This is a genomic window from Burkholderia cepacia, from assembly GCF_029962485.1.
Classification (GTDB): domain Bacteria; phylum Pseudomonadota; class Gammaproteobacteria; order Burkholderiales; family Burkholderiaceae; genus Burkholderia.
On sequence record NZ_CP073637.1, the window covers coordinates 2,558,699 to 2,671,078 of the forward strand.

Annotated in this window: 107 protein-coding genes, 1 tRNA gene and 1 pseudogene (2 of these 109 only partly in view); 50 read left to right on the plus strand and 59 right to left on the minus strand. The window is 67.1% G+C overall.

Annotated elements, in window-relative coordinates:
* From nuoG to KEC55_RS11975, 14 genes are all read right to left on the minus strand, one after another.
* Positions 1-228, minus strand: partial view of an NADH-quinone oxidoreductase subunit NuoG gene (gene nuoG / locus KEC55_RS11910; RefSeq protein WP_282505629.1) — the beginning only. It extends 2,103 nt beyond the left edge of the window; the window shows 228 of its 2,331 coding nt (coding positions 1-228); its start codon is at positions 226-228; the stop codon falls past the left edge of the window.
* Positions 229-310: 82 nt separating this feature from the next.
* Complete coding sequence (nuoF, locus tag KEC55_RS11915) at positions 311-1,621, minus strand: NADH-quinone oxidoreductase subunit NuoF (protein ID WP_176050374.1); 1,311 nt, start codon at positions 1,619-1,621, stop codon at positions 311-313.
* Positions 1,618-2,103, minus strand: a complete 486-nt coding sequence (gene nuoE / locus KEC55_RS11920) for an NADH-quinone oxidoreductase subunit NuoE (protein WP_006756903.1) — start codon at positions 2,101-2,103, stop codon at positions 1,618-1,620. Before nuoE ends, nuoF begins: the two co-directional genes overlap by 4 nt.
* Positions 2,104-2,275: 172 nt before the next feature.
* The gene (locus tag KEC55_RS11925) at positions 2,276-3,529 is read right to left on the minus strand and encodes an NADH-quinone oxidoreductase subunit D (RefSeq protein ID WP_205785393.1); all 1,254 of its coding nucleotides are present in this window, start codon (positions 3,527-3,529) and stop codon (positions 2,276-2,278) included.
* A gap of 9 nt (positions 3,530-3,538) precedes the next feature.
* Entirely contained in the window at positions 3,539-4,141 is a 603-nt protein-coding gene (locus KEC55_RS11930; RefSeq protein WP_043188849.1) for an NADH-quinone oxidoreductase subunit C, read from the minus strand.
* Between the two features lie 21 nt (positions 4,142-4,162).
* The gene (locus KEC55_RS11935; RefSeq protein WP_006398799.1) at positions 4,163-4,642 is read right to left on the minus strand and encodes a NuoB/complex I 20 kDa subunit family protein; all 480 of its coding nucleotides are present in this window, start codon (positions 4,640-4,642) and stop codon (positions 4,163-4,165) included.
* A gap of 62 nt (positions 4,643-4,704) precedes the next feature.
* Positions 4,705-5,064, minus strand: a complete 360-nt coding sequence (locus tag KEC55_RS11940) for an NADH-quinone oxidoreductase subunit A (RefSeq protein WP_006398798.1) — start codon at positions 5,062-5,064, stop codon at positions 4,705-4,707.
* Between the two features lie 153 nt (positions 5,065-5,217).
* Positions 5,218-5,302 (minus strand) — tRNA-Leu (locus tag KEC55_RS11945).
* 110 nt (positions 5,303-5,412) lie between these two features.
* A complete protein-coding gene (gene secG, locus KEC55_RS11950) occupies positions 5,413-5,793 on the minus strand; it encodes a preprotein translocase subunit SecG (protein WP_282505630.1) in 381 nt (126 codons plus the stop codon).
* Positions 5,794-5,865: 72 nt separating this feature from the next.
* Positions 5,866-6,621: a triose-phosphate isomerase gene (gene tpiA, locus KEC55_RS11955; RefSeq protein WP_282505631.1), complete on the minus strand. Its 756-nt coding sequence runs from the start codon at positions 6,619-6,621 to the stop codon at positions 5,866-5,868.
* A gap of 130 nt (positions 6,622-6,751) precedes the next feature.
* Positions 6,752-7,771: an NAD(P)H-quinone oxidoreductase gene (locus KEC55_RS11960; RefSeq protein ID WP_282505632.1), complete on the minus strand. Its 1,020-nt coding sequence runs from the start codon at positions 7,769-7,771 to the stop codon at positions 6,752-6,754.
* A 148-nt stretch (positions 7,772-7,919) separates the two neighbouring features.
* Entirely contained in the window at positions 7,920-10,067 is a 2,148-nt protein-coding gene (pnp, locus tag KEC55_RS11965; RefSeq protein ID WP_176050378.1) for a polyribonucleotide nucleotidyltransferase, read from the minus strand.
* Between the two features lie 289 nt (positions 10,068-10,356).
* The gene (gene rpsO, locus KEC55_RS11970; protein ID WP_176050379.1) at positions 10,357-10,626 is read right to left on the minus strand and encodes a 30S ribosomal protein S15; all 270 of its coding nucleotides are present in this window, start codon (positions 10,624-10,626) and stop codon (positions 10,357-10,359) included.
* Positions 10,627-10,733: 107 nt separating this feature from the next.
* Positions 10,734-11,993: a branched-chain amino acid ABC transporter substrate-binding protein gene (locus KEC55_RS11975; protein WP_282505633.1), complete on the minus strand. Its 1,260-nt coding sequence runs from the start codon at positions 11,991-11,993 to the stop codon at positions 10,734-10,736.
* Positions 11,994-12,161: 168 nt separating this feature from the next.
* Between KEC55_RS11975 and KEC55_RS11980 the strand changes: the two genes are divergently transcribed.
* The 3 genes from KEC55_RS11980 (at position 12,162) to KEC55_RS11990 (ending at position 15,288) form a co-directional block, all read left to right on the plus strand.
* Positions 12,162-12,674, plus strand: a complete 513-nt coding sequence (locus tag KEC55_RS11980) for a hypothetical protein (RefSeq protein WP_282505634.1) — start codon at positions 12,162-12,164, stop codon at positions 12,672-12,674.
* Positions 12,675-13,056: 382 nt separating this feature from the next.
* Positions 13,057-13,698 (plus strand): carbonic anhydrase, encoded by a 642-nt coding sequence (locus KEC55_RS11985; RefSeq protein ID WP_176050382.1) that lies wholly within the window; start codon positions 13,057-13,059, stop codon positions 13,696-13,698.
* Positions 13,699-13,737: 39 nt separating this feature from the next.
* On the plus strand, positions 13,738-15,288 hold the full coding sequence (locus KEC55_RS11990) for a SulP family inorganic anion transporter (RefSeq protein WP_282505635.1): 1,551 nt from the start codon (positions 13,738-13,740) through the stop codon (positions 15,286-15,288).
* A gap of 72 nt (positions 15,289-15,360) precedes the next feature.
* Here the strand turns inward: KEC55_RS11990 and KEC55_RS11995 are convergent, their stop codons facing one another.
* From KEC55_RS11995 to KEC55_RS12020, 6 genes are all read right to left on the minus strand, one after another.
* Entirely contained in the window at positions 15,361-16,905 is a 1,545-nt protein-coding gene (locus KEC55_RS11995; protein ID WP_282505636.1) for a 2-isopropylmalate synthase, read from the minus strand.
* Between the two features lie 314 nt (positions 16,906-17,219).
* Positions 17,220-18,092: a CDP-diacylglycerol--serine O-phosphatidyltransferase gene (gene pssA / locus KEC55_RS12000; RefSeq protein WP_176050385.1), complete on the minus strand. Its 873-nt coding sequence runs from the start codon at positions 18,090-18,092 to the stop codon at positions 17,220-17,222.
* 15 nt (positions 18,093-18,107) lie between these two features.
* Positions 18,108-18,752 carry a phosphatidylserine decarboxylase gene (locus tag KEC55_RS12005; RefSeq protein ID WP_031401923.1) on the minus strand — a complete coding sequence of 215 codons (645 nt, stop codon included), beginning with the start codon at positions 18,750-18,752 and terminating at the stop codon, positions 18,108-18,110.
* Positions 18,753-18,879: 127 nt separating this feature from the next.
* The gene (gene ilvC, locus KEC55_RS12010; RefSeq protein WP_034190794.1) at positions 18,880-19,896 is read right to left on the minus strand and encodes a ketol-acid reductoisomerase; all 1,017 of its coding nucleotides are present in this window, start codon (positions 19,894-19,896) and stop codon (positions 18,880-18,882) included.
* Positions 19,897-19,990: 94 nt separating this feature from the next.
* Positions 19,991-20,482: an acetolactate synthase small subunit gene (gene ilvN, locus KEC55_RS12015; RefSeq protein ID WP_006398781.1), complete on the minus strand. Its 492-nt coding sequence runs from the start codon at positions 20,480-20,482 to the stop codon at positions 19,991-19,993.
* Between the two features lie 111 nt (positions 20,483-20,593).
* Positions 20,594-22,357, minus strand: a complete 1,764-nt coding sequence (locus KEC55_RS12020) for an acetolactate synthase 3 catalytic subunit (RefSeq protein ID WP_282505637.1) — start codon at positions 22,355-22,357, stop codon at positions 20,594-20,596.
* Between the two features lie 355 nt (positions 22,358-22,712).
* Between KEC55_RS12020 and KEC55_RS12025 the strand changes: the two genes are divergently transcribed.
* The 11 genes from KEC55_RS12025 (at position 22,713) to KEC55_RS12075 (ending at position 32,211) form a co-directional block, all read left to right on the plus strand.
* Positions 22,713-23,276, plus strand: coding sequence for an RNA polymerase sigma factor (locus KEC55_RS12025; protein WP_128844254.1), 564 nt, complete (start codon positions 22,713-22,715; stop codon positions 23,274-23,276).
* On the plus strand, positions 23,273-23,698 hold the full coding sequence (locus tag KEC55_RS12030; protein WP_282505638.1) for a DUF3619 family protein: 426 nt from the start codon (positions 23,273-23,275) through the stop codon (positions 23,696-23,698). Before KEC55_RS12025 ends, KEC55_RS12030 begins: the two co-directional genes overlap by 4 nt.
* A gap of 26 nt (positions 23,699-23,724) precedes the next feature.
* Entirely contained in the window at positions 23,725-24,486 is a 762-nt protein-coding gene (locus tag KEC55_RS12035) for a DUF3106 domain-containing protein (RefSeq protein WP_282505639.1), read from the plus strand.
* Positions 24,487-24,492: 6 nt separating this feature from the next.
* The gene (locus tag KEC55_RS12040; RefSeq protein WP_282505640.1) at positions 24,493-24,999 is read left to right on the plus strand and encodes an RDD family protein; all 507 of its coding nucleotides are present in this window, start codon (positions 24,493-24,495) and stop codon (positions 24,997-24,999) included.
* A gap of 226 nt (positions 25,000-25,225) precedes the next feature.
* Positions 25,226-26,164 carry a UDP-2,3-diacylglucosamine diphosphatase gene (locus KEC55_RS12045; RefSeq protein ID WP_282505641.1) on the plus strand — a complete coding sequence of 313 codons (939 nt, stop codon included), beginning with the start codon at positions 25,226-25,228 and terminating at the stop codon, positions 26,162-26,164.
* A 30-nt stretch (positions 26,165-26,194) separates the two neighbouring features.
* Positions 26,195-27,229, plus strand: a complete 1,035-nt coding sequence (locus KEC55_RS12050; RefSeq protein ID WP_282505642.1) for a glycosyltransferase family 4 protein — start codon at positions 26,195-26,197, stop codon at positions 27,227-27,229.
* Positions 27,226-27,762 carry a diacylglycerol kinase gene (locus KEC55_RS12055; RefSeq protein WP_282505643.1) on the plus strand — a complete coding sequence of 179 codons (537 nt, stop codon included), beginning with the start codon at positions 27,226-27,228 and terminating at the stop codon, positions 27,760-27,762. The genes KEC55_RS12050 and KEC55_RS12055 overlap by 4 nt, the downstream gene beginning before the upstream one ends.
* 206 nt (positions 27,763-27,968) lie before the next feature.
* Positions 27,969-28,727 (plus strand): TetR/AcrR family transcriptional regulator, encoded by a 759-nt coding sequence (locus KEC55_RS12060; protein ID WP_282505644.1) that lies wholly within the window; start codon positions 27,969-27,971, stop codon positions 28,725-28,727.
* Positions 28,724-29,305, plus strand: a complete 582-nt coding sequence (locus KEC55_RS12065; protein WP_048020480.1) for a TIGR00730 family Rossman fold protein — start codon at positions 28,724-28,726, stop codon at positions 29,303-29,305. Before KEC55_RS12060 ends, KEC55_RS12065 begins: the two co-directional genes overlap by 4 nt.
* Before the next feature lie 22 nt (positions 29,306-29,327).
* The gene (locus KEC55_RS12070; RefSeq protein ID WP_282505645.1) at positions 29,328-30,089 is read left to right on the plus strand and encodes an SDR family oxidoreductase; all 762 of its coding nucleotides are present in this window, start codon (positions 29,328-29,330) and stop codon (positions 30,087-30,089) included.
* A 229-nt stretch (positions 30,090-30,318) separates the two neighbouring features.
* Entirely contained in the window at positions 30,319-32,211 is a 1,893-nt protein-coding gene (locus KEC55_RS12075; RefSeq protein WP_282505646.1) for an ArnT family glycosyltransferase, read from the plus strand.
* A 151-nt stretch (positions 32,212-32,362) separates the two neighbouring features.
* On the opposite strand, the gene KEC55_RS12080 is transcribed toward KEC55_RS12075, so the two are convergent.
* The 16 genes and pseudogenes from KEC55_RS12080 to KEC55_RS12155 form a co-directional block, all read right to left on the minus strand.
* The gene (locus KEC55_RS12080) at positions 32,363-32,980 is read right to left on the minus strand and encodes a DUF924 family protein (RefSeq protein ID WP_282505647.1); all 618 of its coding nucleotides are present in this window, start codon (positions 32,978-32,980) and stop codon (positions 32,363-32,365) included.
* Positions 32,977-33,708 carry an alanyl-tRNA editing protein gene (locus KEC55_RS12085; RefSeq protein ID WP_282505648.1) on the minus strand — a complete coding sequence of 244 codons (732 nt, stop codon included), beginning with the start codon at positions 33,706-33,708 and terminating at the stop codon, positions 32,977-32,979. The genes KEC55_RS12080 and KEC55_RS12085 overlap by 4 nt, the downstream gene beginning before the upstream one ends.
* A gap of 104 nt (positions 33,709-33,812) precedes the next feature.
* A complete protein-coding gene (locus KEC55_RS12090; protein WP_282505649.1) occupies positions 33,813-34,223 on the minus strand; it encodes a group II truncated hemoglobin in 411 nt (136 codons plus the stop codon).
* 43 nt (positions 34,224-34,266) lie between these two features.
* A complete protein-coding gene (locus KEC55_RS12095; protein WP_282507522.1) occupies positions 34,267-36,771 on the minus strand; it encodes an ABC transporter permease in 2,505 nt (834 codons plus the stop codon).
* 107 nt (positions 36,772-36,878) lie between these two features.
* A complete protein-coding gene (locus tag KEC55_RS12100; RefSeq protein WP_034190778.1) occupies positions 36,879-37,496 on the minus strand; it encodes a DUF4126 domain-containing protein in 618 nt (205 codons plus the stop codon).
* Positions 37,497-37,736: 240 nt separating this feature from the next.
* On the minus strand, positions 37,737-38,057 hold the full coding sequence (gene sugE / locus KEC55_RS12105; RefSeq protein ID WP_176050398.1) for a quaternary ammonium compound efflux SMR transporter SugE: 321 nt from the start codon (positions 38,055-38,057) through the stop codon (positions 37,737-37,739).
* A gap of 161 nt (positions 38,058-38,218) precedes the next feature.
* The gene (locus tag KEC55_RS12110; protein WP_175846384.1) at positions 38,219-38,500 is read right to left on the minus strand and encodes a putative hemolysin; all 282 of its coding nucleotides are present in this window, start codon (positions 38,498-38,500) and stop codon (positions 38,219-38,221) included.
* A 147-nt stretch (positions 38,501-38,647) separates the two neighbouring features.
* A complete protein-coding gene (kdpE, locus tag KEC55_RS12115; protein WP_282505650.1) occupies positions 38,648-39,346 on the minus strand; it encodes a two-component system response regulator KdpE in 699 nt (232 codons plus the stop codon).
* The gene (locus KEC55_RS12120; protein WP_282505651.1) at positions 39,339-42,182 is read right to left on the minus strand and encodes a DUF4118 domain-containing protein; all 2,844 of its coding nucleotides are present in this window, start codon (positions 42,180-42,182) and stop codon (positions 39,339-39,341) included. The genes kdpE and KEC55_RS12120 overlap by 8 nt, the downstream gene beginning before the upstream one ends.
* Positions 42,183-42,329: 147 nt before the next feature.
* Positions 42,330-42,910, minus strand: a pseudogene (gene kdpC / locus KEC55_RS12125) (potassium-transporting ATPase subunit KdpC).
* 25 nt (positions 42,911-42,935) lie between these two features.
* A complete protein-coding gene (gene kdpB / locus KEC55_RS12130) occupies positions 42,936-45,020 on the minus strand; it encodes a potassium-transporting ATPase subunit KdpB (RefSeq protein WP_282505652.1) in 2,085 nt (694 codons plus the stop codon).
* A 54-nt stretch (positions 45,021-45,074) separates the two neighbouring features.
* On the minus strand, positions 45,075-46,880 hold the full coding sequence (gene kdpA, locus KEC55_RS12135) for a potassium-transporting ATPase subunit KdpA (protein ID WP_282505653.1): 1,806 nt from the start codon (positions 46,878-46,880) through the stop codon (positions 45,075-45,077).
* Complete coding sequence (kdpF, locus tag KEC55_RS12140) at positions 46,877-46,969, minus strand: K(+)-transporting ATPase subunit F (protein WP_006752209.1); 93 nt, start codon at positions 46,967-46,969, stop codon at positions 46,877-46,879. The genes kdpA and kdpF overlap by 4 nt, the downstream gene beginning before the upstream one ends.
* Before the next feature lie 300 nt (positions 46,970-47,269).
* Entirely contained in the window at positions 47,270-48,244 is a 975-nt protein-coding gene (locus KEC55_RS12145) for a quinone oxidoreductase family protein (protein ID WP_282505654.1), read from the minus strand.
* 177 nt (positions 48,245-48,421) lie between these two features.
* Positions 48,422-48,814, minus strand: a complete 393-nt coding sequence (locus tag KEC55_RS12150) for a methylglyoxal synthase (protein WP_282505655.1) — start codon at positions 48,812-48,814, stop codon at positions 48,422-48,424.
* A 55-nt stretch (positions 48,815-48,869) separates the two neighbouring features.
* On the minus strand, positions 48,870-49,649 hold the full coding sequence (locus KEC55_RS12155) for an SDR family oxidoreductase (protein ID WP_282505656.1): 780 nt from the start codon (positions 49,647-49,649) through the stop codon (positions 48,870-48,872).
* Positions 49,650-49,856: 207 nt separating this feature from the next.
* Here KEC55_RS12155 and upp point away from each other — a divergent pair, with 207 nt between their 5' ends.
* The 14 genes from upp (at position 49,857) to KEC55_RS12225 (ending at position 63,078) form a co-directional block, all read left to right on the plus strand.
* Complete coding sequence (upp, locus tag KEC55_RS12160) at positions 49,857-50,507, plus strand: uracil phosphoribosyltransferase (protein ID WP_006478229.1); 651 nt, start codon at positions 49,857-49,859, stop codon at positions 50,505-50,507.
* Positions 50,508-50,724: 217 nt separating this feature from the next.
* Complete coding sequence (locus tag KEC55_RS12165) at positions 50,725-51,453, plus strand: YebC/PmpR family DNA-binding transcriptional regulator (RefSeq protein WP_176050406.1); 729 nt, start codon at positions 50,725-50,727, stop codon at positions 51,451-51,453.
* Positions 51,454-51,557: 104 nt separating this feature from the next.
* Positions 51,558-52,838: a phosphoribosylamine--glycine ligase gene (gene purD, locus KEC55_RS12170; RefSeq protein ID WP_282505657.1), complete on the plus strand. Its 1,281-nt coding sequence runs from the start codon at positions 51,558-51,560 to the stop codon at positions 52,836-52,838.
* Between the two features lie 317 nt (positions 52,839-53,155).
* Complete coding sequence (gene hemF, locus KEC55_RS12175) at positions 53,156-54,079, plus strand: oxygen-dependent coproporphyrinogen oxidase (protein WP_176050408.1); 924 nt, start codon at positions 53,156-53,158, stop codon at positions 54,077-54,079.
* 38 nt (positions 54,080-54,117) lie between these two features.
* Entirely contained in the window at positions 54,118-54,819 is a 702-nt protein-coding gene (locus tag KEC55_RS12180; RefSeq protein WP_432626295.1) for a nicotinate-nucleotide adenylyltransferase, read from the plus strand.
* Positions 54,820-54,823: 4 nt separating this feature from the next.
* A complete protein-coding gene (gene rsfS / locus KEC55_RS12185) occupies positions 54,824-55,273 on the plus strand; it encodes a ribosome silencing factor (RefSeq protein ID WP_282505658.1) in 450 nt (149 codons plus the stop codon).
* A gap of 18 nt (positions 55,274-55,291) precedes the next feature.
* A complete protein-coding gene (gene rlmH / locus KEC55_RS12190; RefSeq protein ID WP_006484265.1) occupies positions 55,292-55,762 on the plus strand; it encodes a 23S rRNA (pseudouridine(1915)-N(3))-methyltransferase RlmH in 471 nt (156 codons plus the stop codon).
* 51 nt (positions 55,763-55,813) lie between these two features.
* A complete protein-coding gene (locus tag KEC55_RS12195; protein WP_282505659.1) occupies positions 55,814-56,446 on the plus strand; it encodes a Maf family protein in 633 nt (210 codons plus the stop codon).
* Positions 56,447-56,454: 8 nt separating this feature from the next.
* The gene (gene rng / locus KEC55_RS12200; protein ID WP_176050411.1) at positions 56,455-57,924 is read left to right on the plus strand and encodes a ribonuclease G; all 1,470 of its coding nucleotides are present in this window, start codon (positions 56,455-56,457) and stop codon (positions 57,922-57,924) included.
* A gap of 127 nt (positions 57,925-58,051) precedes the next feature.
* Positions 58,052-58,381 carry a YggL family protein gene (locus tag KEC55_RS12205; RefSeq protein WP_282505660.1) on the plus strand — a complete coding sequence of 110 codons (330 nt, stop codon included), beginning with the start codon at positions 58,052-58,054 and terminating at the stop codon, positions 58,379-58,381.
* A 458-nt stretch (positions 58,382-58,839) separates the two neighbouring features.
* Entirely contained in the window at positions 58,840-59,994 is a 1,155-nt protein-coding gene (locus KEC55_RS12210; RefSeq protein ID WP_282505661.1) for a collagen-like triple helix repeat-containing protein, read from the plus strand.
* A gap of 254 nt (positions 59,995-60,248) precedes the next feature.
* Positions 60,249-61,211 (plus strand): PRC-barrel domain-containing protein, encoded by a 963-nt coding sequence (locus KEC55_RS12215; RefSeq protein WP_282505662.1) that lies wholly within the window; start codon positions 60,249-60,251, stop codon positions 61,209-61,211.
* The gene (locus KEC55_RS12220; RefSeq protein ID WP_282505663.1) at positions 61,208-62,470 is read left to right on the plus strand and encodes an MFS transporter; all 1,263 of its coding nucleotides are present in this window, start codon (positions 61,208-61,210) and stop codon (positions 62,468-62,470) included. Before KEC55_RS12215 ends, KEC55_RS12220 begins: the two co-directional genes overlap by 4 nt.
* Positions 62,471-62,511: 41 nt before the next feature.
* Positions 62,512-63,078: an FUSC family protein gene (locus KEC55_RS12225; protein WP_282505664.1), complete on the plus strand. Its 567-nt coding sequence runs from the start codon at positions 62,512-62,514 to the stop codon at positions 63,076-63,078.
* Positions 63,079-63,142: 64 nt separating this feature from the next.
* Here KEC55_RS12225 and KEC55_RS12230 read toward each other — a convergent pair whose 3' ends face one another.
* A complete protein-coding gene (locus tag KEC55_RS12230; protein ID WP_176050417.1) occupies positions 63,143-63,523 on the minus strand; it encodes an RcnB family protein in 381 nt (126 codons plus the stop codon).
* A gap of 94 nt (positions 63,524-63,617) precedes the next feature.
* On the minus strand, positions 63,618-65,369 hold the full coding sequence (gene msbA, locus KEC55_RS12235; RefSeq protein WP_282507525.1) for a lipid A export permease/ATP-binding protein MsbA: 1,752 nt from the start codon (positions 65,367-65,369) through the stop codon (positions 63,618-63,620).
* Between the two features lie 224 nt (positions 65,370-65,593).
* Here msbA and KEC55_RS12240 point away from each other — a divergent pair, with 224 nt between their 5' ends.
* The 3 genes from KEC55_RS12240 to KEC55_RS12250 all read left to right on the plus strand — a co-directional run bounded on the left by KEC55_RS12240 (position 65,594) and on the right by KEC55_RS12250 (position 68,734).
* Positions 65,594-66,346 (plus strand): glycosyltransferase family 2 protein, encoded by a 753-nt coding sequence (locus KEC55_RS12240; protein ID WP_282505665.1) that lies wholly within the window; start codon positions 65,594-65,596, stop codon positions 66,344-66,346.
* 132 nt (positions 66,347-66,478) lie between these two features.
* Positions 66,479-67,321 (plus strand): glycosyltransferase family 2 protein, encoded by an 843-nt coding sequence (locus KEC55_RS12245; RefSeq protein ID WP_282505666.1) that lies wholly within the window; start codon positions 66,479-66,481, stop codon positions 67,319-67,321.
* A gap of 132 nt (positions 67,322-67,453) precedes the next feature.
* Positions 67,454-68,734 carry an O-antigen ligase family protein gene (locus KEC55_RS12250; protein ID WP_282505667.1) on the plus strand — a complete coding sequence of 427 codons (1,281 nt, stop codon included), beginning with the start codon at positions 67,454-67,456 and terminating at the stop codon, positions 68,732-68,734.
* A gap of 132 nt (positions 68,735-68,866) precedes the next feature.
* Here KEC55_RS12250 and KEC55_RS12255 read toward each other — a convergent pair whose 3' ends face one another.
* From KEC55_RS12255 to dnaE, 4 genes are all read right to left on the minus strand, one after another.
* Positions 68,867-70,045, minus strand: coding sequence for a glycosyltransferase family 9 protein (locus tag KEC55_RS12255; RefSeq protein WP_282505668.1), 1,179 nt, complete (start codon positions 70,043-70,045; stop codon positions 68,867-68,869).
* Between the two features lie 153 nt (positions 70,046-70,198).
* Entirely contained in the window at positions 70,199-71,284 is a 1,086-nt protein-coding gene (locus KEC55_RS12260; protein ID WP_282505669.1) for a glycosyltransferase family 9 protein, read from the minus strand.
* A 2-nt stretch (positions 71,285-71,286) separates the two neighbouring features.
* Entirely contained in the window at positions 71,287-71,445 is a 159-nt protein-coding gene (locus tag KEC55_RS12265; protein ID WP_282505670.1) for a hypothetical protein, read from the minus strand.
* 140 nt (positions 71,446-71,585) lie between these two features.
* A complete protein-coding gene (gene dnaE / locus KEC55_RS12270) occupies positions 71,586-75,119 on the minus strand; it encodes a DNA polymerase III subunit alpha (protein ID WP_282505671.1) in 3,534 nt (1,177 codons plus the stop codon).
* 216 nt (positions 75,120-75,335) lie between these two features.
* On the opposite strand from dnaE, the gene KEC55_RS12275 reads away from it, so the two are divergent.
* Positions 75,336-76,190, plus strand: a complete 855-nt coding sequence (locus KEC55_RS12275; RefSeq protein ID WP_282505672.1) for a sulfurtransferase — start codon at positions 75,336-75,338, stop codon at positions 76,188-76,190.
* A gap of 19 nt (positions 76,191-76,209) precedes the next feature.
* On the plus strand, positions 76,210-77,103 hold the full coding sequence (gene gluQRS / locus KEC55_RS12280) for a tRNA glutamyl-Q(34) synthetase GluQRS (protein ID WP_282505673.1): 894 nt from the start codon (positions 76,210-76,212) through the stop codon (positions 77,101-77,103).
* 182 nt (positions 77,104-77,285) lie between these two features.
* Here the strand turns inward: gluQRS and KEC55_RS12285 are convergent, their stop codons facing one another.
* The 4 genes from KEC55_RS12285 to purT all read right to left on the minus strand — a co-directional run bounded on the left by KEC55_RS12285 (position 77,286) and on the right by purT (position 81,154).
* Entirely contained in the window at positions 77,286-78,881 is a 1,596-nt protein-coding gene (locus tag KEC55_RS12285; protein ID WP_282505674.1) for a DEAD/DEAH box helicase, read from the minus strand.
* Positions 78,882-79,269: 388 nt separating this feature from the next.
* A complete protein-coding gene (locus tag KEC55_RS12290; protein ID WP_282505675.1) occupies positions 79,270-79,650 on the minus strand; it encodes an MliC family protein in 381 nt (126 codons plus the stop codon).
* Between the two features lie 85 nt (positions 79,651-79,735).
* Positions 79,736-79,921 carry a DUF6726 family protein gene (locus KEC55_RS12295; protein ID WP_034208025.1) on the minus strand — a complete coding sequence of 62 codons (186 nt, stop codon included), beginning with the start codon at positions 79,919-79,921 and terminating at the stop codon, positions 79,736-79,738.
* Between the two features lie 18 nt (positions 79,922-79,939).
* A complete protein-coding gene (gene purT / locus KEC55_RS12300) occupies positions 79,940-81,154 on the minus strand; it encodes a formate-dependent phosphoribosylglycinamide formyltransferase (RefSeq protein ID WP_282505676.1) in 1,215 nt (404 codons plus the stop codon).
* 213 nt (positions 81,155-81,367) lie between these two features.
* Between purT and KEC55_RS12305 the strand changes: the two genes are divergently transcribed.
* Both KEC55_RS12305 and KEC55_RS12310 read left to right on the plus strand, forming a co-directional pair.
* Positions 81,368-81,913, plus strand: a complete 546-nt coding sequence (locus KEC55_RS12305) for an META domain-containing protein (protein ID WP_282505677.1) — start codon at positions 81,368-81,370, stop codon at positions 81,911-81,913.
* 177 nt (positions 81,914-82,090) lie between these two features.
* A complete protein-coding gene (locus KEC55_RS12310; protein ID WP_282505678.1) occupies positions 82,091-86,515 on the plus strand; it encodes an FtsK/SpoIIIE family DNA translocase in 4,425 nt (1,474 codons plus the stop codon).
* Positions 86,516-86,626: 111 nt separating this feature from the next.
* Here the strand turns inward: KEC55_RS12310 and KEC55_RS12315 are convergent, their stop codons facing one another.
* Complete coding sequence (locus tag KEC55_RS12315; protein ID WP_282505679.1) at positions 86,627-87,871, minus strand: lactonase family protein; 1,245 nt, start codon at positions 87,869-87,871, stop codon at positions 86,627-86,629.
* 165 nt (positions 87,872-88,036) lie between these two features.
* On the opposite strand from KEC55_RS12315, the gene KEC55_RS12320 reads away from it, so the two are divergent.
* Together KEC55_RS12320 and KEC55_RS12325 are read left to right on the plus strand one after the other, a co-directional pair.
* Complete coding sequence (locus KEC55_RS12320; protein ID WP_282505680.1) at positions 88,037-89,866, plus strand: glycoside hydrolase family 15 protein; 1,830 nt, start codon at positions 88,037-88,039, stop codon at positions 89,864-89,866.
* Positions 89,867-90,089: 223 nt separating this feature from the next.
* Entirely contained in the window at positions 90,090-91,571 is a 1,482-nt protein-coding gene (locus tag KEC55_RS12325; protein WP_282505681.1) for a polyhydroxyalkanoate depolymerase, read from the plus strand.
* A 73-nt stretch (positions 91,572-91,644) separates the two neighbouring features.
* On the opposite strand, the gene KEC55_RS12330 is transcribed toward KEC55_RS12325, so the two are convergent.
* Positions 91,645-92,277 carry a TetR family transcriptional regulator gene (locus tag KEC55_RS12330; protein WP_047898676.1) on the minus strand — a complete coding sequence of 211 codons (633 nt, stop codon included), beginning with the start codon at positions 92,275-92,277 and terminating at the stop codon, positions 91,645-91,647.
* 156 nt (positions 92,278-92,433) lie between these two features.
* Here KEC55_RS12330 and rsxB point away from each other — a divergent pair, with 156 nt between their 5' ends.
* Together rsxB and nth are read left to right on the plus strand one after the other, a co-directional pair.
* Positions 92,434-93,441: an electron transport complex subunit RsxB gene (rsxB, locus tag KEC55_RS12335; protein WP_282505682.1), complete on the plus strand. Its 1,008-nt coding sequence runs from the start codon at positions 92,434-92,436 to the stop codon at positions 93,439-93,441.
* Complete coding sequence (nth, locus tag KEC55_RS12340) at positions 93,438-94,082, plus strand: endonuclease III (protein ID WP_011352789.1); 645 nt, start codon at positions 93,438-93,440, stop codon at positions 94,080-94,082. Before rsxB ends, nth begins: the two co-directional genes overlap by 4 nt.
* Positions 94,083-94,185: 103 nt before the next feature.
* Here the strand turns inward: nth and KEC55_RS12345 are convergent, their stop codons facing one another.
* Positions 94,186-95,115, minus strand: a complete 930-nt coding sequence (locus KEC55_RS12345; RefSeq protein ID WP_282505683.1) for a DMT family transporter — start codon at positions 95,113-95,115, stop codon at positions 94,186-94,188.
* A gap of 191 nt (positions 95,116-95,306) precedes the next feature.
* Between KEC55_RS12345 and KEC55_RS12350 the strand changes: the two genes are divergently transcribed.
* Positions 95,307-95,774, plus strand: a complete 468-nt coding sequence (locus KEC55_RS12350; protein ID WP_415877932.1) for a DUF1841 family protein — start codon at positions 95,307-95,309, stop codon at positions 95,772-95,774.
* 109 nt (positions 95,775-95,883) lie between these two features.
* On the opposite strand, the gene KEC55_RS12355 is transcribed toward KEC55_RS12350, so the two are convergent.
* The gene (locus KEC55_RS12355; protein WP_176050436.1) at positions 95,884-96,243 is read right to left on the minus strand and encodes a c-type cytochrome; all 360 of its coding nucleotides are present in this window, start codon (positions 96,241-96,243) and stop codon (positions 95,884-95,886) included.
* A 39-nt stretch (positions 96,244-96,282) separates the two neighbouring features.
* Positions 96,283-96,642: a c-type cytochrome gene (locus KEC55_RS12360; protein WP_174379984.1), complete on the minus strand. Its 360-nt coding sequence runs from the start codon at positions 96,640-96,642 to the stop codon at positions 96,283-96,285.
* Positions 96,643-96,887: 245 nt separating this feature from the next.
* On the opposite strand from KEC55_RS12360, the gene KEC55_RS12365 reads away from it, so the two are divergent.
* The 5 genes from KEC55_RS12365 to KEC55_RS12385 all read left to right on the plus strand — a co-directional run bounded on the left by KEC55_RS12365 (position 96,888) and on the right by KEC55_RS12385 (position 102,020).
* Entirely contained in the window at positions 96,888-97,730 is an 843-nt protein-coding gene (locus KEC55_RS12365; protein ID WP_176050437.1) for an AAA family ATPase, read from the plus strand.
* 27 nt (positions 97,731-97,757) lie between these two features.
* Positions 97,758-98,933, plus strand: a complete 1,176-nt coding sequence (locus KEC55_RS12370) for a vWA domain-containing protein (RefSeq protein ID WP_059233533.1) — start codon at positions 97,758-97,760, stop codon at positions 98,931-98,933.
* Positions 98,934-98,989: 56 nt separating this feature from the next.
* On the plus strand, positions 98,990-100,201 hold the full coding sequence (locus KEC55_RS12375) for a benzoate/H(+) symporter BenE family transporter (protein WP_282505685.1): 1,212 nt from the start codon (positions 98,990-98,992) through the stop codon (positions 100,199-100,201).
* 169 nt (positions 100,202-100,370) lie between these two features.
* Positions 100,371-101,324 carry a transaldolase gene (gene tal / locus KEC55_RS12380; protein WP_282505686.1) on the plus strand — a complete coding sequence of 318 codons (954 nt, stop codon included), beginning with the start codon at positions 100,371-100,373 and terminating at the stop codon, positions 101,322-101,324.
* A 240-nt stretch (positions 101,325-101,564) separates the two neighbouring features.
* On the plus strand, positions 101,565-102,020 hold the full coding sequence (locus KEC55_RS12385; RefSeq protein WP_282505687.1) for a VOC family protein: 456 nt from the start codon (positions 101,565-101,567) through the stop codon (positions 102,018-102,020).
* Positions 102,021-102,081: 61 nt separating this feature from the next.
* On the opposite strand, the gene mctP is transcribed toward KEC55_RS12385, so the two are convergent.
* From mctP to KEC55_RS12400, 3 genes are all read right to left on the minus strand, one after another.
* The gene (mctP, locus tag KEC55_RS12390) at positions 102,082-103,632 is read right to left on the minus strand and encodes a monocarboxylate uptake permease MctP (protein ID WP_176050441.1); all 1,551 of its coding nucleotides are present in this window, start codon (positions 103,630-103,632) and stop codon (positions 102,082-102,084) included.
* A complete protein-coding gene (locus KEC55_RS12395) occupies positions 103,629-103,871 on the minus strand; it encodes a DUF3311 domain-containing protein (RefSeq protein WP_059233528.1) in 243 nt (80 codons plus the stop codon). Before KEC55_RS12395 ends, mctP begins: the two co-directional genes overlap by 4 nt.
* A gap of 199 nt (positions 103,872-104,070) precedes the next feature.
* Positions 104,071-104,988, minus strand: coding sequence for a spermidine synthase (locus KEC55_RS12400; RefSeq protein ID WP_282505688.1), 918 nt, complete (start codon positions 104,986-104,988; stop codon positions 104,071-104,073).
* Positions 104,989-105,059: 71 nt separating this feature from the next.
* Here KEC55_RS12400 and KEC55_RS12405 point away from each other — a divergent pair, with 71 nt between their 5' ends.
* The 3 genes from KEC55_RS12405 to KEC55_RS12415 all read left to right on the plus strand — a co-directional run bounded on the left by KEC55_RS12405 (position 105,060) and on the right by KEC55_RS12415 (position 105,993).
* Positions 105,060-105,311, plus strand: a complete 252-nt coding sequence (locus KEC55_RS12405; protein WP_282505689.1) for a hypothetical protein — start codon at positions 105,060-105,062, stop codon at positions 105,309-105,311.
* A gap of 144 nt (positions 105,312-105,455) precedes the next feature.
* Entirely contained in the window at positions 105,456-105,680 is a 225-nt protein-coding gene (locus KEC55_RS12410) for a YlcI/YnfO family protein (protein WP_282505690.1), read from the plus strand.
* A gap of 58 nt (positions 105,681-105,738) precedes the next feature.
* Positions 105,739-105,993, plus strand: coding sequence for a hypothetical protein (locus tag KEC55_RS12415; RefSeq protein ID WP_282505691.1), 255 nt, complete (start codon positions 105,739-105,741; stop codon positions 105,991-105,993).
* Between the two features lie 27 nt (positions 105,994-106,020).
* Here the strand turns inward: KEC55_RS12415 and KEC55_RS12420 are convergent, their stop codons facing one another.
* Positions 106,021-106,428 carry a DNA-deoxyinosine glycosylase gene (locus tag KEC55_RS12420; protein WP_282505692.1) on the minus strand — a complete coding sequence of 136 codons (408 nt, stop codon included), beginning with the start codon at positions 106,426-106,428 and terminating at the stop codon, positions 106,021-106,023.
* A gap of 114 nt (positions 106,429-106,542) precedes the next feature.
* Between KEC55_RS12420 and KEC55_RS12425 the strand changes: the two genes are divergently transcribed.
* Both KEC55_RS12425 and KEC55_RS12430 read left to right on the plus strand, forming a co-directional pair.
* The gene (locus KEC55_RS12425; protein WP_282505693.1) at positions 106,543-107,238 is read left to right on the plus strand and encodes a mobilization protein; all 696 of its coding nucleotides are present in this window, start codon (positions 106,543-106,545) and stop codon (positions 107,236-107,238) included.
* A 74-nt stretch (positions 107,239-107,312) separates the two neighbouring features.
* On the plus strand, positions 107,313-108,110 hold the full coding sequence (locus tag KEC55_RS12430) for a hypothetical protein (protein WP_282505694.1): 798 nt from the start codon (positions 107,313-107,315) through the stop codon (positions 108,108-108,110).
* A 20-nt stretch (positions 108,111-108,130) separates the two neighbouring features.
* On the opposite strand, the gene KEC55_RS12435 is transcribed toward KEC55_RS12430, so the two are convergent.
* From KEC55_RS12435 to KEC55_RS12450, 4 genes are all read right to left on the minus strand, one after another.
* Positions 108,131-108,607 carry a DNA-deoxyinosine glycosylase gene (locus KEC55_RS12435; protein WP_282505695.1) on the minus strand — a complete coding sequence of 159 codons (477 nt, stop codon included), beginning with the start codon at positions 108,605-108,607 and terminating at the stop codon, positions 108,131-108,133.
* Positions 108,607-109,206, minus strand: coding sequence for a chorismate--pyruvate lyase family protein (locus KEC55_RS12440; protein ID WP_282505696.1), 600 nt, complete (start codon positions 109,204-109,206; stop codon positions 108,607-108,609). The genes KEC55_RS12435 and KEC55_RS12440 overlap by 1 nt, the downstream gene beginning before the upstream one ends.
* A gap of 8 nt (positions 109,207-109,214) precedes the next feature.
* Positions 109,215-111,113: a molecular chaperone HtpG gene (gene htpG, locus KEC55_RS12445; RefSeq protein WP_282505697.1), complete on the minus strand. Its 1,899-nt coding sequence runs from the start codon at positions 111,111-111,113 to the stop codon at positions 109,215-109,217.
* Between the two features lie 158 nt (positions 111,114-111,271).
* Positions 111,272-112,380, minus strand: the 3' portion of a protein-coding gene (locus tag KEC55_RS12450; protein WP_124452912.1) for a PLP-dependent aminotransferase family protein. Its footprint extends 352 nt past the window's final position; the window shows 1,109 of its 1,461 coding nt (coding positions 353-1,461); its start codon lies beyond the right edge, outside the window; it ends in the stop codon at positions 111,272-111,274.

Here is a 112,380-nt window from a genome sequence, read left to right on the forward strand (position 1 = left end):
GGACTGCGTGTGGACGATCATGCCGGCCGACACGGGGGTCGCGCAGGCAGGCACGGCCTTCGGCATCTTCTCGACTTCGACGAGACACATCCGGCAGTTGGCCGCGACCGACAGTTTCTTGTGATAGCAGAAGTGAGGAATGTACGTATCCGCCTTGTGCGCAGCCTGGATCACCATGCTGCCTTCGGGCACCTCGACCTTCTTGCCGTCTATTTCAAGTTCAACCATGATGGTGAATGGTCCTTAACCTATTTCCGCCCGTTCGCGCCTTCGCCCGACCGTGCGCTCAAATTCCGCAACCGGGTTCGCTTCAGGCTGCCGCCGCGTGCGCGTGGCCGCCGACCATGCAGTGCTTGTGCTCGACGTGGTACGCGAATTCGTCCCAGTAGTGCTTGAGCATCCCGCGTACCGGCATCGCCGCCGCATCGCCGAGTGCACAGATCGTGCGGCCCATGATGTTCTCGGCAACCGAGTTCAGCAGGTCCAGATCTTCCTGGCGCCCTTCGCCGTGCTCGATACGGTTCACGACGCGATACAGCCAGCCGGTGCCTTCACGGCACGGCGTGCACTGACCGCACGATTCCTCGTAATAGAAGTACGACAGGCGCAGCAGCGAGCGCACCATGCAACGCGTCTCGTCCATCACGATCACCGCGCCGGAACCGAGCATCGAGCCGGCCTTCGCGATCGAATCGTAGTCGAGATCCGTCTGCATCATGATGTCGCCCGGGATCACCGGCGCCGACGAACCGCCCGGAATCACGGCCTTGATCTTCTTGCCGCCGCGCATCCCGCCGGCGAGCTCCATGAGCGTCGCGAACGGCGTGCCGAGCGGCACTTCGTAGTTGCCCGGACGCTCGACGTCGCCCGATACCGAGAAAATCTTCGTGCCGCCGTTGTTCGGCTTGCCGATCTCGAGATAATTCTGCGGCCCGATGGACAGCAGGAACGGCACCGCGGCAAACGTCTCGGTGTTGTTGATCGTGGTCGGCTTGCCGTACACGCCGAAGCTCGCCGGGAACGGCGGCTTGAAGCGCGGCTGGCCCTTCTTGCCTTCGAGCGACTCGAGCAGCGCCGTTTCCTCGCCACAGATGTACGCGCCGTAACCGTGGTGCGCGTGCAGCTCGAACGAGAATTCCGAGCCCATGATGTGGTCGCCGAGGAACCCGGCTGCGCGCGCTTCATCGAGCGCGGCTTCGAAGCGTCGATACACTTCGAAGATTTCGCCGTGGATGTAGTTGTAGCCGACGGTGATACCCATCGCGTACGCGCCGATGGCCATGCCTTCGATCAGCGCGTGCGGGTTCCAGCGCAGGATGTCGCGATCCTTGAACGTGCCCGGCTCGCCTTCGTCCGAGTTGCAGACGAGGTACTTCTGCCCCGGGAACTGGCGCGGCATGAAGCTCCACTTCAGGCCGGTCGGGAAGCCCGCACCGCCACGGCCGCGCAGGCCCGACGCCTTCACGTCGGCGATCACCTGCTCGGGCGGAATCTTTTCTTCGAGAATGCGGCGCAGCTGCTTGTAGCCGCCGCGCGCAACGTAATCTTCGAGATGCCAGTTCTCGCCGTTCAGACCAGCGAGGATCAGCGGTTTGATGTGACGGTCGTGGAGGGACGTCATTTCGAGAGCTCCTCAAGCAGCTGGTCGATCTTCTCGCGGCTCATGAAGCTGCACATTCTGTGATTGTTCACCAGCAGCACCGGCGCATCGCCGCACGAGCCCATGCATTCGCCTTCCTTCAGCGTGAACTTGCCGTCGGGCGTGGTCTCGCCGAAGCCGATGCCGAGCTTCTGTTTCAGGTAGTCGGCAGTCGCTTCCGCGCCACCGTGCGGGCCAAGCTGGCACGGCAGGTTCGTACAGAGCGTGATCTTGTGCTTGCCGACCGGGTTGAGCTCGTACATCGTGTAGAACGTCGCGACTTCCTGCACGGCAACGGCCGGCATGCCGAGATAGTCCGCAACGAACTGCATCAGTTCGGGCGACAGCCAGCCGTGCTCTTCCTGAGCAACGGCCAACGCCGACATCACGGCGGACTGTTTCTGATCGGCGGGATACTTCGTCAACGCTCGATCGATTTCCTTCAGGCCTTCAGCTGAGATCATTTTCAGACACGACTCTTTCAATTCCTACCGAACGAACAACCTGCCGCACACTGGGGTGCATGGACGGCAGACCTGGCGCTCACTCTGTTGACAGCTTGCGAAGCCGCGCCGGTTCAGCGCGCATCGCATGTGACTTACTGCTCGCCGCCCGCACGCGCGGACGGCGCAACCATTAGCGATCGATCTCGCCGAACACGATGTCCTGCGTACCGATGATCGTGACGGCGTCGGCGATCATGTGACCGCGCGCCATTTCGTCGAGCGACGCCAGGTGAGCGAAACCCGGCGCGCGAATCTTGAGGCGATACGGCTTGTTGGCACCGTCCGACACGAGGTAGATGCCGAATTCACCCTTCGGGTGCTCGACCGCCGCGTACGCTTCGCCTTCCGGCACATGGAAACCTTCGGTGAAGAGCTTGAAGTGGTGAATCAAGTCTTCCATGTTGGTCTTCATGCCGACGCGCGACGGCGGTGCAACCTTGTGATTGTCCGTCATCACCGGGCCCGGATTCTTGCGGAGCCACTCAATACACTGTTTCGCGATGCGGATCGACTGGCGCATTTCTTCGACGCGCACCAGATAGCGGTCGTAGCAATCGCCGTTCACGCCGACCGGCACGTCGAAATCCATGCGATCGTACACTTCGTACGGCTGCTTCTTGCGCAGATCCCACGCGATGCCCGAGCCGCGCAGCATCGGGCCCGTCAGGCCCATCTGCAGCGCACGTTCCGGGCTGACCACGCCGATCCCGACCAGACGCTGTTTCCAGATCCGGTTGTCGGTGAGCAGCGTTTCGTATTCGTCGACGCACTTCGGGAAGCGCGTGAAGAAGTCGTCGATGAAGTCGAGCACCGAGCCGCTGCGCGCTTCGTTCATCTTCGCGAGCGCCTTCTCGTTGCGAATCTTCGACGCCTTGTATTGCGGCATTGCGTCAGGCAGATCGCGATAGACACCGCCCGGACGGTAGTACGCCGCGTGCATCCGGGCGCCGGACACCGCTTCGTACACGTCCATCAGATCTTCGCGTTCGCGGAATGCGTACAGGAACACGGCCATCGCGCCGACGTCGAGTGCGTGTGCGCCGATCCACATCAGGTGGTTCAGCACGCGCGTGACCTCGTCGAACAGCACGCGGATGTACTGCGCGCGCTCCGGCACTTCGATGCCGAGCAGCTTTTCGATCGCGAGCACGTAGCCGTGCTCGTTGACCATCATCGACACGTAGTCGAGACGGTCCATGTACGGCACGGACTGGATGAAGGTTTTGGATTCCGCGAGCTTTTCCGTCGCGCGGTGCAGCAGGCCGATGTGCGGATCGGCACGCTGGATGACTTCGCCGTCGAGCTCGAGCACGAGGCGCAGCACGCCGTGCGCTGCCGGGTGCTGCGGGCCGAAGTTGAGCGTGTAGTTCTTGATTTCTGCCATGACGCCCCCTTAATGTTTCAGACCGCCATAGCGATCCTCGCGGATCACGCGCGGCGTGATTTCGCGCGGCTCGATCGTCACCGGCTGGTACACGACCCGCTTCTCTTCCGGGTCGTAACGCATTTCGACATAGCCCGACACCGGGAAGTCCTTGCGGAACGGGTGACCGATGAAGCCGTAGTCGGTGAGGATGCGGCGCAGGTCGGGGTGGCCTTCGAACACGATGCCGTACAGGTCGAACGCTTCGCGCTCGTACCAGTTCGCGGAGGTCCAGATGTCGACCAGCGATGCCACGATCGGCAGGTCGTCGTCCGGTGCGAATGCACGCAGGCGCAGGCGCCAGTTGTTCGTGACCGACAGCAGGTGCGACACGGCCGCGAAGCGCGGGCCGTCGTAGGCGCCGTCGCCGAAGGTCTGGTAGTCGACGCCGCAGAGGTCGATCAGTTGCTCGAAACGGAGCTTCGGATCGTCGCGCAGCATCTTTGCGACTTCGAGGTAATCGCTCGCCTTCACGACGAGCGTCAGTTCACCGATCGCTTCGGTGAGGCTCACCACGCGCGCGCCGAGCGCGGCTTCGAGGTTTGCCTTGAGGGTCTCGATTTTGCTTGCCATATTGAGGGGACGCTCGGGGCTTTATTGACGGGCGATGGTATTGGTGCGGCGGATCTTCGCCTGAAGCTGGATCACGCCGTAGACCAGCGCCTCGGCCGTGGGCGGACAGCCCGGCACGTAGACGTCGACGGGCACGATCCGGTCACAGCCGCGGACCACCGAATACGAGTAGTGGTAGTAACCACCGCCGTTCGCGCACGATCCCATCGAGATCACCCAGCGCGGCTCGGCCATCTGGTCGTACACGCGGCGCAGCGCGGGCGCCATCTTGTTGCAGAGCGTGCCGGCGACGATCATCACGTCCGACTGACGCGGACTCGGACGGAACACGACACCGAACCGGTCCAGGTCATAACGGGCCGCGCCCGCATGCATCATCTCGACGGCGCAACACGCGAGCCCGAACGTCATCGGCCACAGCGAGCCGGTACGCGTCCAGTTGATCAGCTTGTCAGCCGTCGTGGTGACAAACCCTTCCTTCAAGACCCCTTCGATACTCATTTGCTTTCCACTCCAGACGAGCGACCGAGCGTGGCCGCCCATGCAAACCGGCGATTAACCCATCACTCCCAGTCGAGCCCGCCCTTCTTCCAGATATAGGCAAAGCCCAGCAGGAATTCGAGCAGAAAAATCATCATTGCGATGAAACCCGGCCAGCCGATGTCCCGGAGCGCGACGCCCCACGGAAACAGGAATGCGGTTTCGAGATCGAAGATGATGAACAGGATAGCGACGAGATAATACCGGACGTCGAATTTCATCCGGGCGTCTTCAAAGGCTTCGAAGCCGCACTCGTACGGTGCGTTCTTCTCGACGTCCGGCTTGTTGGGACCAAGGAGCTTGCCGATGCTGACCAGCGCTATACCTAAACCAGTGCCCACGAGGAGGAACAACAAGACGGGGTAATAGGCTGCGAGGTTCAAGGCAATCCTCTATCGGTTGGTTCTGAGCGTCCGGAGAATACCACTTCCGGCGGAAGGAATCATTTCGGAGTGCAGGCGATCGCAAGACAACCGCAAGCCCATCCCAGAAATGAAAAATGCCAGCCACTAGAAGCGGCTGGCATTGAGTAACTTTGGTGCCGACGGCGAGACTCGAACTCGCACAGCTTTCGCCACTACCCCCTCAAGATAGCGTGTCTACCAATTTCACCACGTCGGCACTGCATGCAACTCGGGTTGTGCTGCTTGTTCCCGCGAATCGCTTCAAGAATTAAATTCTAACCCGAGTTCCAGATTTGTTCAACGCACAAACACAAAAAATTTAACTTTTTATTTCGGGACATCCTGGCCCGGCGCGCTTGCAGCCGAACCCGCAACGGCGGCGGATGCCGCGACTGCCGGTGCCGATGCTGCAGGTGCCGAAGCCGGCGCAGTCGCGGCCGCGCCGAGCACGCCGGCCGACGGCGTCGACTTGTACGAACCGAGGTACGTCAGTGCGAGCGTCGCGACGAAGAAGATCGTCGCGAGAATGCCCGTCGTGCGCGACAGGAAGTTCGCGGAGCCCGTTGCACCGAACAGGCTGCCCGACGCGCCACTGCCGAACGCAGCGCCCATGTCGGCACCCTTGCCGTGCTGCAGCAGCACGAGACCAATCACACCGAGTGCAGACAGCACCTGCACCACAATAATCAGCGTCTTGAATAACAGCATCACACCCACCCGATTGGATCGGGCGACCGGACCGTCCGGCCGCCGTCATGGTTCAATTCGATCTCGGACCGCTTATCGCGCGGCCCGGCAGATCGCCAGGAAATCTTCCGCCTTCAGCGACGCGCCGCCGATCAGGCCGCCGTCGATGTCCGGCTGCGCGAACAGTTCTTCCGCGTTGTCCGGCTTCACGCTGCCGCCGTACAGCACGGATACGTCCGCCGCACCCTTCGCCGCGAGGCGCGCGCGCAGGAACGCGTGCACGTCCTGTGCCTGCGCCGACGTCGCGCTCTTGCCCGTACCGATCGCCCAGACCGGCTCGTACGCGACAACGATGCGTACAGCCTCGTCGGCCGTCAGCACGGCCAGCACCGCGTCGAGCTGCGCACCGACAACCTGCTCGGTCGCACCCGACTCGCGCTCGTCGAGCGTCTCGCCGACGCACACGACCGGCGTGAGGCCGGCCGCGAGCGCGCGCTGCGTCTTCGCCGCGACCGTCTCGTTGCTTTCGCCGTGATACGCGCGGCGTTCCGAGTGACCGACGATCGCATAGCGTGCGCCGAACTCCGCGACCATCGCCGCCGCCACTTCACCGGTGAACGCGCCCTGTTCGTGCGCGGATACGTCCTGCGCGCCCCAGGCGACACGGCCGCCGTCGAGCTGCGCGTGAACCTGCGCGAGATACGGGAACGGCACGCACACGCCGACCGACGTTTCGGCCGCCACCGCGCCCGCGCCCTGCACCACTTCGTTCAGCAACGCCTGGTTGCCGGCCAGCCGGCCGTGCATCTTCCAGTTGCCGATCACCCGCTTAGTTCTCTGTTTCGACATCGTGTCTGTCTCGTCATCGACGCGCCGGAAACCGGCCGTCAGGTTTGATCTGGCGAAGCAAACCCGCGATTTTACTGCGCACGGCTTGAACCGGTCAAACCGCGCATGTCAAGCCCGGCCACACGGGCCATCAGGCGTTCGTACCCCAATCGAGCACGATCTTGCCGGTGTGCTCGCTGCTTTCCATCAGCGCATGCGCCTGCGCGGCATCCGCGGCCGGCAACACGCGATAGATCACCGGCTTGATGCGCCCGTCGGCGATCAGCGGCCACACGCGCGCCTTCAGTTGCGCGGCGATGCGCGCCTTGAACTCGACCGGGCGCGGGCGCAGCGTCGAACCCGTGATGGTGAGCCGGCGGCGCAGGATCTCGCCCAGGTTGACGTCGGCCTTCGCACCCCCGAGCAGCGCGATCAGCACGAGACGGCCGCCGTCCGCGAGCGCGGACAGTTCGCGCGGCACGTACGAGCCCGCCACCATGTCGAGGATCACGTCGACGCCGCGATCGTGCGTCAGCGACTTCACGACCTCGACGAAATCTTCGGTCTTGTAGTTGATCGCGCGTTCGGCGCCGAGCGCCTCGCACGCGCGGCACTTGTCGGCGGTGCCGGCCGTCGCGAACACGCGAAAGCCGAGCGCATGCGCGATCTGGATGGCCGTCACGCCGATACCGCTCGAGCCGCCCTGCACGAGCAGCGTCTCCTGCTCGCCGCCCTCGCCCGCGCCGAGCTGCGCACGGTCGAACACATTGCTCCACACGGTGAAGAACGTTTCGGGCAGCGACGCAGCCTCGATATCGGTGAGCCCTTCAGGCACCGGCAGACACTGCGGCAGCGGTGCGACCGCATATTCGGCATAACCGCCGCCCGCGAGCAGCGCACACACGCGATCGCCCAGCTTCAGGCCGAACGGGTTCAGCGCGGCATCGGACAGGTCGCCGCCGACGATCTCGCCCGCCACCTCGAGGCCCGGCAGGTCCGACGCACCCGGCGGCGGCGCATAAGCGCCCTTGCGCTGGAACACGTCGGGCCGGTTCACACCGGAAGCCGCCACCTTGATCAGCACCTCGCCGCGCTTCGGTTCGGGGCGCGGACGCTCCGCAAGCTTCAACACGTCGGGGGCGCCGAATTCGGTGATTTCGATGGCTTTCATGGTGAGGGAGGCTCCAGGATCGGAATCGGATGGCACGCCCGGGCACGCGGCACGGACGCCTCGCCGGCGCTGCTGCGCCGCACAACGATGCTACAGAAAAAACGGCCGGCACGCTTTCGCACTGCCGGCCGTTGGTCCGCCTGTCCGCTTACTGCTGCGGCGGCGTGTCCGACTGCGACGCTGCCGCTGCTTCATTCAGCAGCGCCTTCGCCGACAGACGCACGCGACCCTTTTCGTCCGTCTGGATGACCTTGACCTTCACTTGCTGGCCTTCCTTCAGGTAGTCGTTGATGTCCTTCACACGCTCGTTGACGATTTCCGAGATGTGCAGCAGGCCATCCTTGCCCGGCAGCAGGTTCACGATCGCGCCGAAATCCAGCAGCTTGAGCACCGTGCCTTCGTACACCTGGCCGACTTCGATTTCAGCCGTGATTTGCTCGATGCGCTTCTTCGCTTCGGCCATGCCTTCGCTGCTCGTGCTCGCGATCGTCACGACGCCGTCATCCGAGATGTCGATGGTCGTGCCCGTTTCTTCCGTCAGCGCGCGGATCACCGAACCGCCCTTGCCGATCACGTCGCGGATCTTTTCCGGGTTGATCTTGACCGTGATCATGCGCGGTGCGAATTCCGACAGTTGCGTGTTCGCACCCGCGACCGCCGACGTCATCTTGCCGAGGATGTGCATGCGGCCTTCCTTCGCCTGCGCGAGCGCGACCTGCATGATTTCCTTCGTGATGCCCTGGATCTTGATGTCCATCTGCAGCGCCGTCACGCCTTGTTCCGTACCGGCCACCTTGAAGTCCATGTCGCCGAGGTGATCTTCGTCGCCGAGGATGTCGGTCAGCACCGCGAACTTGTTGCCTTCGAGGATCAGGCCCATCGCGATACCCGCGACGTGTGCCTTCATCGGCACGCCGGCGTCCATCAGCGCGAGGCAGCCGCCGCACACCGATGCCATCGACGACGAACCGTTCGACTCGGTGATTTCCGACACGACGCGGATTGAGTAGCCGAATTCGTCGGCGCTCGGCAGGCACTTGACCAGCGCGCGCTTCGCGAGGCGGCCGTGGCCGATTTCGCGGCGCTTCGGCGAGCCGACGCGGCCCGTTTCGCCGGTTGCGAACGGGGGCATGTTGTAGTGGAGCATGAAGCGCTCGCGGTACTCGCCTTCGAGCGCGTCGATGATCTGCTCGTCACCCTTCGTGCCGAGCGTCGCGACGACCAGCGCCTGCGTCTCGCCGCGCGTGAACAGCGCCGAGCCGTGGGTACGCGGCAGCACGCCGGTGCGGATCTCGATCGGGCGCACGGTGCGCGTGTCGCGACCGTCGATACGCGGCTCGCCGTTCAGGATCTGCGAACGGACGATCTTTGCTTCGATGTCGAACAGGACGTTGCCGACGGTGGCCTTGTCGGCCGCTGCCGTACCGGCTGCCTGCGCGTCTTCCTCGAGCTTCGCCGAGGTCGCCGAGTAGACTTCCTTCAGCTTCGTCGAGCGAGCTTGCTTGTCACGGAGCTGGTACGCGGCGAGCAGGTCGTTCTGCGCCAGATCCGTCACACGCGCAATCAGCGCCTCGTTCTTCGGCGCCGGCTGCCAGTCCCACTCGGGCTTGCCGCCTTCGCGCACCAGTTCGTGGATCGCGTCGATCGCGACTTGCATCTGCTCGTGACCGAACACGACCGCGCCCAGCATCACTTCTTCCGACAGTTGATCGGCTTCCGATTCGACCATCAGCACCGCGCGCTCCGTACCCGCGACGACGAGGTCGAGGCTCGACGCCTTGATCTGGTCACGCGTCGGGTTCAGCACGTAGGCGTTGTCGATGTAGGCAACGCGCGCGGCACCGACCGGGCCGTTGAACGGCAGGCCCGACACGGCGAGCGCAGCCGATGCGCCGATCAGCGCGGGGATGTCCGCCGGGATTTCCGGGTTCACGGACAGCACGTGGATCACGACCTGAACTTCGTTGTAGAAGCCTTCCGGGAACAGCGGACGCAGCGGACGGTCGATCAGGCGCGACGTCAGCGTCTCATGCTCCGACGGACGGCCTTCGCGGCGGAAGAAGCCGCCCGGGATCTTGCCGGCCGAGTAGGTCTTCTCGAGGTAGTCGACGGTCAGCGGGAAGAAATCCTGGCCCGGCTTCGCCGACTTCGCGCCGACGACGGTTGCCAGCACGACGGTGTCTTCGACGTCGACGATCACCGCACCGCTCGCCTGGCGAGCGACTTCACCGGTTTCGAGGCGCACCTTGTGCTGGCCCCACTGGAATTCCTTCACGACCTTGTTGAACATGGACATGGTTGCTCCTTTGAATTCATGCATTTCATTCGCCGCGCCGGCCATCCGGCACGGCGGCGTCCCGACCGAATCACCCGGAGCAAGGTGTGTTTTTTATGCCATTCCAGCGCGGCGCTCGTGCAGCGACGCGCTGGAATGACACAAATCCTGCCCCGGTATCAGTCGTGCGGCAGCCCCGCACGAACGTGCCGGACTGCCTGCGATGCGCGTGACGCTACGCACCGCGCAAAAACAAAATGCCTGTATCAGCGGACTGACACAGGCATCTTGCTGGCGGCAATCGCCTCGATTACTTACGCAGACCCAGCTTCTCGATCAGTGCGCGGTAACGGTCGGCATCCTTGCCCTTGAGGTAGTCGAGCAGCTTGCGGCGGCGGCTCACCATGCGCAGCAGGCCGCGGCGGCTGTGGTGATCCTTCGCGTGGGACTTGAAGTGACCCGTCAGTTCGACGATACGTGCGGTCAGCAGTGCGACCTGGACTTCGGGCGACCCCGTGTCATTGGTACCGCGGGCGAACTGAGCAACGACTTCCGACTTCTTGATATCTGCAACAGACATGTGATTTCCTTTCTAACTGAACAGGCGGACACGGAAGAATGGCCGTGCCGTGACTTACAACCGGCGCGCATTGTAGCACAACTCCGCGCCGTTCTTACCGCCCCCTGTCACGGACGCGTCATCGAACACGTCGACGGCATCTCCGTGCGCTGTGCCGGCACCGCCAGCACCGTCCGGAAGCCGTACCCCGACCCCTCGTTGTCGAAGCGCACGCCCGGCGTGCCGGCCTTGTCCATCTCCATCACGTAAAGGGGCTGGATCAGCTGATGATCCTGCGCGCGCATCCGCGACGCATGAAAGCCGTCGTCGAACGACAGGCCCTCGAGCGCCCGCGCGACCGCGACGGGGTCGGCCGAGCCCGCGCGGTTCATCGCCGCAGCCAGCATCTCGATCATCAGGCTCATCCGCCGCACCGGATAGTCGTCCTGCGCGGCCGGGAAACGGGTTCGGAACGCGCGGTAGAACGCGTCCGACTTCGCGCCGCCCGCGTTCGGGTGCCAGTCGGCCACGGCCACGACGCGCCCGACACCGGCATCGCCGAGGGCAGCCGGCGCGCCAAGGCTGTTGCCGTAGAACGTATAGAACTTCGCGTTCAACCCCTGCTCGCGCGCCGCCTTCACGAGCAGCGTCAGGTCGTTGCCCCAGTTGCCGGTCACGACGGCGTCCGCGCCGCTCGCCCGGATCTTCGCGATATACGGCGCGAAATCCTTGATCCGGCCGATCGGGTGGAATTCATCGCCGGCGATCGTCACGTCCGGGCGCCGCGCGGCCAGCGCCTGACGCGCAAGCGTGCTGACGTCGTGGCCGAAGCTGTAGTCCTGGTTCAGCAGATAGACCTTGCGCAGTGCGCGATCGCGCGCCATCACGTCCGCGAGCGCGGCCATCCGCATGCCCGCGTGCGCGTCGAAGCGGAAATGCCAGAAGCTGCAGCGAGCGCCGGTCAGCGCCGGATCATCGGCCGAATAGTTCAGGAACAGCATCCGGTTGTCCGGATCGCGCGCGTTCTGCTTGTCGAGCGCCGCGACGAGCGCGGCCGCGACGGCCGAACTGTTGCCCTGCGCAACGAAGCCGATATGGCGGTCCGCAGCCACGCGCAGTTGCACGAGCGCCTCCTCCGGGCTCCCCTTGCTGTCGAGCACGACGAGTTCGAGCGGGTGCGCGCCGTCGCGCAGCTTCACGCCGCCCGCCGCGTTGACCTGCTCGACGCCGAAGCGCAGGTTGCGCTCGACGGCCGCGCCTGCGTTCGCGAACGGGCCCGACATCCCTTCGATCAGCGCGATCCGCACCGGCTCACCGCCGGCAAACGCGGACGACACCAGCATCCACCCTGCGCTCAACGCGAGCGCGCACCGCTTCCACCCCTGCATCGGCCACCTGCCCTTCAATCTGCCCGAGAAGCGCGGATCATAGGCCGGCGCACCCGCCGCCCGCAAGCGTGGCCATGCCGGCGATCCGCACCGATTTTTTCCGCCCGATGCACCGTCGCGCGCCGTCCGTGATACAACGGGACCTGTTTCCGTGTTCTGGAGGATCCCATGCGCATTCGCATTCCCGCGCGCCTGCCGGTGCTGGTCGCCGGTGCCGCCGCACTGCTCGCCGGTTGCGCGCAACCGTGGCAGCAATACCAGGCCGGCCAGGACGAGTCGGCGATCGTCGCGCGCATGGGCCCGCCGCGCGAGATCTACGACCTGCCCGGCGGCGGCAAGCGGCTGATGTGGCCGACCCAGCCGATGGGCGAAATCACGATCGCGGCCGACGTCGACGCAGCACACAAGATCGTCAACGTGCGCCAGGTGCTGCAACCGAGCGAGTTCTATCGCGCGGAAATCGGCAAGTGGACGAAGACCGACGTGCTCGTCAATTTCGGGCGCCCCGTCGAGACATCCTACTTCCCGCTGATGAAGCGCGAGGTGTGGACGTACCGGTATCTCGAGGACAACGTCTGGTACATGATGTACAGCTTCTATTTCGATCCGCAGGGCATCCTGCGCATCACGCAGAAAACCCCGGACCCGCTGCACGATCCCGACCGCCGCAACCTGTTCTGACCGATTACGCATTTACGCGCAATTTTCACAATGGCCATTCACGAATTATTGCGTGAATGGCCATTTCCTTTTTTCCGCTGCCTTATTTAATTCAGGGAATATGGCGGAAAACTTTTCCGATCGATGACATTCCGATGGCAATCCGCTGAACGCCCCGTCATGCGGGCCATTGCGCCGAAACAGGCATGCCCGATGCATGTCATGCGTTGGGTTGGTGCATGCAATGCACTACGCCAAATCAATTTGAAACAATTTGTTTCAATGCCCCCGGAGTGCTAGGGCATACCCCTAATATCAGTCGAAACCAAACCTTTCAATTTAGAAAGATTGCAATTGCGTCATTTCGCCGATATTTATTTGCCTTTATCAGAAAGGAGTCCTCATGAATCGCCCCAAGAGCATGCTGGTTGCCAACATTGCCTGGGCCCGCGAGACGCGTGAACACACGCCCGGTTTCTTCGACGCGCTTGCGCGCGGCCAGAACCCGCGCGTGCTGTGGATCGGCTGCGCCGACAGCCGCGTGCCGGCCGAAACCATCACACACTGCGCGCCCGGCGAACTGTTCGTTCATCGCAACATCGCGAACCTGTTCCATCCCGACGACGACAATTCCGCCAGCGTGCTCGAGTACGCGGTGCGCGTGCTGAAGGTCGACCACGTGATCGTGTGCGGGCACTACGGCTGTGGCGGCGTGCGCGCGTCGCTGCTGCCGCCGCCGGCCGACCTGCCGCACGTCGCGCGCCGCATCGCGCCGCTCTGCGCGCTCGCACGCCGCCATCGCGACACGCTCGACGGGCTCGACGACACGGCCGCCGCCGATCGCCTCGCCGAACTGAACGTGCTCGAACAGGTGCGGCTGCTCCGCGCATCGCCGATCGTGCGCGGCCGCGAACGGCCGCCGCTCGTGCACGGCTGGATCTTCTCGCTCGCCGACGGCCGCCTGCTGGAGCTCGATTCGGGCTACGCGACACCGCCCGTCGACGTCGAACCCGCGCTGGCCACGACCGCCGCCGCGCTCGGCTGATTCATCCCCCGCCCCAACGCCCACGAAATCGCCCCAACCATGAAACTGAACGAGCGCCTGTCCACCCTGCCGCGCGACATCGTCGCCGGCATCGTCGTTTTCCTCGTCGCGCTGCCACTCTGTCTCGGCATCGCCAACGCCTCCGGCGTCGAGCCGTTCGCCGGGCTCGTGTCCGGCATCGTCGGCGGCATCGTCGTCGCGCTGCTGAGCGGGTCGTCGCTGTCCGTCAGCGGGCCGGCAGCCGGCCTCGTGGTGATCGTCGTCGAAGGGATCGCACAACTCGGCAGCTTCTCCGCGTTCCTGCTCGCGGTGCTGCTGTCCGGCGTGCTGCAATTCGGGTTAGGCATGCTGCGCGCCGGCCGCTTCGCCGCTTACGTACCGTCGCCCGTCATCAAGGGCATGCTCGCCGCGATCGGCCTGCTGCTGATCGTGAAGCAGATTCCGTTCGCATTCGGTATCGGCGGCTCGGCCGCGCAATCGTTTGCGAACTGGCCGAGCCTGCCGGTCGCGTGGGCCGCCACGGCCATCGCGCTCGCGTCGCTCGCGCTGCTGATCGCGTGGGACACGCCTGCGCTGCGCCGCTTCGCGCTGGTGCGCTCGGTACCGGCGCCGCTCGCGGTCGTCGTGCTCGGGATCGGCGCAACGCTCGTGCTGGGCTTCGTCGCACCGGCCGTTGCGCCGGGCGCCGCCCATCGCGTGACGCTGCCCGAGCTCGGATCGTTCGCGGCGTTCGCGGCATCGCTCAAGCATGCGGAGCTCGGCCCGAACTTCGCGCAACTCGTCAATCCGGACGTGTGGCGCGTCGCGATCACACTCGCGGTCGTCGCGAGCCTGGAGACGCTGCTGAGCCTCGAAGCGGTCGAGCAGATCGACCCGAAGCGCCGGCCGACGCAGCCCGACCGCGAGCTGAAGGCCCAGGGCGTCGGCAATCTCGTCGCGGGCGCGGTCGGCGGGCTGCCGATCACGTCGGTGATCGTACGCAGCTCGGTGAACGTCAACGCGGGTGCGCAAAGCCGGATGTCGGCCATCGTCCACGGGATGCTGCTGCTCGCGAGCGTGTTCGCGCTCACCGGCCTCATCAACCTGATCCCGCTCGCGAGCCTGGCCGCGATCCTGATCCATACGGGCTTCAAGCTCGCGAAGCCGGCGCTGTTCCGTTCGGTGATGAAGCAAGGGCCGGCCGCATTCGTGCCGTTCGCGGCGACGATCATCGGCGTGCTCGCGGTCGACCTGCTGTTCGGGATCGCGCTCGGCCTCGCGTGCAGCGTACTGGCGGTCGCCGTCGCGAACCTGAAGAGCCCCGTCACGCTCGCCCAGCACGACGACCACTACCTGCTGTCGTTCCGCAAGGACGTGTCGTTCCTCGGCAAGGTTCAGGTCAAGCACCACCTGCGGCACATTCCGGACCACGCGGCCGTGATCATCGACGCGACCCGCGCCGACTACATCGATCACGACGTGCTCGAACTGCTCGACGCGTTCGTCGCCGATGCGCCGCGACGCGGGATCGCCGTCGAGTTCCGCCGGCGCAGCCCGGCGACACGCCCCGCTACGCGCCGCTGGCTGTTTCGCGCACCGGCGGCCGAATGAGCGGCGGCTGAAAAAACGCCCCGGCGGCGCAAGGCCGCACGGGGCGTTCCGGAGATGCGCAGCGCGCGGCGCTTACGAGCGCTGCGGGTTGAGCTTGTCGTCCTTCGAATGCAGCTTGTTCAGCGCGGAGATGTACGCCTTCGCCGACGCGGCGACGATATCCGGATCGGTGCCGACGCCATTGACGATTCGCCCGCTCTTCGACAGACGGACGGTGACCTCGCCCTGCGCCTGCGTGCCTGTCGTGATGGCGTTCACCGAGTACAGCAGCAGCTCGGAGCCGCTGCCGACTTCACCTTCGATCGCATTGAACGTCGCGTCGACCGGCCCGTTGCCACGTGCCTCGCCCGTCACTTCCTTGCCTTCAACCGCGAACACGATCTTCGCCTGCGGCTGCTCGCCCGTTTCCGAACGCTGCGACAGCGACACGAACTTGAAGTGTTCCTGCTCGTGCGCGAGCGCCGACTCCTCGGACACGATCGCGATGATGTCCTCGTCGAAGATCTCGGCCTTGCGGTCGGCCAGATCCTTGAAGCGCATGAACGCGGCGTTCAGTTCGGATTCGCTGTCGAGCGACACGCCCAGTTCCTGCAGGCGCTGCTTGAACGCGTTGCGGCCCGACAGCTTGCCGAGCACGATCTTGTTTGCGCTCCAGCCCACGTCTTCCGCACGCATGATCTCGTAGGTGTCGCGCGCCTTCAGCACGCCGTCCTGGTGGATGCCCGACGCATGCGCGAACGCGTTCGCGCCGACCACCGCCTTGTTCGGCTGCACGACGAAACCGGTGATCTGCGACACGAGCTTCGACGTCGGCACGATCTGCGTCGTGTCGATGCCGACGTCGAGGCCGAAATAGTCCTTGCGCGTCTTCACGGCCATCACGATTTCCTCGAGCGACGTGTTGCCTGCACGCTCGCCGAGACCGTTGATCGTGCACTCGATCTGACGCGCGCCGCCGATCTTCACACCGGCGAGCGAGTTCGCGACGGCCATCCCGAGGTCGTTATGGCAGTGCACCGAGAAAATCGCCTTGTCCGAGTTCGGAATGCGTTCGCGCAGCGTCTTCACGAGGTTGCCGTAAAGCTCCGGCACGCCATAACCAACGGTGTCGGCGATGTTGATCGTCGTCGCGCCCTCGGCGATCACGGCTTCCAGCACGCGGCAGAGGAAATCCAGATCGGAACGGCTGCCGTCTTCCGGCGAGAATTCGACGTTGTCGGTGAACTTGCGCGCGAAGCGCACCGCGAGGCGCGCCTGCTCGAACACCTGGTCGGGCGTCATCCGCAGCTTCTTCTCCATGTGCAGCGGCGACGTCGCGATGAACGTATGGATCCGGAAGCTGTTGGCCGGCTTCAGCGCGTCGGCCGCGCGCTGGATGTCCTTGTCGTTGGCGCGGGCCAGCGAGCAGATCGTGCTGTCCTTCACGAGACCGGCGATCGTGTGGATCGCGTCGAAGTCGCCGTTCGAGCTGGCCGCGAAGCCGGCTTCGATCACGTCGACCTTCATCCGCTCGAGATGCTTCGCGATGCGGATTTTCTCTTCCTTCGTCATCGACGCGCCGGGCGATTGTTCGCCGTCACGCAACGTCGTATCGAAAATGATCAGCTTGTCTGTCATGGGGGGCTCCAGGGCTCTTTATACGGAAGTCAAACGTAATGAGATCGCGCCACCGCTGGCGACGCTCAACAACAGACGAAGCTTGACGGGGGGCGAGAACGGTCAGCGCGGCAGGCGCGCCAACGCTAGCGCGCGTAGCGGCGCACCGGCTAGAAGGAGGGAGAGGCGGGGAAATGCAGTCATGCCGAAGACTATAGCGACATTCCGTTGGCCGCGCAATCGGACGCCGCCCGGGTGATTCCGGCGGCCCGGCTCGAAAAAGGGGCAAATGAAAACGGCGGCCTTGAGGCCGCCGTTTCCGGGTCGATCGCGCGTCAGTGATCGCGCTGCGACGAGCGCGCCGGATTCGCGCGCCCGCGGATGGCCATGTAGGCCCAGAACACATAGCCGGACAGGCCGTACAGCACGAACAGGCAGAACAGCATCAGCGGCGGATCGGACGACACGAGCACGAACGCGACGACGACCAGCAGGATCGCCGCGAACGGCACGCGGTGCCGCACGTCGAGCGCCTTGCCGCTGTAGAACGGCGCGTTCGACACCATCGTCACGCCCGCGTAGATCGTCAGCACGAACGCGACCCACGGCAGCCAGCCAAGCTTCATCGGCACGCGGTTGTCGGTCGCGAGCCACACGAAGCCCGCGATCAGCGCGGCGGCGGCCGGGCTCGGCAGCCCCTGGAAGAAGCGCTTGTCGACCACACCGATGTTCGTGTTGAAGCGCGCGAGACGCAGCGCGGCGCCCGAGCAGTAGACGAACGCGGCGAGCCAGCCCCAGCGGCCGAGATCCTTCAGCACCCACTCGTACATCACGAGCGCGGGCGCGACGCCGAACGACACCATGTCCGACAGGCTGTCGAACTGCTCGCCGAACGCGCTCTGCGTATGCGTCATGCGCGCGACGCGCCCGTCCATCCCGTCGAGCACCATCGCGACGAAAATCGCGATCGCGGCGATCTCGAAGCGCACGTTCATCGCCTGCACGACCGCGAAGAAGCCGCAGAACAGCGCGGCGGTCGTGAACGCGTTCGGGAGCAGGTAGATGCCGCGCGTTTTCAGGAACCGCTGACGCGCGGCGCGGCGGCTCTCGAGCGGCGCCTGATCAGGCGCCATTATCTTGTTGCGGCGAAACGGACGTGGCGTCTGGCCGGAGCCGTTACGCGGCCGACGCGGTTTGAATGCGGCCATCGTGCGCCCCGCCGCTTACTGCTCGAGCTCGGCGAGGATCGTCGACGACGCGTAGACCTTCTCGCCGATCGACACCTTCGCACGGCTGCCGAGCGGCAGGTACACGTCGACGCGCGAACCGAAGCGGATGAAACCGTAGCGCTGGCCACGCGACAGCGGCTCGCCGGCACGGACGTAGCAGAGAATCCGGCGGGCGACGAGCCCTGCGATCTGCACCGCGGTGACGGTCTTGCCGCTCGCCGTCTGGATCACGACCGCGTTGCGCTCGTTCTCGGTCGACGCCTTGTCGATCGCCGCGTTCAGGAACGCGCCCGGGAAGTACTCGACCTTGGTGATCGCGCCATCGACCGGCGAACGCTGCGAATGGACATTGAATACATTCATGAACACGCTGATCTTCAGCGCTTCACGGTTCGCGTACGGGTCTTGTGCGGTCTCGACCGCGACGATGCGGCCGTCTGCCGGGCACAGCACCGCATTCGGCTGCGCGGGGATCGGGCGCTGCGGATCGCGGAAGAACTGGACGACGAAGACGAGCAGCAGCCAGAACGGCCACGCGAAGCCGAAGCCCCCGACGGCGTGGATCAACAGCGCGATGACGGCAGCAATCGCGATGAACGGCCAGCCTTCGCGCGCGATGATCGGATGAGGATAGTTCATGGATTCGTTCTGTGTTCGGTGAATTGCAAAGCCCGTAGGATAGCAAAAGCCGCCCGGGGCACTGCTGCCTTCGGACGGCTTTTTGATACCGACCCTCCACTCGAAGGGCCGGAACAGCACGCGGTGCTTAGTTCTTCGTCTGGTCGACGAGCTTGTTCTTCGCGATCCACGGCATCATCGCACGCAGCTTCGCACCGACCTGTTCGATCTGGTGCTCGGCCGTCAGGCGACGGCGCGACTGCAGCGTCGGTGCGCCTGCCTTGTTCTCGAGAATGAAGCTCTTCGCGTACTCGCCCGTCTGGATGTCGGTCAGGCACTGCTTCATCGCCTTCTTCGTCTCTTCCGTGACGACGCGCGGGCCCGTCACGTACTCGCCGTACTCGGCGTTGTTCGAGATCGAGTAGTTCATGTTCGCGATGCCGCCTTCGTAGATCAGGTCGACGATCAGCTTCAGTTCGTGCAGGCACTCGAAGTACGCCATTTCCGGCGCGTAGCCTGCTTCGACCAGCGTCTCGAAGCCAGCCTTGATCAGCTCGACGGTACCGCCGCACAGCACGGCCTGCTCGCCGAACAGGTCGGTTTCGGTCTCTTCACGGAAGTTCGTCTCGATGATGCCGGCACGGCCGCCGCCGTTCGCTGCCGCGTACGACAGCGCGATGTCGCGTGCCGCGCCCGACTTGTTCTGCGCAACCGCGATCAGGTGCGGCACGCCGCCACCTTGCGAGTACGTGCCGCGCACGGTGTGGCCCGGTGCCTTCGGCGCGATCATGATCACGTCGAGGTCGGCGCGCGGGATCACCTGGCCGTAGTGGACGTTGAAGCCGTGTGCGAATGCCAGCGCCGCGCCTTGCTTGATGTTCGCGTGCACTTCCTTCGCGTACACGTCGGCGATCTGCTCGTCCGGCAGCAGCATCATGACGACGTCCGCGCCCTTCACCGCTTCCGCGACTTCCTTGACCGACAGGCCGGCGTTTTCAGCCTTGCTCCACGACGCGCCGTCCTTGCGCAGGCCGACCGTCACGTTCACGCCGCTTTCCTTCAGGTTCAGCGCGTGTGCATGGCCTTGCGAGCCGTAGCCGATGATCGTGACTTGCTTGCCCTTGATGAGGGAGAGGTCGGCGTCTTTGTCGTAGAAAACGTTCATGATGGTTCCTTCGCTAATTCAAAAATTCAACAATTCGTTCGGATGGAGTACTGCGGGCCGGGACATGACGGCGCACCCGGCGTGCCATTGGGCATCACACCTTCAGGATGCGCTCGCCGCGTCCGATGCCGGAGCTGCCGGTGCGCACGGTCTCTAGGATCGCGCCCGCGTCCAGCCCCTGGATGAATGCGTCGAGCTTGTCGCTCGCGCCCGTCAATTCGATCGTGTAGGTCTTTTCGGTCACGTCGATGATGCGGCCGCGGAAAATGTCCGACATCCGCTTCATTTCTTCGCGCTCCTTGCCCACTGCACGTACCTTGATCAGCATCAGCTCGCGTTCGATGTGTGCACCGTCGGTCAGGTCCACCACTTTCACCACCTCGATCAGGCGGTTCAGATGCTTCGTGATCTGTTCGATCACGTCGTCGGAGCCAATGGAAACGATGGTGAGCCGCGACAGCGATTGGTCTTCGGTCGGCGCCACCGTCAAGGTTTCGATGTTGTAGCCGCGTGCGGAAAACAGACCGACCACGCGCGACAGCGCGCCCGGTTCGTTCTCCAGCAGGACGGAAATGATGTGTCTCATGTTCGCTTCTTCCAGAATGTGTCCGTGTCGATTCACTCGCGCCGCGCGCCGCCGCGTGCCGCACCGCCCTTCGTGAAGGCGGCCGCATCCGGCCGGACGCGCGTCGCGCCGTTACAGATCTTCCGATCCGAGCAGCATCTCGGTGATGCCCTTGCCGGCCTGGACCATCGGCCAGACGTTTTCGGTCGGATCGGTCTGGAAGTCGAGAAACACGGTGCGGTCCTTCAGGCGCAGCGCTTCCTTCAGCGCCGGCTCCACATCCGAGGTCTTTTCGATCCGCAAGCCGACATGGCCGTACGCTTCGGCGAGCTTCACGAAATCAGGCAGCGCATCCATGTACGAATGCGAATAGCGCTTGCTGTATTCGATCTGCTGCCACTGGCGAACCATGCCGAGATAGCGGTTGTTCAGCGAAATGATCTTCACGGGCGTGTCGTACTGCAGGCAGGTCGACAGTTCCTGGATGCACATCTGGATCGAGCCTTCGCCCGTGATGCACAGCACGTCGTCGTCCGGGTGCGCCATCTTGACGCCCATCGCCGCCGGCAGGCCGAAGCCCATCGTGCCGAGGCCGCCGGAGTTGATCCAGCGACGCGGCTTGTTGAATCGGTAGAACTGCGCCGCCCACATCTGGTGCTGGCCGACGTCCGAGCACACGAACGCATTGCCGTCCGTCAGCTCCCACGCCTTCTCCACCACGTACTGCGGCTTGATGATCTCGCTCTCGCGGTCGAACTTCAGGCAGTCCTTCGAACGCCAGCCCTCGATGTCCTTCCACCATTGCGCGAGCGCCTCGGTGTCGGGGCCATGCTCGGCCGTCTGCAGTTGCTCGATGAGCTCCTTCAGCACTTCCTTCACGTCGCCGACGATCGGGATGTCGACCTTCACACGCTTCGAGATCGACGACGGGTCGATATCGATGTGGATGATCTTGCGCGGACGCGACGCGAAGTGCGCCGGGTCGCCGATCACGCGGTCGTCGAAGCGGGCACCGATCGCGATCAGCACGTCGCAGTGCTGCATCGCCATGTTCGCTTCGTAGGTGCCGTGCATGCCGAGCATGCCGAGGAATTTCTTGTCCGACGCGCGATAGCCGCCGAGGCCCATCAGCGTGTTCGTGACCGGGTAGCCGAGCAGGTCCGCGAACTGGTTCAGTTCACGCGACGCGTCGGCGAGGATGATGCCGCCACCCGTGTAGATATACGGGCGCTTTGCCGTCAACAGCAGCGACACCGCCTTGCGGATCTGGCCCGAATGGCCCTTCGTGACGGGGTTGTACGAACGCAGCGACACGCTCTTGACGGGCTCGTACTGGCACGGCGTCTTCGAGATGTCTTTCGGGATGTCGATCAGCACCGGGCCCGGACGGCCGGTACGGGCGATGTAGAACGCCTTCTTGACGGTTTCCGCGAGGTCGCGCACGTCCTTCACGAGGAAGTTGTGCTTCACGCACGGACGCGTGATGCCGACGGTGTCGCATTCCTGGAAAGCGTCCTGGCCGATCGCGGCAGTCGGCACCTGGCCGCTGATCACGACCATCGGGATCGAATCCATGTAGGCCGTTGCGATGCCGGTCACCGCGTTGGTGACACCGGGGCCCGACGTCACGAGACAGACGCCGACATTGCCGGTGGAACGCGCATACGCATCGGCTGCGTGCACGGCCGCCTGTTCATGGCGCACCAGCACGTGCTGAATCTTGTCTTGCTTGTACAGCTCGTCGTAGATGTAGAGAACCGAGCCGCCGGGGTAGCCCCAGATGAATTCGACGTTTTCGTCGGCGAGTGCCTTCATCAGCACGGTGCCGCCGATGGAGTCGCTATCGGGAGGGGAAAGGGGTTCCGACGTGGAGAATTCCGCGCTGGGCATGTTCATTTTGACCTTTCGAATTTTCGGCAAAAAATTGATCGGGTGCTCTCTGCCGGGCTTGTGGCTCGGGTTCAAGCGGCGCGTCCAGTTTGAAGGGCGGGCTTCTTGGGCCAGCCTCAAATGAGACCATCACTTCATGTTGCGAATCGTTGACGATAGCGGGTCGTGATTGGGTCGTCAAGCAAAATATCCCGCACCGCATCATGCACGCCGTCCGGCGCCCCGCCACCGCGGCTCGCGCGCAACGTACGGGGCCCAATCCGGTCCCAAGCGGCACGAAAATTTGATAGCATCCGCGGGTTTTACGAAATTTTTCGACCTTTTACACCACGCAGCGGCCCGCAGCGCATACCTTCACGGAATGGCATCAGACAAGGAACTCGCCGACTTTCTGGCGGGCGTCGAAAGGCGCGCGTTCAAGCAGGCTGCGTACGCCGTGCGTGACGACGATGCGTCGCTCGACATCGTGCAGGACGCGATGATCAAGCTTGCGGAAAAGTACGGCGACCGGCCGGCGGCAGAATTGCCGCTGCTTTTTCAGCGGATCCTGCAAAACACGATCCACGACTGGTTTCGTCGGCAGAAAGTCCGCAACACTTGGGTCACGCTCTTCTCGTCGCTGAACAATACCGACGACGACGACTTCGACCCGCTCGAAACACTCGAATCCGCGGACGACAACGCGGGCGTCGAGAGCAGCGAGCACCGCCTCGAAAGAGAGCAGGTTCTGGCCCTGATCGACGAAGAAATCCAGAAGCTTCCAGCGCGTCAACGGGAAGCGTTCCTGATGCGTTATTGGGAAGATATGGATGTCGCCGAGACTGCCGCCGCAATGGGGTGCTCCGAAGGCAGTGTGAAAACGCACTGCTCTCGCGCCACTCACACCCTCGCGCACGCGCTCAAGGCCAAAGGAATCACGCTATGAGCTCCGCTCCCGAAAACCGAGAACACGAATTCGCGCTGAAGGTGCGCCGCGCGCTTGACGAGCGCGCGACCGCCCTGCCTGCCGCGACCACCGACCGTCTGGCCGCAGCGCGCCGGGCTGCGCTCGCGCGCAAGAAGCCCGAAGCCGCGACCGCGCCGGTGTTCGTGCCGGCCTTCGCCGGCGCGGCCGGTGCGTACGGCTCGGCGCCCGCGAACCGCCCGCAGGTGTCGTTCGCGCGCCGCCTGCTGCGCGCGTGGCCGCTGGCGCTGCTGCTCGCGGGGCTCGTCGGCATCGCCTACTGGGAAGACATGCAGCGCACCGCCGAACTCGCCGACATCGACGCGGCGATGCTCAGCGACGACCTGCCGCTCAACGCGTATCTCGATCACGGGTTCAACGCGTATCTTTCGCGCGCTCACTAACAGACAATAACGAGGGGATCGCACGGGTGAGTCAGAAGCGCGGCCTGGCCGTATTTTTCGGATGCGTGATTGCGATCGCCGTTTCCTACGTCGCCACGTATTCCCGATTCCACCCGGCCCCCGCGACGTCCACCGTCGCGGCCACCAGCCCTGCCGCGCCCGCCTCGGCCGCGACCGGGCCGACCACCGAACTCCCGTCGCTGCCCCTGCCGCTGCCGGCCGCCACCGGCCCGCTGTCGTGGGCGCGCCTCACGCCGGCCCAGCATGCCGCTCTCGCGCCGTTCGCCGACCAATGGGATGGCTTCAGCGACGCCCGCAAGCGGAAATGGCTGAAGATCGCATCGCGTTTCGCGAAGTTGTCGCCCGATGACCAGAAGCGCCTGCAGGACCGGATGGCCGAATGGGCCAAGATGACGCCCGAGCAGCGCCGCGTCGCGCGCGAGAACTACCAGAGCGCGAAGGAGCTGTCCGCCCAGGCGCGCGAGCGCGCGTGGAAGGCCTATCAGCAGCTCCCCGAGGAACAAAAGGAACGTCTCGCGGCCGCCGAACGCCGCCGCAAGCCGAGCGTCGTCAGCGCACCGCCGACCGTCGCCGACCGTGACGTTCGCCGCCTCGTCAATTCACACGAACATCCGGCAAGCGGCGCGGCCACCGCACCGGCGCCCGCCTCGGCCGGCGCCGCCGCGCAGCCGGTACCGGCCTCGTCGACGGCCGGCACCGCGTCCGCACCGGCCGCGGTGGCGCCGGTGTCGCCGGCCGACGCACCCTCGCTGTTCAAGGGCTCCTGAGCGGCCGTGGCGAACGCCCGCGCACCCGAGATCCCGGCCGCCGCGCCGTCGGTACGGCGGCGCCTCGCCGCGCTGCTTTACGAAGGCGTGCTGCTGTTCGGCGTCGTGTTCTTCGCGGGGCTCGCATTCAGCCTCGCGACGCAGCAACGCAACGGCCTCGTCCATCACAACCTGCTCGCCGCCTGGATCGCGCTCGTCGTCGGCGCGTACTTCGTGTGGTTCTGGACGCACGGCGGCCAGACGCTGCCGATGAAGACCTGGCGGCTGCGCCTCGAATCGTCGAGCGGCCGGCCACTGAGCGCCGGCCACGCGCTCGTCCGCTATGCGCTCGGCTGGCTGTGGTTCCTGCCGCCGCTCGCGCTGCATCCGCTCCTCGGCCTGTCGGTGCCCGTCACGCTCGCGCTTACGGCCGCCTGGATCGTCATCTGGGCCGGCGCTGCCCGGCTGCATGCCGGCCGCCAGTTCCCGCACGACCGGATCGCGCGCACGCGCGTCGTCGCGATACCGCGCTGACGCGCCGCTTTCGCCAGACAAAAAACCGCTCGTCCCGCCTTCCGTCACCCGGCCCGACGGCCTTGCCGGACAACCGTCGCCCGTTCCGTGCGGCAGGTTACACAACGCCCGTTGATTCACTGCTAAACACCCTACGACGGTCGTAATAAGAACGTCTCGTGACTGTCACGGCACAGTCACGCCCGCATGGCGGAATGCCGGTAATGTCAACCGGCGCGAGTCATGCATGGGCCAGAAAACGTCCGCGACCTCCCTGTTCCGTCACCCTATCGGCGCACGCGCCGCCACCGCCTTCCTGTCCGGCTCGGCTGCAACCGATGACCTGGCGTCGCAAGAACCGCCTGCCGCGCATACCACGCAGCACGACGATCCCGACCCGTCCACCCATCGCTACCGCACCATCTGGCTGTCCGACATCCACCTCGGCTCGAGCGGCTGCCAGGCGCCGTACCTGCTCGACTTCCTGCGCCACAACGATTCGGAATACCTGTACCTCGTGGGCGACATCATCGACGGCTGGCAGCTGAAGAAGGGCTGGTACTGGCCGCAGGCGCACAACGACGTCGTGCAGAAGATCCTGCGCAAGGCGCGCAAGGGCACGCAGGTCATCTACATCCCCGGCAACCACGACGAAGGCGCGCGGCAGTTCTGCGACCTCGCGTTCGGCGACATCCAGGTGCGCGGCGAGGCGTTCCACACGACGCTCGCGGGCAAACGTTTGTGGATCGTGCACGGCGACCTGTTCGACGGCGTGATCCAGCACGCGAAGTGGCTCGCGTACCTCGGCGACACGCTCTACACGCTGATCCTCGTGCTGAACCGCTGGTTCAACCGGATCCGCAGCCGGCTCGGCTTCCAGTACTGGTCGCTGTCGCAGTACCTGAAGCACCAGGTCAAGAACGCGGTCAACTTCATCTCGCAGTTCGAGACCGTGATGACCGACGAGGCGCGCCGCCGCGGCTGCGACGGCGTCGTGTGCGGCCACATCCACAAGGCGGAGATCCGCGACATCGACGGCGTGCTGTACTGCAACGACGGCGACTGGGTCGAAAGCCTGTCCGCACTCGTCGAAACGATGGAAGGCGAACTGAAGATCGTCTACTGGACGGTGATGCGCACCGCACCGTCGGAGACTTCGTCGCGCAAGGCCAAGGCCACTGCCTGACACAACCCTACTTACAGGACACAAGCCGCGATGAAGATCATGATCGTCACCGACGCGTGGGAACCGCAGGTCAACGGCGTCGTGCGCACGCTGAAGAGCACGTCGCGTGAGCTCACGGCGCTCGGCCACCGCGTCGAACTGCTGACGCCGCTGGAATTCCGCACGGTGCCCTGCCCGACCTACCCCGAGATCCGCCTGTCGATCCTGCCGTACCGCAAGCTGCGCGCGCGGATCGATGCGTTCGCACCCGATGCGCTGCACATCGCGACGGAAGGCCCGCTCGGCCTCGCCGCGCGGCGCTACGCGCGCTCGCGCAAGCTGCCGTACACGACCGCGTACCACACCCGCTTCCCGGAATACGTGCAGGCGCGCTTCGGCATTCCGCTGGCCGCGACCTACCGCTTCCTGCACTGGTTCCACGGCCCGTCGCTCGCGGTGATGGCGCCGACGCCGGTCGTCAAGCAGGACCTCGAGAAATTCGGCTTCACGAACGTCGTGCTGTGGACCCGTGGCGTCGACCTCGAGGTGTTCCGGCCGATGGAGTCGAAGGTACTCAACACGGCGCGGCCGATCTTCCTGTACGTGGGCCGCGTCGCGATCGAAAAGAACGTCGAGGCGTTCCTGCGCCTCGACCTGCCCGGCTCGAAGTGGGTCGCGGGCGAAGGCCCCGCGCTCGCGGAGCTGAAGTCGCGCTATCCGGAGGCGAACTATCTCGGCGTGCTGTCACAGGCCGAGCTGGCAAAGGTGTATGCTGCGGCCGACGTGTTCGTGTTTCCGAGTCGCACCGACACGTTCGGCCTCGTGCTGCTCGAAGCGCTCGCCTGCGGCACGCCGGTGGCAGCGTATCCCGTCACGGGCCCGATCGACGTGCTCAGCGGCGGTGACGCGGGCTCGATGCACGAGGACCTGCAGGAAGCCTGCCTCGAAGCGCTGAAGATCGAACGCTCGACCGCGCGCGCGTGGGCCGAACGCTTCTCGTGGCGCGCGGCGTCCGAGCAGTTCGCGTCGCATCTGAAGCCGCTGCCGAAGACCGCGTACTCGCCAGCCGAAGGTGCCGCCGTTTGAAACGAGACCTGAACGACAAGACCCCGCCCCCTGCCTCCGCGCCGCAACGGCACCGCCCGTTCGACGAGGAAGAGCCGCATGCCGAAGCGGACGTGCACGCGCACGAGCCGCTCGGCCCCGACGACCAGCTGTCGCCGCTGCCGCCGAATCCGTACAAGCGCCACCGCGGCATCACGCGCGCATGGTATGCCCTCAAGCATTCGCTGAACGGCTTTCGCGTGGCGATCCGCGAGGAGAGCGCGTTTCGCCAGGAGCTCACGCTCGCCGCATTGATGCTCCCGATCGGTGCGTTCGCACCGGTGCCGGCGGCGTCGCGCGCGCTGCTGATCGGCTCGGTGCTGCTCGTGCTGATCGTCGAGCTGCTGAACTCGAGCGTCGAGGCCGCGATCGACCGCATCTCGCTCGAGCGCCACGAACTGTCCAAGCGCGCGAAGGACCTCGGCAGCGCGGCCGTGACGGTCGCACTGTTCGCGTGCGTGACGACGTGGGGCTTCGTGCTGGGCCCGGTCGTCGCGCACTGGCTCGGCTTCTAGACAGGTTCCGGGCGCATGCGCCGCGCACCGCCCGCGTGCGGCGCTGCACCATGCGCGGTGCGGAGCCGCGAACACGAAATGCGCCCGATGTGGCGAAACCCCGGTTTATAATCGTCCGCTAGACATAGAACAGCAACCCGCGCCGGACGAATCACGCAGCATCGATTGCAGCGCCCGCCAGTCCGGCACACACAGGGCCGGACGACATGGAAGCGAAACCTCCCCGCCGCACCCGCGAACGGATTCTCGAGTTGTCGTTGAAACTCTTCAACGAGATCGGCGAGCCGAACGTCACGACCACGACGATCGCCGAGGAAATGGAAATCAGTCCAGGCAACCTGTACTACCATTTCCGCAACAAGGACGACATCATCAACAGCATCTTCGCGCAGTTCGAGCAGCAGATCGAACGGCGGCTGCGTTTCCCCGAAGATCACCGTCCGACGATCGACGAAACCTGGTCGTACCTGCAGTACATGGCCGATTTCATGTGGACCTACCGGTTCCTGTATCGCGACCTCAACGACCTGCTCGCACGCAATCGCACGCTCGAGACACACTTCAAGCAGATCATCAGCCACAAGGTGCGCTTCGCGCACGACATGTGCGAGCTGCTCGTGTCCGACGCGGAAATGGTCGCGACGCCTGCCGAGATCGAAGTCATCGCGACCAACATGGCCGTGATCTCGACGTACTGGCTGTCGTATCAGTACGTGATGCATCCGCGCAAATACAACGACCAGGACGCGATCCGCGAGGAACTGCACCAGGTCAGCATGCACGTGATCTCCGTGATGGCGCCGTACCTGCGCGGCCGTTCGCGCCAGCTGTTCGACGATCTGGTCTCGGGCAAGCTGCCGAAGCGCCAGTTCACCGACTACCTGCCGCCGCGTGACGGCTCGCCGCGCCCGGCGGACAGCCCCGTCATCACCGGGCAGGCCCCCGCCAAGGATTCCAAGCAATGAAGGCAGTCTGTGTTTACTGCGGCTCGTCGTCCGGCGTGCGGCCCGTCTACGCCGACGCCGCACGTGCATTCGGCCGCGCGCTCGTCGATGCGGGCCTCACGCTCGTCTACGGTGGCGGCCGCGTCGGCCTGATGGGCGTGATTGCCGACGAGGTGATGGCGGCCGGCGGCCGGGCGGTGGGCGTGATCCCCGAATTGCTCGTCGACAAGGAAGTCGGCCATACAGGGCTGTCGGAACTGCACGTCGTGCCCGACATGCACCACCGCAAGAAAATGATGGCCGACCTCTCCGACGCGTTCGTCGCGATGCCCGGCGGCGCCGGCACGCTCGAAGAGCTCTTCGAGGTCTACACGTGGGCGCAGCTCGGCTATCACCGCAAGCCCGTCGCCGTCTACAACATCGATTCGTTCTACGATCCGTTGATCGCGCTGCTGCGCCATACGGTCGACGAAGGCTTCATGCGTCCGGCCTATTTCGACGCGCTGTGCGTCGAATCCGAACCCGTCGAACTGATCGAGCGACTGCGCCGCTACCAGCCGCCCGCCCGCGACAAGTGGGCACCCGACGCAGCGAAGTAACCGTCACCGGAAACCGCCCGCAATGACCGCACCGTCCGATCGCAAGGCCGTCCTCATCACCGGCGCGAGCCGTGGCATCGGCCGCGCGACCGCCGTGCTCGCGGCCGAACGCGGCTGGGACGTCGGCATCAATTACGCGCGCGACGCGGCGGCGGCCGAACTCACAGCGCAGGCTGTCCGCGACGCGGGCGGCCGCGCATGCATCGTCGCGGGCGATGTCGCGAACGAGGCGGACGTCATCGCGATGTTCGACGCCGTCACGGCCGCGTTCGGACGTCTCGACGCGCTCGTCAACAACGCCGGCATCGTCGCGCCATCGATGCCGCTCGCCGACATGCCGGTCGACCGGCTGCAGCGGATGTTCGACACCAACGTGCTCGGCGCCTACCTGTGCGCACGCGAAGCCGCGCGCCGGCTGTCCACCGACCGTGGCGGCCGCGGCGGCGCGATCGTCAACGTGTCGTCGATCGCCTCGCGGCTCGGCTCGCCGAACGAATACGTCGACTATGCGGGGTCGAAAGGCGCGGTCGACTCGTTGACGATCGGCCTGGCGAAGGAACTCGGCCCGCACGGCGTACGCGTCAACGCGGTGCGCCCCGGCCTGATCGAAACCGACATTCACGCCAGCGGTGGCCAGCCGGGCCGGGCGGCCCGCCTCGGCGCGCAAACGCCGCTCGGCCGCGCGGGCGAAGCGCAGGAGATCGCCGAAGCGGTCGTCTGGCTGCTTGGCGACGCGGCGTCCTACACGACGGGCGCCCTGCTCGACGTCGGCGGCGGCCGGTAATCTCGCCCGAGCGGCGCGCCCGAAGCGCCGCCAGGAACGACCTGTCGTCACGACACCACAAATCTCCACAATTTCGTGACGGTTTCAGTAAACATCCGTAATAGTTCCGTGCTCTACTAGCGGGCAATCAGACAGGCGTCGTAAACGTCTGGTCTTTGCCGCCCTGATGTGGCCCTTATCGGTCCTGCCCAAGTCGCGGACCCGCTCGACTCGATCCGAGATCTTTTCCATGCCTGGAACCGCAGCGCCCAGCCGGCGACGCACGTCTGTGCCCGCCCCGGCCCAGCACACCCGCTCGACTGCCGACGCCAACACCGCCGCGACGCTCGATGCCGCCGGCACGCCCGTCGTTGCGACGACCACCGCAACCCGCACCGCGGTCGACCGCACGGCCCTGCTCGGCTGGCGGGCCTGGCTGTTCGTCGTCGTCCTGGTCTGCGCGTACGTGCTGCCGGGCGTGCTCGGCCACGATCCGTGGAAACAGGACGAAACCTATACGTTCGGCATCATCCAGCACATGCTCGAGACCGGCGACTTCGTCGTACCGACCAATGCCGGCCTGCCGTTCATGGAGAAGCCGCCGCTTTACGCATGGGTCGCGACCAGCCTCGCTTGGCTGCTACAGCGCGTGATGCCGCTGCACGACGCGGCGCGGCTCGCGAGCGCGCTGTTCGCCGCGCTCGCGTTCGGTTTCATCGCGCGCGCGGCGCGCGTCGCCAGCCGTGCGGACAGCTGGTTCGACCTGCGCGTGATCGGCCCGGTCGTGCTGAGCGCGGGCACGCTCGTCGTCATCAAGCACGTGCACGACATGATGACCGACGTCGCACTGTTCGCCGGGACGGCGATGGGCTTCTGCGGGCTGCTCGAACTCGTGATGCAGCACGTCGCGCGCGCGCAGCAGATGCGGCACGGGTTGCCGGTGCGGCCGTCGGGCCGCTGGGCCGCGCCGATCTTCGGCGCGGGCGTCGGCATCGCGCTGATGACGAAGGGGCTGTTCGTGCCGCTCGTATTCGCGGCCACGCTCGTCTGCACGCTGGTGCTCTACCCGGCCTGCCGCACCCGCTCGTTCGCGCGCGCGCTCGGCGTCGCCGCGCTCGTGTTCGCGCCGTTCGCGCTGATCTGGCCGACCGCACTGTTCCTGCGCTCCGAAACGCTGTTCATGACGTGGTTCTGGGATAACAACGTCGGTCGGTTCTTCGGCTTCTCCGTCCCCGAACTCGGCGCCGAAAACGACAAGCCGTTCTTCATCCTGCGGGCGTTCCTGCTCGTCGGCTTCCCGGTCGCGCCGCTCGCGATCGTCGCCCTCGCACGCGGTGCATGGCGCGACTGGCGCACGCCGCGCATCGCGCTGCCCGTGCTGTTCACCGGCATCGGGCTCACGGTGCTGCAGGTGTCCGCGACATCACGCCAGCTCTACATCCTGCCGTTCTTCGCGCCGCTCGCGCTGGTCGCCGCGCAGGCAATCGAACGCCTGCCGCGCCGGCTGCATCTCGCGTGGGATTACTTCAGCCGCGTGCTGTTCGGCACGACCGTCGCGCTCGCGTGGGCAATCTGGGCCGTGATGGCCGATCCGGCCGCGTCGCGCGCGGATCTCGCGCTGCTCGGCCGCTGGCTGCCGCTTGACTGGACGATGCCGATCCAGCCCGCGCTCGTGATCGGCGCGCTCGCGCTGACGGTCGGCTGGCTGACGCTGCTGCCGAAGCTGCGCACGACCGGCCTGTGGCGCGGCGCGCTGTCGTGGGGCGCCGGCGCGCTCGTCGCGTGGGGGCTCATCTACACGCTGCTGCTGCCGTGGCTCGACGTTGCGAAGAGCTACCGCTCCGTATTCGACGACCTGAACGCACATCTCGCGCTCGAATGGAACGACGGCGACTGCATGGCGAGCCTGCACGGGCTCGGCGAATCGGAAGCGCCGATGCTGTACTACTTCTCGGGCATCCAGCACATGCCGATCGACGACGCAAAGTCGACGCGCTGCACGTGGATGATCGTCCAGGGCGTGCGCGCGGTCGATCCGGCGCCCGGCAGCGAATGGAAACTGTTCTGGACGGGCGCCCGCCCGGGCGACGACGCGGAACTGCTGCGCGTGTACGTGCGTACGCCCGAACAGCATCTGCAGTAACGCAGGACGGCGCGGTGCGCCACCATCCCCGGCAAAGGTAATGCGCGCCCGGCCGGCCGGTGCGCAACCTTTGCGCGATACCCGCCATTGAGACACCCGCGTCAAGCCGCGGGCTCGCTCCCGCCCTCTTTACACCACTGCCCCCGGATCTTCAGAACGACGAACCGGGCTCGCGAAGAAACGCGGTCTCCTCGTCGGTCGATGCGCGACCGAGAATCGCGTTCCGGTGCGGAAAGCGGCCGAAGCGCTCGACGACGGCCGCATGCAGCAGCGCGAAACGGTGATAACTCTCGCACCCGGCCTCGTCGCGAATGCCCGCGCACAGGCGCACGGCTTCGCTTTGGCTCTCGACCGATTCGTCGTGCTCGAACGGCAGATACGCGAACGCGCGGTGATGCCCGCTCGGCAACTGCACGTCCCAGCCGGCCGCGACGACACGGCGTGCGAGCGCGAGCGCCTTCGGATCGGCGGCAAACGCGCGCGGCGTGCCGCGATGGATGTTGCGCGAGAACTGGTCCAGCACGACGATCAACGCCAGCGCCCCCGACGGCGAGTCGGCCCAGTGATCGCAGGCGCCGTCGCAGGCTGCGTCGAGCAACGCGCCGTAGCGCGTGCGCAGCACGTCGTCGAACGCCGCGCCGCCGTTGAACCATACCTTGCGTTCCTGCCCGAATTCGGCCGAGCCCGGCTCGCCGAACCAGAAATCCAGAATCTCCCGCGCTTGCGGATCCAGTGCCGCTGCGCCGGCCTTGCCGGTGTCGATCGTCATGCAAACTCCAGTACGAGGCGCCGTGTACGCGCGCTCTTCTTTTCCAGTTTCGCGACCCGCAGCCCGCCGATTTCGGACGTGTTACGCACATGCGTGCCGCCGCACGGCTGCAGGTCGACATTTTCGATACGCAACAGCCGCACGCGGCCGAGGCCCATCGGCGGCTTCACGCTCATCGTGCGCACGAGGTCGGGCCGCTCGGCCATCTCGTCGTCGGTGATCCATTCGGTCGTCACCGGATGCGCGCCGACAACAAGACCCGCGAGACGCCGCTCGACATCGTCGCGGTCGATCGCATCGGAGGTCGCGAAATCGAGCCGCACGTAGTCGGCCGTCACGCTGCAGCCGTCAACCGCATACGGCAGCACCGCGCACATCAGGTGCGCGGCCGTATGCAGGCGCATGTGCCGGTAGCGGCGCAGCCAGTCGATCTGCGCGACCACGTGCGTGCCGGGCGCGAGCGCCGCGACGCTTGCCTCCTGCCCCGGCGCCGGCACGTGCACGGCATCGTCGGGTGTCGCGCCGTCGAATTTTGCCTTGCGTGTATCGGCGATCGTGATCGCACTTCCGTCGGGCAGCGTCAGCGTGCCGGAGTCGCCGGCCTGGCCGCCGCCAAGCGGATAGAACACCGTGCGGTCGAGCCGGATGCCGTCGTCACCGACGGCCTGGACGACCGCGTCGCATTGCGTCAGGTACGCGTCTTCGCGAAACAGCGCTTGTGTCGTCATCGGGCGAGCCTCGTATCGATGGGAGAAACGACCAGTGTCGCGTCACGCCGCACGCGCGCCCAGACGCAGATCGTCCGGCGTGCGGGCAGCGGCGTACCGGTCGATCAACCGGGCCGGTTGCGCATCCAGTCGGCCGTGTCGTAGAACGAATGCATCAGCCGCTCGCGCAGCGGCTCGGGCAGCCCGACATCCTCCATCGCCCACGCCATGCAGCGCAGCCACTGGTCGCGCTCGACCGACGCGATTGGGAACGGCAGGTGCCGTGCACGCAGCCGCGGGTGGCCGAACCGGCTGATGTAGTGGTCGGGGCCGCCGAGCCAGCCGCACAGGAACCAGAACAGCTTGTCGCGCGAACCGTCGAGCGACTGCGGATGCAGCGCGCGAATTTCCGCGAACTCGGGCTCGAGGTCCATCAGGTCGTAGAAGCGGTCCACCATTTCGCGCACGCGGGCTTCGCCGCCCACGAGCTCGAACGCCGTCGGCTGCGACGGCGCTTCGTCATTCACATCGGTCATACGGATAGTCGGAAAACGGGATATTCGGGGCCGCCGGCGACGCTCATGCGTCGCGCAGCGACTGCAGCGCGGGGCGCCGCAACACATTATGCAGGCTCAGCCAGCCGGCCGCACCGGCACACGCGACGCCGGCCGCGATGCCGGCCGGCACGAGCCACGGATCGACGGCGAGCTGGAAATCGAATACGCGCGACGCGAGCACCCAACCGACCGCGATCGCGCCCGCCGATGCCAGCGCGCCCGCCAGCGTACCGACCACGACGAATTCCGCGCGCTGTACCGCATTGACCTGCGCGCGCGACGCGCCGAGCGCGCGCAGCAGCGCGGCCTCGCGCACGCGCTCGTCGCGCGAGCCGGCGAGCGCCGTGTACAGCACGAGCACGCCGGCCGCGAGCGTGAACACGAACAGGAACTGCACCGCGCCGACCACCTGCAGCATCATCCGCTGCAACTGCGCGAGGATCGGCGCGACGTCGATCGCGGTCAGGTTCGGATAGCGCGCGATCAGCGGATCGAGCAGCGCGGCGTTCGAGGCCGGCAAGTGGAAGCTCGTCAGGTAGACGGCCGGGAAATCCTTCAGCACCGGCGGCGGCATCAGCACGAAGAAGTTGACGCGGAACGAGCCCCAGTCGAGCTTGCGCACGCTCGTGACCGGCGCGTCGACCGTCAGCCCCGTCACGTCGAAGCGCAGCGTGTCGCCCGGCTTCACGTTCAGCGTCTTCGCGAGGCCGGCCTCGATCGAGATCTGCGGCGTGGCCGCCGTGCCAAACCAGTCGCCTTCGACGATCCGGTTGTCGGACGGCAATTCGGTCGTATACGACAGGTTGAACTCCCGGTCGACGAGCCGGCGCGCCTCGTCGGACGGATACGCGTCCGGATTCACCGGCTTGCCGTTGATCGCGACGAGGCGGCCGCGCACCATCGGCGCGGGCACCGCGTCGCGCACGCCGTGCGCAGCCAGATAGGCCGCGACATCGTCGCGCTGGTCGGGCTGGATGTCGATCAGGAACTGGTTCGGCGCATCGGGCGGCGTCGACTGCCGCCAGCCCGCGACGAGATCGTTGCGCGTGATCGCGATCAGCAGCAGGCACATCAGGCCGAGCGCGAGCGCGGTGATCTGCAGCGCGCTGGCCGTGCCACGCCGGTGCAGTGACGCGAGCGCGTAACGCCAGCCGACGCCGGCGGCCACGCGCGCGTTGCGTACCGCACGGGCGGCCGCGAACAGCACGAGCCGCGCGATCAACGCGAAGCCGACCAGCGCGCCGGCAAAGCCGCCCGCGACGATCAGGCCGAGCTTCAGGTTGCCGGCCGCGACGATCAGCAGCCCCGCGAACAGCACGACGCCGATCGCATACGCGGCCCACGCGGTGCGCGATGCCTCGCCCCACTCGCGTCGCAGCACGCGCACCGGCGGCACGCGCGTGAGCGGCACGAGCGGCGGCAGCGCGAAGCCAAGCAGCAGCACGAGCGCGGCGCCCATGCCGATCAGCGCCGGCCACAGCGTGGGCGGCGGCAGCGCAACGTCGATCAGGCTGCCGATTGCTGTCAGCAACACCCAGTGGCCGCCGTAGCCGAGCACCGCGCCCGCGGCGCCCGAGACGATGCCGATCCCGGCGAATTCGAGTGCGAACAGCGCGCCGAGCGTGCGGCGGCTCACGCCGAGGCAGCGCATCGTCGCGCAGCCGTCGAGATGGCGCCGCATGTAGCGCTGCGCGGCCATCGCGATCGCGACCGCCGCGAGCAGCGCGGTCAGCAGCGCGACGAGCGTCAGGAAATGGCGCGCGCGATCCAGCGTCTGCCGCACCTGCGGCTGGCCTTCCTGCAACGATTCGAGCCCGACGCCGCGCAGTTTCCCGCCGTCGACACGCTGGTGCGCATACGCTTCGAAACGCGCGACGGCCGGTGCATCTCCGGCGACCAGCAGCCGGTAGGTGACGCGGCTGCCGTAGCCCGTGAGCCCCGTCGCGGCGAGGTCGTCCGCGCGCATCATCAGCCGCGGCGAAAAATTGACGAACGAAAAGCCGCGATCGAGCTCGCGGGAAATCGACGCGGCGACCGTGAACGTGCGCAGGCCGACGCGCACGGTATCGCCCGCCTTCAGGTGCAGCGCGTCGAGCAGCGCCGGATCGGCCCACACGGTACCGGGCGCGGGGATCGCGGCCGCCTTCTGCGCGGCGGTGGCGCCGGCCGGCACGATATCCACCGCGCCGCGCAGCGGATACCCGGGCGACACGGCCTTCACGGCCGCGAGGCGCGACGGTGCGGCATCGGCCGCCTGCCCGCCCGGGGCCGACGCGATCATGCTCGGGAAAATGGCGGTCGTCGCGGTACGCAGGCCAAGCGCCCGGGCCTGCCGGTCGAACGACGGATCGACGGGACGATCGGCGCGCACGACGAAATCGGCGCCGAGCATCTGGCGTGCATCGCGTTCGAGCCCCTGGCGTAGCCGGTCGGCGAGAAAACCGACGCTCGTCAGTGCCGCGACTGCCAACACCAGCGCGAGGACGAGCAACGTCAACTCGCCCGCGCGCCAGTCGCGCGCAGTCATCCGGGCGGCCTGGCGGATCAGGTCGTGCAGACCGAAGCGGCCGGCATGCGCGGGCCTGTCATGGCCGGGTTGCCCGGCCGGCGGCTGCGCCGCGGGTTGCCGCTCGTTCAATCGCGCTTGCCCCCGATCGAATTGAGCCGCGACACCATGTGGTTCGCCATCCCGCGAAAGCCGCCCGACACGCCGCGCCACAGGCGCGGCAGCGCCCACGCCGACGCCGCGATGAACGCGGCGAGCAGCACGAGGAACGCGAGCGGAACGAAGAACGCCAGCACGAGCCCGCCGACGACGAGGCCGTCCTCGGTCGACGATGCGACCCAGTTCGAAATCGGTTCGGGAGAGAGGTTGATCAGTGCGCGCGTACCGGCCTTCGCGACGTGCGCGGCACCGGCCAGCGAGCCGCCGGCGAGCCCCGCGACCGCGAGCACGGTCGGATCGGCATGGCCGAGCGCACCGGCTGCCAGTACGGCGCCGGCGGGGATGCGGATGAAGGTATGCACGGCATCCCACAGCGAGTCGAACGCGGGGATCTTGTCGGCCAGGAATTCGGTGAGGGTGAGCACGGCCGCCGCGCCGATGACCCACGGCGACATCAGGACAGCCAGCGTATCGGGCAGATGGAGCCAGCCGACCCGCGCCAGCACGCCGGCGATCAGCACCGTCAGGTACAGGCGCAGCCCGCTCGCCCACGCGAGCCCCGCGCCGAGCGAAATGGCTTCGATCATCGCCCTCTCCTTGCACTTTCCGTGCGATTTGCCGATTGACCGGATCGGGTCGGACAGACCGGCCGCGCGGCGCGTGGCGACCGGCACCGTGTGCCGCGAGAAGCACGACGGTATTCAGGCCCGAATGCGTTCCATTATAGACAGGCTATCCGGGTGACCGGCGCAATTCCGCAGCGCGACATTCCGGGTGCATGTGCGCCCGGATGCCGACGCCCGGACGCCGACGCCCGGATGCCGGCGTCAGGCGGCCGACGACAGCTTGAGGCCGATCAGCCCCGCGACGATCAGCGCGGCGCTCGCGACGCGCGCGGCAGTCAGCGCCTCGCCCATCATCACGATGCCGAACACGAACGCGCCGATCGCGCCGATGCCCGTCCACACCGCGTATGCGGTACCGAGCGGCAACTGGCGCATCGCGACCGCGAGCAGCCCGAAGCTGGCCAGCGCCGTCACGATCGTAAACACCGACGGACCGAGCTTCGTGAAGCCGTCCGACGATTTCAGGCCGGCCGCCCAGGCCACTTCCAGCAAACCGGCAATCAACAACCATACCCACGCCATCTCGACGTACTCCGTATCGGATGGGGCCGTCCCCGTTGAAGCGAATGACCCGGGGTCGTCCCCAGGCGGCGCCGAGTATAACAAGTTGCTTACGGACGCGCCGGCTGCGGGCAGGCCGGTGGCCGATCGAGGGCGCGATCGGCCAGGCCCGGTCAGTTCGGTCAGTTCGACACGCGCTTGGGTGCGACGCCGCCGACGCAGCGGTCGTCGCGGTACAGCGCCCACTCCTCGCACACGCGGCCATCCTTGAACATGCACATCCCGACCTGCCCGCGCGGCAGGCTGCGGACCACGTGGCGACCGCCGAGCTTCTCGCAGTTGACCGACGCGGGATTGGCCATCGCCGCCTGGGCGGGCGGCTGCTGCCCGGGCGGCAGCGGTTGGGCGAACGCGCCGGGCGCAGCGAGCGCCAGCGCACAGATGACGACCAGACGGACGGACATTGCACGCTCCTCGTTTTTGTTCGCGGAACGGTCAGGATAACGGGGAATGAGCGAGCGGTGTGCAAGGCCGGCGCACGCCGCGAGACTGTCGCGCCGGCGCAACCTTGCCGGCGCGCGACGCCCTGCTCAGGGACACCGTCCGCTCCATCACGCGGCGCCGACGAGCCGGTAACCGACGCCCGTCTCGGTGACGATGTACTCGGGCTGCGCGGGGTCGAGTTCGAGCTTCTGCCGCAGGTGCGCCATGTAGATGCGCAGGTAGTGATGGCTTTCGACGTGCGACGGCCCCCACACGTCACGCAGCAGCTGGCGATGCGTAAGCACGCGCCCCGCGTGCCGCACGAGCGTCGCGAGCAGCCGGTATTCGAGCGGCGTCAGGTGCACGATCTCGCCGTCGCGCCACACCTGGCGCAGCGCGAGATCGACGGTCACGGTGCCGAAGGTCACCTTCGGCGATTCGTTCGCGCCGCCCTGGTTGCGCCGGCGCAGTTGCGCGCGAATCCGCGCGCGCAGTTCGGACACGCCGAACGGCTTGGTCAGGTAGTCGTCGGCGCCCGCGTCGAGCGCGGCGACCTTCTCCTCTTCCTGCGTACGCGCGGACAGCACGATCACCGGCACCTCGGACCAGCCGCGCAACTCGCGGATCACGTCGAGGCCGTCGGTGTCGGGCAGGCCGAGGTCGACGATCACGAGGTCGGGCTTGCGCGTCGCCGCGTCGATCAGCCCCTGCTTGCCCGTCTCGGCCTCGAACACCGCGATGTCCTCCTCTTCGAGCGCGGCGCGCACGAAACGGCGGATCTGCTTTTCGTCCTCGATCAGGACGACGGTCAGGCTGGGTTCACTCATGGTCTGGCAATGGCTCGGATGGGGACGATGCGCCCGGCACATCGGATTCGTCGTCGGGCACGGCAGGTGCCGCCGGCGGCGTCTCGACCGGCAGGGTGAACCAGAAGCGCGCGCCCGTCACGTGGCCGTCGGGCGCGGTGCGGTTGAGCGCGCCGATTTTACCGCCGTGCGCCTCGACGATTGCGCGGCAGATCGCGAGGCCGAGCCCGATGCCCGGCGTCGCCGATTCCTTCTCGCCGCGCGTGAACTTGTCGAAGATGCGCGTTTCCATGCCGGCCGGCAGGCCCGGGCCGTGATCGTCGACATGCACGCGCACGAACGGCAGCCCGTCGTCGGTCACACGCTCCGCGCCGATGTCGATCGGCGTATCGGGTGGCGTGTACTTCGCCGCGTTCTCGAACAGGTTGGTGAACAGGCGCTCCATCAGCACCGCGTCCATCTGCAGCAGCGGCAGGTCGGCCGGCAGCGCGACGCGCGCCGGATGACGCGCGAGCACGCGCTTGCACGCGGCGAGCGCGGCGCCGACGGTTTCCTCGAGCAGCGACCACTGGCGCTTGAGCTGCAGGCTGCCGGCCTGCAGCCGCGCCATGTCGAGCAGGTTCGTGACGATGCCCGTCATGCGCAGCGCCTCGTCGTGAATCGCGTCGACGAGTTCGCCCTCGCGCTGCGCGAACCGCTCGGCCGCCACGGCGTCGCCGGCCTGCGCGGCCGCGCGCCCGTTCGCGAGCATCGACGAGAAGCCGACGATCGTCGTCAGCGGCGTGCGCAAGTCGTGCGAGATCGCCGACAGCAGCGAGTTGCGCAGCCGCTCGGACTCCATGTTGACGAGGGCATCGCGCGCGATCTCGACGTAGTGCACGCGTTCGAGCGCGAGCGCGATCTGCGCGGCGAAAGCATCGAGCATCCGCTGCTGCTCGGGCACCTCGAGCTCGCGCGGCTCGCGCGACGCGACCGCGAGCACGCCGCGCGTGCGCATCGGTGCCTTCAGCGGCAGGTACAGCGCGGCCGTCGCGGGCAACGTGTCGGTGCCGCGGCCGGCCGGCTTCTGCTGGTCGTACACCCACTGGCCGACGTCGCTGTCGAGATCGGCGCCCGTCAGCGTGACGGCCGCATCGGGCTCCTCGATCTTCTGGCGCACCTTGTCCGCGCTGTCGGGCAGCAGGAACGCGACGCGCGCGCGGAACACCTCGCCCACGTGGCGGCTGCCGATCTCGACGATCTGTTCGGTCGTCAGCGCCGCGCCGAGCTCGCGCGCCATCGCGTAGATCGCGCCGGTGCGGCGCTCGCGGCGCTGCGCGACGCTCGCCTGACGCGTCAGCGTCGACGTCAGGTGGCTGATCACGAGCGACGTCAGCAGCATCCCGAAGAAGGTCAGCAGGTACTGCGTATCGCTCACCGAGAACGACATGCGCGGCGGCACGAAGAAGTAATCGAACGCGGCCACCGACAGGAACGACTGCAGCACGCCCGGGCCGCGCCCGAGCCGCACGGCCGAGAACACGACGCCGAGCAGGTACAGCATCACGAGGTTCGTCAGGTCGAGCCGCTCGGACACGAGGCTCGCGACGACCGTGATCGCCGCGCAGATCGCGGCCGCGTACGCGTAGTGCCGCGGCGGCGAACGATGCGTGCCGAACTGCGCGAACGCATCGCGCCAGTCGCGCGCACGCGCATCGAGCGGCGCGGCGCGCGCTTCGTCGCTCGCGGACGCACGGATCAGCATCAGGTCGACGTCGCCCGCGCGTTCGGCGAGCTGCTCGCCGAACGGCCGCGCGAGGCGGCGCATGAGCCCGGCCTTCGGCGAGCCACCCGCGACGATCTTCGACACGTTGCGCACCTTCGCATAGCCGATCAGCGCAGCGACCGCATCGGCGCCGGCGAGCGTGGCCGTTTCCGCGCCGAGTTCGGCCGCGAGCTTCAGCGCATCGAGCGTGCGTTGCCGCCGCGCATCGGGCAGCCGTTGCAGGCGCGGCGTCTCCACATACACGGCGAGCCAGTCGGCCTTCAGGCTCGCGGCGAGCCGCGCGGCCGCGCGCACGAGCGTCGGCGCTTCGGCGCCGGGCCCGACGCACACGAGCAGCCGCTCGCGCGCCTGCCAGATGCGCTGGATCGAGCGGTCGGCGCGGTACTCGCGCATCTGCGCGTCGACGCGATCGGCCGTGCGCCGCAGCGCGAGTTCGCGCAGCGCGATCAGGTTGCCCTTGCGGAAGAAGTTGCGCACCGCGCGCTCGGCCTGCTGCGCGAGATAGACCTTGCCGTCGCGCATCCGCTCGAGCAGTTCCTCGGCCGGCAGGTCGACGAGCGTGACTTCGTCGGCCGCGTCGAACACGCGGTCGGGCACGGTCTCCCACACTCGGATACCGGTGATCGCGCCGACCACGTCGTTCAGGCTTTCGAGGTGCTGGACGTTGACGGTCGTATAGACGTCGATGCCCGCGTCGAGCAGCTCGTAGACGTCCTGCCAGCGCTTCAGGTGACGCGCGCCCTGCACGTTCGAATGCGCGAGTTCGTCGACGAGGATCAGCTGCGGCTCACGCGCGAGCGCGCCGTCGAGATCGAATTCGGCGAGCGTGCGGCCGCGATAGTCGATGCGCGCGAGCGGCAGCACGTCGAGGCCGTCGAGCAGCGCCGCGGTTTCGCTGCGGCCGTGGGTCTCGACGATGCCGACGACGACGTCGACGCCTTCCTGCAGGCGCTGGCGCGCGGCCTGCAGCATCGCGTAGGTCTTGCCGACACCGGCCGATGCGCCGAAGAAGATCTTGAGCTGGCCGCGCCGCTGCTTTTCTTCGTCTCGTTGCAGCTTGTCGAGGAGTTGGTCTGGATCGGGACGGTTCATGCGTCAGGAAAGCGGAGCGCACGGATGCGCGCGAGTACGAGCATTGTTGTTCCAAATCGCCGCAAAAGGCAAAGACGGCGCATGCGCCGTCGGGAATGAATGCGTCCGGCGCGGATCATGCCGCGCCGGACGCCGGTCGTCACACGCTCAGTGCGCGGCCTGCGCCGCGTCGAGCGCGAGGTTCAGCTTCAGCACGTTCACGCGCGGCTCGCCGAGCACGCCGAACTGGCGGCCCTTCGTGTTCGCGGCGACAAGCTGCGCGACCGCGTCGGGCGTCAGGTTGCGCGCCTTCGCGATGCGCTCGATCTGGTACGCGGCGGCGCCGGCGTGATCTCCGGATCGAGACCGCTCGCCGACGCCGTCACGAGGTCGACCGGCACGGGCTTCGACATGTCGGTGCCGGCGTCGCGCAGCGCGGCGATACGCCCCTTCACCTGGTCGGCGAGCGACGGGTTCAGCGGGCCGAGGTTCGAGCCGCCGGAGCCGGTCGCGTTGTACGGCATCGGCGCGGTGGCCGACAGTCGACCCCAGAAGTACTTCGGCGCGTCGAACTGCTGGCCGATCAGCGCGGAGCCGACCGCCTTGCCATCCTTCTCGATCAGGCTGCCGTTCGCCTGCGACGGGAACACGGCCTGGCCGAACACGGTCATCACGGCCGGGTAAGCAAGGCCCGTCACCGTGGCCATTACGACAAAGATCACGACGAGCGGGCGAATCAACGTTTTCATGATGTTTCCTTCAAATGCGGCCGGCTCAGGCCCAGCCGAGTGCGGCGAGCGTCATGTCGATCAGCTTGATGAACGGGAACGGCAGCAGCACGCCGCCGAGGCCATACACCAGCAGGTTGCGGCGCAGCAGCGAGGCCGCGCCGAGCGGCCGGTACGTGACGCCCTTCAGCGCGAGCGGGATCAGCGCGACGATGATCAGCGCGTTGAAGATCACCGCCGACAGGATCGCGGAGGCCGGCGACGTCAGGTGCATGATGTCGAGCACGCGCAGTTGCGGGTACGTCGTCACGAACGCAGCCGGGATGATCGCGAAGTACTTCGCGATGTCGTTCGCGATCGAGAACGTCGTCAGCGAGCCGCGCGTCATCAGCATCTGCTTGCCGATCTCGACGATCTCGATCAGCTTCGTCGGGTTCGAATCGAGGTCGACCATGTTGCCGGCTTCCTTCGCCGCCTGCGTACCCGTATTCATCGCCACGGCAACGTCAGCCTGCGCGAGCGCCGGGGCGTCGTTCGTGCCGTCGCCCGTCATCGCAACCAGACGGCCTGCCGCCTGGTGCTCGCGGATCGTCGCGAGCTTGGTTTCCGGCGTCGCCTCCGCGAGAAAATCGTCGACACCCGCTTCCGCCGCGATCGCCGCAGCCGTCAGCCGGTTGTCGCCCGTCACCATCACGGTCTTGATGCCCATCTTGCGCAGCTCCGCGAAGCGCTCCTTGATGCCGCCCTTCACGATGTCCTTCAGCTCGATCACGCCGAGCACGCGCGCCGCCCCTTCATGCAGGTCAGCCACGACGAGCGGCGTGCTGCCGCGGCGCGCCACCTCGTCGACCGCGCGACGCACTTCTTCCGGGAAACGGCTGCCGTGCGCCTCGACGTAGTTGCGGATCGCATCGGCCGCGCCCTTGCGGATTTCACGGCCCGGCAAGTCGACGCCGCTCATCCGCGTCTGCGCGGAAAAGCCGAGGAACGTCGCGTGCAGTTGCGCCATGTCGCGCTGGCGAATGTTGAAACGTTCCTTGGCCAGTACCACGATGCTGCGGCCTTCCGGCGTTTCGTCGGCGAGCGACGACAGTTGCGCGGCATCGGCCAGCGCTTCCTCGGTCACGCCGGGCGCCGGCACGAACGTCGACGCCTGGCGGTTGCCGAGCGTGATCGTGCCGGTCTTGTCGAGCAGCAGCACGTCGACGTCGCCGGCCGCTTCCACCGCGCGGCCCGACGTCGCGATCACGTTCGCCTGCATCATCCGGCTCATCCCGGCCACGCCGATCGCGGACAGCAAGCCGCCGATCGTCGTCGGGATCAGGCACACGAGCAGCGCGACGAGCGCGGTGATCGTCACCACGTGGCCGGCCTTCATCGCTTCGACCGAGAACATCGAGAACGGCAGCAGCGTTGCAGTGGCCAGCAGCATCACGATCGTCAGCGCGACCAGCAGGATCGTCAGCGCGATCTCGTTCGGCGTCTTCTTGCGCTTCGCGCCTTCGACCATCGCGATCATCCGGTCGAGGAACGCCTCGCCCGGGTTCGCGGTGACCTTGACGACGATCCAGTCGGACAGCACGCGCGTGCCGCCCGTCACCGACGAGAAGTCGCCGCCCGATTCGCGGATCACCGGCGCGGATTCGCCGGTGATCGCCGATTCGTCGACGGACGCGACGCCGTCGACGACCTCGCCGTCGGCCGGGATCACGTCGCCGGACTCGACGAGCACGACATCGCCCTTACGCAGATCGCTCGCGGTCGTGATGCGGATCGGCGACTTCGGATGCGGCTCGTTGAGCTTCTTCGCCATCACGTCCTTCTTCGCGCTGCGCAGCGATGCAGCCTGCGCCTTCGAGCGCCCTTCGGCGAGCGCTTCGGCGAAGTTCGCGAACAGCACGGTGAACCACAGCCACAGCGCGATCGCGAGGATGAAGCCCGACGGCGCCTCGGCCTGGCCGGCGAGCGCCGCGATCCACAGAATCGTGGTCAGGATGCTGCCGACGTACACGCAGAACATCACCGGATTGCGGAACTGCGTGCGCGGCGTGAGTTTCTTGAACGAGTCCACGATCGCCGGGCGCAGCAGCGCCGGATCGAACATGGACCGTGTTGCGGAATGTTGAGTCATTGCGATCTCTTCAATCTCTTCAGTCTTTTCAATGTGTCGCCATGCGGGCGCGCGTTACGCGCCCAGCCACATCATCAGGTGCTCGACGCCCGGGCCGAGCGCAAGCGCCGGCACGTAGGTCAGCGCGCCCACCAGCAGCACGGTGCCGAGCAGCAGCACGACGAACAGCGGACCGTGCGTCGGCAGCGTGCCGCTCGTCACCGCGATGCGCTTCTTCGCGGCCAGCGAACCGGCGATCGCCAGCACCGGCACGATCGTGCCGAAGCGGCCGAACCACATCGCGATCGCGGTCATCCAGTTGTAGAACGGCGTGCCGACCGTCAGGCCCGCGAACGCGCTGCCGTTGTTGTTGGCGGCCGAGCTGAACGCGTACAGGATTTCCGAGAAGCCGTGCGGCCCCGGGTTCGCGATGCCGGCCTTGCCCGCATCGGCGAGCACGGCGATCGACGTGCCGACCAGCACGAGCAGCGGCGTGAGCAGCACGACGATCGACACCATCTTCATCTCGTACGCTTCGATCTTCTTGCCGACGTATTCCGGCGTGCGGCCGATCATCAGGCCGGCGACGAACACCGCGAGCAGCGCGAACACGAGCATCCCGTAGAGACCCGAGCCGACCCCGCCGAAGATCACCTCGCCGAGCTGCATCAGCAGCATCGGCACGAGACCGCCGAGCGGCGTCAGCGAATCGTGCATCGTGTCGACCGCGCCGCATGACGCGGCCGTCGTCGCGACCGTGAAGATGCCGGTCTGCGCGATACCGAAGCGCGTTTCCTTGCCTTCCATGTTGCCGCCCGGCTGCAGCGCGCTCGTCGACTGGTCGACGTGCAGCGCGGCGAGCGTCGGGTTGCCGCCCTGCTCGGCGTTCACCTCGATGCCGACCGCGACCGCGAACGCGACCGTCATCGCCGCGAGCACGGCGATGCCCTGCCGGCGGTCGCCGATCATGCGGCCGAACACGAGACACAGCGCGGCCGGGATGATCAGGATCGAGAAGATCTGCAGGAAGTTCGCGAACGGCGTCGGGTTCTCGTACGGGTGCGCGGAGTTCGCGTTGAAGAAGCCGCCACCGTTGGTGCCGAGCATCTTGATCGCTTCCTGCGACGCGACCGGGCCCATCGCGAGCGTCTGCTTCGTGAGCGGGGTCGGCACCGTCACCGCGTTGCCCTTGTCGTCCTTCACCGGGTTGCCCTGCGCGTCGAGCTTCGGCGCCGCATAGGTGCTCGTCTGCAGCACCGGCACGTCCTCGTACGACTTCATGTTCTGGATCACGCCCTGGCTCATCAGCAGCGCGGCGATGATCATCGACATCGGCACGAGCACGTACATCGTCACGCGCGTGAGGTCGACCCAGAAGTTGCCGATCGTCTGCGCGGTGTGACGCGCGAAGCCGCGGATCAGCGCGATCACGACGACGATGCCGGTCGCGGCCGACAGGAAGTTCTGCACGGTGAAGCCGAGCATCTGCGCCAGGTAGCTGACGGTCTGCTCGGGCGTGTAATCCTGCCAGTTCGTGTTGGTGACGAAGCTGACGGCCGTGTTGAATGCGCCGTCGACCGTCATCGCGCCGAATTGCTGCGGGTTGCCGGGCAGGAAGCCCTGCAGGCGCAGCAGGCCATAAAGGAACAATGCGCCGAGCGCGTTGAACGCGATCGTCGCGATCGCGTACTGCTTCCAGTTCATCTCGCTGCCGGCGTCGACGCCGGCGATGCGGTACAGCACGCGTTCGAGCGGCCCGAACACGCGCACGACGCGCGAGCTGCCGTCCATCACGGCCGTCAGGTAGCGCGCGACCGGCACGGCCGCCGCCAGCAGTACGACGATGAACAACAACGATTGCAACAGGTTGTTCGCGTTCATTCGATGTCCTCCGCGCGCAGCAGCGCAAAGACGAGATACGCGAACAGCAGGGCCGTCGAGGCGCCCGCCAGCCAAAGCATCCAGGTCATGCTCGCCCCCCGCGACCGTATTGCACGAGCTTCTCGCAACCGGCGATCAAACCGAGGATCAGCGCGGTGAAAAGCACCAGGGCGCCGATAAATACCCCATCCATTTTTGTGTTCTCCGTCATCGAAGTGAGACGACTAGAACCTTATGGGAATGCACGTAAAGGACGGGTCAAAGGTATCGGGGTGGGTATAAAAACCGTGTAAACGCGCGAAGAGGACAAACCGGGAGGCGGGACGGACGGCGCCGCTGCGCCGCCCGCAAGGGCGCGTGCCGGCATGGCGCCGGCACGGGGAGGCAGGTCAGGGAACGAGGATCGTCGAGCCGGTGGTCTTGCGCGCTTCGAGATCCGCATGCGCGCGGCCGACTTCCGCGAGCGGATAGCGCTGGTTGATGCTGGTCTTCACCTTGCCCGACAGGATCACGTCGAACAGCTCGGCGGCCGCGGCTTCGAGATCGGCGCGCTTCGCGATGTACGAGAACAGCGTCGGCCGCGTGAAGAACAGCGAACCGCGCGACGAGAACTCCTTCGAGTCGATCGCCGGCAACGGGCCCGACGCGTTGCCGAAGCTGACGAAGTAGCCGAGCGGCGCGAGGCAGTCGAGCGAGCCGATGTAGGTGTCCTTGCCGATCGAATCGTAGACGACCGGCACGCCCGCACCGTTCGTGATCTCCTTCACGCGCTGCGTGAAGTTCTCGCGCGTGTAGACGATCGGGTGATCGCAGCCGTGCGCCTTCGCGAGTTCGGCCTTTTCGTCGGAGCCGACCGTCCCGATCACCGTCGCGCCGAGCGCCTTTGCCCACTGGCACACGAGCAGGCCGACGCCGCCGGCCGCCGCGTGAATCAGGATCGTGTCGCCGGCCTTCACCGGGTAGGTGCGGCGCAGCAGGTAGTGCGCGGTCAGGCCCTGCAGCATCACCGATGCCGCATCGTCGTAGCTGATGCCGTCGGGCAGCTTCACGAGCCGCTCGGCCGGCATCACGCGCTCCTGCGCATACGCGCCCGGCGGCTGCCCGACATACGCCACGCGGTCGCCGACCTTGAACGCGGTCACGCCGTCGCCGACGGCCGTCACCTCGCCCGCCGCCTCCATCCCGAGACCGCCGGGCAGCGGTTGCGGATAAAGGCCGGTACGGAAATACACGTCGATGTAGTTGAGCCCGACCGCGTGCTGCCGGATGCGGACTTCACCCGCCTTCGGCTCGCCGACCTCGACATCGACCCACTTCATCACGTCCGGGCCGCCCGGCTGGTCGTATCGGATTGCTTTCGGCATCGTTTCGCTCCTCGTCTGTCAATCGGTCAGGAAAAATTCCGGGTCGCCGATGCGCAGGCCGGCCGATTCATGCGGGAACCGGGCGGCGGGCGCGTATCGCGACGCACGATTCTCGCGCGTCGCCGCCGTCCGTGCATGGCCCTGCCGCAAGCAGGGGCAATCGGGCGCGGCGCGTGCCTAGCAAACGTCCTGCATGTTGCGCGCCAGATCGTCGAGCAGCATCCGCGCGGTGGCGACGTTGGTCGCAACCGGCACGTCGTGCACGTCGCAGGCACGCACGAGCGCGGTGATATCGGGGTCGTGCGGCTGCGCGGTCATCGGATCGCGCAGGAACACGACGATGTCGACACGGCCTTCGGCCAGTTCCGCGCCGATCTGCAGGTCGCCGCCGAGCGGCCCCGACAGCTTGCGTTCGACCTCCAGCCCGTGCGCGGCTGCAATACGGCCGCCCGTCGTGCCCGTCCCGACCAGCCGGCATTGCGCGAGCGTCGCGCGGTATTCGCCCGCGAGCGCGACGATCTCGGCCTTCTTCGCGTCGTGCGCAATCAATGCGATGCGGGGTTTGCTCATCTCCAGTTCCTTCGTCGTTCGGTTGTTGTCGTGATCGTGAATCGAAAGGCGCGGGTCAGAACGTACCGGGATACGCGCCGCCGTCGAGCAGCCAGTTCTGCCCGGTGATGTAGCCGGCATGCGCGCTGCACAGGAACGCGCAGGCTGCGCCGAATTCGGCGCGCGTGCCGAGGCGACCGGCCGGGATGTCGTTTGCGCGCCGCACGCGCATTTCGTCGACCGTCACGCCCTGCGCCTTCGCCGATGCGGCGAGCGTCGTCGCGATCCGGTCGGTGTCGAACAGCCCCGGCAGCAGGTTGTTGATCGTCACGCCCTGGCCGGCGACCTTGCGCGACAGCCCCGCGACGAAGCCGGTCAGCCCCGAGCGCGCGCCGTTCGACAGCGCGAGCACGTCGATCGGCGCCTTCACGGCCGAGCTGGTGATGTTGACGATCCGGCCGAAGCGGCGCGCGATCATCCCGTCGATGGTCGCGCGGATCAGCTCGATCGGCGTCAGCATGTTCGACTCGAGCGCGCGGATCCAGTCGTCGTGCGAGAAGTCGCGGAAGTCACCGGGCGGCGGGCCGCCGGCATTCGTCACGAGAATGTCCGGCTGCGGGCACGCGGCAAGCGCGGCCGCGCGCCCGTCCGGCGTCGTGATGTCGCAGGCAACCGCGGTGACCGACACGTTCGCGCCGGCGCGGATCTCCTCCGCGGTTTCCTCGAGCGTGTCGCGCGTGCGCGCGACGATCACGAGGTTAACGCCCTCGGCGGCCAGCGCTTCCGCGCAGCCGCGCCCGAGACCCTTGCTTGCTGCGCATACGAGCGCGGTCTTTCCTTCGATACCGAGATCCATCGTCGACTCCCTGGTGGCGACGCGCGCCGGGACGGCCCCGCCGCGCCGGTGGGCGGGCGAACGGGCGTGCGCGGCGCGCGGATTGTCGTGAGACGTCGATAATATCCGGATCATGCGGCGCGCCTTGGTAAAATTGCGGCCATAAGCGGCAGCCGGCTTGCGCCCGCCGCCGCCCCGATCACCTTTTGCCGCCAAGGCGCCCCCGTCATGAAACAGGACAGCCGTTTCCCGAATCTCTTCATCACCGATCACCCGCTGATCCAGCACAAGCTCACGCATATGCGCGACAAGGACACGTCCACGCGTACGTTCCGCGAGCTGCTGCGCGAGATCACGCTGCTGATGGGCTACGAGATCACCCGCAACCTGCCGATCACGACCAAGCGGGTCGAAACCCCGCTGGTGGCCGTCGACGCGCCCGTGATCGCAGGCAAGAAGCTCGCGATCGTGCCCGTGCTGCGCGCGGGCATCGGGATGTCGGACGGCCTGCTCGACCTGGTGCCGTCCGCGCGGGTCGGCCACATCGGCGTGTACCGCGCCGAGGACCACCGCCCGGTCGAGTACCTGGTGCGCCTGCCGGACCTGGAAGACCGCATCTTCATCCTGTGCGACCCGATGGTCGCGACCGGCTATTCGGCCGTGCATGCGGTCGACGTGCTCAAGCGCCGCAACGTGCCGGCCGCGAACATCATGTTCGTCGCGCTGGTTGCCGCGCCGGAAGGCGTCCAGGTGTTCCAGGACGCGCACCCCGACGTGAAGCTGTTCGTCGCGTCGCTCGATTCGCACCTGAACGAACACGCGTACATCGTGCCGGGCCTCGGCGACGCGGGCGACCGCCTGTTCGGCACCAAGAACTGAGTGCCTGCACGGCCGCGCGGCGCGCGGCCCGGTCCGCTACGGCCTGCCCGGCCGTTCGGCCATGCGCGGCGGCCCCGATCCGGCGGTCGCCGCGTGATAAAATCACGGTCCACTCGATACGCGCGGCCCCGCGGCTTCATGCCCGCCGACACGGCCGCCGACTCAACGACACATTGAAACAATCGCCCGCGCTGCGCGCCCGGGCACGGAGAAAGGTATGGCTGGTCATTCGAAATGGGCCAACATCAAGCATAAGAAGGCAGCGGCCGACGCGAAGCGCGGCAAGATCTGGACCCGTCTGATCAAGGAAATCCAGGTCGCGGCGCGCCTCGGCGGCGGCGATGTCAACTCGAACCCGCGCCTGCGTCTCGCGGTCGACAAGGCGGCCGACGCGAACATGCCGAAGGACAACGTCAAGCGCGCGATCGATCGCGGCGTCGGCGGCGCGGACGGCGCGAACTACGAAGAAATCCGTTACGAAGGCTACGGCATCAGCGGCGCGGCGATCATCGTCGACACGCTGACCGACAACCGCACGCGTACGGTCGCGGAAGTTCGCCACGCATTCTCGAAGTTCGGCGGCAACATGGGCACCGACGGCTCGGTCGCGTTCATGTTCGATCACGTCGGCCAGTTCCTGTTCGCGCCCGGCACGTCGGAAGACGCGCTGATGGAAGCCGCGCTCGAAGCCGGCGCGAACGACGTGAACACGAACGACGACGGCTCGATCGAAGTGCTGTGCGACTGGCAGGCATTCTCGGCGGTGAAGGACGCGCTCGAAGCCGCCGGCTTCAAGGCCGAACTCGCCGAAGTGACGATGAAGCCGCAGAACGAAGTCGAGTTCACCGGTGACGACGCGGCGAAGATGCAGAAGCTCCTGGACGCGCTCGAGAACCTCGACGACGTGCAGGACGTGTATACGAACGCCGTCATCATCGAGGAATGAGATGCCGGCCGCCGTGCGCCTGTCGCGGCGGCGGCCCGACCGATACCGCGGCCGGCGCGCCTGAGCGTGCCGGCCGCCCTGTTTTCTAGTCTGCGGGGAATCCCATGAAACTACTCGTCGTCGGTTCCGGCGGCCGCGAACATGCGCTGGCGTGGAAGCTCGCGCAGTCGCCGCGCGTCCAGATGGTCTACGTCGCGCCCGGCAATGGCGGCACGGCGCAGGACGAGCGTCTGAAGAACGTCGATATCACGGCGCTCGACGAACTCGCCGATTTCGCGGAAAGCGAAGGCGTCGCGTTCACGCTCGTCGGGCCGGAAGCACCGCTCGCGGCCGGCATCGTCAACCTGTTCCGCGCACGCGGCCTGAAGGTCTTCGGCCCGACCCGCGAAGCCGCGCAGCTCGAAAGCTCGAAGGATTTCGCGAAGGCGTTCATGAAGCGCCACGGCATTCCGACGGCCGAGTACGAAACGTTCTCCGACGTAGCCGCCGCCCACGCGTACATCGACGCGAAGGGTGCGCCGATCGTCGTGAAGGCCGACGGCCTCGCGGCCGGCAAGGGCGTCGTCGTCGCGATGACGCTCGAAGAGGCGCATGCAGCGGTCGACATGATGCTGTCGGGCAACAAGCTGGGTGACGCCGGCGCGCGCGTCGTGATCGAGGAATTCCTCGACGGCGAGGAAGCGAGCTTCATCGTGATGGTCGACGGCAAGCACGCGCTGGCACTGGCTTCGAGCCAGGACCACAAGCGCCTGCTCGACGAAGACCGCGGCCCGAACACCGGCGGCATGGGCGCGTATTCGCCCGCGCCGATCGTCACGCCGCAGATGCACGCACGCGTGATGCGCGAGATCATCATGCCGACCGTGCGTGGCATGGAAAAGGACGGCATCCGCTTCACGGGCTTCCTGTACGCGGGCCTGATGATCGACAAGGAAGGCAATCCGCGCACGCTCGAGTTCAACTGCCGGATGGGCGACCCCGAAACGCAGCCGATCATGGCGCGCCTGAAGAGCGATTTCTCGAAGATCGTCGAGCAGGCGATCGCGGGCACGCTCGACACGGTCGAGCTCGACTGGGACCGCCGCACCGCACTCGGCGTCGTGCTGGCCGCGCACGGCTATCCGGACGCGCCGCGCAAGGGCGACCGCATCAACGGGATCCCGGCCGAGACCGAACAGGCCATGACGTTCCATGCGGGCACGACGCTCGGCGACGGCGACAAGCTGACGACGTCCGGCGGCCGCGTGCTGTGCGTGGTCGGCCTGGCCGATTCGGTGCGCGAAGCGCAGCAGCATGCATACGACACGATCAACCAGATCAATTTCGAAGGCATGCAGTACCGCCGCGACATCGGCTTCCGCGCGCTCAACCGCAAGAGCGTGTGACGATCGCTTCGGGCGCGCCGCAAGGCCGCGCGCCGCGAGGGGCCTGTTTCCGCCAATAACGGGCCCTTCCGGCGGCCAGCCCCAGGATGGAATTTTTGTTAGTTTCGGGAACGTGCGTTGCCGGCCGCATTGCGGCGTTGCTCGTCGCTTGTTTGGCTCGGCCAAACGGCGCTCCTCGCGCCTTGCACCACGACCGGCAACGCACGTTCGCAAGCCCGTTATCAGCGGGAACAGGCCCCTCTGCCGGGGTTCGATAGAATGCCCGGCAGATGCCTTTTTTACGGCCCCCGCTTCGGGCGAGGGCACCCAGTCCAGACATGACCGATTCGACCTACGACGTAGCGCGCGTGCGCACGTACCTCCAGGGCCTGCAGACACGCATCGCCGATGCGCTCGGCGCGCTCGACGGCACGCCGCTCGCGACCGACACGTGGCAGCGCGGGCCGGCCGAACGCCTGCGCGGCGGCGGCTGCACGCGGATCCTCGAAGGCGGCCGCGTGTTCGAACGCGCGGGGATCGGCTTTTCCGACGTCGCGGGCGATGCGCTGCCGCCGTCGGCGAGCGCGGCGCGCCCGCAGCTCGCGGGCCGCGGCTTCGAGGCGCTCGGCGTGTCGCTCGTGCTGCACCCGCGCAATCCGTACTGCCCGACCGTCCACATGAACGTGCGGATGCTGATCGCGACGAAACCGGGCGAGGAGCCCGTGTTCTGGTTCGGCGGCGGCATGGATCTGACACCCGTTTACGGTTTCGAGGACGACGCGCGGCATTTCCACCAGACCTGCAAGGATGCGCTCGACCCGTTCGGCGCCGAGCTCTACCCGCGCTTCAAGAAATGGTGCGACGAGTATTTCTTCCTGAAGCACCGCAACGAAATGCGCGGCATCGGCGGGATCTTCTTCGACGATTTCTCGGAGCCCGGTTTCGAACGCTCGTTTGACATGATGCAAAGCGTCGGCGACGCGTTCCTGCAGGCCTACCTGCCGATCGTCGAGCGCCGCGCCGAGCTGCCGTACGGCGAGCGCGAGCGCGACTTCCAGGCGTATCGCCGCGGCCGTTACGTCGAATTCAACCTCGTGTTCGACCGCGGCACGCTGTTCGGCCTGCAAAGCGGCGGCCGGACCGAGTCGATCCTGATGTCGATGCCGCCGGCCGCGAACTGGCGCTATAACTGGCAGCCCGAGCCGGGCACGCCTGAAGCGCGCCTGTACACCGACTTCATCGTGCCGCGCGACTGGGTCTGAGCCCGCGCGCCCCGCTGCCCCAAGGAAAGGACGCGTTTCTGGACACCACCGCCCGCCCCGCCCCGCTGCCGCGTCGTATCGGCTTGCTGGGCGGCACTTTCGACCCGATCCACGACGGCCATCTCGCGCTCGCGCGCCGGTTCGCCGAGCTGCTCGGCCTGACCGAACTCGTGCTGCTGCCCGCCGGGCAGCCGTACCAGAAGCGTGACGTGTCGGCCGCCGAGCATCGGCTCGCGATGACGCGCGCGGCCGCCGGCTCGCTGTCCCTGCCGGGCGTGACCGTGACCGTCGCCACCGACGAGATCGAGCACACCGGCCCGACGTACACGGTCGAGACGCTCGCGCGCTGGCGCGAGCGAATCGGCCCGGACGCGTCGCTGTCGATGCTGATCGGCGCCGACCAGCTCGTGCGGCTCGACACGTGGCGCGACTGGCGCAAGCTGTTCGACCACGCGCACATCTGCGTGTCGACGCGCCCGGGTTTCGACCTGGGCACGGCGTCGCCGGACGTTGCGCGGGAAATCACCGCGCGGCAGGCCGGTGCCGACGTGCTGAAGGCCACGCCGGCTGGCCACCTGCTGATCGATACGACCCTTTCGTTCGACATTGCCGCGACCGACATCCGCGCACACCTGCGCGAATGCATCGCACGCCATGCGCAAATGCCCGATGCGTCGGCCGAACATGTGCCGGCCGCCGTATGGGCCTATATTCTTCAACATCGCCTCTACCATTCCTGAATCCATGGATATTCGCAAACTGCAGCGCGTGATCGTCGACGCCCTCGAAGACGTCAAGGCGCAAGACATCAAGGTGTTCAACACCAGCCACCTGACCGAACTGTTCGACCGCGTGGTCGTCGCTTCGGGCACGTCCAACCGCCAGACCAAGGCCCTCGCGTCAAGCGTGCGCGACAAGGTCAAGGAAGCCGGCGGCGACATCGTCAGCTCCGAAGGCGAAGACACCGGTGAATGGGTGCTGGTCGATTGCGGCGACGCGGTCGTGCACATCCTGCAGCCGGCCCTGCGCCAGTACTACAACCTCGAGGAAATCTGGGGCGACAAGCCGGTGCGGATGAAGCTCGGCGGCGGCAAGGGCCCGAACGGCTTTGCAACGGCCAGCGAAGACGAAGAGGAAGACGAGGAAACCGCGCCCGCACGCCCGGCACGCAAGACGGCCGCCCGCCGCCGTTAAGCCGTCACGCCTCTTCCGATGAAGCTTTTCATCCTTGCGGTCGGCCACAAGATGCCGGGCTGGATCGCATCCGGCTTCGACGAATACACGAAGCGGATGCCGCCGGAACTGCGCATCGAGTTGCGCGAGATCAAGCCCGAACTCCGTTCGGGTGGCCGCAGCGCCGAAAGCGTGATGGCGGCCGAGCGGCAGAAGATCGAGGCGGCGCTGCCGAAAGGCGCGCGCCTCGTCGCGCTCGACGAGCGCGGCCGCGACTGGACCACGATGCAGCTCGCCCAGGCACTGCCCGGCTGGCAGCAGGACGGCCGCGACGTCGCGTTCGTGATCGGCGGCGCCGACGGGCTCGATCCGGAGCTGAAAGCGCGCGCCGACGTGCTGCTGCGCATCTCGAGCATGACGCTGCCGCACGGGATGGTGCGCGTGCTGCTCGCCGAACAGCTTTACCGGGCGTGGAGCATCACGCAGAATCACCCCTACCACCGCGCATGACGTGTCGTCCTCGAGACGCGCGCCGCGCGCGCTCAACGAGATAACGACACCATGCCCTCCAGCACGTCCCCCGCGCTTTTCCCGACCCTTTACCTCGCTTCGCAAAGCCCGCGCCGCCAGGAGCTGCTGCAACAGATCGGCGTGCGCTTCGAATTGCTGCTGCCGCGCCCCGATGAGGACGCCGAAGCGCTCGAAGCGGAAGTGCCCGGCGAAGCCGCCGATGCGTACGTGCGGCGCGTGACCGTCGCGAAGGCCGAAGCCGCGCGTGCGCGCCTCGTCGCGAGCGGCAAGCCGGCCGCGCCGGTGCTGGTCGCCGACACGACCGTGACGATCGACGGCGCGATCCTCGGCAAGCCGGCCGACGCCGGCGACGCGCTCGCGATGCTCACGCGCCTCGCCGGCCGCGAACACGCGGTGCTGACCGCCGTCGCCGTGATCGATGCCGGCGGCGAACTACTGCCGCCCGCGCTGTCGCGCTCGTCGGTGCGCTTCGCGGCCGTGTCGCGCGACGCCTACGCCCGCTACGTCGAAACCGGCGAGCCGTTCGGCAAAGCCGGCGCGTATGCGATCCAGGGGCGCGCGGCAGAATTCATCGAGCGAATCGACGGTTCCCATTCAGGTATCATGGGTCTGCCCCTTTTTGAGACCGCGGCGCTGTTGCGCGCCGCGCGTGTCGCCTTCTGAATCCCACCATGAACGAAGAAATCCTGATCAACCTCACGCCGCAGGAAACGCGGGTCGCACTCGTCCAGCAAGGCTCGGTGCAGGAGCTTCACGTCGAGCGCACGCTGTCGCGCGGGCGGGTCGGCAACATCTATCTCGGCAAGGTCGTGCGCGTGCTGCCCGGCATGCAGTCGGCGTTCATCGACATCGGCCTCGAGCGTGCGGCATTCCTGCACGTCGCCGACATCTGGCATCCGCGCCTCGCGGGCGAGCCGCAGTCGGGCGCGCCGCACCAGCCGATCGAGAAGATCGTGTTCGAGGGCCAGACGCTGATGGTCCAGGTGATCAAGGATCCGATCGGCACGAAGGGCGCGCGGCTGTCGACGCAGGTCAGTATCGCGGGCCGCACGCTCGTCTACCTGCCGCAGGAGCCGCATATCGGCATCTCGCAGAAGATCGAGAGCGAAGCCGAACGCGAAGCCGTGCGTGCGCGCCTGACGGCCGTGATCCCGCCGGACGAGAAAGGCGGCTACATCGTGCGCACGATCGCCGAGGATGCGACTTCCGACGAACTGGCCGGCGACGTCACGTACCTGCGCAAGACCTGGGCGACGATCGTCGGGCAGGCGCAGCGGCTGCCGGCGACGAGCCTGCTGTACCAGGATCTCGATCTCGCGCAGCGCGTGCTGCGCGATTTCGCGAACGACGACACGACGCGCATCCAGGTCGATTCGCGCGAGACGTACCAGCGCCTCGCGGAATTCGCGGGCGAGTTCACGCCGGCCGTGAGCCCGAAAGTGCACCACTACACCGGCGAGCGGCCGCTGTTCGACCTGTACAACATCGAGACGGAGATCCAGCGCGCGCTGTCGCGCCGCGTCGACCTGAAATCGGGCGGTTACCTGATGATCGACCAGACCGAGGCGATGACGACGATCGACGTGAACACGGGCGGCTACGTCGGCGCGCGCAACTTCGACGACACGATCTTCAAGACCAACCTCGAGGCCGCGCACACGATCGCGCGGCAGCTGCGGCTGCGCAACCTCGGCGGGATCATCATCATCGACTTCATCGACATGGAGAACGCCGAGCATCGCGACGCGGTGCTGTCCGAGTTGAAGAAGGCGCTGTCGCGCGACCGCACGCGCGTGACGGTCAACGGCTTCTCGCAGCTCGGGCTCGTCGAGATGACGCGCAAGCGCACGCGCGAATCGCTCGCGCACGTGCTGTGCGAGCCGTGCCCGACCTGCCAGGGCAAGGGCCAGGTGAAGACGTCGCGCACCGTGTGCTACGACATCCTGCGCGAGATCCTGCGTGAGTCGCGGCAGTTCAACCCGCGCGAATTCCGCGTGATCGCCGCGCAGCAGGTGATCGACCTGTTCCTCGACGAAGAGTCGCAGCATCTCGCGATGCTGATCGACTTCATCGGCAAGCCGGTATCGCTGCAGGTCGAATCGAATTTGAGTCAGGAGCAGTACGATATCGTGCTGATGTAACGGTCCGCCCAACCGCCGCCGGCATCGCCGCGCGGCGCCCGGATACGGCGCCCGGGCAGTTCGCGCATGCCGCGCCAGCGCCCGCCGCCGTATTTTCATTTACCCCTTTTTGCACTCACCACACACCATGAGCCAAGGCCACAACCGCCGCCAGCGCAAGAAACTCCACATCGGCGAATTCCAGGAACTCGCGTTCAATGCCACCGCGCATTACCGCAACGAAATGACCGACCTCGGCGAACTGATCGACGCGTTCATCGACTTCGTCGAAGCGAACGGACTGCTGACCGTCGCATCCGCGGACGAAGGCATCGGCGCCTATGTGATCTCCGGTGCACCGCGCGGCACGACGACCGACGCCGATCGCGAACTCGTGCGCGGGTGGCTGGCCGCCCGTCCGGAACTGACGGACGTCAAGGTCAGCGAATTCACCGACGCGTGGTATCCGGACGCCTGACTTTCCCGCTTCACCTTGCTTCACGCAGCGCCCGCACCTGCCCGCCATGACGGCGGGCAGGACGGCGCGGCACCTCTCCCGCCCCCCACTCCCCTCCGCCTCACCGGCACCGACTCACACGATTCACGCCGCGTCGACCGTAATTACCCCGATTTCCGCATTGAATCGGACGCTTACTTCAATTTAACGATCATTAAAAGACGTCTCGTACCGGCGGACCTACTCTGATCGCCAGGAATCCGGTGTTTTACGGCGCGATCGGCAAGCAATACGAAAGAATGCGATCGCTCGTCCGACAGGTGCGCCGGATTCCGGTACGGGCGAAATGCGACACGGCGACAGGCAATCAGGGAGACAACCAACCATGCGCCAGCCGCTTCCCGTTCGCAGCGACGACACGTCGACGCACGCGACGGCCGCCTGACCCAATCCATCGAACGAGACAAGACGAGGACGACATGACTACGCCGACCATCAATCAAGCAGGACTCCGAATGATCATGATCGCGACGGGCGTTGCGGCGCTGATGTCGCTGTCCGCCTGCGGCGGCTCCGGCTCGCTGAGCCAGGGCACCGGCGGCGGCGGATCGGGTTCGGGCGACACGACCGCGACGACCGGCGGCACGGGCAACGGCTCCGGCGGCACGTCGGCGAATGCGGTCGGCCAGACGACCGCGGCATCGAGCAACGTCGTGACGGCCGCGGGCAGCACCGTATCGGGCGTCGGCACGGTGATCGCGGGCCAGTCGCTGCCCGGCACGAACGCGGCGACCACCCAGGGGCTCGGCACCGTCGTGCAGGACGCCGGCGCGGCCGTCACGACGCTCGGCACCGGCATCGGATCGGGGCTCGGCCAGCTCGGTGCGTCGTCGAATCCGGTCGGCACGACGGTCGCGAGCACGGGCGGCGTGGTCACGAACCTCGGCGACGCGGTCGCCGCGACCGGCGGGGTCGTGTCGAGCCTGGGCGCCAGCGGCTCGGCACTGGCCCCGCTCGCCCCCGTGACGTCGCCCGTCGGCGGCGCGATCACGACGCTCGGCAATACGATCGCGGGTGGCGGCGCAACGCTCGGCACGCAACTGTCGACCGGCCCTGTCGCACAGGTCACGGGCGCCGCCAGTTCGGCGATCACGCCGATCACGACGACGGTCGGGTCGGTCACGCAGACCGTCGCAGCGAGCACGCCGCTCGGCGCGCCGCTCACGAACCTCGTGACGACGGTCGGCAACGGCGTCGCGAACGTCGGCACGACGATCGCGAAGACCGGCGGCAATCCGGTCACGACCGGCGTCGGCAACGTGGTGACGGCAACCGGCAATACGGTGGCCACGGCCGGCACGACGCTGCTCGGCGGCGGCGGTGCCGCAACGAATCCGCTCGCGCCGGTCACGGGGCTCCTGTCGACGGGTGCACTGGGCGGCGCGACGGGCGGCAGCAGCCCGGCAGGCGCGCTCACGTCGGCCGTCGGCGCCGTGACGGGCGCCGTATCGGGCGCGGCCGGCGGCTCGCCCGTCGCGGGATTGACGGGCGGCACCGGCACCGGTGCGCTCTCGAAGGCGGGTGGCGGCGTGCTCGCTCCGGTCACGACGACGCTCGGCTCGCTGGTCAAATAAGCCGCACGCAGGCACGGCGCCCGCATCGTCGCCGACGATCGGGCGCCGCAGCCGCCACCTCGGCCCGTCCCGCCTCGCCCGCGCCCCCTCCGATCCCTACCTTTTCCCCACAGTCCGCCTGCAACAGGCCATCGAAATCGGTCCTGAAAGCAAGACACGTTAAAATCTCACCTCGCGTGGTGCGCCGCCCGCACCCGCCATCCATCGCCAGCCGCGTGCCCTCGGGCCGCCCCCGACCCATGGAGTGAGTGTCAATGAGCGGCGGACTCCCGTTTCCCGCATCCCGCAAGTCGTTGCCGTCCTCGACGGTCTTCCTGATCCTCGCCGCCGTCGCGTTGCTGTCCGGCTGCGGGCTGCTGCCGGTCCAGAACCCGCCCGCGCCGATCAGCGAGGCGCTCGTCGAGCCCGTCGAGGAAACCGCCGGCGAACCGCTGACGATGCCACCCGTGCCGGCGCCGACGCAACCGGAGGCGCCGGAAGCGCCGAAGAAGCCGCACCGCGAAGTGACGCGGCCGAAACCCGTGCAGCGCCCCGAAACACCGACGCCGCCACCGCCTCCGCCCGCGCCGATCGTCGCGACGCGCCCGCTCGACCGCACCCAGATCCATGCGCTGCTCGACAGCGAGGTCGCGCGCCGCAACGGCAAGGTGATCGGCCGCGCAGTCGACATGGTGACCGACGCGAGCGGCAAGCCGCGCGAGATGATCGTCAACCTGCAGGGCTTCATGGGCGTCGGCGACCGCAAGGTCATCTTCCCGTGGGACGTGTTCCGCTTCACGCCGGGCGGCAAACAGGAGCCGATCGTGCTCGACGTGCCGTCGGGCGACCTGCCGCCGGCCGCGCGGCCGAAGGCCGTGCCGCTGTCGGGCTCCGCCGCGGCCTCGCCCGCGACACGGCTGCCGATGCTCGACAGCGATGTCGAGCGCCCGAACGGCACGAAGATCGGCCGCATCGTCGACGTGCTGATCGACCGCGCCGCGCAGCCGCAGGCTGTCGTGCTCGACCTCGGCGGCCTCGTCAATACCGACCGCCGTTCGATTGCCGCGAGCTGGGGCGCGCTGCGCTTCGTCACGCGCGACAAGGCGCTGCACCCGCAACTGGACCTGAGCGACGCACAGATCAAGGCGTCGCCACCCTACGCGGCCGACAAGCCGGTCGTCGCGGTCTTCCCGCCCGTTGCCCCGGCCCCGGCTTCATCTGCGAGTGCCACCCGATGACGATCAAGCATTCCGTCACCGCTCGCAGTCTGCGGTCCCTCGACTGGCTCAACTTCTTCGTTGCAAACGTTCAGACCGGGTTCGGCCCGTTCATCGCGTCCTACCTCGCATCGCACAAATGGACGCAAGGCGAGATCGGCATGGTGCTGTCGATCGGCACGATCAGCGCGATGGTCAGCCAGGTGCCGGGCGGCGCGGCCGTCGACGCGCTGAAGAACAAGAAAGGCGCGGCCGCCTGGGCGATCGCGGCCATCATTCTGTCGGCGGTGCTGCTCGCGTCAAGCCCGACCATCGTGCCGGTGATCGCCGCCGAGGTGTTCCACGGCTTCGCGAGCTGCATGCTCGTGCCCGCGATGGCGGCGATTTCGTTCTCGCTGGTCGGCCGCGCCGACCTCGGCGACCGGCTCGGCCGCAATGCGCGCTGGGCATCGATCGGCAGTGCGGTCGCGGCAGGCCTGATGGGGCTCACCGGCGAGTACTTTTCCGCGCGCGCGGTGTTCTGGCTGACCGCCGTGCTGGCGCTGCCCGCGCTGTTCGCGCTCGCGATGATCCAGCCGACTCACGAAGTGATCCCGCAGTCGTCGAAGCCGGACGATCACCACGACGAAGCCGGCGAACGCGAAACGCTGCTCGAACTGCTGCGCGACCGCCGGATGCTGATCTTCGCGGCGTGCGTCGTGCTGTTCCACCTGTCGAACGCGGCGATGCTGAACCTCGCGGCCGGTGAAGTCACGGCCGGGATGGGGGAAAACGTGCAGCTCGTGATCGCCGCGTGCATCATCGTGCCGCAGGCGATCGTTGCGATGCTGTCACCCTGGGTCGGCCGCTCCGCGCAACGCTGGGGGCGCCGGCCAATCCTGCTGCTCGGTTTCTCCGCGCTGCCGGTGCGCGCGCTGCTGTTCGCCGGCGTGAGCAGCCCGTACCTGCTCGTGCCCGTGCAGATGCTCGACGGCATCAGCGCGGCCGTGTTCGGCGTGATGCTGCCGCTGATCGCGGCCGACGTCGCGGGCGGCAAGGGCCGCTACAACCTGTGCATCGGGCTGTTCGGGCTCGCGGCCGGGATCGGCGCGACGCTCAGCACGGCCGCGGCCGGCTACGTCGCCGACCACTTCGGCAACGCGGTCAGCTTCTTCGGGCTCGCGGGCGCCGGCGCGCTCGCGGTGCTGCTGGTCTGGCTCGTGATGCCCGAAACGCGCGTCGGGAACGGCGACACGGCGGCCGACGAACCGGCTGCCGCCTCGCCCGAACAGGCGCACTGAACGCGGCGCGCCGCCGTTACCCGCTTCTTGGCCGACTCACGATGGATACGATCAGAACACTCAACGAAGCCCGCCAGCAGATCCAGCAGTCGATCTTCGAGCTGTTCAAGGGGCTGTCATTCAACGAACGGCTCGCGCAAGGCGGGCTGATGGCGCTCCAGGCCGTCTGCGGCGCGTGCCTCGCGTATGCGATCGGCCGCGCGATGCACTCCGAGCAGGCCGTGTGGGCGGCGATCACCGCGATCGCCGTCACGCAGCACAACTACTCGGACACGATGTCGCTGTCGCGCGACCAGTTCATCGGCGCAATGGTCGGAGGCGTGCTCGGCTTCGCGGGGGCGGCGGTCGGCGGCGATCGCCTCGTCACGTATGCGATCACGGTCGCGGTCGTGATCGTCTGCTGCTGGTGCCTGAATGTCGGCAGCGCAGCACGGCTCGGCGGCGTGACCGCGACGATCGTGCTGCTGTTCCCGGGCAACGGCCCGCTGTGGGATGTGCCGCTGATTCGGTTCGGCGAAGTGACGCTCGGCACCATATGTGCGCTTGGCGTGTGCTGGGTGATGTCGAGAATCGAGCGGCGCTGGTTCCGCCACGCGGAAGCCAAGTGACGCGGCGGACCGGCTGCCCGGCGCGCATCGCGGCATCGCGACACGTGCCGGGTGACCGGCGAGGTCAGTCGCCGAGCCGCAGCACGATGCCGGAGCCGATCTGCACCAGCAGGTGATCTCCGCCGACGCCCACCCATTGATAGCCGCGCGGCGGCGGGCTCAGGTGATAGCCGCGCCAGTCGTCGATCACGTACTGACGATCGCGGAACTCGGGGGGAAGCCTGTCACCCTTGTGCCACTCGCGGCGCGGCTGGTCGGCCCAGCGCGGCGGCACGTCGTCCTCATGACGCATCTGGCCGGGCGGCATGTGTTTCGGGCCGTGGCCACGCTGCATGCCGTGGCCGCCCTGGTCGTTGTGGTTGTCGTGGTCCTGCGCCATCGCGGCCGGCGCGGCGAAACCGGCCGCGATCACCGCGGCCAGCATCATCCCGTGCATCTTCTTCATCGTGCTTTCCCTCCGTGTTGTCACGTCGAACGAAACCACTCGAACTACCCGATGAAGACTAGCACACGGCACCGCGCGGCCGCATGAGCGCGTGTTACGCCGCCTGCTGCTGGTACTGGATCCGGTGCAGGTGCGCGTAGAGGCCGCCGTGGCGCAGCAGTTCGTCGTGACTGCCCTCCTCGACGATCTTGCCGGCCTCGAGCACGAGGATCCGGTCCGCACGCTCGATCGTCGACAACCGGTGCGCGATCACGAGCGTCGTGCGGCCTTCCATCAGCCGTTCGAGCGCCGCCTGCACATGGCGCTCCGATTCCGAGTCGAGCGCCGACGTCGCTTCGTCGAGAATCAGGATCGGCGCGTCCTTGTAGATCGCGCGCGCGATCGCGAGCCGCTGGCGCTGGCCGCCGGACAATCGCATCCCATTGCCGCCGACGAGCGTGTCGAGCCCGTCGGGCATCGCGGCGACCGCATCGGCGAGGTTGGCCGCCTCGAGCGCGGCCTGCACGCGCGCGCGGTCGGGCGTCTGCCCGTACGCGACGTTCGCGGCGATCGTGTCGTTGAACAGCACGACGTCCTGGCTGACCATCGCCATCTGGCCGCGCAGCGCATGGAGGTCGTAGTCGGAAACCGGTACGCCGTCGACCAGGATCGCACCGTCGGTCGGGTCGAAGAAGCGCGGCAGCAGGTTCACGAGCGTCGTCTTGCCGCTGCCGGACGGGCCGGCCAGCGCGATCATTTCACCCGGCGCGACCTTGAACGAGATGCGGTCGAGCGTCGGCCGCTCGGCCGCGCCGTAGTCGAACGACACGTTGCGGAATTCGATCTCGCCGCGCGCTTGCGGCAGCGGCCGGCCGCCGCCTTGCGGTTCGGCCGGCTCGTCGATCAGCCCGAAGATCAGCTCCGCCGCCGTCATCCCGCGCTGCAGCGGCTGGTTGACGTCGATCAGGTGCTTGAGCGGCGAGATCACCAGCAGCATCGACGTGACGAACGCGACGAAGCCGCCGACCGTCGTCTGGTCGTTCGACGACTGCACGACCGCGATCGTGATCACGACCGCGAGCGCGATCGACGCGAGGAACTGCGTGAGCGGCTGAGCGAGGCCGCCGGAAACCGTCATGCGCATCGCGTAACCGCGCAGGCGCTTGCTCATCTGCGTGAAGCGGTCCATCTCGTACGCTTCGCCGTTGTGCACCTTGACGACCTTGTAGCCGCCGACCGTCTCCTCGACGATGTACGACAGCTCGTTGGTGAGCGTCTGGTGTTCGCGGTTCAGGCGGCGCAGGCGGCGGTTGATCTTGCTGACGAGCCAGCCGATGCCGGGCAGGATCACCGCGACGATCAGCGTGAGCCGCCAGTTCAGGTAGAACAGGTAGCCGAGCAGGAAGATCACCGTCAGCGAATCGCGCACGAGCGTGACCATCACGCCGGTCAGCACCGACAGGATCTGGTTGACCTCGAACACGATCGCGTTGATCACCGTGCTCGCGGTTTCGCGCTGGAAGAACGACGCGCCGGTATGGAGCATCCGCTGGAACATCTCGAGCCGCAGTTGCAGCAGGATGCGGTTCGATACGTAGTTGAGCAGGTAATTCGACGTGTACTGCGACACGCCGCGCACGAGCGCCAGGCCGATCACCGCGATCGGCACGTACCATTTCGCGCTGTCGCTGCCATGCGCGCCGAAGCCGTGGTCGAGCAGCGGCTTGAGCAGCGCCGGGATACCGGCTTCGGTGGCCGCGACGACGCCCATCGTCATCACGGCGAGCACCACGATGCCGATCAGCGGCCGGATGTACGGCCACAGGCGCTTGATGACCGTGACCGGCGAGGTGCCGGTGCCGTCCATCGGTTTGCGAAGTGTGTTCTGGGTTTCCAAGGCAATCCTTCTTGAGCCGCGATGCGGCGCCCGGCGCGTGGCCGCCCGGGAGTTCGCCCCTGTCGGGCGGGTGCCTAAAAGGGCTCAACATTATAGCCGCACCGCCCCGCCGGCACGGGCATGGCCGATGCGGCCGGCGGCCGGGCCGCGGGTATACTGCCGCTCACCGTTTTCTCCGCCTTTCCGACGATTTCATGGCTGAACCCTCCCTCGGCGTCGCCCTCATCGCCCTCAACGCGTCCGCGCGGCTCGCGCAGTGCCTCGATGCACTGTCGTTCGCCGACGATGTCGTCGTCATCGACGGCGGCAGCACCGACGATACCGTCGCGATCGCGCAGGCGCACGGCGCGCGCGTGATCGTCGAGCGCGACTGGCCGGGCTTCGGCCCGCAGAAGAACCGCGCACTCGACGCGCTCGGCACCGACTGGATCCTGTCGCTCGATACCGACGAAGTCGTCACGCCGGAGCTCGCGCAGTCGATCCGCGACACGATCCGCGCGCCGGCCGCGCAGATCTATGCGGTCGACCGGCTGTCGAGCTTCTGCGGCCAGTGGATCCATCACAGCGGCTGGTATCCGGACTGGGTGCCGCGCCTGTTCCGGCGCGGCACCGCGCGTTTCTCGGACGACCTCGTGCACGAGCGCCTGGTGTTCGATGGCGCCGCGCAGCGCCTGGCCGGCAAGCTGATGCACTATTCGTACGAGGACTTCGAAACCGTTGTGCGCAAGCTCGACGCGTATTCGACGGCCGGCGCGCGCCAGCGCCGCGCGGCCGGCCAGCGCGGCGGCTTCGGCAAGGCGCTCGCGCGCGGCACCTGGGCGTTCGTGCGGACCTACGTGCTGCGGCGCGGGTTCCTCGACGGTCGCGCCGGCTTCATGATCGCCGTATTCAACGCGGAAACCGTGTATTACCGCTTCCTCAAGCTCGGCCACGAAGCCGCGCGCTGAGCGCCCGCCCCCGCGCACCGCCGGCGCGCGGGCGGCCCGGCGTTACAATGCCGGGCTGCCCGCGCCGCGCGTGCCCGCCCGAGAGGCGGCGCCACGCGCCGCCCGCCACGACGACCACCGACTCCGACCGCCATGTTCTCCATCATCATTCCGACCTGGAACAACCTGCCGTACCTCAAGCTCGTCGTCGACAGCCTGCGCCGCCATTCCGCATACGACCACCAGATCATCGTGCACGTGAACGACGGCTCGGACGGCACACTCGACTGGGTGCGCAGCGAGGGCATCGAACACACCGCATCGCCGGCCAACATCGGCATCTGCCACGCGGTGAACCTGGCCGCCGCGCGCGCGACGCGCGACTACGTCGTCTACATGAACGACGACATGTTCTGCTGCCCCGGCTGGGACAAGGCGCTCGTGCGCCGTATCGAGCAGATGCCGACCGACCTCTTCATGCTGTCGGGCACGATGGTCGAGCCGGTCGACACGCGCAACCCGTGCGTCGTCGTCAGCAATTTCGGCCGCGACGCCGAGCAGTTCGACGCGGCCGGCCTCGTCGCGGCGACGCCGAAGCTCGCACGCGCGGACTGGCTCGGGTCGACCTGGCCGCCGACGCTCGTGCACCGCGACTGGTGGAACCGCATCGGCGGCTACAGCAGCGAGCTGTCGCCCGGCATGAGCAGCGACAACGACTTCTCGATGAAATTCTGGGACGCCGGCTGCCGGATCTTCCTCGGCGTCGGCGACAGCCTCGTCTACCACTTCCAGCAGAAGAGCACGGGCAAGATCGTCAAGAACGACGGTCGCCGCCAGTTTCTCAACAAATGGGGCATGACCCAGGCGACGTTCGACCGCTACTACCTGCATCGCGGCCAGCCGGCCGGCACGCAAATCGCGCTCGAAACGCCGGCGGTGGAAGGCCGCCTGAAGCGTGCGCTGCTGCGTTCGCGGATCAAGCGCGCCTTCAGCTGATCGAACCCCGAAAACGGCACGGAATCCTGTCCGGCTTCGCGTATACTTCGCGGTTCGTCCCGAATCTCCCGCCGGGACGCGCGGTGGCCGCACGATGCCGGCGCGCCGCATTCGTCCATTCGACAGGTTCCGATGCTTTCGTTTTCCGCTCCCGCCTCGCGGCGCCTGACCGCCGCCCGTGCATTCGCCGTCGCCGCGCTCTGCATGGTGCCGGTCTCGACCGCGCTGACCAACGTGTTCTGCGGGCTGTTCGCCGCCGCGCTCGTGATCTCCCCCGAATTCTGGCGCGACCTGCGCTCGTTCGTCACCGATCAGGCTTCGCTCGCGGCGCTGTTGATCCTCGCGGCGCTGGCCATCAGCGTCACGTACACGGTCGCACCGCACAACAAGGCGTGGAACTGGGTCGCGAAGTACGACAAGCTGCTGCTGCTGCCGTTTGCCGTGCTCGCGTTTCGTCACTCGAACTGGGCGCCGATCGTGCGGCGTTGCTGGTTCGGCACGCTGTGCGTAATCCTGTTGCTGTCGACGACCAATTATCTCGGGCTGACCGCGATCGGGCCCGCGCATGCGACCCAGCTGCCGCTATCGCGCGCGTGGGTGTTCAAGAATCATATCGCCGCCGGCATGTTCGGCGCGCTGCTGTTCTACCAGGCCGCCGATCTCGCGCTGACGGCCCGCACGGCGCTGTCGCGCGTCGCATACGCGGGCATCGCCGCGTGGTCGCTCGTCAACGTGTTCGTGATGCTGCAAGGACGCACGGGGCAGGTCATCGCACTGCTGCTGATCTTCGTGGTCGCGGTGCGTTTCGTGCTGCTGCTGCGCCGGCAGTCGGCGCTGCGCGCCGCGCTTGCCGCAGGCGTATTCGCGCTCGCCGGCGTCGCACTCGTGGTCGCCGCGTGCACGGTTCACAACGGCCGGCTCGTGAAGGTCGTGACGGAAGTGCAGCAGTATCGGCAAAGCGATGCGGCCACGTCCACGGGGCTGCGTCTCGAGTGGTACAAGAAGGGGCTCGAACTGTTTCGCCAGCGCCCCGTGGTCGGCTACGGCGCGGGCGGCCTCGAATCCGAATTCGAGCGACTCACGGCCGGCAAGACGGCGGCCGAAGGCCAGCTCACCTCGAACCCGCATAACGAATACCTGCTGATGGCCGTGCAACTCGGCACGGTCGGCCTGCTGCTGTTCATCAACCTGATCGTGCAGATCGCGCGCGGCAGCCGCGCGCTCGATCCGCGTTCGCGGCATTTGCTGCTCGGGTGGCTCACGATCTTCGCGATCGGCAGTCTCGCGAACTCGCTGCTCCTCGATTTCGCCGAAGGGCACCTGATCGTGCTGCTGGCCGGCATCCTGCTCGGCTGCGGCGAACGCAGCGAAGCGCTGCCGCGCGAAACGTCGGCGATCCGGCGCAGCGCGTAACGTACGACGGCATACGCCCCCGCTGCCGGCCGCTTCCGCGGCAGCGGTGCCGCCGGCAAGGCGATCGGGCTGCGCGTCCTCGGCGCGGTTCGACTCCCCCTCAAATGCAGCGATACGCGCGTCTCCCGCGCGTCAGTCGGACCCGGCGCGATGCAGTCGCGACGTGTCGACGACGACATCCGCCGCCCCCGGCGGATTCAGCCCGAGCATGTCGGCCGCCGCGGCCTTCACGCGCTGCGTACCGAGATTGGCGAGGCAGTCGCTGCGGCTGTCGACCTTGCGCTCGCAGCCTTCGTGCCGGCACGGTACGCAATCGCCCTCCCCCTGCAGCAGCCACACGTTCCCGTGCCGCCCCGAGCCACGCAATGGCCAGGGATTCTCGGTCGCGGGCCAGTGCTGCGGCCACGGCCCCCAGCGCACGGGGTCGGACGGGCCGAACAGCGCGATCGTGTCGGTACCCGTCGCGGCCGCGACGTGCGTCGCGCCGGTGTCGGGCCCGATGAAGAGCCGTGCGCGCCGCACGAGCTCCGCGCTCTCGCCGAACGTCAGCCGGCCGACCAGGTTCAGCACGTCGCCGCCCGCTTCGGCCGCGACCTGCTCCGCATACTCGCGCTCGCTGTCGGCCGGGCCGCCCGACAGCGCGACCGCGAAGCCGTGCTCGCGCAGCCAGCCGATCATCTCGACCCAGCCGTCAAGCCGCCATTGCTTGTAGCGGAACATCGGATACGGATGCAGGACGACCAGCGGCTTGCCGTCGCGGATCGCCGGCGACTCGGCGAGCCACGCGTCGAAGCGCGCGCGCCGCGCGGGATCGTCGCCGATGCCGGGCGCAACGACCTCGGACACCGGCTCGATGCCGATCACCGGGGCAAGGGCGAGCGTGCTGACAACCGTATGCGCGGATTCGTGATGATTGATCGCGATCCCGTTCAGCATCAATCGTGTGAGCCACGTGACGCGATTCGGATCGACGAGGCCGACCCGCTTGCGGCCGGCGAACCAGCTGTAGAAACGCGGCCGGTCGGAACTCAGCGCCGCGCACGCGAGATCGTAGCGGCGCCACATCGACAACGCGTCGCGCAGCCGCTCGCGAAATCCCGCACGTTGCGCGACGACGATCACGCGGCGCACGTCGGGATTGTGCTCGAGCACGCCCTCGGTGCCGCGAAACACCAGCATGTCGATCTGTGCCTCCGGCCAGCGGGCCTTCAGCGAACGCACGAGCGGCGTCGTCAGCAACACGTCGCCGATCCGACGCGGCGCGGCAACGAGGATGGTTCTGGGCGGGCGGGCAGAAGAAAACAGGGCCACGGCGATCGATCTGTCTAGCTGGCTGAACAAGGCTGGCAATGTACAGGATTTTGCCGCAGCCGGCGCGACGTGGCGCACCGGCCGTGCATGCTGCCCTGATGCGGCCCCGCCAGCGGGCCGCGCCGACGTCCGCGCCGTGCGGGGTGCGTCCCGCTACGAGGCGATCGTCCCGATCGCGGGTGCGGCGGCAGCCGGCTGCACATGTCCCGCGGCGGCCAGCGAGTCGTCGCGACGGCCGGCCTGCGGCAGCAGATGGCGCACCGCCCGGTCGACCGCGTCGACGCCGATCGCGTCGACGGTCGCGCCGGCACGCAGGATCACGTGCGGCACGCCGAGCGGGTGCCAGCGCAGGTACTTCTCGGGGCGGTCCTCGAACAGCGCGGCGACCGGCACGCCAAGCGCCGACGCAAGATGCACGGGCGCGCTGTCGGCCGACACGATCACGTCGAGCAAGCTCGCGGCGGCGACCAGGTCGGCGATCGACGACGGCGCCACATGCCGCGCATTCACGTCGCGCCACGCGTCGTCCTCGGCACATTTGCCGATCGCGGGGTCGCGAAACACGATCACGTCGGCGAACGGCGCAAGCCGCACGCCGAGGTCGCGCCAACGGTCTGCGGGCCAGCGGCGCTCGACCGCCTTGTTCGACACGAACAGCCCGACACGCGGCTTCGCGTGCGCGCCGAGCAGGCTATACCACGTGTCCTGCAGCGCGCGATCGGGATGAACCGACAGTTCGAGACGGTCGAGATCCGCACGGCCGAGCTCCGGCACGAGCCGGAAACCCGACAGCGCCTCGTGGCACATCTGCCGCTGCGCGACATGCTCGGGCTTGCGATCGTCGAATTCGGTGTCGGCATCGTGCCAGCGGCAATCCTTCGCGCGGAGCTGACGCGCGAACTGCATGCTGCTGCGGTGCATACCGCCGTTCGGTACGATCACGAGGTCGAACCGCATGCGACGCAGGCGGCGCACGAGCCGCAGCCGGTCGAAGAATGCGCGCATCCTCCCGGGGCGGTCATTGCGCTCGCACTGACGGCTGTACACATAGGTGTGGATTGCGTGCACGTCCGGGTTGCCGGCCAGCGCGGCCGCGTTGTAGCGGTTCGCGACCACATGGAGTTCCGCGCCGGGCCAGCGTTCCTTCAGCGCACCGAGAAACGCCGTCGTACACAGCATGTCGCCCAGAAAATCAATCCGGATCACGAGGATCCGCTGCGTCGGGTTCCCATTGGCCATGGTCATGTGGTGACAGTCAGTTTTTTTATCGTCGCGACGGGCCGTTCCACGGCATCCTGATCCAGGGCGATCGCGTCGCGCGTCGCGCGGATCCGCCCCCGTTTATGCGCACGATAGCGGCGCCGTTCGCCGCGCGAACCCGCGGCTGGCACCGCTTCCATGCGGCTAGCGGCGGATTGTATAGCGTCCGGATGACCAGCCCAAGACCCGATTACCCTCAGATGTAAAAAACGGCCCGCCGCACCGCACGATGGCGATGCGACGGGCCGCCTGTCGCGACAGCCATCGAAACGGGGCGCGATCAGTACGTGATTTCGACGACGCTGCCGTCGAACGCCGCGCGCAGTTCCGCGAGCAGCACATCGCTCGGCTTCACGCGCCACGCGTCGCCCAGGCGCATTTCCCCTTGCGCCCGCGCATTGCTGTAGTGGACCTGGACCGCGAGCCCGTTCGGCAGCGGCGCCTGCGGACGCCGGCCGCCATCGCGCCCGCCGCCGCGCGGCGCCGGCGCTTCGACCGCGGTCGCGGCCGCCGGATCGTCCTTCGACACGTGCGGCTCGAGCACACGGCGCAACGCGACGGCGTCGGCGTTGCCGTTCATCGTCAGCCGCACGGCTTGCGCATAACGACTGCGTGCGCGTTCGAGATCCATCACGGTATCGGTCGTGAAGCGAATGCCGCCCGTGAACGCGTCGTTGCGCGCCTGCCCCTGCACGATCAGCAGCTCGTCTTCCTTGAACAGCGCCTTGTTGGCCTCGAACTGCTCGTTGAAGATCGTGATCTCGCACTGGCCCGACCCGTCGTCGAGCAGTGCGATGAGCATCTTGCCGCGCTGGGTCATCTGCGTGCGCAGCGACGCGATGATGCCCGCGACGAGCTTGTCGCGCCCTTCCTTCAGGTCGCCGACCTTCTGCCGCACGAAGCGGCGCACTTCATCGCGATAGGCGTCGAACAGGTGGCCGGACAGGTAGAAACCGAGCGCGCCCTTTTCTTCCTGCAGGCGGCGCTTGTCGTCCCATGCGGGTTCGTCGACGAGCGCATGCGCGTGCGGCGACTCGGCGCCCATGTCGAACAGGCCGGCCTGCATCGCGTTCGCCTCGGCCTGGTCGGCCGCTTCCATCGCGAGCGGCACCGATGCGATCAGCTGCGCACGGTTCGCGTTCAGCGAGTCGAACGCGCCGGCGCGGATCAGCGCCTCGACCGTGCGGCGGTTGACGACGCGCCGGTCGATCCGTTCGCAGAAGTCGAACAGGTCGGTGAACGCCTTTTCCTCGCGGGCGCGCAGGATTTCCTCGATCGCGTTCTGGCCGCTGCCCTTCACCGCGCCGAGGCCGTAGCGGATCGTGCGCGAGCGCTTGCCGTCGGCTTCGGCGACCGGCTCGAAGCGGTAGTGCGACTGGTTGATGTCGGGCGGCAGCACGGCGAGGTTGTTCACGACACAATCGTCGTACAGGATCTTCACCTTGTCGGTGTCGTCCATCGCGAGCGTCATGTTGGCCGCCATGAATTCGGCCGGATGGTGCGCCTTCAGCCACGCGGTGTGATACGCGAGCAGTGCGTAGGCGGCCGCGTGCGACTTGTTGAAGCCGTAGCCCGCGAACTTCTCCATCAGGTCGAAGATCTCGTCGGACTTCTCGCGCGTGAGACCGTTCGTCGCCGCGCCCTCGGCGAAGATCTCGCGGTGCTTGGCCATCTCCTCGGGCTTCTTCTTGCCCATCGCGCGACGCAGCAAGTCCGCGCCGCCGAGCGAGTAGCCGCCGATGATCTGCGCCATCTGCATCACCTGCTCCTGATAGACCATGATGCCGTAGGTCTCTTTCAGGACGGGTTCGACACGCGGATCCGGATAGTCGACCTTCTCACGGCCATGCTTTCGTGCGCAGAAGCTCGGGATCAGGTCCATCGGGCCCGGACGGTACAACGACACGAGCGCGATGATGTCCTCGAAGCGGTCGGGCTGCGCATCCTTCAGCATGCCCTGCATCCCGCGGCTTTCCAGCTGGAACACCGCGACCGTGTTGGCTTTCTTCAGGATCTGGAACGACGCCGGATCGTCGAGCGGCACCTGCGCGAGCGACCAGTCGGCCTTCGACGGATCGAGGCGGCGAATGTAGCGCTCGGCCCAGTCGAGGATCGTCAGCGTGGTCAGACCCAGAAAGTCGAACTTCACGAGGCCGACGGCTTCGACGTCGTCCTTGTCGTACTGGCTGACGACACCGCCTTCGTCGCCCTGCGTGTACAGCGGGCAGAAATCGGTCAGCTTGCCGGGCGCGATCAGCACGCCGCCCGCGTGCATCCCGACGTTACGCGTGAGGCCCTCGACGCGCTGCGCGAGATCGAGCAGCTGGTGCACTTCGTCCTCGTGGTCGTAGCGCTCCTGAAGCTGCGGCTCTTCCTTCATCGCGTCGGCGATCGTCACGTGCTTGCCCGGCTTGAACGGAATCAGCTTCGCGATGCCGTCGGTGAACATGTAACCGACGTCGAGCACGCGGCCGATGTCGCGCACGGCGGCCTTCGCGGCCATCGTGCCGAAGGTGGCGATCTGCGACACGGCGTCCGCGCCGTATTTTTCCTTCACGTACTGGATCACGCGATCGCGGCCGTGCTGGCAGAAGTCGATGTCGAAGTCGGGCATCGACACGCGTTCCGGGTTCAGGAAGCGCTCGAACAGCAGGTTGTAGCGCAGCGGATCGAGATCGGTAATGCCGAGGGCGTACGCGACCAGCGAACCGGCGCCCGAGCCGCGGCCCGGGCCGACCGGCACGCCGTTGTTCTTCGCCCAGTTGATGAAGTCCGCGACGATCAGGAAGTAGCCGGGGAAGCCCATCTTCGTGATGGTCCCGCACTCGAATTCGAGGCGCTTGTAGTACGTGTCGCGCTGCGCGTCGCGTTCGGCTTCGGCCGGATACAGCTGCGCGAGCCGGGTCTCGAGCCCTTCCTTCGACAACTGGACCAGGTAGTCGTCGAGCGACATGCCGTCCGGCGTCGGGAACAGCGGCAGTTTCGGCTTGCCGAGCTCGAGCTTCAGGTTGCAGCGCTTCGCGATCTCGACCGTGTTCGCGATCGCCGACGGCAGGTCGGCGAACAGCGCGGCCATGTCGTCCTGCGTGCGGAAATACTGGTCGGTCGTGAAACGCTTCTGGCGCCGCGGATTCGCGAGGATGTCGCCTTCCGAGATACACACGCGCGCCTCGTGCGCGGTGAAATCGTCGTCGGTCATGAACTGCGTCGGGTGCGTCGCGACGACCGGCAGCTTCAGCGACGCGGCGAGCGTCGCGGCCTGCTGGATGTACGCCTCGGCGCCCGGCTGGCCGTAACGCTGCAGCTCGATGTAGAAGCCGCCCGGAAACACCTTCGCCCAGCGCTCGGCGTGACGGCGCGCGGCTTCCTCGTTGCCCGCGGCCAGCGCGAGCCCGATATCGCCCTGCTGCGCGCCCGACAGCGCGAGCAGCCCCTGCGAGAGCTCGCCGTCGAGCCAGCTCGCATCGAGCTCCGCGCGGCCGCGGTACTGGTTCGTGAGCCATGCCTTCGACAGCAGCTCGCAGAGATTCAGGTAACCGACCTTGTCCTTGACGAGCAGCAGCAGCCGCGACGGCTTGTCGCGGTCGTCGGGATTGGCGATCCAGACGTCGCAGCCGGCGATCGGCTTGACGCCCTTGCCGCGGGCTTCCTGGTAGAAACGGACGAGGCCGAATGCGTTGCCGAGATCGGTGAGCGCGAGCGCGCCCTGACCGTCAGCGGCCGCTGCCTTGACGATGTCGTCAATGCGCACGATGCCGTCGGCAATCGAGAATTCGGAGTGAACGCGAAGATGGACGAAGCGGGGATCTGACATGGGCGCTATTGTAGCCGCCTCGCCGCGCAGGCTGCCCAAAAAATGCCCGCGCCAGCCGTTCGGCCGATGCACGCGGCGACGCGTCGCGCGGCTGGCCAAACGGCCGGATGCCGATGCGCGCGCCGTTTGCGGGATAATACGGTTTTTCGAATCAACGCCCCGGCTTCGCACCCTTTTTTGCGGGCCGCCGCGCGGCCGTTTTCCCGTCGGACCATCATGACCATCGTCAACCTCGCCGCCTACCATTTCGTGTCGCTCGACGCGACTGAGCAATGGCGCCCGCTCGTCACCGCCCGCTGCAACGAACTCGACCTGCGCGGCACGATCCTGCTCGCACCGGAAGGCATCAACCTGTTCATCGCCGGCACGCGCGAAGCCGCCGACGCGTTCATCGCGTACCTCCGCCACGACCCGCTGTTCGAAGGCAAGTTCGCGACGCTGCAGTTCAAGGAAAGCCTGTCCGACTCGCAGCCGTTCCGCCGCATGCTCGTGCGCCTGAAGCGCGAGATCATCACGATGAAGAAGCCCGCGATCAAGCCGGAACTCGGTCGCGCGCCGTTCGTCGACGCCCGCACGCTGAAGACGTGGCTCGACCGCGGCCACGACGACACGGGCCGCCCGGTCGTGATGCTCGACACGCGCAACGCGTTCGAAGTCGACGTCGGCACGTTCGACGACGCGCTCGACTACCGGATCGACAAGTTCAGCGAATTCCCGGAAGTGATCGACGCGAACCGCGCCGACCTCGAAGGCAAGACGGTCGTGTCGTTCTGTACGGGCGGCATCCGTTGCGAGAAGGCCGCGATCCACATGAAGGAAATCGGCATCGAGAACGTGTACCAGCTCGAAGGCGGGATCCTGAAATACTTCGAGGAAGTCGGCGGCGCGCACTACCACGGCGACTGCTTCGTGTTCGACTACCGCACCGCGCTGAACCCGCAACTCCAGCCCACCGAGAACGTCACGTGCTTCGCGTGCCGCGCGGTCGTCACGCCGGAAGCGCAACAATCGCCGAGCTACGTGCCCGGCAAGTCGTGCCCCGCCTGCGCGCAGGCAGCCAGCGCCGCGTAAGCGCGCGACCCGCGCCCCGATGAACCGCTATCGCGGCCGCTTCGCGCCGTCGCCGACCGGCCCGCTGCACTTCGGCTCGCTGGTCGGCGCACTCGCGAGCTGGCTCGACGCGCGTGCGCACGGCGGCACGTGGCTCGTGCGCATCGAGGATCTCGACGGCCCGCGCACGGTACCCGGCGCGGCCGACGACATCCTCGCGACGCTCGCGCATTTCGGCATGACGCCCGATGAACCGCCCGTGTGGCAAAGCACGCGCGATGCGGCCTACACGGCCGCGCTCGAGCGGCTCGTCGCGGCGGCGCTCGTCTATCCGTGCGGCTGCACGCGCAAGGAAATCGCCGATTCGCTGCGCGCCGCGCATGAGCGCCACACGACGCTCGCGTATCCGGGCACGTGCCGCACCGGCCTGCACGGCAAGCCCGCGCGCGCTTGGCGGCTGCGCGTGCCCGACGGCGGCGACGCGATCGTCACGTTCGACGACCGCTGTCAGCACACGCAATCGCAGAACCTCGCGACCGAAGTCGGCGATTTCGTGCTGAAGCGCGCGGACGGCCAATGGGCCTATCAGCTCGCGGTCGTCGTCGACGACGCCGATGCACGCATCACGCATGTCGTGCGCGGCGCAGACCTGCTCGATTCGACCGCCCGCCAGATCCATCTGCAACACTGTCTCGGCGTGCCGACGCCACGGTATCTGCACGTGCCGGTCGTCGTCGATGCCAACGGCGAGAAACTCAGCAAGCAGACGGGTGCGATGGCGCTCGAACGCGATGATCCGCTGCCGGCACTGCAGGCCGCCGCCGCGCATCTGGGCCTCGCGCCCGACGGCGCGCTGCCCGGCGCGACGCTGGATGCGTTCTTCGCGGCCGCGACGGCAGCGTGGGCGCGCCGCTTCGGCCCGCAAGCCGGCTGACGCGCGCAGCGAGCCGATTTCGCGGCAATTGCGGCAATCGCGACCGAGCCCGCGCCGATTGCATCGCTCACCGCATCACGATCCCCCTTTCCCCGACTCCAAATGAAAAACGGGCACATGCTCATCGCACGTACCCGCTTGTCCGGCAGCGCTCGCACGCCGCCCCTGCCACTCCGCCAGCCTTACACCGACGGCTTGCGCGGCATCCCGAACCCGCCGAGCAGCGCCGCGACCTGACGCTTCGGCCCTTTCTTTTCGGGCTGCTGCGCGTGCTGTGCGTCGTCCGCCTGCTTCGCCGGCGCCGACGGCTCGTACGGCTTCAGGAAGAAATCGTCGACCGGCGCTTCGTGGCGACGGGGACGACCACCACGCTCGGCACCGGCCGACCGGTGTCCCGACGCACCGCGATGCTCGTCGCGTTCGCGACGGCCGCCTCGTTCGCCGCCTCGTTCGCCGCCTCGTTCGCCACTGCGTTCGCCGTGGCGATCGCCGCCACGGTCACCACCGCGCTCGCCGCCACGGTCGTCTTGACGCTGGCGTGCCGGCTTGTCGAGCTTGAGCGTCTGCATTTCGAGCGGACGCTTGATCAGCTTTTCGATATCGGCAAGCTGCTTGCGCTCGTTCGGGCTGCACAGCGACAGCGCGTCGCCCGTCGCCCCCGCGCGGCCGGTACGGCCGATCCGGTGCACGTAATCTTCCGCGCTGAACGGCAGGTCGAAGTTGATCACGGCCGGCAGCTCGGCGATGTCGAGGCCGCGCGCGGCCACGTCGGTCGCGACCAGCGCCTCGATCTCGCCGCGCTTGAACGCGTCGAGGGCCTGCATCCGCTCGAGCTGCGTCTTGTCGCCGTGAATCGCCGACGCGACGACACCGTCGCGCTCGAGATTGCGCGCCAGGCGGCTCGCGCCGATCTTGCTGTTGCAGAACACGATCACCTGCTTCAGGCCGCGATCACGGAGCAGCTGCACGACGGCCGCCTGCTTGTCGCCTTCGGCGACGTCGTAGACGATCTGTGTGACGTTCGCGTTCGTCGAGTTGCTGCGGGCGACCTCGATCGTCTGCGGATTGCGCAGATAGGTCGATGCGAGCTTCTTGATTTCGCCCGAGAACGTGGCCGAAAACAGCAGCGTCTGACGGTCCTTCGGCAGCAGGTTCAGGATGCGCTGCAGATCGGGCAGGAAGCCCATGTCGAGCATCCGGTCGGCTTCGTCGAGCACGAGGATCTGCACCTGGCCGAGGTTCGCGGTCTTTTGCTGCACGTGGTCGAGCAGGCGGCCCGGCGTCGCGATCAGGATCTCGACGCCGCGGCGCAGCTCCGCCGACTGCGGGTTCATGTCGACGCCGCCGAACACGACCGCACTGCGCAGCGGCGTGTGCTTCGCATACGCGTGCACGTTCGCGGCGACCTGGTCGGCCAGTTCGCGGGTCGGCGTGAGAATCAGCGCGCGCACGGGGTGGCGCGCCGGTGACGCGCTCGTGTTGGCCTGGGGCAACAGGCGCTGGATGATCGGCAGCGAGAAGCTCGCGGTCTTGCCGGTACCCGTTTGCGCGGCGCCCATGACGTCGCGGCCGGCGAGCACGACCGGAATGGCCTGCGCCTGAATCGGCGTCGGCGTCGTATAGCCCTGCTCCACAATGGCTTTCAGGATATCGGCGGCAAGGCCGAATTGGTCGAAGGTTGCGTCGACGGGCTTGGCGACAGAATCGGACATGGTGGCGTTTCGCTCAAAAGGCGCGGCGGGGACATCGTGCGTCAGGCCAGCCGGGCCTGCGCTCATCACAATTCGGAAATAGACGGAGCCGCGGCGCGCCGCGCGGCGCCGCTCTGGCGCTTGGGACCGGTTCAATATGAACGCTGGACGCCAGGCCGTGCGGACTCCGTTCGGCGCGAATGCCGGCGGAAAGGGCCGTATTGTAGCACTGCGCGGCCATCTGTCCGTGACAACGCCGCGAACGGCCACACCGGCGGTTCGCGCGGCGGGCCGGTACAGGCCCGTGCGGGCGATGGACGGCCCGACCGGGCTATCCCGATCGGCCGGCAATCAATATCAGGGGTCCGATCGCGGATGATCGTATCCAGACGCCCGCCGCGTGCCCGCGTACCGGGCGGTCAGGCCCGGCAACCGGTCAATACGCGCGCGTGCGATCCACGATCGTGCCCGGCGCTCAGCCCTTCTTCTTTTTCTTCTCGACCTGCACGCAGTCGCCCAGCAGCGGCGGCGCCTTCTGGTCGGCGATCTCGTCGCGCAGCGTCGCTTCCTTGCCCTTCGTCCACCACGTATAGCGGCCGGCCTGATAGCGCGCGCCCGACCCCGATACGGTGTCGACGAACAGCATCTGCTTCCCGTTGACCGGCACGAGCGCGAAGCTCTGGCCGTTGCCCGCGAGCCAGTACGACACGCGCACGGGCTGCTTCTGGTTCGCGCACTGGTAGACGGCCTGCTGGCGCGAATCGGCGTCGATCTCTTCGACGGTCAGTTGCGCGGCGTGCGCGACGGAAACGGCAGTGCCGGCAAGCGCGAGCGCGGCGAAGGTTTGGCGAATCATGCAGGTCCTCTCACGAGACGGGTGGAAACGCGCCCTCGCGGGGCGCGCAATTATTGTTGGCAGGCAATCGAGCCGGTCGCCGGGATCAGGGATCGATGACGTCGGCGCACGCGTCGGTCGGCGCGGCCGCGAGATGGCCGACGAGCGGCACGATCTTGAGCCCGGCCGATGCGACCCGGCACGGCGCGGCCGCGACGCCGCAACCCGCGAGACTCGCGACAAGCGCCAGCGCGGCGCCCAGCTTTCCGATACGCAACCACCTCGACGCCATCGTCCTCTCCTCGTTCTGTCAGCGGGCCGATACGGGCCGGACGGCCGCGGCGGCGTGCTTCGCGCGTTCACGGGCTTCGTCGACGGTCGCACCGGTCGCCAGCGCGACGCCCATGCGCCGCTTCGCAAAACTTTCCGGCTTGCCGAACAGGCGCAGGTCGGCGCCCGGCACGGCAAGCGCGTCGCGCACGCCTTCGAACGCGATCCCGCGCTCGTCGAGCCCGCCGTAGATCACGGCCGACGCGGCCGGCGTCCCGAGCGCCGGATCGACCGGCAGCCCGAGAATCGCGCGCGCGTGCAGCTCGAACTCCGACTGGCGCTGCGACGCGAGCGTGACGAGGCCCGTATCGTGCGGCCGCGGGCTCACTTCCGAGAACCACACGTCGTCGCCGCGCACGAACAGCTCGACGCCGAACAACCCGCGCCCGCCGAGCGCCTCGGTGACCTTGTGCGCGATCTCACGCGACTTCTCGAGCGCCGCGGCGCTCATCGGCTGCGGCTGCCACGATTCGACGTAGTCGCCCGCGACCTGCACATGGCCGACCGGCTCGCAGAAGTAGGTGCGCGTGGCGAGCGTCGCCGGATCGATCGCGCGCACGGTCAGCTGCGTGATCTCGTAGTCGAAATCAATGAAGCCCTCGACGATCACGCGGCCGTGGTTCACACGTCCGCCCGCCATCGCGTAGTCCCACGCGGCCTTCACGTCGGCGTCGGTCTTCACGACCGACTGCCCCTTGCCCGACGACGACATCACCGGTTTCACGACGCACGGCATGCCGATCTTCGCGACCGCCGCGCTGAAAGCCTCGAACGAATCCGCGAACGCATACGGCGACGTCGGCAGGCCGAGCTCCTCGGCCGCGAGCCGGCGGATGCCTTCGCGGTTCATCGTGAGCTGGGTCGCACGCGCGGTCGGAATCACCTCGGCAAGACCGGCCGCCTCGATCGCCGCGAGCGCGTCGGTGGCGATCGCCTCGATCTCCGGCACGATCAGGTGCGGACGCTCGGCCTCGACGATCGCGCGCAGCGCGGCGGCATCCGTCATGTCGATCACGTGCGCGCGATGCGCGACCTGATGACCCGGCGCGTCCGGATAGCGGTCGACCGCGATGACTTCGACACCGAGACGCTGCAACGCGATGATGACTTCCTTGCCGAGCTCGCCGGCGCCGAGCAGCATGACGCGCGTGGCCGAGGGTGAGAGCGGCGTACCGAGCCGCTGACCGATCTGCATGTGATTTCCCGCTTCTGGTGGAGGACGAAAACGGCTCCGATGTTAACACGCGCGATGACGCCGGTTTTGGGCGTTTCGACGCGCCGGTGCCCGACCGCGCACGGCACGTAGGCGGGCTGCGAACGTTTTCATGCGCGAAGTGTCGGCTCGCCTGCCGCGGGGCGGGTGCGTTACTCTTACGCCTTGATCAGAATCCGATGAGGAACGAGGCTCATGTCCCACCTGTCCGCCGCCGCACGCGCACGCACCGGCCTGTTTCGCCCGTTGCGCGCGCCGCTCTGCGCGTTGACGCTTGCCACGCTTCTCGCCGCCTGCGCGATGCCGACCCATCCCGATTCCGCCGCCGCCGCACCCGACCCGTACAACCCGGCCGCCGTCCAGTTGCTCGACGACACGAGCTGGGAACTCACCAGCTGGACGAATGCCGACGGCACGCAGCGCGCGATCCCGCATGGCGACAACGGCGAGCCGATCAAGCTCGCGCTGTCGACCGAATCGGGCATCCGGCGCGCCAGCGGGTTCTCGGGCTGCAATCGCTATATGGGCACCTACGCCATCAAGAACGGCCTGCTGAGCTTCGGGCCGCTTGCCGGCACGCGGATGGCCTGCCCGAATTCGCTGGGCGGCCAGCTCGAGCACGCGTACCTCGACGCGCTCGCGCACGTCGACAAGACCGGCGTGCAGATGCGCGAGCCGCAGCAATTGCAGATCGTGACCAACGCCGGCGCAACGCTCACTTTCACGCACCGGAGCCCCTGATGCATCACGCACGCGAAGGCCGGCCGACCGCCTTCGCGCCGCGTGTCGCGCGCGTGTGCCGAACGCACATGCCGCACGGCGTGAAACGAATTCACGCCGCTCGAGAATCTTGTTCGCCGGCCGGTTAAACTCGGCGGGTCGCGCCTCGCGCGCCCCTCCCCACTCCTGTTTCAAAGCATGCACACGGTTGTCTTCGGCTGGTTCGGCATCTCCGCCGTCTGGTTCCTCCTTCTCTTCTGGCGTCTCGTGCAGGCGATGCTGCCCGGTGGCGGCGGGCTCGCCGGCCGCGGCTCGATCCGCCTGTGGCTCGGCTTCGCCGCGGTATTCGTCGCAAGCTGCACGCTGACGAGCCCGCTGTCGGGCCCCGACACGAACGCACTCGGCCATGCGTTCTCGGCGGGCTTCGCCCACGTACTCGGTCCGATCGGCACGCCGGTCGCGATGGTCGTCCTGTTCTTCGCCGGGTTGCCCTGGCTGACCGGCATCGGCTGGCGGCAGTTCGCCGCGTGGGTCGACACGTCGTTCGGCGTCAAGCTGTCGCGCGACGGCGGCGACGACGACGCGCGCGGAATCGCCGACCTGCCGCGCAGCGCGCTGCATCGTGACGACGACATCGTGCAGCCGACCACCGCGCATACCGTCAACTCGATGGCGCCGCGCCAGAACGGCCGGTATTCGCGTCCGACGCTGTGGAAACCCGACCCGCAGGCGCGGCCGAAGCCGCGCAGCAAGACGCCGCCGCGTCCGCACACGGAACCCGTCGCGCCGTCGGGCTGGCTGAAGCCGACCGCGCCGCAGCGCACGCCGGTGGCGCCCCCCGCGCCGATCCCGACCAGCGCGATGCCGCCGCCCACGACCGGCAGCACCGCGAGCCTCGCGCGCGCGGCGGCAAACTCGCAAATGCCGCGCCCCGATCCGGCCCCGCTTCCTGTCGGCTTCGAACCCGTCCGACCGCGGCCGACTGCCGCGCGTCCGGCCACCGCTGCACTGAAGCAGACGCCGCCGCGTGCGACGGTCACGCCGCGCGCGGCCGGCGCGCAGCCGCAGCGCCCGCCAGTACGCCCGGTCACGGCAACGACCGCCGCCGGCGTGTCGCCGGACGCGGCACGACGCCGTCCGACGCCGCCAACGCCGGCGCGTGCGCCGCTCTATGCGTGGACCGAAAAGCCCGCCACGCCGATCACGCCGGCGCCGAGCGTTCACGACACGCTGCGTTCGATCGAGGCCAGCACCGCCCAATGGGCAACGCTGGGTGGTGCGGAGTCGGCCGATGCGACGCAGGCAATGACGGGGGCCGCAGCCGTGGCCGGGATGGCCGCGACGGCAGGCAGCGTCGCCGCGCCGGCAGCCGCGGCCGTGTCGAACGCGTTCGTCTCCACGGCTCACGGCATCGCAACCCATGACGCCGGTGTTCCTGTCGAACACGTTGCCGCGCCCGCATTCGACGACAGCGCGCCGATCGTGCTGGATGCGTTCATGCCGGCTGAGCCCGGCCTCCACGCGACAGTTGCCGACTGGGCCACCCCGGCGTTCGACAACGCGGCACCGCACGCACTGTCGAATGCCGGCACCGGCATCGACGGTGCCGCGTTTTCGCATCAAGCCGACGACGATATCCGCCACGTCGGCGATGCGCCCGCCGCATCCGCACACGCGATCACGCCCGCGCCGTCGTTCGGCGCCCCCGTCGATCTCGCGCCGTGGGAAGACTTTGGCAGCCCGTCGGTTTCCGCGTTCGACGTATCCGCCGGAAACCCGATCGTGGAATCGCCGGCAGACGCAACGGTATCGGAGCCGGCCCACGCCACCTTCGCGCAACAGGCCGGTGAAGCAGCGGTCGACGAGGTTCCCGCACGCCATCCGGCAGCGTTCGTCGATTCCGGCGCACCGGCAATCGATCGCCCTGCATCGGCCTACGTGCCACCGGGTGTCGATGGCGCGCACGCCGACGTAAAACCTGCCGGTGGCATCGCTCCGTTCGCTGCCCTCCCCTCTTCGTCGATCGCCGGAACATCGGCGCGCGCCGTTTTCGAGGCAAAGCCGGTTGCGGCGACGTCGGCACTGCCCGCAACGAGCCCCGCACCAGAGGCCGCCAAGCCGGCCGCGGCGGAGCGTTGGGCACCGCTGTCGGACATCGCTGAACGCAGCACGCCCGTCACGCGTTGGACTCCGGCGGCGCAACCTGCAACGACACCGGTGGCCGCTTCTGCGGAATTGCCGAAATCGCCAGAGATTCAACCGTTTACCGCAGCGCCGGCGGCTTCGGCCGCTGCTGTGTCGCCGGTCGTCGGCACGGCCCTCGGCGCGACTGCACAGGCACCGGCTTTCGCTTCGAGTGTTGCGCCCGTCACCGCCACAACGTCACCGGCCGGCGTGACCGGCACGGTATCGGCTTCGCCGTCACAACCGGCCGCGTCGACATCGACGGTTGCATCCGTCGCGTCGGCAGCGCCGATCGATGTCACGGGCATGACTGACGGTTCGGTCGCCCGCGCAGCGACGCCTGAGACAACCGCGGCACCCGCCGCGATACCGCCGACAACCATTACGTCGGCATTGACCGCGCAAGCGCCCGCAGCACCGGCATTCGTGAATTTCACGTCCGCCCCGCTCGCGGCGCAACCTTCCGCGCCCGCACCGATGCACCAGGCCAACACGGCAACTTCGTCGACCAGCGCGGCATTCGGCGCAATCGCACCGCAGCCAGTAACCAACCCGCCCGTGCCACCCGCCGCTTCCGCTGCGATCGGATCGTTGGCATCCTTCGGCGCAACGGCCGCGACGCAGGCTCCGTCGATCGTTTCCACGCCGGCCGCAGAAACCATCACGACGTTCACGACACCGCCCGCCCCTGCCGCATCGTCGGCAATGTCGAGCGACGTGTCCGCGGCGCCGGCCACGGCCTCGACCACCACGGCACCGCAGCCGGCAGCCACTGTCCCTGGCACGATCCTGTCGATGCCGGCGGCGTTCGTTACGCCGCCGACGCCCCCGGCGGTCCCGCTGCCCGGCGCAACCGCCGCCGTGACGACCGAGTCGGCCGCAGCCGACACCGTGGCCCCCGACACCCCGGTGCGCCAGCCGCGCCCGAACGCGTTCGAATTCCACGCGCCCGCGTCGTTCAGCGTCGAACTGCCGACGCTCGACCTGCTCGAGCCCGCGTCCGGCGACGTCGAAACCATCACCGAGGAACACCTCGCGCAGACGGCCCAGGTGATCGAGCAGCGCCTGCAGGAATTCAAGGTGCCGGTCACGGTCGTCGGCGCATCGGCCGGCCCCGTGATCACGCGCTTCGAGATCGAGCCCGCGCTCGGTGTGCGCGGCAGCCAGATCGTCGGGCTGATGAAGGACCTGTCGCGCGGCCTCGGCCTCACGTCGGTCCGCGTCGTCGAGACGATTCCCGGCAAGACCTGCATGGGCCTCGAACTGCCGAACGCGAAGCGCCAGATGATCCGCCTGTCGGAAATCCTCGCCTCACGCGAGTATGAGCATTCGCAGTCGCAACTGACCATCGCGATGGGCAAGGACATCACGGGCCACCCGATCGTCACCGATCTCGCGAAGGCGCCGCACATGCTCGTCGCCGGCACGACGGGCTCGGGCAAGTCGGTCGCGATCAACGCAATGATCCTGTCGCTGCTGTACAAGGCGACGCCGGAAGACGTGCGGCTCATCATGATCGACCCGAAGATGCTGGAGCTGTCGGTCTACGAAGGCATCCCGCACCTCCTCGCGCCGGTCGTCACCGACATGAAGCTCGCGGCGAACGCGCTGAACTGGTGCGTCGGCGAAATGGAGAAGCGCTACCGGCTGATGTCGGCCGTCGGCGTGCGCAACCTCGCGGGCTTCAACCAGAAGATCCGCGACGCGGAAGCGAAGGAAAAGAAGATCGGCAACCCGTTCTCGCTGACGCCCGAGGATCCCGAGCCGCTGTCGAAGCTGCCGCTGATCGTCGTCGTGATCGACGAGCTGGCCGACCTGATGATGGTCGCCGGCAAGAAGATCGAAGAGCTGATCGCGCGCCTCGCGCAGAAGGCACGCGCAGCCGGCATCCACCTGATCCTCGCGACGCAGCGTCCGTCCGTCGACGTGATCACGGGCCTGATCAAGGCAAACATCCCGACGCGCGTCGCGTTCCAGGTGTCGTCGAAGATCGACTCGCGCACGATCCTCGACCAGATGGGCGCCGAGTCGCTGCTCGGGATGGGCGACATGCTGTTCCTGCCGCCGGGCACCGGTTATCCGCAGCGCGTGCACGGCGCGTTCGTCGCCGACGAGGAAGTGCACCGGATCGTCGAGTACCTGAAGCAGTTCGGCGAGCCGCAGTACGAGGAAGGCATCCTCGACGGCCCGGCCGCCGACGGCGCGACGCAGGACCTGTTCGGCGAAGCGCCGGACGCGGAAGCCGATCCGTTGTACGACGAAGCCGTCGCGTTCGTCGTGCGCACGCGGCGCGCGTCGATCTCGTCGGTGCAGCGGCAGCTGCGCATCGGCTACAACCGCGCGGCACGCCTCGTCGAGCAGATGGAAGCAGCCGGGCTCGTGTCGGCGATGGGCATCAACGGCAGCCGCGAGGTGCTCGTGCCGGCCGCGGCCGACTGAACGCGGCGGCCGGACGGCCGCCGTCGATCGATACGGGCCACCGGGAAACCGGCCGCCCCGAAAAAAAGGGCGCTGCATCGGCAGCGCCCTTTTCATTTACGGCTGACGCATTTACTGCACCGGCACCAGCTTGAAATCGACCGGCTTGCCGACCGCGACCTTCTGCGGATTCGCGCCGAGCTGCCCCGTTTCGACATCGCGGCTGAACACGTAGAACGCGTCGCTGTCCTGGTTGCCGACGATCAGCCACTTGCCGGTCGGATCGATCAGGAACTCGCGCGGCGTCTTGCCGAGGCTCGACTGGCGGCCGACCTGCTTCAGCCGGCCGTCGGCCTTGTTGACCGCGTAGATCACGAGATCGTTCGCGTCGCCGCGGTTGCTCACGTACAGGAAGCGGCCGTCCGGCGACAGGTGGATCGCGCCGCCGCCGACCTTGCCCTTGAAACCCGGCGCCGTCATCGACACCGTCTCGACCGGCGTCAGCTTGCCGTCGTGATAGCCGAACACCTCGACCGATGCGTTGAGCTCGCTCGTCACGTACGCGAACCGGCCGTCGGCGCCGAACACCATGTGACGCGGGCCCGAGCCGGCCTTCACCGGCGTGTAGCGGGTGTCGGTCGGGCTGATCAGCCCGCGGCTGCCGTCCACCGTGTAGCGGTAGCCGTAGATCTTGTCCGCGCCGAGATCCTGCACGAACAGATAGCGGCCGTCCGGCGAAAACACCGTCGAGTGCACGTGCGCGCCGTCCTGGCGGCCCTTCACGGGCCCCGTGCCTTCGTGGTGCACGGTCAGCACGGACTGGCCGACCGCACCGTCGTCGCGCAGCGGAAACACCGCGAAGCTGCCGCCCGGATCCTTCGCGACCGAGTAATTGGCCGTCACGAGGTACTTGCCGTCCGGCGACAGCGCGAGATAGCAAGGATCGTTCCCTTCCGACGACACGCGGTCGATGAAGCTCAGCGCGCCCGTCTTCGCGTCGAAACGGAACGCGCTGACGCCGCCGCGCTGCGACGCGGGCCCGTCGTCACCGGGCAGTTCGTTGACCGCGTAGACGGTGCGACCGTCGCGGCTCGGCAACAGATACGACGGGTTCACGGTCTTTGCCGACGATACGGGCGCGACGCTGCCATTTTTAGTATCGAAGCGGTAAACATAAATGCCGTCGCTGCCGCCGCCCGTGTAGGTGCCGACCAGCAGGTTGTAGACGCCGTCGGCCGGTGCGGGCGATTGCTGCGCAAATGCGTGGGTCGCGGACAAGGAGAGCACGATCGCGAAACCTTTCATCCAGTGAGCGAGCCTAAGCGGGAACCCTCGTGTCGAAGCGCGTGCGCCACGCTCGCGTAAACGGTTGGGCATTGAATCCTCCTTGCATCGAGTCGCTTCAAGTGTTGAGATAGGACGAAACGCCGGCCGTTCATGCGCTCCGCCGCCCGGCCGAGTATACGGGGCGCGACGCCCGGGCGTGAAGCCCGGCCGCCGCCGTCCGCATTGTGAACTCGAATACCCAAGGATCGCCTGCCCATGCCCGCCCTGATCGAAGACTACGCCCTCGTCGGCGACGGCCACACGGCCGCGCTGATCTCGAAAGACGGCTCCGTCGACTGGCTGTGCTGGCCCCGCTTCGATTCGGGCGCCTGCTTCGCGGCGCTTCTCGGCACGCCCGAGCACGGCCGCTGGCTGCTTGCTCCTGCCGACGCCGCCGCGATCACGCACACCACACGCCGCTATCGCGGCGACACGCTCATCCTCGAAACCGATTACGAAAGCGCCGACGGCGCCGTCACCGTGATCGACTTCATGCCGCCCGGCAACGGCTGGTCCGAACTGGTGCGGATCGTCGTCGGCCGCCACGGCACGATGAAGATGCGCATGGAGCTCGTGTTGCGCTTCGACTACGGTTTCTCGATCCCGTGGGTCACGCAACTGACCCGCGAGGACGGCATGAAGGCGATCGCGGGCCCCGACACCGTCGTGCTGCGCACGCCGGTGCCGCTCACCGGCAAGAATCTCCATACGCTCGCGGAATTCACGGTCAGCGCCGACGAGCGCGTGCCGTTCTCGCTCAGCTATGCGGCGTCGCACATGCGGCTGCCGCCCGCGCGCGATCCGCTGTCGATGCTCGCACGCACCGAGAACTACTGGCTCGAATGGTCGGGCCGCTGCCAGGTGCAAGGCCGCTATGCGGCGGCCGTGCGCCGCTCGCTGATCACGCTGAAGGCGCTCGCGTACGAGCCGACCGGCGGCATCGTCGCGGCGCCGACCACGTCGCTGCCCGAGAAGATCGGCGGCAACCGCAACTGGGACTACCGCTACTGCTGGCTGCGCGACGCGACGATCACGCTGCTCGCGCTGATGCGCGGCGGCTACTACGACGAGGCGCGCGCGTGGCGTACGTGGCTCGGCCGCGTCATGGCCGGTTCGCCCGAGCAGATCCAGATCATGTACGGGATCGCCGGCGAGCGCCGGCTACCGGAAATGGAGCTCGACTGGCTGCCCGGCTATCAGGATTCGACGCCGGTGCGCGTCGGCAACGGCGCCGCGAACCAGCTCCAGCTCGACGTGTTCGGCGAGGTGATGGCCGCGCTGCACCTCGCGCGCGTGGGCGGCCTGCAGGCCGACGACACGGTCTGGTCCGTGCAGTGCGCGCTGCTCGACCATCTCGAGAAGATCTGGCAGGAACCCGACGAAGGGATCTGGGAAACGCGCGGCGGCCGCCTCCATTTCACGTTCTCGAAGGTGATGGCGTGGGTCGCGTTCGACCGCGCGATCAAGTCGGCGGAAATGTTCCGGCTGCCCGGCTCGCTCGACCGCTGGCGCGCGCTGCGCGAGCAGATCCATGCGGATGTCTGCGCCAACGCGTGGCACGAAGGCAAGCAGGCGTTCGCGCAAAGCTACGGCAGCGACGAACTCGACGCGAGCGTGCTGCTGATGCCGCTGCTCGGCTTCCTGCCGCCGGAAGACCCGCGCATCGTCGGCACGGTCGAGGCGATCGAGCGCGAATTGCTGCACGACGGGCTCGTGATGCGCTACCGCACGACCGATTACGACGACGGCCTGCCGCCCGGCGAAGGCACGTTTCTCGCGTGCAGCTTCTGGCTGGTCGACAACTACGCGCTGCTCGGCCGGATCGACGACGCGCACCGGCTGTTCAGCCGGCTGCTCGCGCTGTCGAACGACCTCGGGCTGCTCGCGGAGGAATACGATCCGGTTGCCGGGCGGCTCGTCGGGAATTTCCCGCAGGCGTTCTCCCACGTGGCGCTCGTGCATACCGCGATGAACCTGATGCACCACGAGGAGGCGATGGCGCGGGCAGCCGGCCAGCCCGCGCCAGCCGTGGCGACGGGGCGTTGACGGGGGGCCGGACGGGCGCGCGGGCGGCTTGGTCAGAGATCGTCAAATCGCAAAATTTTGATGAAAAATCGGGGAAATGTTGCATTGCACCACCCATCGTTGTCCGATATGATCGACGCGATTGTCCGGCCGCAGTGCAACATGGCCGGCCGCTGACCCCCACGGCACGCCGCGACGCCCCACGCCGCCCTTGCGCACCGTCCCCCACGCGGGAGTAGTCTGCATGCTTTACCAACTGCATGAATTCCAGCGCGCCATGCTGAGCCCGCTGACGGCCTGGGCCCAGGCCGCGTCCAAATCGTTCGCCAACCCGTCCAGCCCGTTCTCGCTGATGCCCGGCGCAACGCGGATGGCCGCCGCGTACGAACTGATGTACCGGCTCGGCAAGGATTACGAGAAGCCCGAATTCAACATTCATCAGATCGTCAAGGACGGCCACAACATCCCGATCGTCGAGCAGACGATCGTCGAGAAGCCGTTCTGCCGGCTGCTGCGCTTCAAGCGCTATTCGGACGATGCCGATGCCGTCACGCAACTGAAGGACGAGCCGGTCGTGCTGGTCTGCGCGCCGCTGTCGGGCCACCACTCGACGCTGCTGCGCGACACGGTGCGCACGCTGCTGCAGGATCACAAGGTCTACATCACCGACTGGATCGACGCGCGGATGGTGCCGATCGAGACGGGTCCGTTCCACCTGCACGACTACATCGCGTACATCCAGGAATTCATCCGTCACATCGGCGCGCGCAACCTGCACGTGATCTCGGTGTGCCAGCCGACGGTGCCGGTACTGGCGGCGATCTCGCTGATGGCGAGCCGCGGCGAGGATACGCCGCTCACGATGACGATGATGGGCGGCCCGATCGACGCCCGCCGCAGTCCGACGTCGGTGAACTCGCTCGCCACGCAGCACTCGACCGCGTGGTTCGAGAACAACGTGATCCACACGGTGCCCGCGAACTACCCGGGCGAAGGCCGCCAGGTGTATCCGGGCTTCCTGCAGCATACGGGCTTCGTCGCGATGAACCCGGAACGGCACGCGCAATCGCACTGGGATTTCTACCAGAGCCTGCTGCGCGGTGACGAGGAAGACGCCGAAGCGCACCGCCGCTTCTATGACGAGTACAACGCAGTGCTCGACATGGCCGCCGAGTACTACCTCGAGACGATCCGCGTCGTGTTCCAGGAATTCCGGCTCGCGGAAGGCACGTGGGATGTCGAAGGCGAGCGCGTGCGGCCGCAGGACATCAAGCACACCGCGCTGATGACGATCGAAGGCGAACTCGACGACATCTCGGGCAGCGGCCAGACGCACGTCGCGCACGAGCTGTGCACGGGCATCCCGCAAGACGATCGCCGCAGCCTGACCGCCGAGAAGTGCGGCCACTACGGGATCTTCTCGGGCCGCCGCTGGCGCACGATCATCTACCCGCAGCTGCGCGACTTCATCCGCGAGCATGCCCCCGAGCCGAAGCACGGCGCGACGAAGGATCATCCGGATACGCCGGTCGCCACGACGCTCGCGGCCGTGCCGGCCGCCAACGCTCCGACCGAAGCGACGCGCGCCACGGCAGCGAAGCGCACGCGTGTGAAAGCGCCGGCCAAGGCCGCCGCAGCAGCAGCCCCCGCAAAGGCCGCTCCGGCCGCGAAGCGTGCCGCCAGCACCCCGCGCGCAAAAACCGTTCGCACGCGCAAGGCTGCCTGACGCTCCGCGTTCCGACGAAAAAACGCCGCCGTTGCCTGCGCACGGCGGCGTTTTTACATCCGGCGGCCACGCGTCAGCGCCGCAGCAGATACGCCAGCAGCACCTCGGTGTTCATCCGGACCATCTCCGCGCGCTCGTCGGTGTCGGTAAAGTCGCGGCCGAGCGTCGCGGCGAGCGTGAAGCGATTCGACACGATGTAGTAGCCGAGCCCCGACAGCGTCACGTAGAAGCGCAGCGGATCGACGTCGCTGCGGAACAGCCCGGCCTTCTGGCCGCGCATCAGCACGTTGCCGAGCTTCGCGACGATCGGCGACATCATCTCGCGGATCCGCGTCGACTTGTGCAGGTAGCGCGCTTCGTGCAGGTTCTCGTTGTTGATGAGCCTGAGCAGTTCCGGATGGTCGCGGTAGTAGTCCCAAACGAAATGCGCGAGCCGTGTGACGGCTTCGACCGGCGCGACGCCGTCGAGATCGAGCACACGCTCGGCCTCGGTCAGCGCGGAGAACGCGTGTTCGAGCACGGCCGTGAACAACTGCTCCTTGCTGCCGAAGTAGTAGTAGAGCATGCGCTCGTTGGTTTCGGCCCGGCGCGCAATCTGGTCGACGCGTGCGCCGAACAGCCCTCCACTCGCGAACTCTTCGGCTGCCGCCATCAGGATGCGGCGGCGCGTACCTTCAGGATCTCTTTTGATTTTTGGCTGATTCATGGTGGCGTTTTGCTATGTGAGCCGCTTGATCCGGACCGGCACCCCCACCGCCTTGGCGCCGGCCGCCCTGGAACGGGCGCGCCGCGTGCGGCCGCCCTCCTGCTGAGCCCCTGCAAAAAAGCGGTTCGATTATGCGCACAGACGGCGTCCAGCGCAATGCGGGAAATCGGCGATAATCGAGCTTTGGCAAACCTTTCCGGCTGCGTCCGACGCGGCCGAGAGCCATTCGGCGCCGCTGCGCCCGCTGTCACCGTGACCGACTCCAAAACACTCGCGGATCGCATCGAAGATCTGCTTCCCCAGACGCAATGCACGAAGTGCGGCTATAACGGCTGCCGTCCGTACGCCGAGGCGATTGCCGCCGGCGACGCGAACTACAACCAGTGCCCGCCCGGCGGCGCCGAAGGCATCGCGCGTCTCGCGGGCCTGCTCGGCAAGCCGGTGATTCCGCTGAATCCCGTCAATGGCAGCGAGCATCCGCGCGCGATCGCCTTCATCGACGAAAGCCTGTGCATCGGCTGCACGCTGTGCATGCAGGCGTGCCCGGTCGACGCGATCGTCGGCGCGCCGAAGCAGATGCATACGATCATCGAAGCACAATGCACCGGCTGCGATCTGTGCGTGCCGCCCTGCCCGGTCGACTGCATCGCGATGCTGCCGGTGACCGGCGATCGTACGGGCTGGGATGCATGGTCGCAGGAGCAGGCCGACGCCGCGCGCGAACGCCACGACCTCCGGCTCGCGCGCCAGCGTCGCGAACGCGAAGCCGCCGAAGCACGCGCCGCCGCCCGCCGCGCGGCCAGTGCCGCGAAACCGGCCGCGGAACAGCAACCTGCGGCACAGCCGGACGCCCCCGCTGCCGCACCGGTCGCCGACGACGCCGAAGCGAAGAAACGCGCGATCATCGCCGCCGCGCTCGAACGCGCGCGCAAGAAGAAGGAAGAACAGTCCGGGGAAGGCGCCGGGCCGAAGAACACCGAAGGCGTGAGCGCGGCCGTCCAGGCGCAGATCGACGCGGCCGAGGCGCGCCGCAAACGGCTCGCCGAGCAGCAGGCGCAACGCGACGCCGACGCCGCGGCCGCAGGCGGCAACGGTCAAGAGCACGACGCAGGCAACGACGACCCAGGCAGCCCATCCGCGCCGCCCGACCAGAACGCTCCATGAACGCCAGCAAACGACGCGCGATCTACGAAACGCTGCAGAGCCTCAATCCGCATCCGACCACCGAGCTCGAATACTCGACGCCGTTCGAGTTGCTGATCGCCGTGATGCTGTCCGCGCAGGCAACCGACGTGTCGGTCAACAAGGCGATGCGGAAGATGTTCCCGGTCGCGAACACCCCGCGACAAATCGTCGCGCTTGGCGAAGAAGGCGTCACCGAGTACATCAAGACGATCGGTCTGTACCGCACCAAGGCCAAGAACGTGGTCGCGACGTGCCGGATCCTGCTCGACCGCTACGACGGCGAAGTGCCGGCCGATCGCGAAGCGCTCGAAGGTTTGCCCGGCGTCGGCCGCAAGACCGCGAACGTCGTGCTGAACACTGCGTTCGGCCAGCCGACGATCGCGGTCGACACGCATATCTTTCGCGTCGCGAACCGCACGGGGCTCGCGCCGGGCAAGGACGTGCGGGCCGTCGAGGCCGCACTCGAGAAATTCACGCCGAAGGAATTCCTGCAGGACGCGCATCACTGGCTGATCCTGCACGGGCGCTACGTGTGCAAGGCGCGCAAGCCCGAATGCTGGCACTGCGTGATCGAGCCGCTGTGCGAATTCCGGCCGAAGACGCCGCCGCCCAACGAGTAAGCGTCAGGCGCGGGGGCACGCGCGGCGCCGGCCGATCGAACCGCGTCGGCACGGCCCGGATCCGTAGACGCCGTCGCGGCGCGCGCGGCTCGCCCGCTTCCGGCTACGCATTGGACGTCGCCGTCGCATCGTCGGCCGCGGCGCCACCCGCCCGCACGAGCGCGAGCACCGCAGCCAGAATCGCGACACCGCCCGCCCACTGCAGCGGCGACAACGCTTCCCCGAACAGCAACGCCGCGAGCGCAACCGTCACGACCGGTTCGAGCGTCGACAGCATCGACGTCCGCGCGGCCCCGAGCCGCTCCAGCCCGGCGAAAAACGCGAGCATGGCCGCAACCGTCGACACGAGCGCGATCGCGAGCATCGACGCCCAGCCGCCGCCCGTCGCGGGCCAGCGCGGCGGCGTGCCGAACGCGGCCGTCCGCACGACGGCGATCGCCACGAGCGTGGCGGTCGCCGACAGGCAGATGATCGCCGTCGTCGCGAGCGGATCGACGCCGCGCGTCGCCTTCGTGCCGCCGACGATGTACAGCGAATAGATCACCGCGGCCGCCAGGGCGAGCGCGATCCCGAGCGGCTCGCCATGCCCGCCGCCGACCATCAGTGCGGAACCCGCGACGCACAGCACGAGCGCGACGGCCTTCGCGCGCGTCAGGCGCTCGCCGAGCCACCACGCGGCCAGCAGCGTGACGAACGCCGGGTACAGGTACAGCAGCAGCGCGACGAGGCTCGCCTGCGCGTGCTGCAGCGCGCTGAAATAGCAGAACGACTGCCCGACGTAGCCGACCGCGCCCATTGCCACGAGCGGCGCGAGCGCGCGTCCGCGCGGCCACGCGACGCGACGGTGCCGCGCGATCGCGGCGAGCACCGCGCCGCCGATCGCGAAGCGCACGATCAGCAGCCCGAGCACGTCGACGCCGGCCGCGTACGCGTAGCGGCCGAAGATCGCCATCGCGCCGAACGCGGCGGCAGACAGCGCGACGTAGAGCGTGCCCTGCAGGGCGGCGGACGATGGGCGGGCGGTGGCGGTCATGATGAAACGGGCGAGCGAGGCGCCGGGGCGGGAATCGTCGGAGTGTAGCGGCGCGACGGCCGCCGGCCTAGCCCGCGCTTACCCGTTGCGCCGCCCCGCGCGGGGCCGTCGCGACCGGCCTGCGCGGCGCCGCCCGCCCCGGCCCGCCGCCAGCGCCGTCCGCCGACCCGGCGTACAATGCCCGACGCGGCATGAGGCCGCCCGAATCACGACGCTTCCCCACCATGTTCAATCCAAGCCGCGACGAAGTGCGTCGCTTTTTCACCGAAACCTGGCGCAAGCAGCGCGCAGGCGAGATCCTGACGCCGCTGGAAGCAATGGCAGCCGACTGGATCGTCGAACATCCCGAATACCACGACGAACTCGCTGATGCGGATGGCGCGGCCGCGCGCGACTACACGCCCGAGGAAGGCCGCACGAACCCGTTCCTGCACCTGTCGATGCACCTCGCGATCAGCGAGCAGCTGTCGATCGACCAGCCGCCCGGCATCCGCGCCGCGCACGACAAGCTGGCCGCGAAGCTCGATTCGACCCACGACGCGCAGCACGCGATCATGGAATGCCTGGGCGAGACGATCTGGGAAGCGCAGCGCACGAACACGCCGCCCGATACCGACGCGTACCTGCAGCGCATCCTGCGCCGCGCGTCGCGCGACTGAGCGCGCGGGCCCGGCACACCGGCGCCCGGGCAGGCCCGATCGCGGGCAAAAAAAATACCCCGCCGAGGCGGGGTATTTTTGCTGCACGGGCCCGAGAGGCCCGGCACGCTTACTTCTTGAACACGAGGTCGGTTTCCTTCAGCGACTCGATGTAGGACGCGATGTCCTTCATGTCGCTGACCGACAGGCTCTGCACCTGTGCCTGCATGATCGCATTGTTGCGACCGAGCAGCGGGTTCGTCAGGCCCATCTGGTACTGGCGCATCGCCCACACGAGGTAGTCGGCATGCTGGCCGGCGAGGCGCGGATATTCGGCGTTGATCGGCTTGTTCATCTGCGCGCCGTGGCAGGCGGCACAGTTGTGCGACTCGACCAGTTCCTTGCCCTTCGTGATGTCCGCTGCGTGCGCGGTACCGATCGCGAGGCCGGCCACCAGTGCCACCGCCGCCGTCTTGAATGCGTTGTTCATGAATGCTCCTGTCCCGCCGGAGAGACCGGCGGCGCGCGCTTACTTGTAGGGATTGTCCTTCGAGTCGGCCTTCTGGACGGCATAGTAGGCCGCCAGATCCGCGATGTCCTGGTCCGTCAGCGAACCGGCGATCGCATTCATCGACGGGAAGTGACGATCCTTCTTGCGGTAGGCCTTCAGCGCGTTCTCGAGGTATTGCTGGTTCTGGCCGCCGAGGACAGGCACCCGGTAGACCTCCGGATACGCCGCGCGGTAGTCCTGGATGCCGTGGCAACCGATGCACATGGCGGCCTTGCTCGCCCCGTCCTTCGGGTTGCCGACCACACCGGCCGCCTGCGCGCTGCCCGCGAGCGCCACGAGCGCTGCGACAACGACGTGTTTGCCGACGAATTTGTTCATAGCTCTTGTAACCTAGCTTGAGGGGAAACTGGCGCCAAAGCGGCAACGGCCCGCGCCGTTTTGCTTATTGGATCGCCACGCAGGCCAAAAAAAACGGCCAGATTGTACCGCGTCGGCAGGGAACGCGTCCATACGGCGCCCCCGTTCGCCCCGCCACAGCCCCGCAACGATACGCGGGCGCGGCCCAACCGGCCAGCCCTTCTGACTTATACTGGGTTTTTTTCCCGATGAAGAAGAGCGCCGCCATGCGTTTCGAAGGGTCCTCACAGTACGTCGCCACCGACGATCTGAAGCTCGCGGTCAACGCCGCACTGACGCTGCAACGCCCGCTGCTGATCAAGGGCGAACCCGGCACCGGCAAGACCATGCTCGCCGAGGAAGTGGCCGCCGCGCTCGACATGCCGCTGCTGCAGTGGCACATCAAGTCGACCACCAAGGCGCAGCAGGGCCTGTACGAATACGACGCGGTATCGCGGCTGCGCGACTCGCAGCTCGGCGACGAGCGCGTGAAGGATATCTCGAACTACATCGTCAAGGGCGTGCTGTGGCAGGCGTTCGACGCCGAGCACCCGAGCGTGCTGCTGATCGACGAGATCGACAAGGCCGACATCGAATTCCCGAACGACCTGCTGCGCGAGCTCGACCGGATGGAATTCCACGTGTACGAGACGCGCGAGACGGTGCGTGCGAAGCACCGCCCGCTCGTGATCATCACGTCGAACAACGAGAAGGAGCTGCCCGACGCGTTCCTGCGCCGCTGCTTCTTCCACTACATCCAGTTTCCCGACCCGTCGACGATGCAGAAGATCGTCGCGGTGCACTTCCCCGACATCCGCGAGGAGCTGCTGCGCGCGGCGCTCGAGAGTTTCTTCGAATTGCGCGGCGTGTCGGGTCTGAAGAAGAAGCCGTCGACGTCCGAGCTGCTCGACTGGCTGAAGCTGCTGCTCGCCGAGAACATCCCGGCCGACGCGCTGCGCAGCGCGGACGCGAAGCAGATCGTGCCGCCGCTCGCGGGCGCGCTGCTGAAGAACGAGCAGGACCTGAGCCTGCTCGAACGGCTCGTCTACATGAACCGGCACAACCGGTAATCCTCCCTCACCCGCGAAGGCCCGGCCATGCTGCTCAATTTCTTCTACGCGCTGCGCGCAGCCAAGCTGCCCGTCTCGGTGAAGGAATACCTGACGCTGCTCGAATCGCTGAAGGCCGGGCTGATCTCGCCGTCGATCGACGCGTTCTACTTCCTCGCGCGGATGACGCTCGTCAAGGACGAGCAGTACTTCGACAAGTTCGACCAGGCGTTCGGCGCGTATTTCCACGGCGTGTCCACGTTGCCGTCCGAAGCGTTCGACATTCCGCTCGACTGGCTCGAGAAGCGTCTCGAGCGCGAACTGTCGCCGGAGGAAAAGGCGCAGATCGAGGCGATGGGCGGGCTCGACAAGCTGATGGAGCGCCTGAAGGCGCTGCTCGACGAGCAGAAGGAACGCCACGAAGGCGGCAACAAGTGGATCGGCACGGGCGGCACGTCGCCGTTCGGGCACGGCGGCTACAACCCCGAAGGCGTACGCATCGGCGGCCCGTCGAACGGCAACCGCACCGCGGTGAAGGTGTGGGAAGCACGCGCCTATCGCGACTACGACGATTCGGTCGAGATCGGCACGCGCAACATCAAGGTCGCGCTGCGGCGGCTGCGCCGCTTCGCGCGCGAAGGCGCGGCGGAAGAGCTCGACCTGCCCGGCACGATCCGCAGCACGGCCGCGAACGCGGGCTGGCTCGACCTGCGGATGGTGCCCGAGCGCCACAACAACGTGAAAGTGCTGATGCTGCTCGACGTCGGCGGCTCGATGGACGACCACATCAAGCGCACCGAAGAGCTGTTCTCGGCCGCGAAAGCCGAATTCAAGCATCTCGAATTCTTCTACTTCCACAATTGCGTGTACGACCACCTGTGGAAGAACAATCGCCGCCGCCACTCGGAGCGCACCGCGACGTGGGACGTGCTGCACAAGTTCACGCCCGACTACAAGCTGATCTTCGTCGGCGACGCGACGATGAGCCCGTACGAAGTGCTGCAGCCCGGCGGCTCGGTCGAATACAACAACCCGGAAGCCGGTGCCGTGTGGCTGCGCCGTCTCGCCGACCAGTTCCCCCATCATGCATGGCTGAACCCCGAGCCCGAACGGCTATGGGAGTACCGGCAGTCGGTCGCGGTGATCCGCGACCTGCTCGGCCATCGCATGTATCCGCTCACGCTGGCGGGCCTCGAAACCGCGATGCGCGCACTCAGCAAGTAACGCAACCCACTCGCAGATACAAAGGCCGCGTCCGAGCGGCCTCCCCCGGAGATAGCATGAACCCCTCGCCCACCGCGAGCGCCAGCCGCGCCGGCGGCCGCCGCTTTTTCGCCGATACGTCCGTGTCGGCGCTCGTCGCCGGCTTCGTCGCGATGATGACCGGCTACACGAGTTCGCTCGTGCTGATGTTCCAGGCCGGCCGCGCCGCCCACCTCACCGATGCGCAGATCTCGTCGTGGATCTGGGCGCTGTCGATCGGCATGGCGCTGACGACGATCGGCCTGTCGCTGCGCTTTCGCGCGCCCGTCGTCGTCGCGTGGTCGACACCCGGCGCCGCGCTGCTGATCGCGTCGCTGCCCGGTGTGCCCTACGCCGAGGCAATCGGCGCGTTCGTCGTGTGCGCGCTGCTGCTGACGGCCGTCGGCGTCAGCGGCCTGTTCGACACGCTCATGCGCAAGATTCCGGCCGGCATCGCCGCCGCGCTGCTCGCGGGCATCCTGTTCGAGATCGGCATCGAGATCTTCCGCGCCGCGCAGTTCCAGACCGCGCTCGTGCTCGCGATGTTCTTCACGTACCTGATCGTCAAGCGGCTCGCGCCGCGTTATGCGATCGTCACGACGCTGATCGTCGGCACGGCGGTGGCCGGCGGCCTCGGCCTGCTCGACTTCAGCCGCTTCCACATCGCGCTCGCGCAGCCCGTGTTCACGATGCCCGCGTTCTCGATCGCGTCGATCGTCAGCATCGGCATTCCGCTGTTCGTCGTCGCGATGGCGTCGCAGAACGTGCCGGGTATCGCGGTGCTGCGTGCGGACGGCTATCAGACGCCGTCGTCGCCGCTGATCGCGACGACCGGCCTCGCGTCGCTGCTGCTCGCGCCGTTCGGCTCGCACGGCGTGAACCTCGCGGCGATCACGGCCGCGATCTGCACGGGCCCCGAAGCGCACGAGGATCACGCAAAGCGCTACACGGCCGCCGTGTGGTGTGGCACGTTCTACCTGGTCGCGGGCATTTTCGGCGCGACGATCGCCGCGCTGTTCGCCGCGCTGCCGAAGGCGCTCGTGGTATCGGTCGCCGCGCTCGCGCTGTTCGGCTCGATCATGAGCGGGCTCGCGAACGCGATGCAGGACGTGAAACAGCGCGAAGCCGCGCTCGTCACGTTCATGGTCACCGCGTCGGGCCTCACGCTGCTGTCGATCGGCTCGGCGTTCTGGGGGCTCGTCGCGGGGATCGTCACGCAGGTGATCCTGAACGCGCGACGCCCCGCGTGACACGGCTCGCCGCCGCGTTTTAGCGTGTCTCGGGCACGCCAAAACGTGTCCGACACGAATCGGGCCTAAAATGATGGATCGGAAGCGGTGCCCGGCGCCGCTTCGCTTCGCCGCCGCGCTCGCGCGGCCCGTGAGAACCCGGCGCCCCGCGCCCTTCTTCCGAATCGCCATGACTACCGCACTCGACCAGCTGAAGCAGTACACGACCGTCGTCGCCGACACGGGCGACTTCCAGCAGCTTGCGCAATACAAGCCGCAGGACGCGACCACGAACCCGTCGCTGATCCTGAAGGCCGTCCAGAAGGATGCGTACAAGCCGATCCTCGAGAAAACCGTCCGCGATCATCGCAACGAAAGCACCGATTTCATCATCGACCGCCTGCTGATCGCGTTCGGCACCGAGATCCTGAAGCTGATCCCGGGCCGCGTGTCGACCGAAGTCGACGCACGCCTGTCGTTCGACACGCAACGCTCGATCGACAAGGGCCGCGAGCTCATCAAGCTGTACGAAGCCGCCGGCATCGGTCGCGAGCGCATCCTGATCAAGCTCGCGTCGACGTGGGAAGGCATCCGCGCGGCCGAGGTGCTGCAGAAGGAAGGGATCAAGTGCAACATGACCCTGCTTTTCTCGCTCGTTCAGGCCGCCGCATGCGCGGAAGCCGGTGCGCAACTGATCTCGCCGTTCGTCGGCCGCATCTACGACTGGTACAAGAAGCAGGCCGGCGCGGAGTGGAATGAAGAGAAGGACGGCGGCGCGAACGATCCGGGCGTGCAGTCGGTGCGCCGCATCTACACGTACTACAAGACGTTCGGCTACCACACCGAAGTGATGGGCGCGAGCTTCCGCACGACCAGCCAGATCACCGAACTCGCCGGCTGCGACCTGCTGACGATCAGTCCCGATTTGCTGCAGAAGCTGCAGGACAGCAACGAAACCGTCGCACGCAAGCTGTCGCCGGAATCGCTGCAGGACAAGCCGTCCGGGCGCGTGGCGATCGACGAAGCATCGTTCCGCTTCCAGCTGAACGACGAAGCGATGGCGACCGAAAAGCTCGCCGAAGGCATCCGCGTATTCGCCGCCGATGCGGTGAAGCTCGAGAAGCTGATCGACGCGCTGCGCTGAGTCGCAACGGGCGTCAGCGGCTGTCAGCAACACTGACAACAGCCGTCAGCAGCACGCCGCACACGGCCGCAAACATGATGTTCGCGGCCGTTTTTATTTTTCATTCCATCGTCAAGCGCGCGCACTACAATCCACGTCACGGGTACGCCGGCCGCCTCCCGATGTGCCCTTTCCCAGTCAATCTTGCACGACGCCGAACCCGCGCCGACACGCGGGCCCGGCCCATCACAGGAGACAACGATGCAAGTTCAACCGTACCTGACGTTCTACGGTCGTGCCGACGAAGCCCTTCAGTTCTACGAAAAGGCACTCGGTGCGAAGACGATGTTCAAGATGCACTTCAAGGATGCGCCGCCGAACCCCGACTACCCGATGACGCCGGAGATGGCCGACAAGGTGATGCACGCGAGCTTCACGATCGGCGACTCGATGATCATGTGCTCGGACGGCGACTGCAGCCAGCCGGCAGGCGCCGCGCATGCCGGCTATTCGCTGTCGCTGAACCCGGCGACGGTCGAGGAAGGCCAGAAGCTGTTCAATGCGCTCGCCGACGGCGGCGAAGTGACGATGCCGTTCGGCAAGACGTTCTGGGCGCTCGGCTTCGGGATGGCGAAGGATCGGTTCGGCGTGCATTGGATGGTCAACGTCGAAGATCTGTCGCAGCGCGAGGACCTCGCGCAACGCGCGCAGGGCTGATGCAAAAAAACGCCCGTCACCTTACGGTGGCGGGCGTTTTCGTTACCGCGCGTCGTCCGTCTCAGCCCTCGACGACGTCGAGATAATCCTCCGGCCGCGTGCGATCTTCCGCATGTGCCATCCCCATCACGCGCACCAGCACGCTCACGACCACCGACACCACCAGGTTGACGATCAGCGACCACACGGCCGCGTAGCCGGGAATCGCGAGACCGAACAGGTGGATCGTGAAGATCGATCCGGCCAGCTTCAGTGAAATCGCCATCCACGTGCCGCACACGATGCCGGCGGCCCAGCCGGCCAGCAGGCCGCGATGGTCGAGCACGCGCGTGTACAGGCCGAGCACGATCGCGGGCAGCGTCTGGATGATCCAGATCCCGCCGAGCAGCTGCAGCTGGATCGCATAGGTCAGCGGCAGCCCGAGGATGAACGCCACCGCGCCGACCTTCACGATCAGCGACACGAGCTTCGCGACGTGCGTCTCCTGCTCGTGCGACATGTTGCGGTTCACGAACTCGCGGTGGATGTTGCGCGTGTACAGGTTCGCGGCCGCGATCGACATGATGGCCGCCGGCACCAGCGCACCGATGCCGATCGCCGCGAACGCGACGCCGACGAACCACGACGGGAAGTACTCGAGGAACAGCGCGGGCACCGCGAAGTTCGGGCCGAACGCCTTGAAGTACGGCGCGTACTGCGGCATGTCCTTCACGCCCGACGCGAGCGCCATGTAGCCGAGCAGCGCAAGCAGGCCGAGCACGAACGAGTACGCGGGCAGCATCGCCATGTTGCGGCGGATCGAGTTGCCCGACGACGACGACAGGATCGCCGTGACCGAGTGCGGATACAGGAACAGGGCAAGCGCCGAGCCGATCGCGAGCGTCGCGTACGCGCTGTAGCCGTTCAGGCTCATCGCATCGGGTGCCTTCAGCAGCAGCTTCGCGGGCGGCACGCTCGCGAAGATGTGCCCGAAGCCGCCGAGCTTCGCCGGGATCACGATGACGGCAGCCGCGATCGTGATGTAGATCAGGATGTCCTTCACGATCGCGATCATGGCCGGTGCGCGCAGGCCCGACGTGTACGTGTACGCGGCGAGGATCGCGAACGCGATGATCAGCGGCAGGTCGCCGACGAAGCCGGTCGTGTCGAAGCCGAGCGCGCCGATCACCACCTCGATGCCGACCAGCTGCAGCGCGATGTACGGCATCGTCGCGAGGATGCCCGTCACCGCGATCGCGAGCGCGAGCATCCGGCTGCCGTAGCGCGCATTGACGAAGTCGGCGGCCGTCACGTAGCCGTGCCGCTTCGCGATGCTCCACAGCTTCGGGAACACGACGAATGCGAACGGATAGATCAGGATCGTGTACGGCAACGCGAAGAAGCCCATCGCGCCGGCGCCGAACACCAGCGCGGGTACCGCGACGAACGTATAGGCCGTATAGAGATCGCCGCCGAGCAGGAACCACGTGACGATCGTGCCGAAGCGGCGTCCGCCGAGGCCCCATTCGTCGAGATGGGCGAGATCGCCGCGCCGCCAGTTCGCGGCCAGGAAACCGATGATCGTGACGCCGATGAACAGCAGGACAAAGACAAAGGTTGCGCCGAGATTCATTGCCCACCTCCCTGCGGGCCGCTCGCCTTCCACGCGTTCTTGGTCTTGAAATAGACGAACGCGGTGATCACCGCGCTGATGAAGACCCACAACAGCTGGTACCAGTAGAAAAACGGAAAATCGAACAACTGCGGTTCGATCTTGCTGTAGGACGGTACCCAGACCATCGCAATCAGCGGCAGTACCAGCAGCCAGAGCCAGCGCTTGGCGGCCCGGTTGGCGTCGGCATCGTGAGCCATGACGTCTCCTCTTCTTTCCCGGTTATCGATCTTGTTGAGCGGGTACGGCGCCGAGAGGAGCGGCGAAACGGGTAGGCTGCGGCTCCCCTGGCTTCGCGCCAGTATAGGAGCCGCGAGCACGCGGTCAAGCAGGGGCGAACCCGAGGTGATCCGCCCCTTGTCGCGTGGTTGCACCGGCCTGCCGCCGGTGCATGAAGCGTCAGATCGCGAACGAGGTATCGCGTGCGCCGGTCGTTTCTTTCAAAGCTTTCACCCACTTGCGTGCGGGCAGCTTCAGCGTGTCTTCGATCAGCTTCGCGCGTGCGTCGAGCTGCGCGAACGGCACGTCGAGCGCGGGGCCCGAGAACGCGATCGCGATCCGGTTGCCGTCGTGCACTTCGGGCAGCGCGATCACGCGATTTTCGAACGCCGCGTTCAGGTGCTTCATGTTGCGCACGAAGCTCGGATGATCGCCGAACAGGTTGATCGTCGCGATGCCCGCGTCGGCGAGGCAGCCGCGCACCGCACGGTAGAACGCGACGCTGTCGAGCACGGGGCCGCGCGCGGTCGCGTCGTACAGGTCGATCTGGATCGCGCCCGTCGTGCCGCGGTTGGCCGGGTCGTTGACGAAGTCCCACGCGTCGGCTTCGTGCACGGCGAGACGTGCGTCGTCGGGCGGCAGCGCGAACATCGTACGCGCGGCGACGATCACGGCCGGGTTCAGCTCGACGGCCTCGACCTTCGCGTTCGGCAGGAAACGGTGCGAGAACTTGGTCAGCGCGCCGGTGCCGAGCCCGAGCTGGACGATCCGCTCGGGCGTTTCGAGGAACAGCAGCCACGCCATCATCTGCTGCGCATATTCGAGCTCGATGTGCAGCGGCTTGGAGATCCGCATGGCGCCCTGCACCCATTCGGTGCCGAAGTGCAGGAAGCGCACGCCGCCCTCTTCGGAGAACGTAACGGGCGCGAAGCGCGGCTTGCGCGGCGCCTCGAGCACCGGCACGTCGTCGTGTTCGTCGATGTCCGGGCGGCGCTTCACGCGCGGCGGCTGGAGTTTTTCGGAGCCGTTGTACGAGGACGGCTTGCCTTGCTTGAACGCACGCGCCTCGGCGGACGCGCGCTTGATCAGTCGGGTCATGATTGAATCTCGCTGGGTGATGCTGGTTTTAGCGGACGAGAGGATAGCATTGGTGGCGGCTGCGCTCCCGGATGCACGCGTCTGCCGTTTCGACACGATCGCCGCCGTGCCGCTTCTCCGGCATCCCGCCAGTTGACGATGCGAAGGATCGGCGCACCGATCGGGTCTTCTATCAGAACAACGGGCAGATCGATGTAGGCACCGTGATCCGCGACGGCACGACACTTGCGATCACACCGGCCGGCAGCACTGCACCGCAGAACTTCTACATCCTGTTGAACAGCGCGGCCGTCCAGTCGGTGAAGGCAGCGCTCACTTTCTGACGGATCGCCGCTTTCGGGAATGATCGATCGGGGTGATGACCGGACGATCGAGCGCACGACACATCACCCGGTCGTTCAGCCAACTTGCATCCGGCACGAACACACGAGATCATGCATCGCAATTGCGATGCACTCGATGGCATGATGAAAACCGCTACCTTTCCGTCCGTTCGCGTCGAGCCGGAACTGCGCGACGACACCGAGAACATCCTTCAGGAAGGCGAAACGCTGTCGAGCCTCGTCGAACAATCGATCCGCGAAGGCATCGAGCGCCGTCGCCTTCAAAGCGAATTCATTGCACGCGGCATCGCGTCGCGTGACGAAGCACGACGCGCCGGCGAGTGTGTCTCTTCCTCCGACGGACGGTGACGTTCCTTGCGGTACGTCAACAGAGAGAAAGCGACTACCACTGACGACGGGGGATCACATGACCTCAACCGACAGAAAGATCTGGTTTCCGGCGAAACGCTACGGCTGGGGCTGGGGATTGCCGGTCGCATGGCAAGGGTGGGTCGTCCTGCTGCTCTTTGTGATCGGGGTCGTGGCAGTTGCGACGCACTTGTCGCCCGCCCAATCACCGCTGGCGTTCGCGGCAAGCATCGTGGCGCTGGTGGCCGCGCTCACGGCTGTGTGCTGGCTGAAAGGTGAAAAGCCGAAGTGGCGCTGGGGCAAGGACGAATAGACAACGAAGCCACGAACTGTCGAATCGTCAGGCGCGAATCCCCCGCAACCGTGCGCGCGTCTGCTCGAACAACAACATCGCATTCGCCGGGCTCGACGAAGGCAGCACGAGCGTCTCGTACCCGGCCTGGCCGATCACACCGGCGAATCGCCCTGCCGTCTTGCCGTTGAACCACACGCGCTTCAGCAACGGCGCATGCTCCCACAGCGAATCGAAGTCCTTCGACTTCGCATTCCGGATCGCAGAATCGAGGCTACCCTGGCGATGGCACGCATCGAGAACGTCCCAAATGCCGATGCCGTGTGACAGCACGCACACGAGCCGCGCATCGTACGGCAGATCATGAATCGCCGCCTCACCGAGCACCGCCCCCGGCAACCGCCAGAACTGCGCGCTATTTTGTTCAGTTTGACACCGGCGTTGATCGGACAGCATGCTGCTGCCGCGCACGCACTTTCTTGCGACGTGACCTGCAGCGCCGTAATGTCATCGAAGCCTGCCAACATCCGCTCCGACCATACCTGCTCCATCACACGGGATTTCGTAAGCATGAGCCACATCCACTTCATTGGCGGGGAAAAAGGCGGCGTCGGAAAATCGCTCGCTGCCCGCGTGCTGGCCCAGTATTTCATCGATCGGAGCATGCCCTTCGTGGGCTTCGATACCGACCGATCGCACGGTGCGCTATTGCGGTTCTATGCCGATTTTGCCGCGCCTGCCGTGCTCGACCAGCATGACAGCCTCGATCCGGTCATGGAATCGGCGCTCGAAGATCCGCAGCGGCGCATACTGGTCGACCTAGCGGCCCAGACGCGGCAGTCGCTCGCCAAGTGGCTCGACGATTCGGACGTATTGGATTTTGCCGAAGAACACGGCCTTACGCTGACCTGGTGGCACGTGATGGACACTGGACGCGATTCGGTCGATCTGCTGCGGCAGTGGCTCGACGAATTCGGCGGACGAATCAAGCTGGTGCTGGTGCTGAATGAAGTCCGCGGCGATCGCTTCGAGATTCTGGAGGCATCCGGCGAACGCGAGAGGGCCGAAGCCCTTGGCGCCAGCGTGATTACGCTGCGCCGCTTGCCCGATACGACGATGCAGAAGATCGATCGACAAAGCGCGAGCTTCTGGGCGGCGGTCAACCATCCCGACCGCGCCGCCACCGGCCTCGGCTTGCTGGAGCGGCAGCGCGTCAAGGTCTGGCTGCATCGCACTTATGACGAGCTTGGCACGCTCGCCTTGTAGCGAGGGGCGCCGGACGGTGCGGGGTGTGCGGTGAGTTGCTGGAATGGCGCATACTGGGAAACCTGGAGGTTTCAATGGCCGATCACGACAAACTGCATCCGCTGCGTCCGTTCCTGAAAAACTGGGTTTGGGAGCACGGCCGAATCGGGACTCGCTATCTGGACTGCGTCGATGGCGAAATCAAGTTCGATGAAGGCAAGAAATCGCATTTCGCTGCCGAGAAATACATCTACGTGCCCCTCGGCAAGAACGCTGACGACGATGCATCTGCGGATGGTCCTGCGATCCACGAGGCCGGACTTGCCCGCTTTTTGCGGGCTGCGCAGTTGGGCAAGCCTGAGGAAGCCGGTTCCGTAGCGGACGTTCAGCGCGCCGTGCAGGACTGCGTGGAGATTGGCCTGTTCAGCGCGTATCAATGGGAGGCTCGAAAGGCATTCGACCGCTACGCGCAGGAACCCATGTTCGAGGACGAGATCCGCGCGGCGGTTGTCGACGACATCCGGCGAATTTACGTCGGCATGCGAGAGCAGTTGGCGCTGTACGATTTCAGCGTGCTCTACGGCTTGCCCACGCCGCTGCTGATCAGCGAGACACCCTTCATCGACTGGCGCGTGATCGCCAGTCCGGCACTTCCGTTCGTATCGCTTCCGCTGGGACCTTACTGCCTGCTGGTAGGCGCGCCGTCGGGCAGAAGTAGCCGAATCGGCCCGGTGGTCTGGAAGGCCGCTGCCGCGATGGGCCCGTTGAAGGACCACAACCGCCGGATCGAGGAGCACGCACGTCTGTGGCTGGTGGCGACCACCGATGACCAGCTCGTCGCTGCACAAAGTCGCATTGCCGCGGCCACGGGCGCCAGACACCTGCCCACCTGATACCGCTTATCCAACGCGCCTCAGGCGCGAAGTGCGCGCCAAAGCACCAGTTTCTGTTCGAACGACAACATCGCGTTCGCCGGGCTCGACGAAGGCAGCACGAGCGTCTCGTACCCGGCCTCGCCGATCACCTCGGCGAACCGCCCTGCCGTCTTGCCGTTGAAGCACACGCGCTTCAGCAACGGCGCATGTTCCCGCAACGAATCGAAGTCGTTCGGCTTCGCATTCCGGATCGCGGAATCAAGGCTACCCTGACGATGGCACGCATCGAGAACGTCCCAGATACCGATACCGTGTGACAGCATGCACACGAGCCGCGCATCGTACGGCAGGTCATGAAGCGCCGGCTCGCCGAGCACCGCCCCCAGCAATCGCCAGAACTGATTGCGAGGATGCGCGTAATACTGCGCGGCATCGAGCGACGCCTCGCCCGGAAAGCTGCCGAGGATCATCGTGTGCGTATCCGGTCCGACGACCGGCCCGAAGCCCTGCAGCATCACACACCTCCGCCCGGGCCGCCCGAACGCGGCCCGTCGCCGTGCGCATCGAGATGGCGCCACAGCGCCGGCAGCATGCACTCGGTGACCATCAGCGGCTTGCCGTGACGCTGGAACACCGAACGCCGCGCGGCGAACGCGTGCGGCGGCCGGACGCCCGCGCCAAGCGCATGGGTCGCCAGTGCATACAGCGGATGGCCGGCGATCACGCGCCGGCTGACGAGCGCCGAACGCTCGACCTGCGGATCGCTGTACAGCAGCTCCGCGAGCGGCCGCGTGCGCAGCCGCCGCATCGCCTGCCACACGCCCTTGCTGGCGGCGAGCGGCGCGATGCTGTGCGCGGCAACAAAAGGCGTGCCGTCGACCGACAAAATCACCTCGCGCACCCACATCGGCGCGCGCGGCGAACAGGCGAGCGCGTCCGGCTCGTCGAACCACGGACAGTCGACAGCCTCGCGCGTCACGCGTACGTTCACGCGGCCAAGCCGCGCGAGATGCGCGGTCAGCGATCCGCCGCGCGTCAGCCAGTCGCGCTGGTCGAGCGAGCAGCCAGGCCGCGGCGTTTCACGCCAGCCGGCCTGACCGCCGTCGAATCGCATGCGCGCGTTCACGCGGCGCGCGACAGCAGCAGCGCGTTGGTCCGCTTCACGAAGCTCGCCGGATCGTCGAGCATGCCGCCTTCGGCCAGCAGCGCCTGATCGAACAACAGATGGGCCCAGTCGCCGAAATCGGCGCTATCGGCATTCAGCTGCTTCACGAGCGCGTGCTCGGGATTGATCTCGAGGATCGGCTGCATCGCCGGCGCGTTCTGGCCGGCTGCTTTCAGCATCCGCTGCAGGTAGCCGCTCATGTCGTTGTCGTCCGCGACGAGGCACGACGGCGAATCGGTCAGGCGGAACGTGACGCGCACTTCCTTCACCTTGTCGCCGAGCGCTTCCTTCATCTTCTCGACGACCGGCTTGATCGCCTCGCCCGCCTGCTCCTGCGCCTTCTTCTCTTCGTCGTTCAACTCGCCGAGATCGAGGTCGCCACGCGCGACGCTCGCGAGCGGCTTGCCGTCGAATTCCTGCAGGAACGACAGCATCCATTCGTCGACGCGATCGGTCAGCAGCAGCACCTCGACGCCCTTCTTGCGGAACACCTCGAGATGCGGGCTGTTCTTCGCGGCCTGCCATGCGTCGGCCGTCACGTAGTAGATCTTGCTCTGCTCGGGCTTCATGCGCGACACGTAGTCGGCGAGCGACACGTCCTGCGCATCGGTGTTGCCGTGCGTCGACGCGAAGCGCAGCAGCTTCGCGATGCGCTCGCGGTTCGCGTGATCCTCGCCGAGGCCTTCCTTCAGCACCTGGCCGAATGCGCCCCAGAACGTCTTGTACTTTTCCTTGCCGGCATCGTCTTCCGCGTTCGCGAGCTCTTCGAGCATCGACAGCGCGCGCTTCGTCACGCCTTCGCGGATCGCCTTCACGTCGCGGCTTTCCTGCAGGATCTCGCGCGACACGTTCAGCGGCAGGTCCGCCGAATCGACGACGCCCTTCACGAAGCGCAGGTATTGCGGCAGCAGCTGCTCGGCGTCGTCCATGATGAACACGCGCTTCACGTACAGCTTCAGGCCGCCGCGATAGTCGCGGTTCCACATATCGAACGGCGCATGCGACGGCACGAACAGCAGCTGCGTGTATTCGCTGCGGCCCTCGACGCGGTTATGCGTCCACGTGAGCGGATCCTGGTGGTCGTGCGCGATGTGCTGGTAGAACTGCGTGTACTGCTCGTCGGTGACGTCGCTCTTCGAACGCGTCCACAGCGCGCTCGCCTGGTTGACGGTCTCGTCCTCGTCCTTCAGGACCATCTCGCCCTTTTCCTGATCCCATTCTTCCTTCTGCATCAGGATCGGCAGCGCGATGTGGTCGGAGTACTTCTGGATGATCGACTGCAGGCGGTGCGACGACAGCAGCTCGTCCTCGCCTTCGCGCAGGTGCAGCGTGATCGTCGTGCCGCGCTGTGCGCGCTCGATCGCGTCGATCGTGAAATCGCCCTCGCCCGCGCTTTCCCAACGCACGGCTTCGTTCGCCGGCAGGCCTGCGCGGCGCGTCTCGACGGTGATCTTGTCCGCAACGATGAAGCCCGAGTAGAAGCCGACGCCGAACTGGCCGATCAGCGCTGCATCCTTCTGCTGGTCGCCCGACAGCTTCGTGAAGAATTCCTTGGTGCCCGAACGCGCGATCGTGCCGAGGTTCGCGATCGCTTCGTCGCGGCTCATGCCGATGCCGTTGTCGTCGATCGTGATCGTGCGCGCGGCCTTGTCGTAGCCGATGCGGATGCGCAGGTTCGGATCGTTCTCGTACAGCGCGTTGTCCGCGAGCCCTTCGAAACGCAGCTTGTCGGCCGCGTCGGACGCGTTCGACACCAGTTCGCGCAGGAAGATTTCCTTGTTGCTGTAGAGCGAATGGATCATCAGGTGGAGGAGTTGCTTGACCTCTGCCTGAAAGCTCATCGTTTCGTGTGCCATGGATGCTGTTTCCTCTTACTTGAACTGGAATGGTGTGGCGCTGGCGCCCGGTGCGCGATGCCGGCGAGTCCGTGAAGAACGGCCGCCCGGCGCCAGCGGTTTGCGCGCGTATCTGGGGACGGCGCGCGTAATTTCAAGACGCGGCGTGCCGCGCCGCGTCACGACGCGCGCCGCACGGCCGAGTCGATATAGCCTGCCAGCAGCCCCGGCAGCGCCGGATCGCCGCAGTTCGCGACATTGAAGCGCATCCACGTCGACGGCGATTGCTGCGGCGAGAACAGGCTGCCCGGCGTCAGCAGGAAGCCGGCCTCGTGCGCGACCGCCGCGAGCGCGTCCGAATCGACGCCCGTGTCGGCCCACAGGAACATCCCGGCCGCCGGCATCGTGAACAACCCGAGCCCCGTGCGCTCGAGCATCCGCGCGGTCTTGTCGCGCACGCCGTCGAGCCGCGCGCGCAGCCGCTCGACGTGGCGCCGGTAATGCCCTTCGGTCAGGATCTTGTACAGCACGCGCTCGTTGAGCTCGGGCGTCGTCATCCCGACCAGCATCTTCTGGTCGGTGACGGCCTTCGCGATCTCCGGCGCGCAGGCCACGTAGCCGACCCGCAGGTTCGCCGCGAGCGTCTTCGAATAGCTGCCGAGGTAGATCACGCGCTTCAACTGGTCGAGGCTCGCAAGGCGCGTCGCCGGATAGCTCGGCGGGCACAGGTCGCCGTACACGTCGTCCTCGACGACGAGGAAGTCGTACGCTTCCGCGAGCTTCAGGATCCGGAACGCCTGCGCGGCCGACAGCGACGTGCCGGTCGGGTTCTGCAGCACCGAGTTGATCACGAGCATCTTCGGCCGCCACATCTGCACCAGCGTCTCGAGCGCGTCGAGGTCGGGGCCATCCGGCGTGTACGGCATCCCGACGAGCTGCGCGCCCTGCGCCGCGAAGCGGCCGAACATCTGGAACCAGGCGGGATCGCCAACGATCACCGCATCGCCCGGGCGCATGTAGATCCGCGAAATCAGGTCGATCGCCTGCGTGATCCCCGATACGAGCACGATCTGTTCGGGCTTCGCGCCGATCTCGACTTCGGCGAGGCGCGTCTGCAGTTGCTGGCGCAGCGGCAGGAAGCCCTGCGCGGTGCCGAAGCCGAGCATCTGCGCGCCCGACTGGCGCCCGAGCGCACGCAGCGCGCCGGTGATCAGCTCGCCGTCGAGCCAGCGGCCCGGCAGGTAGCCGAGGCCGGGGCCCTTTTCCGGGCTGACGGTATGCAACATGT

What these genes read in the sequence shown, in the direction of transcription:
- nuoF (WP_176050374.1), bottom strand. Translation starts at nt 1,621, where the DNA reads ATGACGTCCCTCCACGACCGTCACATCAAACCGCTGATCCTCGCTGGT.
- nuoE (WP_006756903.1), bottom strand. Translation starts at nt 2,103, where the DNA reads ATGATCTCAGCTGAAGGCCTGAAGGAAATCGATCGAGCGTTGACGAAG.
- KEC55_RS11925 (WP_205785393.1), bottom strand. Translation starts at nt 3,529, where the DNA reads ATGGCAGAAATCAAGAACTACACGCTCAACTTCGGCCCGCAGCACCCG.
- KEC55_RS11930 (WP_043188849.1), bottom strand. Translation starts at nt 4,141, where the DNA reads ATGGCAAGCAAAATCGAGACCCTCAAGGCAAACCTCGAAGCCGCGCTC.
- KEC55_RS11935 (WP_006398799.1), bottom strand. Translation starts at nt 4,642, where the DNA reads ATGAGTATCGAAGGGGTCTTGAAGGAAGGGTTTGTCACCACGACGGCT.
- secG (WP_282505630.1), bottom strand. Translation starts at nt 5,793, where the DNA reads ATGCTGTTATTCAAGACGCTGATTATTGTGGTGCAGGTGCTGTCTGCA.
- tpiA (WP_282505631.1), bottom strand. Translation starts at nt 6,621, where the DNA reads ATGTCGAAACAGAGAACTAAGCGGGTGATCGGCAACTGGAAGATGCAC.
- KEC55_RS11960 (WP_282505632.1), bottom strand. Translation starts at nt 7,771, where the DNA reads ATGAAAGCCATCGAAATCACCGAATTCGGCGCCCCCGACGTGTTGAAG.
- pnp (WP_176050378.1), bottom strand. Translation starts at nt 10,067, where the DNA reads ATGTCCATGTTCAACAAGGTCGTGAAGGAATTCCAGTGGGGCCAGCAC.
- rpsO (WP_176050379.1), bottom strand. Translation starts at nt 10,626, where the DNA reads ATGTCTGTTGCAGATATCAAGAAGTCGGAAGTCGTTGCTCAGTTCGCC.
- KEC55_RS11975 (WP_282505633.1), bottom strand. Translation starts at nt 11,993, where the DNA reads ATGCAGGGGTGGAAGCGGTGCGCGCTCGCGTTGAGCGCAGGGTGGATG.
- KEC55_RS11980 (WP_282505634.1), top strand. Translation starts at nt 12,162, where the DNA reads ATGCGCATTCGCATTCCCGCGCGCCTGCCGGTGCTGGTCGCCGGTGCC.
- KEC55_RS11985 (WP_176050382.1), top strand. Translation starts at nt 13,057, where the DNA reads ATGAATCGCCCCAAGAGCATGCTGGTTGCCAACATTGCCTGGGCCCGC.
- KEC55_RS11990 (WP_282505635.1), top strand. Translation starts at nt 13,738, where the DNA reads ATGAAACTGAACGAGCGCCTGTCCACCCTGCCGCGCGACATCGTCGCC.
- KEC55_RS11995 (WP_282505636.1), bottom strand. Translation starts at nt 16,905, where the DNA reads ATGACAGACAAGCTGATCATTTTCGATACGACGTTGCGTGACGGCGAA.
- pssA (WP_176050385.1), bottom strand. Translation starts at nt 18,092, where the DNA reads ATGGCCGCATTCAAACCGCGTCGGCCGCGTAACGGCTCCGGCCAGACG.
- KEC55_RS12005 (WP_031401923.1), bottom strand. Translation starts at nt 18,752, where the DNA reads ATGAACTATCCTCATCCGATCATCGCGCGCGAAGGCTGGCCGTTCATC.
- ilvC (WP_034190794.1), bottom strand. Translation starts at nt 19,896, where the DNA reads ATGAACGTTTTCTACGACAAAGACGCCGACCTCTCCCTCATCAAGGGC.
- ilvN (WP_006398781.1), bottom strand. Translation starts at nt 20,482, where the DNA reads ATGAGACACATCATTTCCGTCCTGCTGGAGAACGAACCGGGCGCGCTG.
- KEC55_RS12020 (WP_282505637.1), bottom strand. Translation starts at nt 22,357, where the DNA reads ATGAACATGCCCAGCGCGGAATTCTCCACGTCGGAACCCCTTTCCCCT.
- KEC55_RS12025 (WP_128844254.1), top strand. Translation starts at nt 22,713, where the DNA reads ATGGCATCAGACAAGGAACTCGCCGACTTTCTGGCGGGCGTCGAAAGG.
- KEC55_RS12030 (WP_282505638.1), top strand. Translation starts at nt 23,273, where the DNA reads ATGAGCTCCGCTCCCGAAAACCGAGAACACGAATTCGCGCTGAAGGTG.
- KEC55_RS12045 (WP_282505641.1), top strand. Translation starts at nt 25,226, where the DNA reads ATGGGCCAGAAAACGTCCGCGACCTCCCTGTTCCGTCACCCTATCGGC.
- KEC55_RS12050 (WP_282505642.1), top strand. Translation starts at nt 26,195, where the DNA reads ATGAAGATCATGATCGTCACCGACGCGTGGGAACCGCAGGTCAACGGC.
- KEC55_RS12060 (WP_282505644.1), top strand. Translation starts at nt 27,969, where the DNA reads ATGGAAGCGAAACCTCCCCGCCGCACCCGCGAACGGATTCTCGAGTTG.
- KEC55_RS12065 (WP_048020480.1), top strand. Translation starts at nt 28,724, where the DNA reads ATGAAGGCAGTCTGTGTTTACTGCGGCTCGTCGTCCGGCGTGCGGCCC.
- KEC55_RS12070 (WP_282505645.1), top strand. Translation starts at nt 29,328, where the DNA reads ATGACCGCACCGTCCGATCGCAAGGCCGTCCTCATCACCGGCGCGAGC.
- KEC55_RS12075 (WP_282505646.1), top strand. Translation starts at nt 30,319, where the DNA reads ATGCCTGGAACCGCAGCGCCCAGCCGGCGACGCACGTCTGTGCCCGCC.
- KEC55_RS12080 (WP_282505647.1), bottom strand. Translation starts at nt 32,980, where the DNA reads ATGACGATCGACACCGGCAAGGCCGGCGCAGCGGCACTGGATCCGCAA.
- KEC55_RS12085 (WP_282505648.1), bottom strand. Translation starts at nt 33,708, where the DNA reads ATGACGACACAAGCGCTGTTTCGCGAAGACGCGTACCTGACGCAATGC.
- KEC55_RS12090 (WP_282505649.1), bottom strand. Translation starts at nt 34,223, where the DNA reads ATGACCGATGTGAATGACGAAGCGCCGTCGCAGCCGACGGCGTTCGAG.
- KEC55_RS12095 (WP_282507522.1), bottom strand. Translation starts at nt 36,771, where the DNA reads ATGACTGCGCGCGACTGGCGCGCGGGCGAGTTGACGTTGCTCGTCCTC.
- KEC55_RS12100 (WP_034190778.1), bottom strand. Translation starts at nt 37,496, where the DNA reads ATGATCGAAGCCATTTCGCTCGGCGCGGGGCTCGCGTGGGCGAGCGGG.
- sugE (WP_176050398.1), bottom strand. Translation starts at nt 38,057, where the DNA reads ATGGCGTGGGTATGGTTGTTGATTGCCGGTTTGCTGGAAGTGGCCTGG.
- KEC55_RS12110 (WP_175846384.1), bottom strand. Translation starts at nt 38,500, where the DNA reads ATGTCCGTCCGTCTGGTCGTCATCTGTGCGCTGGCGCTCGCTGCGCCC.
- kdpE (WP_282505650.1), bottom strand. Translation starts at nt 39,346, where the DNA reads ATGAGTGAACCCAGCCTGACCGTCGTCCTGATCGAGGACGAAAAGCAG.
- KEC55_RS12120 (WP_282505651.1), bottom strand. Translation starts at nt 42,182, where the DNA reads ATGAACCGTCCCGATCCAGACCAACTCCTCGACAAGCTGCAACGAGAC.
- kdpB (WP_282505652.1), bottom strand. Translation starts at nt 45,020, where the DNA reads ATGACTCAACATTCCGCAACACGGTCCATGTTCGATCCGGCGCTGCTG.
- kdpA (WP_282505653.1), bottom strand. Translation starts at nt 46,880, where the DNA reads ATGAACGCGAACAACCTGTTGCAATCGTTGTTGTTCATCGTCGTACTG.
- kdpF (WP_006752209.1), bottom strand. Translation starts at nt 46,969, where the DNA reads ATGACCTGGATGCTTTGGCTGGCGGGCGCCTCGACGGCCCTGCTGTTC.
- KEC55_RS12145 (WP_282505654.1), bottom strand. Translation starts at nt 48,244, where the DNA reads ATGCCGAAAGCAATCCGATACGACCAGCCGGGCGGCCCGGACGTGATG.
- KEC55_RS12150 (WP_282505655.1), bottom strand. Translation starts at nt 48,814, where the DNA reads ATGAGCAAACCCCGCATCGCATTGATTGCGCACGACGCGAAGAAGGCC.
- KEC55_RS12155 (WP_282505656.1), bottom strand. Translation starts at nt 49,649, where the DNA reads ATGGATCTCGGTATCGAAGGAAAGACCGCGCTCGTATGCGCAGCAAGC.
- upp (WP_006478229.1), top strand. Translation starts at nt 49,857, where the DNA reads ATGAAACAGGACAGCCGTTTCCCGAATCTCTTCATCACCGATCACCCG.
- KEC55_RS12165 (WP_176050406.1), top strand. Translation starts at nt 50,725, where the DNA reads ATGGCTGGTCATTCGAAATGGGCCAACATCAAGCATAAGAAGGCAGCG.
- purD (WP_282505657.1), top strand. Translation starts at nt 51,558, where the DNA reads ATGAAACTACTCGTCGTCGGTTCCGGCGGCCGCGAACATGCGCTGGCG.
- hemF (WP_176050408.1), top strand. Translation starts at nt 53,156, where the DNA reads ATGACCGATTCGACCTACGACGTAGCGCGCGTGCGCACGTACCTCCAG.
- rsfS (WP_282505658.1), top strand. Translation starts at nt 54,824, where the DNA reads ATGGATATTCGCAAACTGCAGCGCGTGATCGTCGACGCCCTCGAAGAC.
- rlmH (WP_006484265.1), top strand. Translation starts at nt 55,292, where the DNA reads ATGAAGCTTTTCATCCTTGCGGTCGGCCACAAGATGCCGGGCTGGATC.
- KEC55_RS12195 (WP_282505659.1), top strand. Translation starts at nt 55,814, where the DNA reads ATGCCCTCCAGCACGTCCCCCGCGCTTTTCCCGACCCTTTACCTCGCT.
- rng (WP_176050411.1), top strand. Translation starts at nt 56,455, where the DNA reads ATGAACGAAGAAATCCTGATCAACCTCACGCCGCAGGAAACGCGGGTC.
- KEC55_RS12205 (WP_282505660.1), top strand. Translation starts at nt 58,052, where the DNA reads ATGAGCCAAGGCCACAACCGCCGCCAGCGCAAGAAACTCCACATCGGC.
- KEC55_RS12210 (WP_282505661.1), top strand. Translation starts at nt 58,840, where the DNA reads ATGACTACGCCGACCATCAATCAAGCAGGACTCCGAATGATCATGATC.
- KEC55_RS12215 (WP_282505662.1), top strand. Translation starts at nt 60,249, where the DNA reads ATGAGCGGCGGACTCCCGTTTCCCGCATCCCGCAAGTCGTTGCCGTCC.
- KEC55_RS12220 (WP_282505663.1), top strand. Translation starts at nt 61,208, where the DNA reads ATGACGATCAAGCATTCCGTCACCGCTCGCAGTCTGCGGTCCCTCGAC.
- KEC55_RS12225 (WP_282505664.1), top strand. Translation starts at nt 62,512, where the DNA reads ATGGATACGATCAGAACACTCAACGAAGCCCGCCAGCAGATCCAGCAG.
- KEC55_RS12230 (WP_176050417.1), bottom strand. Translation starts at nt 63,523, where the DNA reads ATGAAGAAGATGCACGGGATGATGCTGGCCGCGGTGATCGCGGCCGGT.
- msbA (WP_282507525.1), bottom strand. Translation starts at nt 65,369, where the DNA reads ATGGACGGCACCGGCACCTCGCCGGTCACGGTCATCAAGCGCCTGTGG.
- KEC55_RS12240 (WP_282505665.1), top strand. Translation starts at nt 65,594, where the DNA reads ATGGCTGAACCCTCCCTCGGCGTCGCCCTCATCGCCCTCAACGCGTCC.
- KEC55_RS12245 (WP_282505666.1), top strand. Translation starts at nt 66,479, where the DNA reads ATGTTCTCCATCATCATTCCGACCTGGAACAACCTGCCGTACCTCAAG.
- KEC55_RS12250 (WP_282505667.1), top strand. Translation starts at nt 67,454, where the DNA reads ATGCTTTCGTTTTCCGCTCCCGCCTCGCGGCGCCTGACCGCCGCCCGT.
- KEC55_RS12260 (WP_282505669.1), bottom strand. Translation starts at nt 71,284, where the DNA reads ATGGCCAATGGGAACCCGACGCAGCGGATCCTCGTGATCCGGATTGAT.
- KEC55_RS12265 (WP_282505670.1), bottom strand. Translation starts at nt 71,445, where the DNA reads ATGGAAGCGGTGCCAGCCGCGGGTTCGCGCGGCGAACGGCGCCGCTAT.
- dnaE (WP_282505671.1), bottom strand. Translation starts at nt 75,119, where the DNA reads ATGTCAGATCCCCGCTTCGTCCATCTTCGCGTTCACTCCGAATTCTCG.
- KEC55_RS12275 (WP_282505672.1), top strand. Translation starts at nt 75,336, where the DNA reads ATGACCATCGTCAACCTCGCCGCCTACCATTTCGTGTCGCTCGACGCG.
- gluQRS (WP_282505673.1), top strand. Translation starts at nt 76,210, where the DNA reads ATGAACCGCTATCGCGGCCGCTTCGCGCCGTCGCCGACCGGCCCGCTG.
- KEC55_RS12285 (WP_282505674.1), bottom strand. Translation starts at nt 78,881, where the DNA reads ATGAGCGCAGGCCCGGCTGGCCTGACGCACGATGTCCCCGCCGCGCCT.
- KEC55_RS12290 (WP_282505675.1), bottom strand. Translation starts at nt 79,650, where the DNA reads ATGATTCGCCAAACCTTCGCCGCGCTCGCGCTTGCCGGCACTGCCGTT.
- KEC55_RS12295 (WP_034208025.1), bottom strand. Translation starts at nt 79,921, where the DNA reads ATGGCGTCGAGGTGGTTGCGTATCGGAAAGCTGGGCGCCGCGCTGGCG.
- purT (WP_282505676.1), bottom strand. Translation starts at nt 81,154, where the DNA reads ATGCAGATCGGTCAGCGGCTCGGTACGCCGCTCTCACCCTCGGCCACG.
- KEC55_RS12305 (WP_282505677.1), top strand. Translation starts at nt 81,368, where the DNA reads ATGTCCCACCTGTCCGCCGCCGCACGCGCACGCACCGGCCTGTTTCGC.
- KEC55_RS12310 (WP_282505678.1), top strand. Translation starts at nt 82,091, where the DNA reads ATGCACACGGTTGTCTTCGGCTGGTTCGGCATCTCCGCCGTCTGGTTC.
- KEC55_RS12315 (WP_282505679.1), bottom strand. Translation starts at nt 87,871, where the DNA reads ATGCCCAACCGTTTACGCGAGCGTGGCGCACGCGCTTCGACACGAGGG.
- KEC55_RS12320 (WP_282505680.1), top strand. Translation starts at nt 88,037, where the DNA reads ATGCCCGCCCTGATCGAAGACTACGCCCTCGTCGGCGACGGCCACACG.
- KEC55_RS12325 (WP_282505681.1), top strand. Translation starts at nt 90,090, where the DNA reads ATGCTTTACCAACTGCATGAATTCCAGCGCGCCATGCTGAGCCCGCTG.
- KEC55_RS12330 (WP_047898676.1), bottom strand. Translation starts at nt 92,277, where the DNA reads ATGAATCAGCCAAAAATCAAAAGAGATCCTGAAGGTACGCGCCGCCGC.
- rsxB (WP_282505682.1), top strand. Translation starts at nt 92,434, where the DNA reads ATGCGGGAAATCGGCGATAATCGAGCTTTGGCAAACCTTTCCGGCTGC.
- nth (WP_011352789.1), top strand. Translation starts at nt 93,438, where the DNA reads ATGAACGCCAGCAAACGACGCGCGATCTACGAAACGCTGCAGAGCCTC.
- KEC55_RS12345 (WP_282505683.1), bottom strand. Translation starts at nt 95,115, where the DNA reads ATGACCGCCACCGCCCGCCCATCGTCCGCCGCCCTGCAGGGCACGCTC.
- KEC55_RS12350 (WP_415877932.1), top strand. Translation starts at nt 95,307, where the DNA reads ATGAGGCCGCCCGAATCACGACGCTTCCCCACCATGTTCAATCCAAGC.
- KEC55_RS12355 (WP_176050436.1), bottom strand. Translation starts at nt 96,243, where the DNA reads ATGAACAACGCATTCAAGACGGCGGCGGTGGCACTGGTGGCCGGCCTC.
- KEC55_RS12360 (WP_174379984.1), bottom strand. Translation starts at nt 96,642, where the DNA reads ATGAACAAATTCGTCGGCAAACACGTCGTTGTCGCAGCGCTCGTGGCG.
- KEC55_RS12365 (WP_176050437.1), top strand. Translation starts at nt 96,888, where the DNA reads ATGCGTTTCGAAGGGTCCTCACAGTACGTCGCCACCGACGATCTGAAG.
- KEC55_RS12370 (WP_059233533.1), top strand. Translation starts at nt 97,758, where the DNA reads ATGCTGCTCAATTTCTTCTACGCGCTGCGCGCAGCCAAGCTGCCCGTC.
- KEC55_RS12375 (WP_282505685.1), top strand. Translation starts at nt 98,990, where the DNA reads ATGAACCCCTCGCCCACCGCGAGCGCCAGCCGCGCCGGCGGCCGCCGC.
- tal (WP_282505686.1), top strand. Translation starts at nt 100,371, where the DNA reads ATGACTACCGCACTCGACCAGCTGAAGCAGTACACGACCGTCGTCGCC.
- KEC55_RS12385 (WP_282505687.1), top strand. Translation starts at nt 101,565, where the DNA reads ATGCAAGTTCAACCGTACCTGACGTTCTACGGTCGTGCCGACGAAGCC.
- mctP (WP_176050441.1), bottom strand. Translation starts at nt 103,632, where the DNA reads ATGAATCTCGGCGCAACCTTTGTCTTTGTCCTGCTGTTCATCGGCGTC.
- KEC55_RS12395 (WP_059233528.1), bottom strand. Translation starts at nt 103,871, where the DNA reads ATGGCTCACGATGCCGACGCCAACCGGGCCGCCAAGCGCTGGCTCTGG.
- KEC55_RS12400 (WP_282505688.1), bottom strand. Translation starts at nt 104,988, where the DNA reads ATGACCCGACTGATCAAGCGCGCGTCCGCCGAGGCGCGTGCGTTCAAG.
- KEC55_RS12405 (WP_282505689.1), top strand. Translation starts at nt 105,060, where the DNA reads ATGCACGCGTCTGCCGTTTCGACACGATCGCCGCCGTGCCGCTTCTCC.
- KEC55_RS12410 (WP_282505690.1), top strand. Translation starts at nt 105,456, where the DNA reads ATGAAAACCGCTACCTTTCCGTCCGTTCGCGTCGAGCCGGAACTGCGC.
- KEC55_RS12415 (WP_282505691.1), top strand. Translation starts at nt 105,739, where the DNA reads ATGACCTCAACCGACAGAAAGATCTGGTTTCCGGCGAAACGCTACGGC.
- KEC55_RS12420 (WP_282505692.1), bottom strand. Translation starts at nt 106,428, where the DNA reads ATGCTGTCCGATCAACGCCGGTGTCAAACTGAACAAAATAGCGCGCAG.
- KEC55_RS12425 (WP_282505693.1), top strand. Translation starts at nt 106,543, where the DNA reads ATGAGCCACATCCACTTCATTGGCGGGGAAAAAGGCGGCGTCGGAAAA.
- KEC55_RS12430 (WP_282505694.1), top strand. Translation starts at nt 107,313, where the DNA reads ATGGCCGATCACGACAAACTGCATCCGCTGCGTCCGTTCCTGAAAAAC.
- KEC55_RS12435 (WP_282505695.1), bottom strand. Translation starts at nt 108,607, where the DNA reads ATGCTGCAGGGCTTCGGGCCGGTCGTCGGACCGGATACGCACACGATG.
- KEC55_RS12440 (WP_282505696.1), bottom strand. Translation starts at nt 109,206, where the DNA reads ATGCGATTCGACGGCGGTCAGGCCGGCTGGCGTGAAACGCCGCGGCCT.
- htpG (WP_282505697.1), bottom strand. Translation starts at nt 111,113, where the DNA reads ATGGCACACGAAACGATGAGCTTTCAGGCAGAGGTCAAGCAACTCCTC.